The following is a 113,335-nucleotide window of genomic DNA, read 5'->3' on the forward strand; positions in this document are numbered from 1 at the left end:
AGCCGTCCGAAAAATCCCCGCTGACCGCTATCCGCATCGCGGCCCTGGCCGTTGAGGCCGGTATTCCAAAAGGCGTGTTCAACGTGCTGCCGGGCTACGGCCACACCGTGGGCAACGCGCTGGCGCTGCACATGGACGTCGACACCCTGGTGTTCACCGGTTCCACCAAAATCGCCAAGCAGCTGTTGATTCGCTCCGGCGAGTCCAACATGAAGCGCGTGTGGCTGGAAGCGGGCGGCAAGAGCCCGAACATCGTGTTCGCCGATGCTCCGGACCTGCAAGCGGCGGCCGAATCCGCCGCTGGCGCCATCGCCTTCAACCAGGGCGAAGTCTGCACCGCCGGTTCGCGTCTGCTGGTGGAGCGCTCCATCAAGGATAAATTTCTGCCGCTGGTGATCGAGGCCCTCAAAGGCTGGAAGCCAGGCAACCCGCTGGACCCGGCAACCAACGTCGGTGCGCTGGTGGACACCCAGCAGATGAATACCGTGCTGTCGTACATCGAAGCGGGTCACGCCGACGGCGCCAAGCTGGTTGCGGGCGGCAAGCGCACCCTGGAAGAAACCGGTGGCACTTACGTTGAGCCGACGATTTTCGACGGCGTGACCAACGCCATGAAGATTGCCCAGGAAGAAATCTTTGGCCCGGTTCTGTCGGTGATCACCTTCGACAGTGCCGAAGAAGCCATCGCCATCGCCAACGACACCCAATACGGCCTGGCCGCAGCGGTGTGGACGGCGGATATCTCCAAGGCGCACCTGACGGCCAAGGCCTTGCGCGCCGGTAGCGTGTGGGTCAACCAGTACGATGGCGGTGACATGACCGCGCCGTTTGGTGGCTTCAAGCAGTCCGGTAACGGTCGCGACAAGTCGCTGCACGCGTTCGACAAGTACACCGAACTGAAGGCGACCTGGATCAAGCTGTAACCCTGTAGGAAACACCGCAGGCCAAATGTGGGAGCTGGCTTTTGTGGGAGCTGGCTTGCCTGCGATAGCATCACCGAGGTGTGACTGACACACCAAGGTGCTTGCATCGCGGGCAAGCGACTCCCACCTAGGCTCGCTCCTACAGTTCGTTTGAAACCCTGAAAATTATCCACAGGAGCGTGGACATGCGTTGGGCGACTTATTTCGCCGTCCTGGCCTCGGTACTGAGTGTCGGCCTGGCCCTGGGCGTCAGCATGCCGCTGGTGTCCCTGCGCCTTGAAGGCTGGGGCTACGGCAGTTTCGCCATTGGGGTGATGGCGGCCATGCCGGCCTTCGGCGTACTGCTGGGCGCAAAGGTCTCCAGCCGCATGGCCTCATGGCTGGGCACCGCCAACCTGATGCGCCTGTGTCTGTGGGCCGGTGCAGTGTCCATCGGCTTGCTGGCAATCCTGCCCAGCTACCCGGTCTGGCTGGTCTTGCGGCTGATGATCGGGGTGATCCTGACCATCGTGTTTATCCTCGGTGAAAGCTGGATCAACCAATTAGTGGTGGAGCAATGGCGTGGCCGCCTGGTGGCGCTGTATGGCTGCAGTTATGCCTTGAGCCAGCTGTCGGGGCCGCTGCTGCTGGGTCTGATCGGCACCGACCATGATTACGGCTTCTGGGTGGGCGTAGGCCTGCTGATGGTCGCGCCATTGCTGTTGCTGGGGCGCTCCGGCGCGCCGACGGCTGAATCCTTCAGTGTCACCTTTGGCGACTTATGGCGTTTTTGCCTGAGCCTGCCGGCGATTGCCTGGGCGGTGGCTTTATTCGCGGCGTTCGAAGCGATGATTCTGACGCTGCTGCCGGTGTATTGCCTGCAACAGGGTTTCACGGCCGAGGTCGCCTTGGCCATGGTCAGCACGGTGGTGGTGGGCGATGCGCTGTTGCAATTGCCCATCGGCGCATTGGCTGACTACCTGCCGCGTCGCACGCTGTTCTTGAGCTGTGCGGTGCTGTTGCTGATCTCGAGCCTGGCGATTCCGCTGCTGATGCACACCCCGCTGATCTGGCCGGTGTGGGTGATCTTCGGCGCCAGTGCCGGTGGGTTGTTCACCTTGTCGCTAATCCTGATCGGCGAGCGTTACCGCGACGATGCGCTGGTGCGCGCGAATGCTCACGTGGCGCAGTTATGGGGCATCGGTTGCTTGATAGGGCCGTTGGTGGCCGGTGCGGGCAGCCAGTGGATCAGCGGGCACGCGTTGCCGTTGCTGATGGCGGCCGGCGCGTTGGGGCTGGTGGTGCTGCTGTTGCGCCAGGGGGCATTTGGCGTCGCACAGCCCGCCTGATTTGAAACGGGATCGAATGTGGGAGCGGGCTTGCTCGCGAATACGGTGTGTCAGTTAACGGCAATATTGACTGATCCACCGCATTCGCGAGCAAGCCCGCTCCCACACTGGATCTTCATTGTTCCTAAAGCATCCGCTCCAGACCGACTGAAGTGGCAAACCAGGCATTAAACCGGCGCCACCAATTGCCGGGTTCATCGGTCAGCGTATGCAGTTGGCCGTTATCCTCAGTGACCCATACCACTTGGCCATCCTGCAATTTCGCCTGGTAGCTCAGCGCCGGCGCCATACCTTGCAGCGCCAGGTTGCGCACGTGTTCGGCCAGCTCGGGGCTGTCCACCAGCACGCCGACTTCGGTGTTCCACAGCACTGAGCGCGGGTCAAAATTGAACGAGCCGATAAACGACTTTTCCCGATCAAAGATCATCGCCTTGCTGTGCAGGCTGGAGTCCGAGCCGTGCAGCGAGCCCCGGCGAAACAGATGCGGGCCGCTGCCTGCACTGGGGTCGCCGGGTTGGCGGCGCAGCTCGTAGAGTTTTACGCCGTGCTCCAGCAGTGCCTTGCGGTACGGCGCATAGCCGCCATGTACCGCCGGTACGTCGGTGGCTTCGAGCGAGTTGGTCAGCAAGCTCACAGACACTCCCGCGTCGGCTCGGCCGGTCAGGTACACGAGCCCAGGCTGGCCGGGGACGAAATACGCCGAAATCATGATCAGCTCATGGTTGACGCCTTCAAGCTCCGGCGCCAGTTGGGTGGTCAGCAGCAACTGCGGGTCCGGGTCGGCCTTGGCCAGCACCTTGATCGGCGCGTCCCACAACGCCTGGTTCCAGGCCCAGATCAACTCGCGGCGCCAGATGTCCATGCGTGGTTGGGTCTGGTAGGTGCGCAAGCGGTTGTACAGCGCATGGTTCTGTTGGCGGGACTCGGCGAGCGAATCTTGCAGGCGCACACGGGCGGCGGCCAGGTCACGTTTGGAGGGGCTGTTGGAGACGAAGTCATCAATCGGCTTGCTCAGTGCGCTGTTCCAGTACTGATCGAAGCTGTGCCCGAGTTGCTCGGCCACCGGGCCCACGCTGAGCATGTCGATATCGGTGAAATTCAAGTTGGGCTCGGCGTCGAAATACTCGTCGCCCAGGTTGCGGCCGCCGACGATGGCGACGCTGTTGTCCGCCAGCCACAACTTGTTGTGCATGCGCCGATGTTGCAGCGACAGGTTGAACAGGCGCCCCATGGCCCGCGTGACGCCGGTGCTGCGGCCCAGGTGCAGCGGGTTGAACAGGCGAATTTCGATCTGCGGGTGGGCGGCGAGGGTGGCGATGACCTGGTCGAGACCGTCGCTGGTGGTGTCATCCAGCAGGATGCGCACGCGCACGCCGCGGTCGGCGGCCTTGAGCAGTTCGTCCACAAGCATGCGCGTGCTGATGCCGTCGTGGACGATGTAGTACTGCAGGTCGAGGCTGCTCTGGGCGTTGCGGATCAGTTCGGCGCGAGCCATGAAGGCTTCGCTGCTGTTGGGCAGCAAACGAAAACCTGAGCGGCCTTGATGCGGCGCCGCCTGCGCCTGGATCGACCGGCCGAATGAGGATTGCGCGGCGGGCAGGGCGTCGCTGGGGATGCGCGGCGTGTCGACTGTTGCGCAGCCGCCCAGCGCCAGAGCGCCCAGCAGGAAAAACGGTAAAAGCCGTTGGATCATCAAGGGCGCTGCTTCCAGGTCAGGGCGATTGTGGGCATATGACGGCTAATTCCGGCGAAAGGTCAGTCTGGCGTCTCGGCGAGCATCTTGATCGCGGCGGCGCCGACTTTGCGTACTGCTTCTTCAATTTGCGGCGTCGGCTTGGCAGCGTAGTTCATGCGCAGGCAGTTGCGGTATTTGCCGGAGGCGGAAAAGATACTGCCTACCGCCACCTGTACGCCTTGTTCGACCAACACGCGGTTGAGCTTGAGCGTGTCGAAGCCTTCCGGCAGCTCCACCCACAGCATGAAGCTGCCTTGAGGCCGGCTGGCCCGTGTCCCGGCCGGGAAGTAGCGGCTGACCCAGTCGAGCATCAGGTCGCGATTGCGCTGGTATTGAGTGCGCATCCGCCGTAAATGCGGTTCGAAATGGCCATTTTTCAAGAACTCGGCAATCGCAATTTGTGGTTGGGTCGCGGTGGAACCGGTGCTGATGTATTTCATGTGCAGCACCCGCTCCAGGTAGCGCCCGGGCGCTACCCAGCCAATCCGTAAACCGGGTGCCAGGGTTTTCGAGAACGAGCTGCACAGCAGCACGCGGCCGTCTTCATCGAAGGATTTGATTGTGCGCGGGCGAGGGTAGCTGTAGGCCAATTCGCCATACACATCGTCTTCAATGATCGCTACGTCAAAGCGCTGGGCCAGGGTCAGCAACGCACGTTTGCGTGCCTCCGGCATGATGTAGCCCAACGGGTTGTTGCAGTTGGGCGTCAGCTGAATGACCTTGATCGGCCACTGTTCCAGCGCCAGCTCCAGCGCTTCAAGGCTGATGCCGGTGATCGGGTCCGTGGGGATTTCCAGGGCCTTCATGCCCAGGCCTTTAAGGGTCTGCATGGCGCCGTGAAAGCTTGGCGAGTCCACCGCGACGATATCGCCCGGTTCACAGATCGCGTGAATGCTGGCGGACAGCGCCTCATGGCAACCGGTGGTGATCACGATGTCTTCGGCCGTCAGCTGGCACCCGGAATCCAATGACAGGCGTGCAATTTGTTCGCGCAACTCCATACAGCCGAGGATGTTGTCGTAATACAGCCCCGGCAGATCCTGGCGGCGACTCACCCGTGCAAGGCTGCGCAGCAGGGGTTTCATGGTCGGTGACAATACATCCGGCATGCCACGGCCCATCTGTATGACGTCTTTGCGCGGCACCGCGCGAATCAGTTCCAGCACTTGGTCCCATTGCGAAATTTCCACCGGCCGCTGGGCCGGGCGGCCTACTTCGGGCAGCGCCGGCAGCTCGCGCCCAACCGGCACAAAGTAGCCGGATTTGGGCTTTGGCATTGCCAGGCCGTTGTCTTCCAGCAAGCGATAGGCTTGTTGCACGGTGCTCAGGCTAACCCCATGTTCAACGCTCAACGCGCGCACAGACGGCAAGCGATCGCCGGGACGATAGAAGCCCTGTTCGATGCGCGTGCCGAGCAATTCGGCGAGGTTGACGTAAAGGGTCATGGCGGTCGCTCCCGAGGACCAGTACAGATAGGCGGAAAATACAGGATTCAGGCGATCATGGGCAGTATCTGTATGGATTTAATAAAGATGCGTTGAATCTGTCATGGTTTTGCCGTTGCGCTCACGCTAGTCACTCATGGCAACAAGCAAATGAGGGGCAGCAAAATGAGCGGCATAAGCGATGTGCGTCTGATGTTACACAGTCAGGAATTGCAGGCAGGGCAAGAGCGCGCGACGGCGCCGCGGGATATCAGCCGCTGGCGTTTGTTCTGGCACCGCCGTCACACGCGCAAAGCCTTGCTGCACCTGACTCGCGAACAACTGCGCGACGTCGGGCTGAGCGTCGAACAAGCGCGCGAGGAAGGCCTGAAACCGTTCTGGCGCGACTGATCAGACCAGCTCTTTGAACCGGTGCCAGAGCATTCCCAATGCCAGTAGCGGCGAACGCAAATGTTTACCGCCGGGGAAGGTGATGTGCGGCACTTGGGCGAACAAATCGAAACGACCCTGCTGCTGGCCGCTGATGGCTTCGGCCAGCAGCTTGCCGGCCAGGTGCGTGGCATTGAGGCCGTGGCCGGCGTAGGCCTGGGCGTAATACACATTGGGTTGATCGGCCAGCCGGCCAATCTGTGGCAAGCGGTTGGCGCCGATGCCGATCATGCCGCCCCACTGGTAGTCGATCTTCACGTCGGCCAGTTGTGGGAACACCTTGAGCATTTTTGGGCGCATGTAGGCACCGATGTCCTGTGGATCCCGTCCGGAATAGTGACAGGCACCGCCGAACAACAGGCGGCGGTCGGCGGACAACCGGAAGTAATCCACCGTCACCCGTTGATCACACACGGCCATGTTCTGCGGCAGCAGGTGGGCGGCCTGGGCTTCGCTCAATGGTTCGGTGGCAATGATGTAGCTGCCGGCGGGCAGCACTTTGCCGCTCAGGTGTGGGTTGAGGCCATTGAGGTAGGCGTTGCACGCCAACACCAGGGTCTTGGCGCGCACATTGCCAAGGGCGGTGTGCACGTTGACTTCAGGGCCATAGTCGATGCGTGTTACTTCCGACTGCTCGAACAGCTTCACGCCCAGCTTCTGCGCGGCGGCGGCTTCGCCGAGGGCCAGATTCAGCGGGTGCAAATGGCCGGAGCCCATGTCGATCATGCCGCCCACGTAGCGGTCGGAACCGATCACGCTGCTCATCTGGTTGGCTTGCAGCAGGCGCACTTCATGGCGATAGCCGAGACTGCGCAGTTCTTCGGCATCTTCGGCCAGGTCGTGCAGGTGCTGAGGTTTGTTCGCCAGGTCGCAGTAACCCCAGGTCAGGTCGCAGGGGATTTGATAGCGCTCGACGCGCTCGCGCACGATCTCCACGGCTTCCAGGCCCATCAACTTCATCTGGCGCACACCGTCGGTGCCGATCACGTTGGCAAACTGGTCCAGGCCATGGCCGACGCCGCGAATCAGCTGGCCGCCGTTACGGCCACTGGCGCCCCAGCCCATCTTGCGCGCCTCCAGCAACACCACGCTGTAACCGCGCTCGGCCAGTTCCAGGGCGGTGTTGAGCCCGGAGTAACCGCCGCCAATCACGCACACATCGGCGCTGACCTCGCCCGTCAACGCCGGGTAATCGGGTTGTGGGACGCTGCTGGCGGCGTAGTAGGAAGCGGTGTGCCGGGCGCTGGCGGTCATGGGGAGCATCCCTGTTTGGAAAATTTGACGCAGGATACAGCGGTCGGACGAAGCTGTCTGCGCAGGGCGTTTTGCGTCAGAATCCACGCCTATTCGCCGTCCGGTATGTGTTCCGATGAGTTGCAACAGTCAGAAAATCAGCGCGCTGCGTAGGCAGATTCCTTCGTTCGAGTGTGTTCCGGGTTGCCACGATTGCTGTGGGCCGGTGACGACCTCGCCCGAGGAAATGTCGCGCCTGCCACGCAAGACCGCAGCCGAGCAGGACGCGGCCATGGACGAGTTGAACTGCGTGCACCTTGGGCCCAACGGCTGCACGGTGTACGACGAACGCCCGCTGATCTGCCGGTTGTTTGGTACCACCAAGACCTTGCCGTGCCCCAACGGGCGGCGGCCCGTGGAGCTGATTCATCCGCGGGTTGAGAAGCAGATCCACGAATACATGGCCAGCACCCGGCAAGTCTTGGTCTAGGGATGTACTCGGTCAAAAATGTGGGAGCTGGCTTGCCTGCGATAGCGGTGTATCAATCACACCGCTATCGCAGGCAAGCCAGCTCCCACCTTTGCGCACGTTGAATCAGTTAATCCGGAATCGGCAGGTTCAAGCTCTCCTTGACCTCTTCCATCACGATATAGCTCTTTGATTCGCGCACATGGGGCAGTTTGAGCAGGATATCGCCAAGCAATTTGCGGTACGAGGCCATCTCGGAAATGCGCGCTTTCACCAGGTAGTCGAAGTCACCCGACACCAAATGGCACTCCAGCACATGGGGCAGTTTGAGCACGGCGCGGCGGAATTCTTCAAAGGTGTCGCCGGACTTGTAATCGAGGCTGATCTCGACAAATACCAGCAAACTGCCCTTCAAATGCTGCGGATTGAGCCGCGCGTTGTAACCCATGATGATCCCTTCGCGTTCCAGGCGGCGTACGCGCTCGGTGCACGGCGTGGTCGAGAGCCCGACTTTTTCCCCCAGCTCCGTGAATGAAATGCGCCCGTCGGTTTGCAGGATGCGCAGGATATTGCGGTCGATCTTGTCCAGCTCCCGCTTGGTCTGGGTGTTGGTACGCATAGGGGATACGCCTCTGTGAAAAGGGTTTTTGCCGAGAATTGTCGCCAAATATAGGCATTTATATAGTGAAATGCACTGGCAGTTGCTTTTTATACTGCGCTCATCATTGCTCCAATAACACACGTCAGCGGCCAAGCCCGCGATGAGGATATAAAAATGCGCGTTCTGGTCTTGGGTAGCGGCGTCATTGGTGTGACCAGTGCGTACTATTTGGCGCGGGCCGGCTTTGAAGTCGTTGTGGTCGACCGTCAGCCAGCCGCTGCCATGGAAACCAGTTTCGCCAACGCCGGCCAGGTGTCGCCTGGTTACGCCTCGCCCTGGGCTGCGCCGGGCGTGCCGCTCAAGGCGATCAAGTGGCTGCTGCAGCGCCACGCGCCGCTGGCGATCAAGGCCACCGCCGATATCGATCAATACCTGTGGATGGCGCAGATGCTGCGCAATTGCACCCAAAGCCGTTACGCAGTGAACAAGGAGCGCATGGTCCGCCTGTCCGAGTACAGCCGCGACTGCCTCGACGAGCTGCGTGCTGAAACCGGCATTGCCTACGAGGGCCGCAGCCTCGGCACAACGCAATTGTTCCGCACCCAGGCCCAACTGGACGGCGCGGCCAAAGACATCGCCGTGCTCAAAGAGTCTGGCGTACCGTTCGAGCTGCTCGACCGCGCCGGTATCGCCCGCGTTGAGCCGGCCCTGGCCAGCGTCACGGATATTCTCGCTGGCGCGCTGCGCCTGCCGAACGACCAGACGGGCGACTGCCAGATGTTCACCACGCGCCTGGTCGACATGTGCAAGCAGCTGGGCGTTGAGTTCCGCTTCGAGCAGGACATCCAGCGCCTCGACTACGCAGGCGACCGCATCAATGGCGTGTGGATCGACGGCACGCTGGAAACCGCAGACCGTTATGTACTGGCCCTCGGCAGCTACTCGCCGAAACTGCTCAAGCCGCTGGGGATCAAGGCACCGGTGTACCCGCTCAAGGGTTACTCGCTGACCGTGCCGATCACCAACCCGGCGATGGCACCGACCTCGACCATTCTGGACGAGACCTACAAGGTCGCGATCACCCGTTTCGACAACCGCATCCGCGTTGGCGGCATGGCTGAAATCGCCGGTTTTGACCTGTCGCTGAACCCGCGCCGGCGTGAAACCCTGGAGATGATCGTCAACGACCTTTATCCTCAGGGCGGCGATTTGACCGAAGCCACATTCTGGACCGGCCTGCGCCCGACCACACCCGACGGCACGCCGATTGTCGGTGCCACGCCCTTCAAGAACCTGTTCCTCAATACCGGGCACGGCACACTTGGCTGGACCATGGCCTGTGGCTCTGGTCGTTTGCTGGCCGACCTGATGGCGAAGAAAACCCCGCAGATCAGCGCCGAAGGCCTCGATATTTCCCGTTACGGCAACCACCAGGAGTCCGCAAAACATGTCAATCCAGCGCCAGCTCACCAATGAGCGCATGAGCCAGATCGTTGTTCACAGCGGTACCGTGTATCTGGCAGGGCAAGTCGGCGACGACATGAGTGCCGGGATTGAACAGCAGACCCGTGAAACACTGGCCAATATCGAGCGTTTGCTGGACTTGGCCGGCACCGACAAATCCAAGCTGCTGTCGGTGACGATCTACTTGAAAGACATCGACGCCGATTTCGCCGGCATGAACGCGGTGTGGGACAAGTGGCTGCCTAAAGGCGTTGCCCCGGCCCGTGCCACGGTTGAAGCCAAGCTGTGCGAACCGGAAATCCTGGTAGAGCTGTCCGTCGTGGCCGCGCTGCCTTAACCAACGATCCCTCTCCCGGTGCCGGCGCTGTCTGTCGGTTCCGGTTTTTTCTTCACTCTGCCGCCTAGAAGCCTGCCGCCATGCGTCCTGCCCGTGCCCTGATCGACCTCCAAGCCCTGCGCCACAATTACCAACTGGCCCGTGAAGTCACGGGGGCCAAGGCCCTCGCCGTGGTCAAGGCCGATGCCTATGGCCACGGCGCCGTGCGCGTGGCCCAGGCGCTGGAAGCCGAAGCCGACGGGTTTGCCGTGGCGTGCATCGAGGAAGCGCTGGAGCTGCGTGCCGCGGGGGTTCGCGCGCCGGTGCTGTTGCTGGAAGGGTTCTTCGAAGCCGACGAGCTGCCGCTGATCATCGAGCATGATTTCTGGTGCGTGGTGCATTCGCTGTGGCAGTTGGACGCAATTGAGCAGGCCCGGTTGAGCAAGCCGCTGACCATCTGGCTCAAGTTGGATTCGGGCATGCATCGTGTCGGCCTGCATCCCAAGGATTACCACGAGGCTTACCAGCGCCTGCTGGCCAGCGGTAAAGTGGCGAAAATCGTATTGATGAGCCACTTCGCCCGTGCCGACGAGCTCGATTGTGTACGCAGCAATGAACAAGTGGCGGTGTTTGAAGCGGCGCGCCAAGGCTTGTCGGCCGAGGTGAGCCTGCGCAACTCGCCGTCAGTGATGGGCTGGCCGAACGTCTCCAGCGACTGGGTGCGCCCAGGCATCATGCTCTACGGCGCCACGCCGTTTGGTGAAGACCAGGCGATTGCCGCGCGCTTGCAGCCGGTGATGACGCTCGAATCCAAAGTCATCTGCGTGCGCGAACTGCCGGCCGGCGAGCCGGTGGGCTACGGCGCCAAGTTCATCACACCCAAACCGATGCGGATCGGCGTGGTCGCCATGGGCTATGCCGATGGTTATCCACGTCACGCGCCCACTGGCACACCGGTGTTGGTGGCGGGCCAGCGCAGCCAGTTGCTGGGCCGTGTATCCATGGACATGCTGTGTGTCGACCTCACCGACGTGCCGCAGGCCGGGCTCGGTTCCACCGTGGAGCTGTGGGGCAAAACTATTCTCGCCAGCGACGTTGCGACTGCTGCCGAGACCATTCCCTACCAGATCTTCTGCAACCTGCGCCGCGTGCCAAGGCTCTATTCCGGGGCTTGAACAAGGCCTACGAGTGGAGCTGACCAGGATTTAGGCCCAAGTGTTGTAAATACTGAACGCTGTCGCCATGATAACGCTCAATTACAACAACGCCTGAATCCTAGGAGGCTCCTGCATTGGACGTCGGCGAACGACTGCAATCCATCCGTAAACTGAAGGGTCTTTCCCAGCGCGAGCTCGCCAAGCGCGCGGGTGTCACCAACAGCACCATTTCGATGATCGAAAAAAACAGTGTCAGCCCCTCGATCAGCTCCTTGCGCAAGGTGCTGGGCGGCATCCCCATGTCGATGGTCGAGTTCTTTTCCGAGGAGATCCTCCAGGAAAAACCGACCCAGATCGTCTATAAAGCCAATGAGCTGATCGACATATCGGACGGCGCCGTCACCATGAAACTGGTTGGCCGCGCACACCCGAGCCGGGCGATCGCGTTTCTCAACGAAATTTACCCGCCGGGCGCCGACACCGGCGAAGAAATGCTCACCCACGAAGGCGAGGAAACCGGGATTCTGGTGGAAGGTCGCCTGGAGTTGGTGGTCGGTCTTGAAACTTTTGTGCTCGAAGCCGGCGATAGCTACTACTTTGAAAGCACCAAGCCCCATCGTTTTCGCAACCCGTTCGACGTGCCGGCGCGACTAATCAGCGCAGCCACACCCGCGAACTTTTGACACAAGAGGCGTGCTGCCAGCGTTGCAGACACTCCCGCAGCTGTATTCCGCACGGCCGAATCTCCCTTTAGTTAATAGGGTTGTTTCGGCCGGACGGGCTAACCGTTATACTTTCGCCGCCTGCGAAACCGTGGCCGCAGGCGTGAATAGCCACCATTGAGGGTGAACGCGTGAACCTAATTATGAAAATGCTGGCTGCACCAGCAACCGTACTGGCCCTATGGGCTGTCAGCGCTCAAGCTGCCACCAATGATGAAATTGCCAAGCGCCTGGAACCTGTCGGCCAAGTCTGTGTTCAGGGCCAGGAATGCAAAGGGATGGAAGTGGCGGTGGCAGCCGGTGGCGGCGGCGGTGCAAAAACGCCGGATGACGTGATCGCCAAGCACTGCAACGCCTGCCACGGCACCGGCCTGCTTGGCGCACCGAAAATCGGTGACACCGCTGCCTGGAAAGACCGCGCCGATCACCAGGGCGGCCTTGACGGCCTGCTCGCCAAGGCGATCACCGGCCTCAACGCCATGCCGCCTAAAGGCACTTGCGCCGATTGCTCGGACGACGAGCTTAAAGGCGCGATCGAGAAGATGTCGGGGCTTAAATAAACCGATCTTCGCCAAAAAGCCGCTGCCCAGCGGCTTTTTTGTGCCCGTGATTTAAGTTTGCAGGCTGTTCATTGCAGCAAAGACCCGGCAAGCTCGGTCCAACCCCTAATCATGGAATGTTCAGGAGGGTCGGATGGTGCAGTTGTGTTCAATCGAGCAAGCAGTTGACGACGTATTGGCGCGCTTGCCCGCGCATATCCACATGGGCATGCCCCTGGGCCTGGGCAAGCCCAACCTGTTCGTCAACGCGCTGTACCGGCGCATCGCCAAGTTGCCGGAGCGGGCGCTGACGATCTACACCGCGCTGGCCCTGGGTCGTCCGACCTTGGGCGACGGTTTGCAGAAGCGCTTTCTCGAGCCCTTCATCGAACGCGTATTTGGCGACTACCCCGAGCTGGATTTTCTCGCCGACCTGCACAAGGACAGCCTGCCCGCGAACATCCGCGTGCAGCAGTTCTTCATGCAGCCCGGCAGCCTGCTCCACAGCGCATCGGCGCAGCAGGATTACGTCAGCAGCAATTACAGTCACGCGGCGCGCGACATCAACGCCGCCGGCCTGAATCTGGTGGCGCAACTGGTGGCCAGCAGCACTGAGCATCCGGATCGCCTGAGCTTGAGCTGCAACCCCGACATCACACTCGACCTGCTGCCGATGATCGAGAAGCGCCGTGAGGATGGCGAAACCATCCTGATCGTTGGCCAAGTGCATTCCGATCTGCCCTACATGCCGGGCGATGCCGAACTGGGCATGGACGCGTTCGATTACCTGATCGACGAAAAGGACAGCACCACGCTGTTCTCCACACCCAATATGCCGGTGGGCTTGCAGGACCACTTTATCGGTGTGCATGCCAGCACGCTGGTGCGCGATGGCGGCACGTTGCAGATCGGTATCGGCTCCATGGGCGACGCGCTGACCGCCGCCTTGCTGGCGCGCCAGGCGGATAACGAGGCTTATCGACTGCTGCTCACCGACCTTGATGTGTATCAATGGGCGCCCCTGATCAGCCGCGAAGGCGGTGTGTCGCCCTTTGCCCGTGGCCTGTATGGCTGCAGCGAAATGTTCGTCAACGGCCTGCTGGTACTGGCCGACGCCGGCATTATCCGGCGCAAGGTTTACCCGGATGTGGCGACCCAGGCGCAAGCCAACGCCGGCACGCTGGACGACGCGGCGCAACCTGACGGCGTGTCGATCCATGGCGGTTTCTTTCTCGGGCCGCGCAGTTTTTACCAGCGCCTGCAGGAAATGACGCACGCCAAGCGCCTCGAATTCAACATGACGCGCATCAGCTACATCAACGAGCTGTATGGCCAGGAAGAGCTCAAGCGCCTGCAACGCCTGGACGCGCGGTTTATCAACAGCGCGATCATGGTGACCTTGCTCGGCGCAGGTGTGGCCGATCAGCTGGAAGATGGCCGCGTGCTCAGCGGCGTCGGCGGGCAGTACAACTTTGTTGCGCAAGGCCATGCATTGGAAGGCGCGCGTTCGATCCTGATCCTGCGCAGCTGGCGCGAGTCGGCCGGGGAGGTCAGTTCCAATATTGTCTGGGAGTACGGCCACTGCACCATTCCCCGACACCTGCGCGATATCGTCATCACCGAGTACGGGATTGCCGATTTGCGTGGGCAGACAGATGCCAAGGTGATCGAGGCGCTGCTGAATATCACCGACTCGCGCTTTCAGAACGACTTGATCGAACAGGCGCAAAAGGCCGGCAAATTACCCAAGGATTTCCAGCTGGACCCTCGCTTTGCCGACAATACGCCCGAGCGGCTCAAGGGTATTCAGGCGCGGCATCACCGGCTGTTTCCGGAGTATCCGCTGGGCACTGACTTCACGGATGAGGAGAAGGATCTGTTGCGCGCTTTGAACTGGCTCAAAAGCAAATTCAAGCTGACGGAGATTCTGGAGTTGGGCAAGGCGGCGCTGGATGCACCGGAGCCGGAGGCGTTTCCTGAGCATCTCAAACGGATGCGGCTGGATAAGCCGGACGGGCTGAAAGAAGATCTGTACCAGCGCCTGTTGCTCGCCGGCCTACAGGCCACCGCACACTAAAAACCACCACGAAACCAAATGTGGGAGGGGGCTTGCCCCCGATTGCCGTGTATCAGTCACCCAATGTGTTGGCTGACCCACTGCTATCGGGGGCAAGCCCCCTCCCACATTTTGATCTGTGTTCACTTGGGGTTTGCGGTGCTGCCCATTACTCGATGAACGTGACCACGCCACCGGCCAGCGACTTCACGCGCGCCAGCGACTCAACCCGATAACCCTGCGCATCCAGCTCGGCACGGCCACCCTGGAACGACTTCTCGATCACAATCCCCAAGCCCGCAACGGTCGCGCCGGCTTGCTTGATGATCGAGATCAGCGCCTGGGACGCCTTGCCGTTGGCCAGGAAGTCATCGATCACCAGCACGCGGTCGCTGCTGGTTAAGTGACGCGGGGAGATCGCCACGGTGCTTTCGACCTTCTTGGTGAAGGAATACACGGTCGCCGACAGCAGGTTTTCCGTCAGGGTCAGGGACTGCTGCTTGCGGGCGAAAATCACCGGCACGCCAAGGTTAAGGCCGGTCATGATCGCCGGCGCAATGCCCGAGGCTTCGATGGTGACGATCTTGGTGATGCCCGAGTCCTTGAAGCGCTCGGCGAATTCGTCGCCGATCAGTTTCATCAGCGCCGGGTCGATCTGGTGGTTCAGAAAGGCGTCGACCTTGAGTACCTGATCGGAAAGCACGATGCCTTCTTCGCGAATTTTCTTGTGCAGTGCTTCCACGGAAAGCTTCCTCTAATGGCGCGGTGTGCGCCGAAAGTAGATTAAAAAGTAGTCGATTCTAGCGCTTTAACATCGCGCGTATGTCCGCCAAGGCGGTATTGCCGCGAACGGCCTTCACCTCGGTCGGGGTGTCGTCATTGCCTTCCCAGGCCAGATCGTCCGGCGGTAGTTCGTCGAGGAACCGGCTGGGGGCACAGTCGATGATTTCGCCGTATTGCTTACGCTTGGCGGCGAAGGTGAAGGCCAACGTCTGACGCGCGCGGGTAATGCCCACGTAGGCCAGGCGCCGTTCTTCTTCGATAGTGTCGGCTTCGATGCTGGAACGGTGCGGGAGGATTTCCTCTTCCATGCCCATGATGAACACGTAGGGGAATTCCAGCCCCTTGGACGCATGCAAGGTCATCATCTGCACGCCTTCGGCGCCGTCTTCCTCTTCCTGCTGACGCTCTAGCATGTCGCGCAGCACCAGCTTGCCGATGGCGTCTTCGACGGTCATTTCGCCGTCTTCGTCTTTTTCCAGGGTGTTTTTCAGCGCTTCGATCAGGAACCAGACGTTGCCCATGCGGTAATCCGCGGCTTTGTCGCTGGAGCTGTTGGTGCGCAGCCAGTTTTCATAGTCGATGTCCATGACCATGCTGCGCAGGGCGCTGATCGGGTCTTCGCCGGCGCACTGCTCGCGCACCTTGTCCATGAAGCGCTTGAAGCGCGACAGTCGGTCGGTGAAGCGTGTGTCCAGGTGCTCGCCCAGGCCGATTTCGTCGGTGGCGGCGTACATCGAGATTTTGCGTTCAGTGGCGTAGTTGCCGAGCTTTTCCAACGTAGTCGAACCGATTTCCCGGCGTGGGACGTTGATCACGCGCAGGAAGGCGTTGTCGTCGTCCGGGTTCACGATCAGGCGGAAGTAAGCCATCAAGTCTTTTACTTCCTGGCGTCCGAAAAAGCTGTTGCCGCCCGACAGGCGATACGGCACCTGGTGGTGCTGCAATTTCAGTTCGATCAGCTTGGCCTGGTAGTTGCCGCGGTACAGGATCGCAAAGTCGCTGTAGGGCCGGTCGGTGCGCAAGTGCAGGCTGAGGATTTCCACGGCCACGCGCTCGGCTTCGGCGTCTTCATTGCGGCAGCGGATCACGCGGATTTCGTCGCCGTGGCCCATCTCGCTCCACAGTTGTTTTTCAAACTCGTGGGGGTTGTTGGAGATGAGCACGTTGGCGCAACGCAGGATGCGGCTGGTGGAGCGGTAGTTTTGCTCCAGCATCACCACTTTCAGGGACGGATAGTCGTCCTTGAGCAGCATCAGGTTTTCCGGGCGCGCACCGCGCCAGGCATAGATCGACTGGTCGTCGTCGCCCACCACGGTGAACTGGTTGCGCGTGCCGATCAGCATTTTCACCAGCAGGTATTGGCTGGCGTTGGTGTCCTGGTATTCGTCCACCAGCAGGTAGCGGACCTTGTTCTGCCATTTTTCGAGGATGTCGGCGTGTTCCTCGAACAGCTTTACCGGCAGCAGGATCAGGTCGTCGAAGTCCACCGCGTTGAACGCCTTGAGCGTGCGCTGGTAGTGGGTGTAGACGATGGCAGCGGTCTGTTCCTTGGGGTTGCGCGCGTTTTCCAGGGCCTGGGGCGGCAGGATCAGGTCGTTTTTCCAGGCGCCGATCATGTTCTTGATCTCATCCACGCCGTCGTCGCCTGCGTATTCCTTTTGCATGATGTCGGTCATCAGCGACTTCACATCGGTTTCGTCGAAGATCGAGAAACCGGGCTTGTAGCCCAGCTGCGCATGCTCCTTGCGGATGATGTTCAGGCCCAGGTTGTGGAAGGTACACACCGTGAGGCCACGGCCTTCGCCGCCCTTGAGCAGCGTGCCGACACGCTCTTTCATTTCGCGCGCCGCCTTGTTGGTAAAGGTCATGGCGACGATGTACTGGGCGCGGATGCCACAGTTCTGGATCAGGTGCGCGATCTTGCGGGTGATCACGCTGGTCTTGCCGGAGCCTGCGCCGGCGAGCACCAATAGAGGGCCGCCGACGTAGTTCACGGCTTCTTGCTGCCGGGGATTGAGTCGGGACATACAGAATTCAGGGAGTCGTTGTTCAAAAGGGCGGGCATTTTAACAGGCTCGCAGGATTCTGCTCTCACAGAACGACAGTGTGACGTACCACTCGATCTAAATTTGCCGGTTTTGATACTTTGCCGCAGGATGTGTGGGCCTTCTGTCCTGAAGATCGGGACGAATGCTTACAGTCAGCGTATTTGATAACCCTTATCATTGGTGATTATCAGGCCGCGCGTCATAATGCCCGCCGCCAACGAAATTTTGCAGAGTCTAGGGAGCTAGCTTGTCTACGCCTGTCGAACCCTTGCGTTTGCTGCTACTGGCCGATGAGCCAGCGTGGGCAGCGTTGTTGCGCGAGTGCCTGGCGCCGATGGGCGATGGGGCTGTGCTGATCAGTGCGCCCAACTGGGACTCGGTGAGTCGTCTGTTCGATGACGACCACTCGGCCGTGTTATTGACCACGCCCAGCCTGCAACCCTGCCCCGGCCGTTGCAACTTGCCGTGCATATTGTTGTTGGAGCAGGAACCTCTGGTTTCGCCGCTGGGTGTCAGCGATTGGTTGATCCGTGACGTATTGGATGCCGATACATTGCGCCGCTGCCTGCGCCATGTCCGCGAGCGCGGCGTGCTGGAGACCACCTTGCAGCGCCTGGCCGAACAGGACCCGCTCACCGGGATCGCCAATCGCCAGGGTTTCCAGACCCTGCTGGCGGCGCGTCTGGTTGAAAACGAAGGCCGCGGCCTGGCGCTCGGCCACCTTGACCTCGATAACTTTCGCCATGCCAACGACGCTTTAGGCCATCAGGCCGGTGACCGGTTGATCCTGCAAGTGGTCTCGCGCCTCAAGAGCCAGCTCGAAGCCGGGGACCAGTTGGCACGCCTGGGCAGCGATGAGTTCGCCCTGCTGATTGATACGCGCCGCGCGCCCCAGCGTGCCGAATGGATGGCCGAACGCATCACCGAAGCCATGGCCGAACCCTATTGGGTGGATGGCGAAAGCCTGTTGATCGGCTGCAGCCTGGGCGTGGCGCATGCCCGCGCGCGCGCTGGCGCCGACCCGCTGATGTGGCACGCGCACATCGCCATGCAGCAAGCCAAAAGTACGCAAGGCTGCACCTTTCATATCTTCAACGAACGCATCAACCGCAACGCGCGCAGCCTGGCCGACCTGGAAAGTGAACTGCGCCGCGCATTGCGCCGCGACGAGCTGGAACTGCACTACCAACCGCGCCTGGACCTGGACGACGGGCATATTGTCGGCCTGGAAGCCTTGGTGCGCTGGCGCCATGGCGAACGCGGCCTGTTGCCACCCAGCGAGTTCGTGCCGCTGGCCGAACAGAGCGGCCTGATTGTGCCGCTGGGCTACTGGGTGATCTCCCGCGCCCTGCGCGACATGCAAGACCTGCGCGAACGCGGCCTGCCGCCGTTGCACATGGCGGTCAACCTGTCGTTTCGCCAGTTCCAGGACAGCCAACTGCTCTCGACCCTCAGCCGGCTGATTGCCGAGCGCGGCGTGGAAGCACAGTGGCTGGAGTTCGAATTGACCGAAACCGCCGTCATGCGCCGCAGTGACTTGGTCAAACAGACCATGGACGCCCTCGGCCGCCTGGGCGTGCGGTTTTCCCTGGATGACTTCGGCACCGGATTCTCGTCGTTCGTGCACCTCAACAGCCTGCCGATTGCCTTGTTGAAGATCGACAAGAGCTTTGTCGGCGGCATGGAAGAGCGCGAAGAGAACCGCAAGCTGGTGCACGCCATGATCAACCTGGCGCACAACCTCAACCTGGAAGTGGTGGCTGAAGGTGTGGAAACGCCTGAGCAACTGGCGCTGTTGCGCTTGTTTGGCTGCGATCAGGCGCAGGGGTATTTGATCAGCAAGCCATTGCCGTTGCCGGAGTTGGTGGAGTATTTGACGTTCGGCAAAAGCCAGCAGGCGCTGCTGGGTTGAAGTGCGAACATAATCAACAATGTGGGAGCAGGCTTGTGTGGGAGCTGGCTTGCCTGCGATGCAGGCACCTCGGTGTGTCAGGCATAACCAGGTGAGGCCATCGCAGGCAAGCCAGCTCCCACATTGATCGAGTACATCCGTTAGTCAGGTTGCATGGCTTGAAATGCAGGATGAGCCTCCGGCTCCCGCCGAATCATCCTTTTCATCTTCGCCTCAAACGCCCAGGTCAAACTGACGGCCGCGCAGGCCAGGCCCAACGCCAAGCCCCACCACACACCGGTCGGCCCCCAGCCGAGGGTGAACGCCATCAACCACGCCGCCGGCGCGCCGATCAGCCAGTAGCAGCCCAAGCCCACCAGAAAGGTCGTCTTGGCGTCCTTCAACCCACGGATGCAGCCCATGGCGATGGTCTGCACACCGTCGAACAATTCGAACCAGGCCGCCACGGCCAGCAGGCTGACGGCCAGGACGATAACGTCATGGAAGGCCGGGTCGTTATGGTCGAGGAACAGCCCGATAAGCGCATCGGAAAACAGCCACAGCACTGCGGCAAATCCCAACATCACTGCCGCACCGAATCCGATGCCGACCCGCCCGGCCATGCGCGCTTGCAGCAACTGCCCGGCGCCGTAATGCTGGCCGATGCGCATGGTGATCGCGTACGACATACCCGCTGGCACCATGAATGCTACCGAGACGATTTGCAGGGCAATCTGATGCGCCGCCAGTTGCGTACTGCCCATGGTGCCCATGCATAGCGCCGCGAAGGCAAACAAGCCGACCTCCACCGCATAGGTGCCGCCAATCGGCAGGCCCAGGCGCCACAGCTCGCGCAGATACAGGGTGTTGAGGCGCAGCAGGCCTGAACTCAGCGGGTAGGCGGCGTAAGCCCGGTTGCTGCGGATGTACCACATCAGCGCCAAGGCCATGCTGTTGGCGACAATCGCGGTGACCAGGCCAATACCCATCAATCCCAGTTTCGGCAGACCGAACATGCCTTCTATCAAGGCGTGGTTGAGGAAGTAGTTGAGCACCGTGCCGCCCAGGCTGATCACCATCACTGGCGTGGCTTTGCCGATAGCGCTGGTAAAGCCGCGCAAGGCCATGAAGCTCAGGTAGCCGGGCAGGGCGAATGGCAGGATGGTCAGAAATTGCCCCGCCGCGTGCACGTTGGTTTCGGTCTGGCCAAACATCAGCAATACGGGCTTGAGGTTCCACAGCAGCAAGCCGGCCACCAGTGCCATCAGCCAGGCAAGCCACAGCCCGGCCTGGGTCAGGCGGGTGGCGCCTTCGATGTCGCCCGCGCCGTGGCGGATGGCCACAAGCGTGCCCACTGCAGCAATCACGCCGATGCAGAAAATCGCCACAAACGAATAGCTCGCCGCGCCCAGGCCGCCACCGGCCAGGGCTTCGGGGCTCAGGCGGGCCATCATCAGCGTGTCGGTCAGCACCATCAACATGTGCGCCAACTGTGAGGCAATCAACGGCCCCGACAGCCGCAGAATGGCCCAGAGTTCAGTACGCACCGGATGCTGCATGGTCATCACGCTCAAAAAGTCAGAGGGTTGGGGAGGGGTTGATTCTCGGCGCTCCCAACGCATTACACAAAAGGATAAAAGCGATCGTTCGCATGATTAAAACTCATGGTAGGGTTTGGGCTTGATCTGTCGGAGGTTTCCCTATGCCACGTCGTCTCCCTCCGTTGTACGCCTTGCGCGCATTTGAGGCCGCTTCACGGCACAACTCCTTTACCCGCGCGGCAGAGGAGCTGTCGATCACGCAAAGTGCCGTCAGCCGGCATATCCGCACACTCGAAGAGCATTTTGCCTGCCGCCTGTTCCAGCGCAGCGGCCGCAACCTGCAGCTCACCGAAGCGGCGCGCTTGCTGCTGCCCGGCGTGCGCGAGGGTTTCGCTGCGCTGGAGCGCGCCTGCCACACCCTGAATGCCGAGGACGACATCCTGCGCATGAAAGCGCCGTCGACCCTGACCATGCGCTGGTTGCTGGCGCGGCTCAGCCGCTTCCGGGCGTTGCAGCCGGGCAATGAGGTGCAACTGACCAGTGCGTGGATGAGCGTGGACGAAGTGGACTTCAACCAAGAGCCATTCGATTGCGCGGTATTGCTGAGCTACGGGCACTTTCCGGCGGACTGGGAGGCCAGTTACCTGTTCCCCGAACTGCTGATCCCCGTGGGCGCCCCCAACCTGCTGGCAGACGGGCCGTGGGACGTAACGCGCCTGGCGTGCGCTGAGCTGCTGCACCCCACGCCCGACCGCCGCGACTGGCGCAATTGGCTGCAGCGCATGGGGCTGGCATCTCAGGTCTCGCTCAAGGGCGGGCAGGTGTTCGACACGCTTGAGCTGGGCATGATTGCCGCAGCACGGGGTTACGGGGTGTCGATGGGCGATTTGCTGATGGTCGCCGAAGACGTGGCCCAGGGACGATTGAGCCTGCCGTGGCCGACCGCCGTGGCCAGTGGCGAAAATTACTACCTGGTGTGGCCGAAAACCCGCCCCGGTGGTGAGCGTTTAAGGCGCTTGGCGGAATTTCTCCAGGGTGAGGTCAAGGCCATGGAGTTGCCCCAGGTCGAGCGCCTCGACTGAAGCATTTGTGCAATCGTTTGCGCGATACCCCTGTGAATCGCTCAAGTATTCCTCGCGCCCGCCGAATAAGGTGTGTTGGAACAACCGTGCACCAACGTTTCCCACTCGATAATTTGCCGAGTAGCGCTATGAGATCAGGATGATCCTGGCCTCGGCCAGGAGCTGTCATGTCTCAACCTCGCGCTCGGATTGCCTCCCAGTTAGGCCTCGCATTAGCCGTGATACTGGCTGTCGTCATCAGCGGCAGTACGGTTTTCGCCCTGCGGTCGCTCGACTCCGCCAACCTCGACACCCGCGAGGAACACCTGGCCAGCGAAGCGCGTTTGCTCGCCGACCAACTCAATACCTTCCACAGCACCTTGCGCGAAAGTACCCAGCGTTTGAGCGGGCTGTTTGAAAAGCGCTTCGGCGCGGGGTTGAGTGTGCGCGGCGAGCAGCAGGTTGCAGTGGCGGGTGTACAAACCCCGAGCCTGTTCCTGGGCAACAACCTGTTGAACAACGATTTCGATGAGGTCGATGAATTCAAGGACACCTCCGGCGGCGTGGCCACCGTATTTGTGCGCAGCGGCGAAGACTTTGTCCGCATCAGCACGTCCCTGACCAAACAAGACGGCAGCCGCGCCATCGGTACGGCGCTGGACCACCAGCATCCGGCCTACCAACGCCTGCTTGCCGGGCAAAGTTACGTCGGCCGTGCCGTGCTGTTCGACCGCTCCTACATGACCCAATACACACCGGTGCGCGATGCCGGCGGCAAAGTGATTGCGGTGCTGTTTGTCGGTTTCGACTACACCGACGCCCAGAAAGCCCAGTTTGAAAACCTCAAGCGCTTCCGTATCGGCAAAACGGGTTCCCTTGCGCTGCTGGATGAACAGAAACACTGGCTGGTGCCACCGGCCGGCGTGCAGGCGCTGGACCAGGCGGTACCGGTGATGCTCGACCTGGCCAAAAAGCCGGGCGAGGGGCGCTTCTGGAGCGACAAAAACGAAGATTTCTACAGCGTCTCGGTGCCGTTTGAAGGCGGCCCATGGTCGGTGGTGGCGAGCATGCCGAAATCCGAAATTCGCGAGGTGACCTGGGCCGTTGGTATTCGCCTGGTGATTGGCAGCGTGTTGGCAATGTTGTTCGCGGTGGGCGCGGCGGTCTGGCTGTTGCGCAGCAAGTTGCAGCCCCTGAGTGACCTGGTGCGTCAAGCCGAAGCCCTCGGCGCGGGTGACTTGAATGTGCGCCTCAATGTGTCCAGTAATGACGAAATAGGCCAACTGGCACGCAGCTTCAACCAGATGGGTGAAGCCCTGTCGACCATGGTCTCGCATATCCGCAAGGCCGCCGAAGAGGTCAACAGCCGAGCCCAGGCCTTGTCCGGTTTGTCGGGTGGTGCCTATGAGGGCATGGAGCAGCAGTCCGGCGAAATCACCAGCATGGCCGGCGCGGTGGAAGAGTTCAGCGCCACCTCGCTGAACATCGCCGACAACATGGGCAACACCGAGCGGTTGGCCCAGGAAAACGCCCAGCAGACGCGCATCGGCCGTACCTCGATGCAAGAGGCGTCGTCGTCCCTGGAGCATATCGCCACCGCGCTGAACAGCACGGCCACGGTGGTCAATACCCTCGGCCAACGCTCCCAGGAAATCGGCGGAATTGTCGGCGTGATCACCTCGATCGCCGAACAGACCAACCTGTTGGCGCTCAACGCGGCCATCGAGGCCGCCCGCGCCGGTGAACAAGGCCGTGGTTTCGCTGTGGTTGCTGACGAGGTGCGCAACCTGGCCTCGCGCACCCGCCAGGCTACTGATGAAATCTCCGGGATGATCCACAGCATTCAGCAGGAAACCGGGAATGCCATCAGCACCATGGAACACGGCAATGCGTTGATGCAGGAAGGCCTGTCGCGCAACGCCGACGTGGCTTCGGCGCTGGCGCGTATCGACGAGCAAAGTCGCTCGGCCGGTCAGCAATTTGCGGCAATTACCACGGCAACCCAGGAACAGAGCAGCACCGCGACGTTGCTCAGCAGCAATTTGCAGAGCATTGCGCTGGCCAACAGCGAGCAGCGTGAAGTGGTGTCGAACCTGGCCGTTACCGCCAAAGAGCTGGAAACCCTGGCGGCTGGTTTGCGGCATGAGGTCGATCGGTTTCGTTGAGGCTTAGCGCTCGCCCGACGTTTTGCGCTGTGATTCGCCCCAACGCGCAGCCCGGCAGATCTTCGCCATGGCGATGGGGTATGCCGATGACTTGATGCTGAATCCTTCTACCGAGTCGGCAGAGGCGGCGCTGGATGAAGTGATGGAAGTGGCGAGGCTGTTGCTGGACTTTCCCGCATAGGCCGCCATTCCGCGCACTTCTGTGGCGAGCGGTCCAGTTTTGTGGCGAGCGGGCTTGCCCCGCGTTGGAGTGCGAAGCGCTCCCCGTGCGGCCGCCATGTTTCAACTGTTGGACCGCGTCGCCGGTTTTTAGGGCTGCTGCGCAGCCCAACGCGGGGCAAGCCCGCTCGCCACACCAAACCCGCTTGCCATGGATTTTGCGTTTTCAGGCTAGCTCACCGCCGCAGGCCGATATTGCAATGCCTCGGCCAAGTGATGCCGAGCGATATTCTCAACCCGCTCAAGGTCTGCCAGCGTGCGCGCCACCTTGAGCAAGCGATGTGCCGCGCGCAGCGACAGCGTCAGCCGCTCGCAGGCGCTTTCCAGCCAGCCTTCATCGGCTTTCGCCAATTGGCAGTGTTTGCGTAACCCTGGCAAATCCAGAAAGGCATTGGCGCAACCCTGGCGCTTGAGTTGGCGCTCGCGGGCGTCGGCCACCTGTGCCGAGGCCTTCGCCGTGTTATCGCCAGGCAGCTGGGTCGGGTTAAGTGCGGTGGTTTCCCGGGCGACGGTAAGGTGCAAGTCGATCCGGTCCAGCAGGGGGCCGGAAAGTTTGTTGCGATAGCGCTGAATCTGCTCCGGCGTACACCGACAGCGTCCACTGGGCTCGCCCATATACCCGCAAGGGCAGGGGTTCATGGCGGCCACCAGTTGAAAACGTGCCGGGAAACTCACTCGGTCGCGGGCACGGGAAATGACGATGTGTCCCGATTCAAGCGGTTCGCGCAGCACCTCCAGGACCTTGCGATCGAACTCTGGCATTTTGCTGTTTAGCGATTTTTCAGCAAATGTTGTCAGTGATAGAGGAACGCTTTTTCAGTGTTAGCAGGCGTGTGGAGCTAATAGCAGACACAACATTTTTAAATTTTCGAAGGACAAACCTCTGAAATTCCTGCGTCCATGCTCAGAAATCGAATTGAGCCACAAGTCATCTGGGCAAGCTATTGACCTACGAGCACCATGCTGAAAACCTCATCCCATGGATATAAATCCATGCCATCCCCCTAGGCTACCCCTTGCAACCGCTTACATTTCCCAGTGCTGATGCGGTCAAGACAGATGACCATCGGCATAAAGCGAGTAATGGAAATTTTGGAATGTGCATTTTTTGCACTTTACTAATCGTCCTCAGTTGTCCTGACTGTGAGAGAGTGAGCATCACACCGCGTCCTTTGCCATCCGTCGCTGTACAAAAGCCTAGCCCTTGCACCGCAGATTTCGCAGACACGTGTCGAGTGATGTTCTGCAAACGCGATCAACTGGCGCGCTTCAGGTTCACGGCTCGATACCATGACTCGTAATGTCCCAAATTTTTCCGTCACACTTAGCAGGAAAGTAGGTGCCTTTCCTTCGCGCCGATTAGCTTCAGCGAGAAGAAAGCAAAGAGTGCCGACAACGTCGAGCCATCCCTCACCACAATCAAACGTGAACATGCTGGTGTGCTGACCGTTAAACGCGTCAGGGTAGCGTTTCTGGAGATCCCCTATGAGGTCCACTTGCGTAGTCATATCGGTGTTCCATTAGCAGTTGTGAGATCTACGAAAACCGTGATTACAAATGGAGGTCACTATTTATGGCTTGTGATTTTCACACCATTTCGCTTCAGCACCTCTACCGTTTCATGAACGAAAGCGTTCATCTGGCTCATGTACTCTGGGTCAGGTTTGGGCCCAAGAAGCTCACGCTTTAGCGCCTTTCCTGTGAGCCTTACAGACTCAGTCTTCGTCCTTTCAGGACGCCTTTTTGCCAAACGGGCACTCCCTGCTGTAGGGCTAGGCATATAAAAGCTCGTGGTGTTCTGGTTTCTTGGATTGAGCTTGTAGTGAGCTTGGTAAAAATCGCTCAAGTAAGTCCAGCCAAGTGGTGTGAAGGATAAAATTCCGTAAATGCTTCCGCTTCTAGTGGTAACCCACAGACTGTCGCCAAGAGCATGGATTTGGACGATATCAGAGGTCTCAATTCGGTGGCCGTCAGCGAATTTCCCAGACGGCTCGGCATTCACATGGCTCCAGATTTCTCCCGCCAACATTAAAGGTGGTTCGACGTGAGCATTCGTGACAAAGCCCGTAAACGCCACGTCACTGGCGTCAGCTTTTAGCTTTAATATAGCTGCGTCGATTTTGTCATTCATGTCATTACACCCATCGAACGAGTTGTAAGCGAAGGCCTGTGTGTTCCGTAATGCCCAAATCTGGGCGCAAATAGAGAAAACCAAGCCAAAGTGATAAGGCAGCTAATCGTAAAGATATATCTTAACTTCGCCTATCGTTGATTCCAAAATACCCTACGCGCCTGTCCAATGCTAGCTTTGGTTCTAGGCAGCTATTGATGGATTTCAATGAGGCATTTGGCCGTGCTGTGCAGGCTTTACGCCTTAGCAGGGGGCTTACGCAAAAAGATTTTCTTGGTGTGCTATCGATTCAGTATTTATCAGACATTGAGAGAGGAAAACGCGCGCCGTCGATTGCTGTGTTGGCTCAGCTCTGTGAGCGACTTGAAGTGCATGAGGCTGTCCCGGTGATCTTGGCTAAGCATTTTATGCGTCCATCAGAGCCCTTGATTCAAACGCTGCGGGAAATTGAGAGACAGGTAGGTTTCGCAGGATTCATCGATCCTAGCGCAAAGTGAAAGCACCCATTGTGCTATGACACACATCGTTTTATGTCGCATGGCCTTCTTCGGCATGGCTGAATATTTCTAGCTCCACAGTCTATGTAGGCTGGACATGACGTCATCTCAAACTAGATAAGCGCCCTATCGTTTGCGATATGTGTAGTGACCTGAGCCTACCCAGATACCTCATTGGAAGTTCGAAAATAGGTACATCGAAATTCCAATCCAGTTGTCCAACACGGGTTCGGCAGACGCTTACTCTTCTTTGGCGTCGTTACTCACGGTTCTCGGTGTTCAAACGGTACTAGGGGCAAGATGGTTGACACCCGGTGAGACGAGGATGAAAGGCCCAGACTGGGTGGGCTTTGGAGGGAAGGCGCGTAGCTCTATGTCGGCATTGAATCTTGTTAAATATCCGACATTGCTCTGAGCAACGACAACTGTTCAAAAGCGGATTCGAAGCCTCCACCGTCGTGCTGAGCGACTGCATCCGCAAGCCGAGCCAGAAGCGACAAGTCGTGCTCGCTCACCGCTAGGTATTCAGGTAGCGCAATGTTAGCAGCCGTAGGCGAATTGATGCCCGATCCCTCTAATATCCTGTGAACCGCTACACGCGCTTGAGCCACAGTGAGATTGTTTTGGGATAAATCTGATGCAATCTGCCTGAGCGCTTCTGCACGTTGAGGGAATGTTGGCTTGGTCATCGTTCGCTATCCTTGCTAGTGGCTAATAATCATTCTTGAGCGGATTTATTCTTTCGGCTAGTGCTTGCGGGGCTTGGGAGGACGCAGCGATACAGCTGGTAGAACTGTCCACGTATTTTAGGTGGACAGCCCCATGGTCAGTGCCCAAACCAGTAACGGAATCAGGATGAAGTTGGCCGTTAGAAGAGCCGCCATGAAGCGCTTGTTCGAAAGTCCCTCACGTAGATCCAGAAACGGAATCTGAAGGAACATCGCGTACATCAGCACTGCGATGGCCGGTGTCAGCGGCTCATGCCCCATGAAGGTGACCGGCTTTACTAGTTCGCGCACATTACTGCCATGGCCGAGGCATTCTTCGGTGACGCAGAGAAAGCCGTGCTGTGGCTTTCCAAGACGAAAGATCGCTTCTCGGGTAAAAGCCCACTTTCGATGCCTACCACCACCGTCGGCACTCGCAAGATTGAAGAGATGCTTTGCCAGCTGGCTTAGGGGTTTGCTTTTGAAGGGCCACTCGCACTTGATCTCGCTGGTCGAAGCCCATTCAGAAGGGTTGCACTGGACTAAATGTACTGATTGATTTCACTGAAATGCACGGGCGGTTTCGGCTGATGCGTCGCATCCAGCGCAATGCGCCAATACCCGACGTCATGCCACGCATCTTGCTTGAATCCCACTTCTGGATAAGTACCGATGTGAGCGAAGCCCAGCGCTTCGTGCAACCCTATGCTGCCGTCGTTGGGCAGTGCGATCCCGGCGTAGGCTGCGTGAAAACCTTGCCTCTTCAGTGTCGGCAGCAATACTTCGTAAAGCGCCCTGCCAACACCACTACGGTGCGCTTCTGGCGATATATAAACGGTGACGTCGACCGACCAGCGATACGCCTCACGAGCACGATGCTGACTGGCGTATGCGTAGCCGATGACCTGGCCGTCTCGCTCGGCTACCAGATACGGATAAGTCGGCAAAGTCGATTCAATCCGCTTGGCCATCTCTTCGACTGAAGGCGGCTCAAGCTCGAACGAAATCGCAGTACTCTCAACCATCGGTGCATAGATTGCCTGGATGGCTTGCGCGTCCGAAACATGCGCAATCCTTACTGTAGCGTTGCTCATCCTCTATTCCCTTAGTGGCTCAAATCGACCTTTGATTGACGCGTTTCGAGAGTGCCTCGGCGCTTTCCTTACGCTCCGAGTAGCGATCTACCAGATACGTTTCCCGGCCCCGAACCATTAGCGTGAACTTCATTAGCTCCTCCATCACGTCCACCACGCGGTCGTAGTATGCAGATGGCTTCATACGGCCTGCGTCGTCGAACTCCAGGAAGGTCTTGGGTACTGATGACTGGTTTGGGATGGTGATCATCCGCATCCAGCGCCCGAGTATCCGCAGTTGGTTTACCGTGTTAAAGGACTGTGATCCACCGCAGACCTGCATGACGGCAAGCGTCTTGCCTTGGCTGGGCCGGACAGCGCCCATCGTGAGTGGAATCCAGTCGATTTGGGCTTTGAACACAGCAGACATCGCGCCGTGGCGCTCTGGCGAGCACCACACCTGTCCCTCCGACCATAGAACCAGATCCCTTAGCTCTTTGACCTTTGGATGGTCTTCCGGAGCGTCATCAGGGAGAGGCAGACCCGAGGGATCAAAGATCACGGCTTCGGCTCCGACTAGGGTCAGGATGCGTGCTGCCTCTTGGGTCAGTAGCCTGCTGAAAGAGCGCTCACGGGTTGAACCATACAACAACAAAATACGTGGCTTATGGGCCAGTTGATCGTGGCCCTGAAGCAGATTCATTGAGGGGATATCAACCAGTGACAGATCCAGATTTGGAAGATCCGGACTAATATCGGTGGTGAATTCGTCCATTACAGCTCACCTATTCGATCTAACTCGCGTTTTAGTTCCTGCGGTGAAAGCGCCGAATGATCCAGACTGAAGAATGCCTCGAAACGCTTTCTGATCTGGTCGACGGTCGCGCCAAATGCGGCCTGGATTTCGCTGTCTGTTCCTTCCACATCCGAAGGGTCGGCAAGACCCCAGTGGCTTTTGACAGCAGGTCCAAAATAGACCGGGCATGGTTCGCCCCCGGCCTTGTCACAGACGGTGATCACAACATCTGGTGGTGAATCCGAAAAGACCTCTGAGCCTTTGCTGTAAAGATCTGCGGTGTCGATACGCAGCGCTCGCAGCGTGCTGACGGCGCGTGGATTCAGTTGCCCGCTTGGGAAGCTGCCTGAACTTACGGCGGTAAAGCCGCTCGGCGCGAGATGGTTGAACAGCCCCTCCGAGAGAACGCTACGACAACTGTTGGCCGTGCACATAAATAGTACTTTCATGGCTTTCTCCTAAATGGGGATGCTCAGCCGCAACGCCAGTGCCGCCAGCGTTACCAGCAAGATCGGGAGGGTGAGGATGCTGCCGACTTTGAAGTAGTAGCCCCAGGTGATGCGGATATTTTTCTGTGCCAGAACATGCAGCCACAACAGTGTGGCCAAACTTCCGATAGGCGTGATCTTTGGGCCGAGATCGCAACCTATGACGTTGGCGTAGATCATGGCCTCATGTATCAGCCCCGAAGCGTCGCTACCCTGAATGGACAGAGCGCCGATAAGCACACTCGGCATGTTGTTCATGATCGAGGACAGCAGCGCCGCGGTGATACCCGTGCCCAAAGTAGCAGCCCACAGTCCATGTTCGGCAAACGTGTTCAGCAACCCGGAGAGAGAGTCAGTCAGCCCGGCATTGCGCAGGCCATAGACCACCAGATACATACCCAGCGAGAACAAGACGATTTGCCAGGGCGCGTGTTTTATGACCTTTCTCGTGGAGATTATGTGGCCGTTTCCGGCGATGACCAGGAGGATCACTGCACACGCAGCAGCAACGGCGCTGATGGGTATACCTAACGGCTCCAGTGCGAACAGACCAACTAGCAGCAGGCCAAGTACCCACCAGCCCGCAATGAAGGTCGCCCGATCACGAATCACCGACTCAGGCGCCTCAAGTTGATTCGCATCGTACTGGGCGGGAACGTCCTTGCGATAGAACATCCAGAGCATGAACAGCGTCGCAGCAACCGCCACCAGGTTCACTGGCCACATCACCGAGGCGTACTCACCGAAACCGACGCCGAAAAAGTCAGCCGAAACAATGTTGACCAAGTTGGACACCACCATGGGTAGACTAGCGGTATCGGCGATGAAGCCGGCTGCCATAACGAATGCCAGGGTCGATGCCGGACTAAAGCGCAGCGCCGTTAGCATCGCGATGACGATGGGGGTGAGTATCAATGCTGCACCATCGTTTGCGAACAGTGCCGAGACAGCTGCACCGAGCAGGATCATGAGTGCAAAAAGCCGTCCGCCTTTCCCACCACCCCAACGGGCCACATAAAGCGCTGCCCATTTGAAGAATCCCGCTTCATCAAGCAGCAAACTGATGATGATCACTGCAATGAAGGTCGCGGTAGCGTTCCAGACGATGTGCCATACAACCGGCACATCCCCCAGGCTCACCACGCCCGTCAACAATGCCAGAACGGCACCCGCTGCTGCGCTCCAGCCGACGCCTAAGCCCTTTGGTTGCCAGATAACGAGCACGAGCGTAACAACGAAAATCGACGCAGCGATGAGCATGGGTATGTTCCAGGTCAGGAGGTCAGCAGCAGGATGCTTGGCGCACGGGTCTGTCTTCCATGGAAGCCAGCCGTCCTTGATGGTCGTTAACCCAGGGCTGGTGCGCCTGCGTAGTGACGTTCAGAACATCAAGCGCCCACTGTTCAAGCTCCGGATGCAGCCGGTAGTAAACCCACTGCCCCTGCCTGCGATCCGCGAGTAACCCGCAGGCACGCAGCTGGGCCAAATGCCTCGAAACCTTCGACTGGTTATCGTCCAGTGCCCAGATCAACTCGCACACGCATAGCTCGCCCTCAGCCGAAAGCATGAGCATGATTCGAGCGCGGGTCTCATCTCCGAGGCATTTGAAGAATGTGTGTGGTGCGAGGCCCATTAGCAATCGCTCTGTATATGTGGATAACCGAATATGCAAATGTAAGCACATTCAGTTCGCTTGCACAAATGCTAGTGACGGAAATGTACGATCCGGGGATAAACGCTCACAGGTAGACCAAGGGACAACGACACGAAGGGGTTAGCATTCACCTCAGCACGAGAGCGGAGGTTGGATGTTCGAATGGATGCTCGCTGAACGCAATTTCTGGATTACTACGCTAAGCGTAGTGGCAGGATAACTGGTCAGGTCGAATGCAATTGAGTGGTCAGATCCTAGGGTAACTTCCACGATACAAGGAGTGCCGCATCAGCGCCATTTCAGCACCATTATTGCCCCCTTCGATCCGAGTCATCCCTATGCCCTGGTCCCGCAGGGACGGCCAGATGGCTTCCCCCGACGATTGCCGTAGTGCTGCCTCCGTAACGCAAAAACTTTGCGTAACACAACCTCTGTTACGCAAAATTTTCGCGTTACAAATAGCGTTGTGAAAGCTGTTTTACTGGCCAGGACTAATACGTAGACTCACTGACGCATGGTACTGGAGAGCGAGGAACCACCGTATCGGATTGGCAAGAAGTCGCTGAAAATCGTACCAGTATCGAGATTAGATTCAGCCTCAAGACTCCCTCCATTATGTGCAACGATTTCCGGGGCGATAATGAGCCCAACCTCTGGGCCGGATGAAGAGCCATTCTCTCCTGCCGCATAAGCCGAATGACGGTCTCCGGGTGTGAACAGAAACGGCATGGCACTAACGGGAATAGCCTCACCATCGTTCCTAACGGCGAAAGCTGCATTGTCTCCATTCCTACCCAACGTCACGTATATCGGGTGCTTTAAACTCCCGTGCCTGACCGCGTTTGCTAGGGTCGTGCACCCAGGCTGATGTCTAGCCATCGACATTCACAAAAGTGACGGATGCCCAAGGTGTCATCCACGAATTTCTACCGAGTGAATTCAGGTCAGCGAGAGGAATGCAGGGTGAGCGTGATACGTGGGAGCTAGCCTGCGTCGTATCAGGGCAGCGGAGAACCTCTGGAAGTGGTGCGTCAGCGGAGTTAGGGGCTGAATGACACGCAATCCCGCCTAGTGATTAAGCGACGTAAAAACACACCTGTGAATAAGCGCTGGCAAAACCTTAGTTGAATGCCCTCACGACTGTATGTTCATCTTATATCTAGAGAACGAGCATCGGGACTAAATGGTCGAGAAACAACCATATCCGTCTTCTCAATATCTGCCTGAATTTCAGAAGTTGCGAAAATAACCTGGTAATCAAATCTATAGGTCCCACACTCCTTAACGATTATCCTCTGCAAATTATGACTGCGATTTTGTTCCATGCCACCGTCATCAATGCCATCCAGCAATAAAAACCTAGGAACCCGCATGTATTCTAGCTCCATACTGGTTGATAGTAGTGCCAAGTGAAAAATATGCCGAAGGACGACCGTTGAGCTTTCTGAGAAATTCCTAGAGCCGTTCACATATACAGAATTCTCTTCGAAGTCGTACTTTATTACTTGAGCGTCAACAAACTCTGGCTGCAAAGGAAGATCTTCCTTCAACAGTCTGACCATATGTTTTTCGAGCACCTTGGCGACATCGACCTTTCGGGATTGTTGGCCAGCTTCTAGTGATTCAATAGTGCTTTCTAATTCGCGGAGTTCGTTAGCTAAATCATCACGTTGCTTTTGCAATTCTTTAATTACGGAAAAAAGCTTCTGCTTTTCATATGCTTGTTGGATCTCCTGATCTAGAACGCCTAAGCGCCGCCCAGTACTTTCCAAAATTGTTTCAATATCAGAAGACCAGTTTGTGGAAGCAGACTTATACTCCTTCTCTAGCTTTTTGACTTCCTGACTTGCTAGCGGTAAATCTTTATTAAGATTTAATACTTCCTCTTCTTTAAGTGCCAGCAACGTTTTAGACTCTTTGAGCTGTATGCTCAATTCGTTTCGCATTCGAAGCAGCTGACCGTCAGCTCCGCTTTCAACTGGCGATTTGCATAACTGACAAGAATGCTCTGCCGTATCATGTTTTAATTCGGATAGACACCCAGGACAAAACTGGAAGGACATGTTTCCGAGATAATCACGAGTTGCTTTTGACTCATCTAGGCTGTGAAGCCTGTAGGATAATTCATCTATAAAAAGCTTAGAGTCAGAGATATCCAAATTAATTGCAGCAATTGAATCTTTAAGCACCGATTCATACTTTTTGGCCGAACTCAGTCGACTTCTTAAGTTGTCAGATTTTTTGCTAGCTTCGTTAGACTCTTTGCGAGATAAAGTCCTATTTACCTTTAATTGGTCTATGTATTCAGTTAACTGAATTCGTTCCTGCTCCAACTCTGAAATAACATTGCGAGATGCCTCTATATCTGGTGTCTGACCAGATTGACCAAGTACTCTAAATATCCCTCTCAGCTCGGAAATTTTCTTGTCCAAGGCTTTATTAAGCTCTCTGACACGAAGCTGGGCAGTGTACAGCTGATCATCATACACTCCGGAAAGATAGCCGCCGATAGTTTCCCTAGTGAGTGCGCTATCGAAATTGTCCATCCGGAAAATTGGACTATGGACAGATGGCTGATCCGCATAAAGAACACGGAGTAGCTGGTGCATCGTTAAGTTTGCCGCGCCTTGCCCTTGAGCTTGCGGTAAATCCAAGGCACCAAAAATAGCTTGAGAGAAGCTTATTTTTTGCTCAGATCTTTTGAAAGGAAACCTATCCCACAAACTAGGGCCTGCGGTCAGAGCCCCCTCTATTCGTCCCCAGAATATAGACAGGGCGCGCTGAGGTTCTTGGCTAATTTCTCGCAACAATGTTGCGGGCTCGCCATTTAATTCTACTTCCACCATGACGTTTGAGCATTTTAACGCGTGAGGTTTCCAGCGAATATTTTCAGCGCCAAGCGAATAAGCGATCATATCCATTATGGTCGTTTTTCCCGAGGTATTGCGTCCTCGGATTACATTAACTCCCAAATGAAAAGTGCAGTCAAACGCTCGATGCCCGCCTTGCAGGACAACAAGTCGAGTTACTTTCAAAGTTGGCTTAAGGAGTGTCATATCTATACTCTAACAGCGCCGTCCGATGCTTCAAACCATCGAGTCCACGCAAAGGAAGTTGGGCGAGATCATTCGACAGGAAACTTAAGATTTCTTTCTGAGACTCTAAATAGCGAGAAAGATTTTCGCCTAGTCGCTCGGGAGGCGCAACGAACTGTAACCTCTTAACAACACCCTGCTCAAAAGAATTTAAATCGATCAGCCCTAACGCAGCAATATTTCTCAGAGCTGTCAACTGAATTTGACTCATGTCTCTGAAGGCAGCCTTCGGATTCAGCGGATCACGATAAGTATTAGATAAGCTCTTCGCCAGACGCCTACCGTGCGCGAATGTCGACGGGAGTCTGATATCATTGATTGCTGAAGGAAATGCTAGATAGAAATCTAATAGTCGAGCCTTGTCGACTTCAAGTTCCGGAACAAGTATCATTAATGCCATCATCCGAAACACGCAGTGATAAGCATCAAACGCCGGATGATAGATCAGCATTTTTATCCCACCTTATATGGCAATTCCCTGCCAAAAAGAAAAGCAAGCCAAGCAAATCTTTTACTGTAAACTCCATGAAATTTTCGCCCAGCATAGACTTAACCGCTTGCAATGCTCTACTAATACTAGAATCAATAGCTAATCGGTCGCCTCCGCCCTCGATAATCGGCGTGACAGTAAGCATATATATGGTATGCAGTTCATCAAGAAGAATAGTATATACACGCTGGGCGCTTTTTGACGACTGGTACTTCATAACCAGCTTATAAGCGCGCTCTTTCTCTCCCATTGCGAAATGCAACATATCCAGACGACCACTGTCACGTAGCTTTTCTTCAAGTCCACGGACATCGCCATCAGTAGGTATAGACATATAGTGCTGTAATTTATGGGAGAACGTATTACCTGACGATTCCCCAACCCCGTCGAGCTTAAGCTTGGCATATAGAATCGCCAGCTCCTGTATTGACTCGGGTGTTATTATATTAACGTCAGTATTGTAGATACTCCCCCCGGCGATATCTCGACCGGAAGTATTATTTGTCTGTTTTATAGACAAGAGCCAACTAAGCTCTGTTATTCTTGTTAACTATGTCACCGCCAGCCATGTCTCTTCCGGCTGTGTTGCCTTTTTGAGATGTGAACGTATTGCGTGATTTACGAGAAGTACGGCTGCTGATAACCACTTTTAGTGTCCAGCCAGCGCCTAAACCTGCGACAAACGTCAAAATGTGCGAGAGATATTCCATTACCAACCTACGTCAAATGAGATAGCCGATTGTCATATGCCCGGCGGGCTAGCGTCAGAGAGTAGCTGATGGCCAGCAGAGCGTCTACACCGCTACGATTCTATACGAGCTAGGCATAGCGCATCACTGCGCATTTAAGGTGCGACCGCTGTGAGCCAACCCTCTCTTAAGCCTCTCCCAAGCGGGCTAAAGGACGAGGTGAAGCAGCGCATAACTTGAGATATTGCCCATGGTCCGGCAAGCCGTGCTTTGAAGATCTGACATTCCAGCCTACTTCACCCAATCTCGACCAAATGTCCCCCGGCCAAATGCGTTCCCGACTGCGCAGTTGATGTCGGAAGACGTCACGATGGGCAATCCATCACTCTTATGTCGGGCCTGCGGCGGGATGGCATATGCTCGATGTCCGGTTTGGGTCGGTTGCCGCCCCTGGGCTCATTCCAAACAGCAGGGTCAAGGGAGAACACCGCTTAGCGAATTTTGGCCAGGTGCGGAGGAAAGTACCTCCACATGCACCTCGCCAGCAGGTTGACGGCACTGAGCCACTATCTCAGTATTCACAGTTATGTGGATAAAAAACTAGGAATGAATGAGAATGGCAAGAGGTCGTACCCCCCAAGAAAACGAGGTTCAAACGGCCATAGTTGCGTCTCTCCAAGTCTATTGCCACAGCGTTGGTATGCGCTGTGCGGCCTTGGAGTATTATCCAAACCAGCAAGGGGGCTCTCTTCGTAAGGTGTGTGCGGATTTCCTGGCTACCTTGGACGATTCGACGCTATTGCTGGCCGAGACGAAAGCACACGCGAATGGTGAACTGCTCTCATTCGACGACGCGCAACTTCTTGAGTATCTGGAATTTGAAAGTGTCGGGTTTCCAATTGCCTACGTTTATAACACCGTAGCCAAATTGCCCTATTATCAAAAGCCACAGCCGGAAAACTACCCGGCGCTGACACTTCAGGCTGTGAATCGCTCGGTGCCGTCTTTGCTTCCACATAGGTATCCAGACTATCCAAAACACACAACACTTTTGGACTGGTTGAATAGCATTCCCGCTGGCGGAAACCAAACATCACGATTTGCGCGCATTTTCGCTGCAATTCGTGCCGAGGCACTGCTGAGCAATGGATTGATGATGTTGATCTACGGCACCTCTGGATTGAAGATTTTCGACGAGCCAAATCCCAAGAAGCTAAATTTGCTACTCCGTTCCCTAGGGCGAGGCGTTTACAGCAGCTACTTGAACCATGCTCAGCAAAGACGCCTTGCGTATTTTCTTCAGGAGGAAGCGTTAGCTTTCAATAGCTGGTTCCAACCTGTGGATCCAAATGATCCACAGACATACCCCATGCTACCTGGTCCTGATGATTCGGTTCCTCCCGATCAAAACATCGACCCAGATGATGAGGATGATCGCCCCAAATCGAGGGGCTCATATCCTAGAAACTAGATTTGCCTCTGCTTTCGTAAGGCTCAAAATGCTGGGAGCAGAGCAGAGCAGAGCAGAGCAGAGCAGAGCAGAGCAGAGCAGAGCAGAGCAGAGCAGAGCAGAGCAGAGCAGGCGTGGCCGTTCGTGACCGGCCGCTATCGGCCGATTCTGTTGAAAAAGTCGGCCATAGTTTTCGCAGCGGAAAGCATGCGTCTGTGATTGAAATCGCCGCTTTCGGCTGAGGTTAGCGGACTCAGATTTCCTGTAGCAGCGCGCTGGAAAGGGGCTTTCACCGGTCAATCTTTTAGCCATTTCAAAAAACTGACTTTTTCAACACAATCGACCAAGAGCAGCCATCCATTTCTAAGAGATTGGTGGTTACTGCCAGCAGAGAGCAGGTGTGCTCGCAGAAGTTTTGCCCTTGGTGTGCCACTTGTTGTGAAGGCTCCTCAGCCACCTCCTAATCAGCCGAGCAGTCACTATCGACTTTTTTTCGTGCCGGTGCGAAAGTAGCGCAATGACCTGAAGGAGTACAGGAAGATGCCGTTAGTCACGCGCAAGGTATTTATAGATACGGAATTCTTTGTCAAAGCAAACCTTGATTTCAACTCCAGTACAATAAAGTCTTTTGAGGAATTGTGCAGCGATAATCAACTGAACCACATCACTACCACAATCGTAGTTAATGAAGTGCGACGAAAGATTGTTGATCACATCAAAGACGCACTCAAAGGCATTAAGAATTTCCGAAGAAAAGCCGCAGTCCTTAAAGAGTATGATGACGAAAGTATAAAAAGACTTTTTACGGAAATCAATGAAGGCGATCTAGAGGCAAAAGCGCTAAAAGCATTTGAGGATTTTATTGAAGCTTCGAATGCCACTGTCGTTGACATGAGTCGCGTAGATGGAAATGAGATTATTGACATGTTCTTTAATCACGTCAGTCCATTTAGCACTCAAAAGCCTAACGAATTTCGTGATGCGTTCTCTCTCCTTGCTATACGCTCTGCTTTGGAAGGGCAGGAAAAGGTCTACGTTGTTTCGGCGGACCCTGACCACAAAGCATTTTGCGAGGCTAATGAGAAGTTCGTCAACATTGAAACTCTTAGCGGATTACTAGACATATATAATAAACACAACGACGATAGATCTCAGTTCGTTGAGCAGTTTTTGAACCTCAAGAAACAAGAAATCATAGAGCAAATAAAGTCTCAGCTAGAAGACGCCGAAAGCTATAACTCATCTACGTGGGAAGACGCTGAAGTAGATACTTTCGAAGTGGCTGAAATTGAAGATTTTGAACCTCAAATAGTTCATTTGGATGATGAAAGCTGCAAGGTCGTATTCGACTTAACTGTGAAGTTCCTAGTAAATGTCAGCGGCCCAGACACTGCGAATGGTCATTACGATAAGGAGGATGGCATTCTCTACACGTTTGATTCTGTTGAGCGGCAAGAGGAAGAAGAAAAAGAATTTTCTATAGAATTAGATTTGTCTTTTGAAGCCGATGAAGGCGAATTCATTAATGATGAATTTGTTTTGCATGTAAAAGGCTTGGGTGGGGGCATCGAATTTGGTGTTGAAGAGTATCCGTGGGAAGACCCTAGGATGTGATTTGAACAAATTGGCGAACCATGCGGAGTCCCCTGATACCGTGGCTGGGCCTTCCAACTTGACTGTGAGCAGTCGTTGCTCGGACGGTATCAGTCCGATGGGTAATCGATCGCTGACCCATTTCGTAGACAGCGCCGAACGTCCGCTCTTGATCAAAAGCGGACTTAGTGCAGTGTCCGCTATTAGCCGACTTTTGCGGGTCGGTGACAGGCAGAACCCGACCAGGAGCAGTCATTTTACTTTAAGCTGCTAACGCTCGAAAGCTGCCGATCCCAACCGACAGATAACGGTCAGATACCGGCAGCAAGGAGCCTCTAACGGTCACGAGCGCAGGTCAGCCCTTAGCCGTCGAATTCAAAAAATTTCTTGAAGGGTGTATGGCATGGATTACGTAAAAACCTTGAAGAAATTATACAAAGCTCCTGACTTGAGCGCTTCGATGATCATTGATACGTTCCAGCGCCGCAATGGTATCTCAGTTGCTGTCGAAAAAGTTAATGTAGGAAAACCAGGGTTTAAGATAATCAGCGATATAGGGGTTTTTCTTTTACTTGAGCGGCCTATTGATTACTACAATAGCAAATGGGGGAGGGTCACAAACATTCAATCCCTCATGCTTGATTATGGAATTCCTGTTCCGCTGTATTTGGGACAAGGAGAAATGACAGAAGGCTTCCACAAATCCTCAGCCTCGAAAGATCCAGCTGCCGGTGTAGAAAAATGGCTTTATGAAATATTTGAAATTGATTTGGTGTCTGCGTACTTCTTGAATTATTTTTCCAGAAGCGAAGCGCTCAAAGACTACCGACTAATTATATTTGAGGCAATTGAGTCCTTCTATATGGGGCTAGACCATGCAGCAATAATGTCCCTTATTCCAGTTTTTGAAGGCGGATTACGTAATCTACAAAATAAAATGCTGGATGAAAATAAAGGTAATGTGACGGGTGCTATCTTTGAAAAAAGGCTAAGAGAAATTTTAAAAAACTGGGGAAATCGCCGTGTTATAGATTATGACTGGCATCCTGGAATGCACGGTATCGACAGTATTGAAGTAGATTTCTACACACATATATGCCCACAATCTGATGTCATAAATTGCTTTAGGTTATTTTTTAAAAATGTTCTCTACAAACCTTCTGAGCCACACGACGAAGGCTTCAATAGGCACATAATAGTTCACATGCTTGGGAATAATTTTGGTCGCGCCACAAACTTTTACAGAATCTTCCTAGCACTAACTCACATCACATTCATTGAGAGCCTGACCAATCAAAACGTTCCATTTTTTTGGCCAGGCTACGACGATGAATCCAGACGGCTGGGCCAATACCTTAAAGAAATCTCGACTATTATGGATGGCCGTCGTAACTTAATAACAAGCTTTGGAGTGCCAGGATACTGCTAGATCAGCGGCCCTGTTAGATTGAACGAACATCCTTGAGTTACGAATAAGCGATGGGTAATGCGTCGTCTGCAACAATGGCCTTTTAACTGTCCATTACCACTGGCCGCTTTTGGCCGATTTCTGCTGGTCGCAGTCGGCAGTTATGCACCACTCTCAGCGAGAGAGGCTACTACACATGCAGGTCAGATCCGATGCAAATAGGAGGGCAAACCTAATGCATTGTCTGGGCAAGTGCAATTCAAACGTGTGGTGAGTAGCTACGCAACCAGGTTGTCAAGTGGAATGCAATTTCGCATCCGATGTGTATGGCCATCCCTGCAAGCGCAGCTCCGGCAGAAACTACGAATAGTCCTACCCTGGGCATAGTCTCCGATCTTGCGTCAGCGAAACGTGGCAGTTTTGTCAGCGATGCCTTTGCGAGCCTAGGAATTGGATAAAGCAAAAAGATCTTCTCGAACGCTCAAGAATTAGCACCTCCATGCCGTTGACTATCTTTGAGTGACTATTTTTTGTCACACAATTATTGAGAGGATTGGTGCTTTATGCAAAAACTGTACAAAATCTTGGCTGCTATGCTGCGTGTTCCATCCGCCGCAGCACATCTGATTCAGAACGTGTGGAAAGACAGCCCGCTTGTGAGTTCAACTGTAAAAACCGCTCTGATAATTTTCAGTATCCTAATCGCAATTTTTTCTGCGGTCCTTTGGCATCTTTCGGCATCTATGCAAGAGGAGTTGACTATGGCAGCTGGCTACGATCCGAAGCAATTTGCCGCAATCACTACCGCAGCAGCAATGCTGAATACAAAAGCTGCCCTCCTGGGAGCGGTGGCAGCTATCTTGAATGGCGTTTATTTCTGGTTGAGCACCATCAGTAGCGCGGATACTAGCTCCGACGAATAACCGCTCAATCGCGTTGTCTTAGCATCTCCATCGTAATGCCATCAGAGCGATGGAGATGTAGAAAAAGAGTTTATTTAGTCATTTTGGGAAAGCATTTCGCCAATTCTTGATTGGATATCGTGGGGTTCGATCCCACTTTCAACTTCTAATTTCAACAGTTCCAACGCCCTTTTTATAGCTTCTAGATCAAGAGTCTCCCTGATCTTTTTGTTCACACGTTCTACGTCAAAGTACTCATCAAAAGCTAGATCGATGTAGTGGTCGAGACTTTTAACATGTTTCTGGCCCGTAAATTCCAATATTTTTCTTTTGTAGTACTCGACATTAAGAATTCTAGACCTGAAGTCCTCTTTATCAAGAACTTCTTGGCTGGTAATAAATGATACGAAGAGCTTTGTGATAAAGCGATGACGAAACATATGTGGGTGCGCTCGGCCAGGAATACCTGCCGCGATCCGGAGCGCCCTGACTTCTTGTGTCAGAGTGTTTGGTTTTAATTGTTGGCCTGAACGGTGGTTAATTAGAACATATCCATGGTCTTTTATTTTTCCACATGTGTTATGGACCACGATAGAACGATTGCTATTTATGTATTCGGCAATGAATAAAAGATCCACGCGAGTTACTGGAATCAGACGTGCAGATTTTTTGTTCCCACCTTGCTTGATCGACTCCATTAACAAGAACGGTTCATCCATTTCCAGAGCTGCTAGGACTGAGCGTACCGTCAGAGCGCATACTTCACTCCGCCGCCCCCCTGTTATCTCTAGGAGAAGTAGCATCACATATCTACGTTTTTTTATATGAGAGTTCGGAGAAATTCGACTTACCACACCTTTAAGACGTTTGATGTCTGCGGTGGAAATGGCATTGCGCTTCTTTGGGCCGCTGGGTTCCGGGAATGAATTATGGTGCCAGTAATGATGTATTGAGGTCGATACAGTTCCATAACTGCTGGTTGATTGGCTGACTTTTATTTCGCGCTTTTCTGCTTTAATTCTTTCATTAGGACCAACGCCACTTGATCCATCGTATAGCACACCTACAAATGAAAGAAATTCTAACGTCCGCCTGCCAATAGCAATTATGGTGTCTTCATTTCTCTTGGGCACAGTTTTATCATTCAACATTTTCTCTGCGCGTAGCGAACGAATAAACGAAGTAAAACGATTATCCGTAAGCTTGTGAAGCTCTATACCATTTAGATATACATAGCGAATGATATGCCCTAATTGGTTTGCATATGTTGTTAGAGTGCCGCCATCAGTTAGCCGAGAGTAACCACCATGAAATAGTTTTAGCATATATAGGTTAGCTGGCATATTCCAACTTCCATCGGGCCAAAACATTTTGGGAATGTTTTCAGCATCGACAAAAACCAAGCTTCCCTTATTTGCGGTCGCAAAGGGAAGTCTAAAAGTTTCCTCAGTAAGGGAATATAGCTTACCCATATTTATCACCTATTTTGAGAATAAGATAGCATTTGAAGAATCTCTAAACGCTCAGATTTGAACGTCTCTGTATGTTCTGGATGATTTACGAGGCGCACGTATTTTCCACATAGATTCAGACTCAATTGCAACGCATGAGTCAATACCAAAAGGTTGCCCTCGACGAGCTGCCTTTCTGATTCTAGCTGCTCGATCTGATTGAGAAGTCCAATTTTGTTCCGTCTATCCTTGCGGCCAATGGGAACAGAAACTTCTTTCAAATGACGGAGAGCTTGTATCCTCAACTTATCAAGTTTGTTGAATCCTTCGTCGAAACACTCTGCCGAAGCAGATTTTAAAGCATTCAGGGATATAGGCTGCATGTCTTGTGACGGCCATGTCATAGCAGCCATTGCGCCTTGTGATTTAAGGAGTTTTATTAAGAGTATACATTCATGATGCGAAGGCTGAGTAACTAAGATCCACTGAAGAAATGAAGACAGTTGCATCGATTTTTTTCGTGCTTTTGTTTCACTAGACATACAGTACCTCAAACTTGAACTTAACTGGTTCTCCGTTGCGCCCTTCAAAGAAGTCAGGCTCAATAGTAACCTTGCAGGTGTTGATTAGGTGCGCGAGATAGGATTCAAATTCCTCCCGATCTAAGACGCTAAATGATGCTGTTCCAAAATGGTCAACTATAGCCTTCTCAAGATCAGAAAATGTCTTATTTCCACGACTTAAAAACTCCGCTGTAAATTCAGCCTTAATGGTGGTTAAAACCGCACCTGGTACATGCTCAGTTATATAACGATACACATGAGCTTTGTCTGTATGTGCTAGGAACCATCTTAAGACGTCAAGGTCACCGAACGCAGACCAATAAAAAGCTTGTGCGAACAAACGGCGAAGCTGGTGCTGGCGAAGATTGTATTTTTGGTGTGTTTTTTCGCAATATATCTGGAAGTAATCGCATGCAATGTTAAAAACTTTATTGTAGCTTGAATGATTTACTGATCCCAGGGACGCTTCACGATGAGATGGGATAGCAAAAATTCCATGACGAGCTTCATCATTTTGATAAATTCTTTCGTGGAACTCAGATATTAGGTTGCTGATACCGATACAAAGACCTGGAATAGGACGCTCCGTGTATTCTCTAGCATCACCAAGGCCTGATTTTCCTACATAAAACCCAAACGTTTGGGTGTCCGAGCTAACTTCGCTTGGGGTACATTTCATAAGCTCCTCTTGGCGTCGGGCTGAAAGAGCGCCAAAAATAATCTGAGCTGATCCGAAAAAGATTTGCAAATAGTCGTGCAGCCCCAGGCGGCCAAAGTCCTCAGACTGTGTATCCTGCTTTATCGTTTTTGACCAAGTAGTACAGCCCAGAGAAATTAATGTTGCTGGTAGCAAGTGTTTCACACCATTTTTTTTAACATAACTTGTTAAGCTTAAGTTTTCAATGCGCGCTTCCTGATAGACATTCGTGCACGCCAGTAGCAAATCACTTCCATAACTCAAAATGTATTCAACAGATTTTCGGAATGCCTTAAGTCCTACATGAACAGGTATTGACCTGTAGATATCAGGTTCCGGAAGGTTAAAAAACTTTGCAGAGAATCCTTTCAAGCATTCAAATGTCGAAGGATCTGGTGCCTGAAAGTTTAGTTTTTCAAGATGAGTCAGCGACTCCAAGCAGGAAGTATGCAACGAGTAGATTTGTTTTATTGTCTTTTCGTGCTTACTCCGCACTGGCGCTATTTTCATCTGTGACTCACAGTTGTTGCCTAAGTCGCTACTGAAGCAAAACTTTTCAGGGACGATGTATTTCCGCTTACCAAGCAAAGTATTAGAGTAAATATTTCGTACCACATGTTTGTATACCTTTGCAGGGTCGCGGATGGCCGTTTTAAAGCTTTGCCCTGACTGTTTGAGAATCAAGGCCTTTGCAGCCTCACACTGGGCATCGGTTAGCGCTGTGTCATCGCCCGCCAAGGAAAATTGCTTGTTTTGTAATAGTTCGTGCTTAATGTATTGCTCTAGCTTATTTGGCCAGTCGTAAAAACGGCTGGTCGTATCGCGATTTTCTGTTATTTGAATCAATAGCGTCCTGATTATTTGCTCATTAATAGTGCTAAGGCCATATTGTCTTATCCTAGGAGCGTATTTGCTGATCAGCAGAAAATCCGTAATCGCTAAAACGATTCGGATTCTTTTTAGTTTTTGCGCTTTAGTCGCTCCGCCGAGTTTAATGTGGCCGGAAGCTTGGATCGCTATCCAACCTTTGATCTGGTTTCTAAGTAGAGAATTCTTCCTGTCGCTTAGCTTAGAGTTGTCGTCCAAAATAATTTCAAAGTTAACAGGCTCACATAAGCCTTCTATTTCCCAAGTCTTTGCATCATATTTTGATTTTAATAGATCGAAGCCTCCAAGTAGAGACTCTTCAACTTGGGGTTTCAAAAAACCTAATTCGACCGGAAGATAATGTATAGTCATTGTACCGACTCACGATTTGCATGTGAGTTCTTCACCGCTTTGAGCATCTCTTGGAAATCAGGCCGTGTGCATTCATCAGATTCGATATAACTTAATAGCTTGCTAGAAACTTTCGACCAGTAAATCTCTTTTGCATTCGTCAAGATGGTGTCCGATTTTTCTTCAAGTTTTATCATTTCTCTCAACACGGTCTCATCAATGCAAAAAACAACTTCTTTCTTTTGAGATGTAGTGTCTTGCATTGGTGCTTCGACAGGCTGCTTCTTGATTTTAAGTGCGTGGTTATTGAGAAAAATGTGTATTTCTTCAACTGAGTCGAAGTCGGTTGCAGCCAACGCATAAGGGCTGTCGCTCATTGCTTCCAGGATGAACCCTTGGTGGAAAATTCTTATCCATCTATTACTGAAGAAATCTAGTAATGGTTTGGGAATGTATCTTTTGAGAAGAACGTAGTCAAAGCGGGTGTGGCCTAGCGCCTTACTAGCGGCCACCAAGCTTTCTGTCTCGATGTATTTTGCAACACCACCTAAGGCTCTAACTGCCGTTAGTGTACAGTGCCGGCTTAATGTCTCAGCTGCTTCAGGCACTGCCCCTAAATTGATCAACTCTTTGGAGAATTCACTTCTGAAAGTTTTTGCAATTGTTAAAGTGTGTAGTTTTTTAGGGAAGCCAAATCCTTTGCCCGTGCTAATAAACAGTCTGCGCCAATTTGGATCTCCAATGTTTCTTAAGTACTGGCGAGCAGGTTCGGTTATCGCTATCAATGTCTGAACGAAGCTGTAAGTCTCGTCTGTTAACAAGATTTTTTGCTCTGCTAGCTCTGAACCTTTTCGGTACTTGTTGCTTACTAAATAATGGCCTGCATCTGTTTCAATAATCCCGCAGACTATCCCATGCTTATCATACAGGTTGCAGCTGTAAAGGAATTCGGGGGTAATGTCGCTATGGTGAGCTACTAAAGCGTAAGCGAAGGGCACCACGGTACTCGTCGTTGGTAAAGCTAGCGCTCGGGCGACGTCCGGTAATGGTGCACCGTACAAGAAGCGTAATCTACAGTCATTACCAGTCTTAAATCCAATTTTCTCGTAGATTGAATAGCATTTTGTTAAGAATACCGCGTTATCAATACCTGCTGTTAGATGGAGTTGATCAGCATGTAGTACGTTGAGTTCTGCAAAACGTTTTTTTACACATTCAATCTTAGAGCTGGCCCATCTCTTCACGAGATCTAAGTCGTGTTGAACCCGCCCAAAAATTATCTCCATCGCCTCGCCGTCCGTGACACTTAGAGGAATTGGGAATGTCAGCTTTATATTTTCCGGATGGCCGTCTTTGCCCTGCCGTTGGTTGGGTGTGTGCGATCCCCTGAATGTAGGTGTGCCGTCGGGCATGCCACCAGTAGGGCGGGCAATAAGATTAGACTGTACCAATCTTTCGCTAAACGGAACGATTGAATACAACCATCCATTACTAATACTAAGTAATTTAGCTCCTTGTCCATTGGCATATCGACTTGTAAAGTAGTAGCTACGAAACTCCGTCCAAAATTCTTTAGATTTTTTTGCGTCTTTCAAACCTTTGGCATCAAATTTATGAACATTATTAGCCATAAAATCTATCAGCTCTTTAATTCCATCTATTCGTACTGACCGGATATTTTGAAGTGCCGCTGCGTAGGTTTGGTAAAAAGCTGCGCTGAACTCATATCCATAGCTTTTGTAAAGGCCGCGTAGTGGAACGTATCGCCCTTCTCCATTTAGGTTATACGCCTTCCATCCGGACCAATACCATAAAGCCTTGGCATCTAAATCCAAGCTTTCAAACTCTTGAATGGCTTTGATTTTATTTTTGCATGAGAGCTTATCGTCTCGATGATTCCCGAATGTTGGCTGCGGATTGGGCGAGGTGATTAGCAAGAAGATGTATCGCCATATCCTGCTGTATCGAGAACGACGGGATGAATCATAACGAACAAATTTTTCTGACCAAAGAGCACCTTGAAATTGTCGGCTCAGACTTAATAGTTTAAATGGTTTAAGATTTTGCGAATCAAGTTTATTGTTAGTTATATGAAGGAAGCATTCAAATAACTTTAACGTTCTCTGCGTCTCGGCATAAATGATGTCGTTACCAAACCCTTCGACTTTTCTGAGGACAGTCTCTACGATTGAAAGTGGAATATTCTCAAAAGGAAATTCTTGGTAGCAATCAATTCGCTGTATAAGGGCAGGCATATACGTTTCGCTGTCTTAGATGCAGCAGAGGCTATCCATAGAAAGCTTTTTTTTCAACCCCCTTGTGAATATTAAAATACCATTGACCCATATATATATAAGCTAAAATATATACGGCTATTAAGTTTTGTAAGTATGATTTTGTGACTATATTCTTGTTCCTGTATTTTGTTTGGTTTTAGTGTTGTAGCTGTCATTAGCTTCTCGGTTTTGTAATGACATTTTTCATAACTGTTTTCTTTTTGTCATCACTTATATTGCCCAAACTGACAACTATGGATTTTGATAATTTTTCAGCTTACTCCACCGGATAGCCTCTAAACTCAAGGGCTACGATGAATGACAACAAATGCAAAAAAGCGAAACGACTCACTCATCCAGAAACAACACGCCATGGTGGGCGAGGGTGATTTCCCCCGGTTGCGGTTTTGATCCGCCGCCCACCAGCGCCGGCCCCGAGGCTGAGTGGTGTGGCTGACGGAACGGGCGGTGCGGCCAATGGCTCAGTGGTGCGAGGCTGACCACTGACTGGATCGCCGCCACTTCCAGCGCTTCCTGCTCGCTCAGCGGCGGCAGCAACCCCGGCAGCCGGCTGGCCAGCAAAGTCTTGCCGGTGCCGGGCGGCCCGCTGAACAGCAGGTTATGCGCGCCCGCCGCAGCGATCAGCAGCGCGCGCTTGGCCGCCAGTTGCCCTTGTACTTCGCTCAGGTCTGGATAGGGCTTGTTCAGGTACTGCAAGCCGTCAGACTTGTAGGGCTCGATCGGCACCTGCCCATTCAGGTGCGCCACCACCTGCAGCAAGTGATCCACCGCAATCACCTTCAACCCGGAGGCCAGGCACGCCTCCTCGGCATTCGCCCGCGGCACTATCACGGTGCGCCCGGCCTTGCGGGCTGCCAGCGCTGCCGGCAACACGCCTTTCACTGCGCGTACTTCGCCGGACAATGCCAATTCGCCCAGGCATTCCACGTCATCGAGCATCAACGCCGGCACCTGCACACTGGCCGCCAGGATGCCCAAGGCAATCGCCAAATCAAAACGCCCGCCGTCCTTGGGCAGGTCGGCGGGCGCGAGGTTGAGGGTGATGCGCCGGGCTGGGTATTGCAGCGCGCAATTGAGGATGGCGCTGCGCACGCGGTCCTTGCTTTCCTTGACGGCGGTTTCCGGCAGGCCCACCAGTGTCAGGGACGGCAGACCATTGGCCATGTGCACTTCAACCGTGACGGCAGGGGCTTCGACGCCGATCTGGGCGCGGCTGTGGACGATGGCGAGGGACATGCTCGTTCCTTGAAAGAGAGGCCGCTTCCTGCGGGTTTTTCAAGGGTAGACGAGGTAGGGAATAGCGAGGCGGGGGAGGTTTTACAGAACGTATCCGGAGAGCGAGGCAGAGCATGTGGGAGCTGGCTTGCCTGCGATGGCATCGACTCGGTGTAACTGATACACCGAGGCGCCCGCATCGCAGGCAAGCCAGCTCCCTCACTGAGCGTGTTTATTCAGCAGCAGGTGGCGTCAGCCGTGCTTCCAGCTCAGCGACTTTGGCTTCCAAACTCTCCAGCCGTGCACGCGTGCGGGCCAGCACCACCATTTGGCTATCAAACTCTTCCCGGCTCACCAGGTCGAGTTTGCTGAAGCCGCTTTGCAGCAGCGCCTTGAACTGGCTTTCGATTTCGTTGCGAGGCAGCGGGGTATCGCCGCTGAACAGGCGAGAGGCGTGGCCGCTCAGGGCGTCGAGGAGATCTTTGGGCGCGAGCATGGGAAACATTCCGGAAAAACTGTTGGCGGGCAGTGTATCACGCAGCGTCTATAGTCTTTTTCACCGCCTGGAGCGCACGCTTTTCGCGCAGCGCTCCGGGCGGCCGCGCACTGTTTTTGTGCGCATTGGCGTCGCCAAAACGCCCTGCAGGTGCGCATAAGTGGGCAAAGGACTGATTTCAGTGATTTTTACGGAGCTGGCAAGGTTTCTGCTTAGACGATCATGACCCATGCACTGATGCAGTCGCTGTGACGAATGCAGTGCGCCGACGGATCAGGGGTACAGGTTTCGTCACCAGTGGTTCGCTGGCGTCGCAACGGTAAATGCCGAGGCGACGACGCGTTACAAAGCCAGGCACTGCGCTTAGACTTGAGACGGGTTTGTTTTCCTGGGGCAAGTCCACCAATTCGGGAGAGAGTTTTCATGAAGCTAGTCACTGCCATCATCAAGCCGTTCAAGTTGGACGATGTACGCGAGTCGCTGTCCGAGATCGGCGTGCAGGGCATTACCGTTACTGAGGTCAAAGGTTTCGGTCGGCAGAAGGGTCACACCGAGCTGTATCGCGGCGCGGAATACGTGGTCGATTTTCTGCCAAAGGTGAAGATTGATGTCGCCATTGACGACAAGGATCTTGACCGGGTTATCGAGGCGATAACCAAGGCCGCCAACACCGGCAAAATCGGTGACGGCAAGATCTTCGTGGTCAATCTGGAACAGGCTATTCGCATCCGTACCGGCGAAACCGATACCGACGCAATCTAAGCCGCCAAACCCCAACGCCCCAGGAGAAAACAATATGACTCTGCGTAAATTCGCAGGGCTAGGAGCCCTGTTGTCCCTCGTAATGCCGGCCCTGGCCATGGCGGCGGACCCAGTACCTGCTCCAGTCCTCAATTCCGGCGACACCGCGTGGATGCTCACGTCCACCGCGCTGGTACTGTTCATGACCATTCCAGGCCTCGCGCTGTTCTACGGCGGCATGGTTCGCTCCAAAAACATTCTTTCCGTGATGATGCAGTGCTTCGCCATCACCGGTCTGATCACCATTTTGTGGTTCGTTTACGGCTACAGCATGGCGTTCGACACTACCGGTATGGAAGCAGGCGTCGTCAACCTCAACTCGTTCGTGGGCGGCCTGTCCAAACTGTTCCTGTCGGGTGTCACCCCGGCGAGCATCACCGGCCCTGCGGCGCTGTTCCCTGAGGCGGTGTTCGTCACTTTCCAGATGACGTTCGCCATCATTACGCCTGCGCTGATCGTCGGTGCCTTCGCCGAGCGTATGAAGTTCTCCGCGATGCTGATCTTCATGGGCGTCTGGTTCACCCTGGTCTACGCACCGATTGCGCACATGGTGTGGGGCGGTCCGGGTTCGTTGCTGGGCGATTGGGGCGTGCTGGACTTCGCCGGCGGCACTGTGGTGCACATCAACGCCGGTGTGGCTGGCCTGGTGGCGTGCCTGGTACTCGGCAAGCGTAAAGGCTTCCCAACCACGCCGATGGCGCCTCACAACCTGGGTTACACCCTGGTCGGTGCTGCCATGCTGTGGGTCGGTTGGTTTGGCTTCAACGCCGGTTCTGCGGCTGCGGCCAACGGCACTGCCGGTATGGCGATGCTGGTCACTCAGATTGCGACCGCTGCTGCCGCGCTGGGCTGGATGTTTGCCGAGTGGGTCACCCACGGTAAGCCAAGCGCACTGGGCATCGCCTCGGGCGTCGTTGCCGGCCTGGTTGCAATCACCCCGGCTGCGGGCACCGTGGGCCCAATGGGCGCCCTGGTGATCGGTCTGGCGGCGGGCGTAGTGTGCTTCTTCTGCGCCACTACCCTGAAACGTAAACTCGGCTACGACGACTCCCTGGACGCCTTCGGCGTGCACGGTATCGGCGGTATCCTCGGCGCGATCCTGACCGGCGTGTTCGCGGCGCCTTCTCTGGGCGGCTTCAACGCGGCGACCACTGACATCGCAGCGCAAGTCTGGATCCAGTGCAAAGGCGTCGGCTTCACCGTGATCTACACGGCTATCGTGACCTTCATCATCCTCAAGGTGCTGGACATGGTCATGGGCCTGCGGGTTACCGACGAAGAAGAGGCCGTGGGCCTCGACCTGGCACAACACAACGAGCGCGGCTACAACTTGTAAGTACGCGAAAAAAAAGATGCCCGGCTTGCCGGGCATTTTTTTGTCTGGGGTTTGTCTGTGGCTAAAGGTGTACGGGTTTATGCCGACTTTGTGATGGGATCCACACGGCACTTTTAAGGGTGTGAATCTCTTACAGGCATGTAGGTGTATTCGGTACTTTGTTTTTTTCCAGAGCGCGCTAGAATGCGCGCCGATGGGCGGAGAACTGTATGTGGCAACAGACCCTGATAACCCTGCGGGCCAAGCCCCGGGGCTTTCACTTGGTGACGGATGAGTTGCTCGCCGGCCTGCCTGAATTGAAGGCGTGCCGTGTGGGCCTGTTGCATTTGTGGTTGCAGCACACCTCGGCTTCGTTGACGGTCAACGAAAATGCCGACCCGGCGGTTCGCCGTGACTTCGAGCGTTTTTTCAACTCGCTGGTGCCGCAAGGGCGTGCAGGGTTCGAACACAACGACGAAGGTCCGGATGATCTGCCGGCGCACTTCAAGGCCAGTCTCCTGGGCTGCCAGCTGAGTTTGCCGGTCAAGGCCGGCCGCTTGGCGATGGGGACCTGGCAAGGTGTTTATCTGGGCGAGCACCGTGATCATGGCGGTGCTCGTAAAGTCCTCGCCACCTTGCACGGTGATGGGGCATAAGCCACTGGTAATCCGGTGGATGTTGATTTTTTTCCGGCGACCTCGACAGAGGGTGAAGCTGGGCTATAACTAATCTGCTTTTCGCAAGTCATGAGGTAGAACATGAGCGACGATGATCTGGAAAACGACGAACTCGAAGTCGGTGACGACGACGAGGCCGAAGAAGGTCTTGAGGCGGCAGCTGAGGACGTTGCTGACGACGACGGTGGTGATGATGCACCTGTCCCGGCAGCCAAAGGCAAAGCCAAGGCCGCTGTTTCGGTAGATGAACTGCCAAGCGTTGAAGCCAAGAACAAAGAGCGCGATGCGCTGGCCCGTGCGATGGAAGAATTCCTCGCCAAAGGCGGCAAAGTGCAGGAAGTCGAGGCCAACGTGGTAGCAGATCCACCGAAGAAGCCGGATAACAAGTACGGTAGCCGTCCTATCTGAGGTCAGCCGCTCGCTTGCATGAAAAAGCCCGCCGTCGCTGCGGGCTTTTTCATGGATGTAATAAATCCTACGGGTCACCACCCATCAAATGTGGGAGCGGGCGTGTTCGCGAAGTGCTCTGGCAGTTGCTGATGGGCTGACTGATACACCGCATTCGCAAGCAAGCCGGCTCCCACATTTGATTTTTAGTGTTGCCGCGATAGCGTTACTGCCAACTGCGAAGCAACGGCGGCAGCTCGTTCAAGCTACGAATTTCCGCATCCGGGCGCTTATCCGCTTCCCATGCCTTGCCTGTCGGGTTGAACCACACTGCCCGCAGCCCGGCCTGCTGCGCCCCGGCGATGTCATCGCCGGGGTGATCGCCAATATGCACGGCCTGACTGGCGTCCACGCCGGCGCGTTGCAGCGCTTCCTGAAACAGTCGCGCATCCGGCTTGGCGATGCCGATATCTTCGGCGCGCAGCGCAAAGTGGAAATAGTCTGCCAGGCCCACGCGCTGCACGTCGGCGTTGCCGTTGGTGATCACGCCCAGGAGGAAATGCTGGCGCAATGCTTGAAGCATCGGCTCGGCCTCAGGAAAAGGCGTGAGCTGGTGCCGGGCGTGAATGAACGCCTCATAGCACACGTCTGCCATTTGCGTGGCCTCGGGCTGTGGATAACCCGCCTCTTCAAACGCGTGCATCAGCACGCGGTGGCGCAGGAGGCTGATGCGGTACTTGAGCTCGGGATGGCGCTCCAGCACCTGCTGGCGAAGGCTGGCGAAATGCTCAAGAGGCAAATCGCCGACCTTGGAGGCATGGGTCGCCAGCCATTCGCGCATCGACGCTTCGGCGCCGATGATGACGGGTACGTTGTCCCAGAGTGTGTCGTCCAGGTCGAAGGTGATCAGCTTGATACTCATGAGTCGCCGCCCTTGATGCGTTTGGCCCGTGGATGGGCGCTGTCGTACACCGTCGCCAGGTGCTGGAAGTCGAGGTGGGTGTAGATCTGCGTGGTCTTGATGTCGGCGTGGCCGAGCAGCTCCTGCACCGCGCGCAGGTCCTGGGACGATTCCAGCAGATGGCTGGCAAAGGAATGTCGCAGCATGTGCGGGTGCAGGTTCTGCCCCAACTCGCGCTCGCCGGCGAGCTTGACCCGCACCTGGATCGCCCGTGGACCGAGGCGTCGGCCTTGCTGGCTGACAAACACCGCGTCGTCCGTGGGGTTGGTCAACAGACGCAGCGGCAACCACAGCTGCAAGGCTTCCCGAGCCTTGCGGCCGACCGGCAGCACACGGGTCTTGCTGCCTTTGCCGAGCACTTGCACCAGGCCGTCCGCCAGGTCCAGTTGATCGAGGTTCAGGCCGGTCAATTCTGACAAGCGCAGGCCCGAGGAATAGAACAGCTCGAGGATGGCCTGGTCGCGGTGGGCGAGGAAGTCGTCTTCGACGGCACCGTCGAGCAGTTGCAGGGCGCGATCGGTATCGAGGGTTTTGGGCAGGCGCCGTTCGCCCTTGGGCGGGGCCAGGCCGTTGGCTGGGTCGTGATCGCACAGGCCTTCACGGTTGAGGTAGTGATACAGGCCGCGCACCGCCGAAAGCAATCGCGACAGGCTGCGTGAAGACTGGCCTTGCTGGTGCAGTCGCGCGATGAGGCTGCGCAGGCTCTGGATATCCAGGGCTTTCCAGCTGGCGATCTGTTGTTTTTCGCAGTACGCCAGGACCTTGTTCAAGTCCCGCCGATAAGCTTCCAGCGTATGGGGCGACACCTGGCGCTCGTTGCGCAGGTGAGCGCAATAAGCGTCCAGTTGCCGTTCCATGGCTAGCGCACCGCGCGCAGGGCGGTGGTGAAGCGCGGCAGTACCCGGCCGAGCACTTCAGCGATGTAGGTCAAAAACAGCGTGCCTACAGAGCTTTTGTAGTGCTGCGGGTCACGGCTGGCAATCGCCAGTACGCCGTGCAGGCCTTGATGGCTGAGGGCGACTACGGCGGTGGAGCCGATCTGCTTGCGCTGCTCGGCGCCAAACAGGAAATCCAGCTCATGCTCACGCAAGGTGCCGCTGATGGTCTTGCCTTCAGAGAGCAAGCCGCCAATCGCGGTTTGCGCTTCGCCACCGCTGACCCAGCGACCCACCGGCATCGGGTTGTCGCTGAACAGGATCAGGCTCACAAACGGCACCTGGAAGTCCTGGCGCAGGCTGTCTTCCACGGCAATCACCGTTTCTTCCAGGCTGGTGGCGTCCATCAGGGTAAGAATCAGGCGACGGGTCTTGTCGAAAAGGCGGTCGTTGTCGCGGGCCACGTCCATCAACTGCGAGAGCCGATGACGCATTTCGATATTGCGCTCGCGCAGGATCTTCATCTGCCGCTCTACCAGCGACACGGTATCGCCGCGCTGGTGGGGAATGCGCAGGGCCGGCAACAGCTCTTCGTGTTCGACGAAGAAGTCCGGATTAGCCTCAAGGTACGCCGCGACAGCAGCGGCCTCCAGACTTTCGCTCGGGGATGCTTGGGCGGGTACTTGAGGCTTGTCGGTCATTAGCTTTGCTCACTCATAGGCGGACCTGTCCTTCGTATACGCGCGAGGCCGGCCCGGTCATCATCACCGGGTGGCCAGGGCCTGCCCATTCGATGGACAAGCGTCCGCCGGGCAGGTCGATCAACAGTGGCGAATCCATCCACCCCTGGCTGATCGCGGCCACGGCCGCAGCGCAAGCGCCGGTGCCGCAGGCCTGGGTTTCGCCGGCGCCGCGTTCCCATACACGCAATTGTGCGCGGGAACGGTCGATCACCTGCAGGAAGCCCACATTGACCCGTGCCGGAAAGCGAGGGTGATGTTCGATTTTCGGCCCCAATTCATGCACCGGGGCGTTATTGATGTCGTTGACCCGCAGCACGGCGTGCGGGTTGCCCATCGACACTGCGGCGATATCCACGTGCTTGCCATCAACGTCCAGCGCATAACTGGTCGCTTGCTCGGTGGCCTGAAACGGAATATCCGCCGGCACCAGACGTGGCTCGCCCATGTTGACGCTGATCTGGCCGTCGCTGCGAATATCCAGCTCGATCACGCCGCTTTTAGTCTCGACGCGAATCTGGCGCTTGGCGGTCAAGCGCTTGTCCAGCACAAAACGCGCAAAGCAACGCGCACCGTTGCCGCACTGTTCCACTTCGGAACCGTCGGAGTTGAAGATCCGGTAACGGAAATCCACTTCCGGGTTGCTCGGCGCCTCGACGATCAGCAATTGATCAAAGCCAATGCCGGTGTGACGGTCGCCCCATTGTTTAGCGTGCTTGGGCAGGATGTGCGCGTGCTGGCTGACCAGGTCGAGGACCATGAAATCGTTACCCAGCCCGTGCATCTTGGTAAAACGCAGCAGCATGGCTTACTCCGGCAGCAGGCTTTCGCCAGCATACAACTCGGCTACCGTCTCGCGGCGACGCACTTCAAACGCTTGATCACCGTCCACCAGCACCTCGGCGGCACGGCCGCGCGTGTTGTAGTTGGAACTCATGACAAACCCATAGGCACCGGCCGAATGCACGGCCAGCAGGTCGCCTTCTTCCAGGGCCAGCTGACGCTCCTTGGCCAGGAAGTCACCGGTCTCGCAGATCGGGCCGACGATGTCGTAATTACGGCCTTCGCCAGCACGTGGCTTGACGGCTGTCACATCCATCCAGGCCTGGTACAGCGCCGGGCGGATCAGGTCGTTCATTGCCGCGTCGACGATGGCGAAGTCCTTGTACTCGGTGTGCTTGAGGTACTCGACCTGGGTCAGCAACACGCTCGCGTTGGCGACGATGTAGCGGCCCGGCTCGAACATCAGGGTCAGGCCACGGCCTTCAGTGCGCTCGCGCACGGCCTGAATGTAGTCGGCGATCTGCGGCGGTTCTTCATCGCGATAACGCACACCCACGCCACCACCCAGATCGATGTGTTGCAGGTAGATGCCGCACTCGCCCAGGCGATCGGTCAACGCCAGCAGGCGGTCGAGCGCATCCAGGAACGGTGGCAGGCTGGTCAGTTGCGAGCCGATATGGCAGTCGACACCCAGCACTTCCAGGTTCGGCAACTGCGCGGCGCGGATGTACACGTCCTCGGCGTCAGCAATGGCGATGCCGAACTTGTTCTCTTTGAGACCGGTGGAAATGTAGGGGTGAGTGCCGGCGTCGACGTCCGGGTTGACACGCAGCGAGATCGGCGCACGAACGCCCATCTCGGCGGCGACGACTTGCAGGCGCTCCAGCTCGTCGGTGGACTCGACGTTAAAGCAATGCACGCCGACTTCCAGAGCGCGGCGCATGTCTTCGCGGCTCTTGCCGACGCCGGAGAAGACGATTTTGTCAGCCTTGCCGCCGGCTGCCAGCACACGCTCCAGCTCGCCACGGGAGACGATGTCGAAACCGGCGCCCAGGCGCGCCAGGACATTGAGTACACCCAGGTTGGAGTTGGCCTTGACCGCGTAGCACACCAAGTGTGGAACGCCGTTCAGTGGGTCGGTAAACGAACGGTATTGGGCTTCGATGTGCGCACGCGAGTACACATAGGTCGGGGTGCCAAAGCGCTCGGCAATCGCGGACAACGCCACGCCTTCCGCGAACAGCTCGCCGTCCCGGTAGTTAAAAGCGTCCATGGGTTTCCCTTATTGATAGGTGTCGTGCTTATGCGCTTTTGACGGCTTTTGTGACGACTGCGCCTGGTCATTCGGGTCTTTGCTGTCATCGGGCAGGTAGAGCGGGCCTTTTTGACCACAGGCACTGACGAGGCAAGCGACCGCGACGAGCGCAGCAAGGGAAGAGATCAGGCGCTTCATGGCGAAATCCTTGAATATGCATTAATTGCGCCCGAGTATACCGACCACCCGCCAGCTTGCCTATGCGCCGAAATACCCGTCCGGCGGGGGTTTGCCGACTTGGGCGCGAAGCAGGCTACGCTGGCCGGGGATATTTCATACCTCCATCGTTAATGAACTCGGTATCCTTTGCAATCAGCGGGGCTCGCCCGTATCGTGCGGCGCTTGAGCAAAACCAGACACTTTTGAGGTTGCCACAATGAGTTTGACCGAAGCCCGTTTTCACGACCTGGTGGATGCGACCCAGCAGGCGCTGGAAGATATTTTCGACGACAGCGGCCTGGACGTGGACCTGGAAAACTCAGCCGGCGTGCTGACCGTCAAGTTTGAAAACGGCACCCAACTGATCTTTAGCCGTCAGGAGCCGTTGCGTCAGCTGTGGCTGGCGGCCCGCACCGGTGGTTTTCACTTCGATTACGACGAAGAAGAAAACCGTTGGGCGCACGACACCACCGAGGAGCTGCTGAGCGAAATGCTTGCGCGCCTCACGAAGGAACAGTCCGGCGCTGACCTGGACTTCGACGAGATCTGATGGTGACCCAGCCTGCACCCGTACGCCCGCCCAAGCCGCTGTTCAGCAATGTCAGCCCGGCGGTGCCGTCACCTTGTATCAGTTTGTGTCGCCTGGACGAGCAGAAAGTCTGCCTCGGGTGCTTCCGCCATGTGGAAGACATTCGTGAATGGCGCTCCGCCGACGATAACCGGCGCCGGGTGATCTGCGCAGAGGCCGAGCAACGCAGGGAGCGTGCCTGAGGTCGTCTTGTTTATTTGTGTCGCTGTGGTAGTGTCCGGGTACACCTCAACTCATCGAGGTCCGTGAGAACCCCGCCTTTTTCTGGCGGGGTTTTGCTTTTTTGTGCAGAAAAAAGGAGTCTGCCTGAATCATGACCGCACCTTCCATCATACTTACCCGTCTCGACGTGCAGCGTCTTGAGCAATTGATCGACCGTGTAGGCGAGGACTCGCCGGGCGTCGAAGCCCTGCAACACGAACTCGACCGCGCCGAAGAAGTGGTTGGCCACGAGGAAGTGCCTGCAAGTGTCGTGACGATGAACTCCAGCGTGCATTGCCGTGAGCAAGGCAGCGGCAAGGACTATCACCTGACCCTGGTTTACCCCAAGGATGCCAACGCAGACGAGGGCAAGATCTCGATCCTCGCGCCGGTAGGCAGTGCGTTACTCGGCCTGAAAGTGGGCCAGCATATCGACTGGCCGGCACCCGGCGGCAAAACCCTCAAGCTTGAACTGCTCAGCGTTGAAGGCCAGCCTAAAGACGGCGGCGCGTTCTCTCTGTAACAAGAGCCGCTTTAAACCTGCTTCAGTGCATTGTTGAGCGACAGCTCCAGCTCGGCTTTGTAACGCAGGTACAGGTTGCTCGGGCTTTGCACATCACCGAGCAGGCCGGACAGGTCCAGGTCGGTGATGTAGCAGCGGTAACGTTCGGTTTCTCGACGTTGCCCGACGATTTCCTGGGCGACCACGGCAAACAGCTGGTCGCCAAACTCCAGTTCGCAAAACTCCCGCTGGTTGCAGTACAGGGTGATGCCCACTTGGCCGGGCGCCGCCTTGCCGATAATCGCCTGCACGTCATAAAACGGCTTATTGGCCGGGTTCTGCGGCGCGGGGCGCGGCTCGATGCCGCGTGCGCGATTGCTGCCTGATGGCAACAGTTGGTAATACAAGATTTGCACTTCGCCCAACGGCTGCTGCGTATCCAGCGGCGCCAGCGCTTCGCGGCGATAGATGATCGATTGCAGAAAACGCTGCAACGGCGCCAACAGGCTCTGCTCATCATGAAACGGCAGGCGTTGCTGCCAGAGCGCGTTGAACTCATCCAGCACATACAACTCGGCAAAACCTTCATTGACCCGGTAGAACACCTGCACGCAATCGGCCAAGCCCATCGGCAGCAGCAGCGCCAGGTCGTGGTCTTCCAGGGCCATGGCGTCCAGGTGCAGTGGGCTGTAGCTGGCCAGTTCTTCGCTGAGGTAGGCAATCAGCGCGTCCTGGGTCGGCAGTGACACATGGGTGGCCTGACCCGGCATCAGTTCCATCACGTGGTAGTGCTGCTGCACCTGCAACAGGTAGCGGTGATTGGACTGGCTAAGCAGCAGATTTTGCGCGGTGTCGAAAATTTCTTCTACACGCTGGGCAATGAACTGCGCACGATTGTGACAGAAGCAGCGCACTCGCAGGCGTGGCAAGTGGTCCGACGGCAGTTGATTGAGGTAGTCACGCAGGCAGTCGAGCAGTGCGTGGGGGCCGTCGTAGCGGCTGACCATGACCTCGTTCCAGCTATTGAGCGTGACCTGATCCAGAGTCAGCACCAGGTTGTCGCGCACGCCGGCATAGCTCAGGGAGTCGGTGCGTTCGGTGGTCATCAGGATGTTCAAGTCGCGATGATGTTTGAGCGGGTCGACACCAACGTTGATCAGCAACAGCACTTCTTCCGGCACCGCCGAGCGCAACAGGCGATCCTCATCGACGCTGGCCAGGGGCAGGGCGATGGTTTGTTGCAGGCTGCCCAGCAGGTTGAACAGCTCGAATTCGGTCATGTCACTGACGCCCGGGTGCAGTGCCAGGCGGGTGCTGCTGTCGATCACGCCGTTGCGATGGCACCAGGTGAGCATTTCCAAGAGGTCGCGGCTGCGCTTGATCGGCGCGAAGTGCTCCCATTCCAGCGCCGTAAGGTTGCCGTTGTACAGGCCCCAGTGATACTGGCCCTGTTCCTTGCGATTGGGGGACTGCACCAGCGTGAGCGTGTCTTCGGCCAAGTCGGGCGCGATGCCGGGGTTGATGAACTCAACCTTGCCGGCCTTGCGTTCGAACGCTGCATAGAGGCGCCGGCCCAGCACGTTCAGATCGCGCTTGTTGATCAGGCTGGCGGTTTGCTCGGTACGGGCGAACTGCGTGAGGAAGCGGTAGCTGTAATTCAGTTCGTTGACCAGTGCGCGGCGCTCGGAGGCGACCTGGCGCACTTTCCACTGGCTGCGGCTGTCCAGCAGAGCCAGTTGGCGTTGGTCCCAGCCCCATTCATTGGCCAGGCGCTCCAGCAGACGGCGTTGCCAGCCGGTGCTGCGTTGGCCGACGCTGAGCTTGCGATTGACCTTCAGGTACAGCGCGCGCCGCACCAGTTCGAGGCGCTCCGGCTCATTGCGCGCCTTGAGGTATTCCTCGATGCGGCGATAAACCACGATGTACGGGTCCAACTCGTCCAGATCCATCTGATTGGCGAATACGGCGCGCTTGAAGCGCAGGCTCAGGCAGTACACGTTCGGGTGCTCGCTGGCATAAACCTCGGTCAGCAGCAGCTTGAGCACCGATTTGTAGGGCGACTCGATGCCCTTGAACAACTGCCACAGCCCGGCGCCGATGAATTCGCCCGGAGGGATGTGGGCCAGGTGCCCAAGGTCCAGGGTCTCGTCGGCGCGGATAAATCGTTTGGAAATCAGCGTATGGGTGAACTCGGCGTAGCGGCGTTCCTCGTACACCGGCACCAGCCACCAGATCGGCGTGCGCCCGGCCAGCCAGATGGCGGTGCGGTAGAACTCGTCCAGCAGCAGGTAATGCTGGGTGGTGCCGCAGTCGTCGGAGCTCAGTTGCGTGTCGCGTTCACCCAGTACAAAGCGCGTCGGTTCGATCAGAAAAAAATGCGCCTCGGCACCCATGGTCAGGGCCCAGGCTTCCAGCAACTGGCACTTTTTGCGCAGCTCGGCCAGTTCGGTTTCGCCAAGTTCGGGCGAGTGGCAGACCCACACGTCCATATCGCTTTGGTCCGCTTGAGCCAGGGTGCCAAGGCTGCCCATCAAGTACAGGCCAAGGATAGGTCGTGGCGGATTGCCATGGCGTGGCTTGTAGGAGAACGAACGGGTCAGGCGCTGAGCTTCAGTGAGGGCCTGGGCGTCCGGTTCGAAATTGGACAGCCCGGCCGGCGTGCTGCCCGAGACATAACCTGGCAGCAGGGGGTGGTTGACGTGGAAAAACAGCGGCAACAGCGTCAACACGCTTTGCTGGCGCGGAGTCAGACCTTCGACGGCCCGAGCCATGCGCCCTTCATTGAGGGCCATGAAGCGCGCGCGCAATTGGGCCAGCACCTTGCGGTCGATGCCTTCGTCCAGGTCGGGGCGGATTTCATGGGTGCGGGTCATGTCGAACTCGTTGGCTCGCAGGGCCCGACGTGGGCGGCCGTCTAGGAGTTTACAGACACAAGCGTAGGAGGTTTAGAGGGAAATGGTTTCTGGCGTCAGAATTTTGTGCCATCCACAGCAATGCCCTCGGAATCCGCAGAAAGCGGACTCCATGGGCGGTATCAGGGATCAGGCAGCTTCTTTGGTGGTAGCAGTCGTCAGAATGGTCAGCAGGGTTTGGGCCTGCTCTGCAGCGTCCCGGCCAAGGCTGGTCAGGTAGCCCCCGTCTGGCTGGTCGATAAGGCCTTTTGCATGGAGGCGCTTGGCCGCGGCGATGGCAGTGGGAGCGGCGGTCTGGTGGACTTTCAGACCTTCCTTGGTGCTGTCCAAGGGGAAGAGTACAAGGATTTCCAGTTCGGCAACCAACTCAGGGGTATACGACATAAGGACTCCAGACTTTCTAAAATTTATTAGAGGCTAGCAGGGCATAAGGTGAACGCACTTTGCCAGGCTGTCCAGTGAGAAAGTCGTGGGTCTTGATATGGCGCAGGTTTGTGGCGAGGAAGCAGGCTTCCCGGCCACGAAAGTGCTCGATTCAGTCGTTTTCCGGGGGTAATTCCGGCAGTGCGCGCAGCGCGGTTTCATACCATTGGGTATCGAAGGCGCGGTCTTCTTCAAGCATCTTGTCGATTTCCACAGCCAGCACGTGGGCCATGAGATTCAGAATGTCTTCGCGCTCGTAACCCACCAGGGTCAGCTTGTTGAAGGTGGCTTTGGCGGCAGGCGGGTTGTCGCTTTCGATCTGGTTTTCGATGGCCTGGGTCAGCGTGCTTTCGGTGAATTCTTCTTCGTCGTTGTCGATATCGGTCGGCTCGCTCATGGCGGGGCTCCTCAAGGAAAGGGCGCCAGTCTACCCCCATTCAGGCAGGTGATGCTGCTGGTCAGGTCGGGCCGCACGCTCTATAACTTCCGCAGCCAACCCCACACCCGGCCTGGAGGCATTCGCGATGCTCAAGCTTTACGGATTTTCGGTCAGCAACTACTACAACATGGTCAAACTGGCGCTGCTGGAGAAAGGCCTGCCGTTTGAAGAAGTGCCATTTTATGCAGGCCAGACGCCTGAAGCGCTTGCAGTAAGCCCGCGAGGCAAAGTGCCGGTGCTGGGCGTCAAACAAGGCTTTATCAACGAAACCAGCGTGATTCTGGAGTACATCGAACACACTCAGGAAGGCCCTTCGTTGCTGCCGGCCGAGCCTTTTCAGCGGGCTCAGGTGCTGGCGCTGTGCAGGGAAATCGAGCTGTACATCGAGTTGCCCGCCCGCGCGTGTTTCGCCGAGGCGTTTTTCGGTATGCCGGTGCCGGAGGCGATCAAGGAAAAATCCAGGGCTGAGTTGCTGTTGGGGATCAGTTCTTTAGGCCGACACGGCAAGTTTGCGCCGTACGTGGCGGGGGAGAGCTTCACGCTGGCCGATCTGTATTTCATGTACAGCGTGAACCTGGCCTGTGCCGTGGGCGAGAAGCTGTTTGGCCTGGATCTGCTGGCTGAGTTGCCGAAGGCGAAAGCGCTGCTGGAGCGACTGCACGCGATGCCCAACGCGCAGAAAGTGGCGGCGGACAGGGAGGCGGCGATGCCGGCGTTTATGGCGATGATTGCGGCCAAGAAGTAATCAGCCGTGCACAAATCAAATGTGGGAGCGGGCTTGCTCGCGAAAGCGGTGTATCAGTCAATACATATAGCGACTGGTCTACCGTATTCGCGAGCAAGCCCGCTCCCACATTTTTGACCGCGCGGGTCTGAAGCTTTTTAGCGGCTGGCGAGCAGTGCCTGGCCACGCACGACCGCAGCCTTGACCTGCGCCGGCGCAGTGCCGCCCACATGGTTACGCGCATTCACCGAGCCTTCCAGGGTCAGCACGGCAAACACGTCCTGCTCGATCTGGTCGCTGAATTGGCGCAGCTCTTCCAGGCTCATTTCCGCCAGGTCCTTGCCGGTGTCTACGCCGTACTTAACGGCGTGGCCGACGATTTCGTGGCAGTCGCGAAATGGCAGGCCACGGCGCACCAGGTAGTCCGCCAGGTCGGTTGCCGTGGAGAACCCGCGCAAGGCCGCTTCACGCATAATCGCGTGCTTGGGCTTGATCGCCGGGATCATGTCGGCAAATGCACGCAGCGAATCGCGCAGGGTGTCGGCGGCGTCGAACAGCGGCTCTTTGTCTTCCTGGTTGTCCTTGTTGTAGGCCAATGGCTGGCCCTTCATCAAGGTCAGCAAGCCCATCAGCGCGCCGAATACACGGCCGCTTTTGCCACGCACCAGTTCGGGCACGTCGGGGTTTTTCTTTTGCGGCATGATCGAGCTGCCGGTGCAGAAGCGGTCCGGCAGGTCGATGAACTGGAATTGCGCACTGGTCCACAGCACCAGTTCTTCGGAGAAGCGCGACAAGTGCATCATCGCGATGCTGGCGGCAGCGCAGAATTCGATGGCGAAGTCACGGTCCGACACGCCGTCCAGGGAGTTGCCGCCAACCGCGTCAAAACCCAGCAGTTGTGCGGTGTATTCGCGGTCGATCGGGTAGGTAGTGCCGGCCAGTGCGGCGCTGCCCAACGGCATGCGGTTGGCGCGCTTGCGGCAATCCACCAGGCGCTCGTAGTCGCGGCTGAGCATCTCGAACCAGGCCAGCAAGTGGTGGCCGAAGGTCACCGGTTGCGCAGTTTGCAGGTGGGTGAAGCCGGGCATGATGGTGCCGGACTCACGCTCGGCCTGCTCCAGCAAACCTTTTTGCAGGCGGGTGATTTCGCCCAGGATCAGGTCGATTTCGTCACGCAGCCACAGGCGGATATCGGTAGCCACCTGGTCGTTACGGCTGCGACCGGTGTGCAGTTTCTTGCCGGTCACACCGATGCGATCGGTGAGGCGGGCTTCGATGTTCATGTGCACGTCTTCCAGGTCGACGCGCCAGTCGAACGTGCCGGCCTCGATTTCACCGCGAATGGTGGTCAGGCCATCGATGATGCTGTCGCGCTCGGCGTCGGTCAGTACGCCGACCTTGGCCAGCATCGTGGCGTGGGCGATCGAGCCCATGATGTCGTGGCGGTACAGGCGCTGGTCGAAAGTGACGGAGGCGGTGAAGCGCGCGACGAAGGCGTCGACGGGTTCACTGAAGCGGCCGCCCCAGGACTGGTTGGTCTTGTCGGTGCTCATGGATTCGCTCGTGATCTGCTTAAAAGAGGCGTGGAGGTGTGCCGCCGATAATAACAGGGTTGCACTTGGAGGCGGTGCTGCGGGTGGTCGGCATTTTTATTTGTGCCAAGGATGGCTAAGTGCCTTGCCGCCGGACGCTTCCGGGAAGAGACTGGAGCGGGCCCTAATTGAAACGATATTTGACGATTGAGCAATATCGTCTCAGCGAGCGTCTACAGTTGCACTGATAGAGCGTGAATGCACCAAAGTCGGGTGATGCGGTCATAGCCCAGACTATCCATTAAAAAAGGGGGGTATTCGGATTGTGTATCAGCAAACCCTACGACGATGCCCGAAGGCAGCAGGTCTTGGGCGCAATTGAACAGGTCCGGGTAAATATGGGTGCCGCTGCCGGGGCACTTTTTGCCGCTCGCGCTAGTCTTAGCGTGGATCGCTGTGACGCAAGTCACCGCACCTGTCTACGCTATCCTTGTGCGAGACTCACGCAGGAATCCAGCGCAATATGAATGTCCTGATCGTTGATGACGAACCCCAAGCCCGCGAGCGACTGAGCCGTTTGGTCAGTGAACTCGAGGGTTATACAGTCCTTGAACCGAGCGCCACCAACGGCGAAGAGGCGTTGACGCTGATCGACAGCCTCAAACCGGATGTGGTGTTGCTCGATATTCGCCTGCCAGGCCTTGATGGCTTGCAAGTGGCCGCCCGCCTGAGCGAGCGAGAATCGCCGCCTGCCGTGGTGTTGTGTGCAGCTCACGAAGAGTTTTCTGCGCAGACCCTGGAAGACAGCGGTGTCAGCTTTCTTGCCAAACCGGTGAGTGCTGAGGCGCTGCTCAAAGCCTTGAAAAAGGCCGAGCGTCCCAACCGCGTCCAGCTCGCCGCTTTGACCCAGCCAGCCGCTCAGAGTGGTAATGGGCCACGCAGCCATATCAGCGCGCGGACCCGTAAAGGTATTGAGCTGATTCCGCTGAACCAGGTGGTCTACTTTATCGCCGACCACAAGTACGTGACCTTGCGTCACGAGACGGGTGAAGTGTTGCTCGATGAGCCGCTCAAGGCCCTTGAGGACGAATTCGGCGACCGCTTTGTGCGCATCCACCGCAATGCGCTGGTGGCCCGCGAGCGAATAGAACGCTTGCAGCGCACGCCTCTGGGGCACTTTCAGTTGTTCCTCAAAGGGCTTAACGGCGATGCCTTGATCGTCAGCCGACGCCATGTCGCCGGTGTGCGCAAGATGATGCAGCAGCTTTAGCCAGGGGCTTTGGCGAGGTCTGCATTCTGTATCCCGGTGCGACGCGGCCAGGGAGGCCCCGCACTTGCTGATTCAAATCAAAGCGTGTTTGCCTGAGCTGTTATTATCTGCCGTATCTATTCAGTACGGATTGATCCATGTCCTCTCGCGAAATCCGCATCGCCACCCGTAAAAGTGCCCTGGCCTTGTGGCAGGCCGAATACGTCAAAGCACGCCTTGAGCAAGCCCATCCGGGGTTGAAAGTGTCTCTGGTGCCCATGGTCAGTCGCGGCGACAAGCTGCTCGACTCGCCATTGTCGAAGATTGGCGGCAAGGGCTTGTTCGTCAAGGAACTGGAAACTGCACTGCTGGAAAACGAAGCCGACATCGCCGTGCATTCGATGAAAGACGTGCCGATGGACTTCCCCGAAGGTCTTGGCCTGTATTGCATCTGCGAGCGCGAAGACCCGCGTGACGCGTTTGTATCCAATACTTATGCGTCGCTGGATGAGCTGCCCTTGGGCAGTGTCGTCGGCACCTCAAGCCTGCGTCGCCAGGCGCAGTTGCTGACTCGCCGGCCGGACCTGCAAATCCGGTTTCTGCGCGGCAACGTCAACACCCGTCTGGCCAAGTTGGATGCGGGCGAATATGACGCGATTATTCTCGCGGCGGCTGGCCTGATTCGCCTGGGTTTCGAAGACCGCATCACCTCGGCCATCAGCGTAGAAGACAGCTTGCCCGCGGGCGGACAAGGCGCTGTGGGGATCGAATGCCGCACCGCTGACAGTGAAATTCACGCCCTGCTCAAACCCCTTGATCATCAAGACACCGAAGTGCGTGTCACGGCCGAGCGCGCGCTGAACAAACGCCTCAACGGTGGCTGCCAGGTGCCGATCGCCTGTTACGCCGTGCTCGAGGGTGAAAACCTGTGGCTGCGTGGCTTGGTTGGCGACCCCGCAGGCGGCACGCTGCTCACCGCCGAGGTTCGCGGGCCACAGCGTGATGCTACCGCGCTGGGAATCCAGGTGGCAGAAGAGCTGCTGGAAAAAGGCGCCGGTGTGATTCTGCAAAAAATCTATGGCGAGGCTGGCCCGCAGTGACCGACTGGCGTCTGTTGCTGACGCGGCCTGCCGAGGAAACCACGGCCCTGGCCGCGACGTTGTCCGAGGCCGGTATTTTCAGCAGCAGCCTGCCATTGTTGGCGATCCAGGCCTTGCCGGTGACGGCTGAGCAACAAGCGGTCTTTTGTGATCTGGGCCGTTATAGCGCGGTCATCGTGGTCAGCAAGCCTGCCGCGCGCCTGGCCTTGCAACAGCTGGATCGGCGTTGGCCGCAGTTGCCCTGGTTCAGCGTCGGCGCGGCCACCGCACAAATACTGGCCGATCACGACCTCACTGTTCATTATCCGCAAACCGGCGACGACAGCGAGGCCTTGCTTGCGCTGCCCGCCTTGCGCGAGGCTATCGCACGCCCCGATGCCCGGGTATTGATCCTGCGTGGCGAAGGCGGGCGAGAGCTGCTGGCTGAGCGTTTACGCGAGCAAGGTGCTAGTGTCGATTATCTGGAGTTGTATCGTCGCACCCTTCCGGCTTACGACACCGGGGAGCTGATGCAACGCATCCAGTTGGAACGCTTGAACGGCGTGGTGGTCAGCAGTGGGCAGGGTTTTTTGCACCTGCAAGCGTTGGCTGGCCTCGATTGGCCGCAGGTGGCGCGGCTGCCATTGTTCGTGCCCAGCCCCCGCGTCTATGAAATGGCGCGGGCCGCTGGCGCAGAAAAAGTTGTGGATTGTCGCGGTGCGAGTGCCGCGGCTTTGTTAGTGGCGTTGCGCAGCGTTGCCTTGTGAGGCAAGCCGCGCCCACTCTCTGATACGCAAAGGACGGATACGTGAGCGAAACAGCCTTGCCTAAAGATGAAACCCAGCCCGCACTTGATGCGCCGGCTGAGTCACCGGTCGCCGCGCCACGCCGTGGCAATGGCCTGGCAATCGTAGCCTTGTTGCTCGGCGCCGCAGGTGTTGCCGCTGGCGGATGGGGCATTTGGCAGGTCCGCGCCCTGCAAGCCGGCAGTCAACAGCAGTCGAGCCAGGTGCAGGCACTCGACGAGCAATCCCAGTCTCTCAAGCAGAGCCAGCAACAGCTGACTACCCGGCTGGCGCAATTGCCCGGTGCAGATGAGCTGGAAGAACGCCGCCGTCTGGTAACCCAGTTGCAGGGCGATCAGCAGCGCTTGAGCCAGCGCCTGGAAACCGTGCTGGGTGCCAGTCGCCAGGACTGGCGTCTGGCCGAAGCCGAGCATTTGATCCGTCTGGCCAGCTTGCGTTTGTCTGCCCTGCAGGACATCAACAGCGCTCAGTCTCTGGTCCAGGGGGCTGACGAAATTCTGCGTGAGCAAAGCGATCCGGGTTCCTACGCCGCACGCGAGCAACTGGCCAAGAGCCTTGCCGCGTTGCGCAGTACCGAGCAGCCGGACCGCACCGGGCTTTACCTGCAACTCGCCGCGCTGCGCGATCAGGTTGTACAGCTGGCGGCTATTGCCCCGGAATACCAGCTTAGCGAGCCGGCCTCTCAAGGTCGCCCGACCAGCGATACGCAAGGTCGCCTGAGCCAATGGTGGGAGGAGATTTCCCGCTACTTCCGCATCGATTTCAACCCGGACGACAACATTCGACCGTTGCTTGCCGGTCAGGGCCTGAATCAGGTACGCCTGGCGCTGAGCCTGGCCCTTGAGCAGGCGCAATGGGCTGCGCTCAATGGTGAAACGGCGGTGTACAGCCGTTCCCTGGGCGAGGCGCGCAGCGTGCTGCAAGACAACTTCAACCAGGACAACCCGCAGAGCAAAGCGATGCTCGCGCGTATCGCCGAGCTTGAGCCCAAGGCCGTTTCCGTGGCCACGCCTGACCTGGCGGCCAGCCTGGCCGCGGTGCAGGCCTACCTCGAACGTCGTCATCTGTCTGCCGATGAAGCCAAGGCGTCGGCGGGCACGCCGGCGACCCAGGAGTAGAGCCGATGAAGCGTTTCTATGTGATCCTGGTCCTGGCAATTGCAATCGCCCTGGCGCTGGGCGTGGGCATTTCCAAGCACACCGGCTACGTGCTGATTACCTATCCCCATCTGCTGCATTACGAGTCGAGCCTGTGGGCGACGCTGGTGGCCGTGTTTGCCGTCGGCCTGGCGATCTATCTGATCCGTGTGTTGCTGAGCCTGCTCAGCACCTCCGGTGGCGTGGTCAACCCATGGTCGCGACGTAACCGCAGTCGCCGGGTACAAATTGCGATCGAGCAGGGCCAGATGGACCTCGCTGAAGGCCGCTGGGCCAGTGCCGAACGCCACCTGCACCGCGCCGCCGAAGCGGAGCGCCAGCCATTGTTGTACTACCTTGGCGCGGCACGTGCGGCCAATGAGCAGGGCCGTTATGAAGAGTCCGACGGTTTGCTGGAGCGCGCTCTGGAGCGCCAGCCTCAGGCTGAGCTGGCGGTTGCCTTGAGCCATGCGCAATTGCAGATGGACCGTGGCGATACAGAAGGCGCACTGGTGACCTTGCAGGCGATGCACGAGCGTCATCCGCACAACCCGCAGGTGTTGCGCCAGTTGCAGCGTCTGCATCAGCAGCGGGGCGATTGGTCTTCAGTGATTCGCTTGTTGCCGGAGCTGCGAAAAGACAAAGTCCTTCCCGCCAGCGAGCTGGCCGAGCTGGAGCGTCGCGCCTGGGGTGAAAACCTCGGGCTGGCGGCCCAGCGTGAAGAGCAGGGCGAAGCAGGCTTGCAGTCTCTTGATCGGGCGTGGGAGCAACTCACTTCCGCCCAGCGCCAGGAGCCACAGCTGGTTCTGGCTTACGCCGAGCAACTGCGCCGGCTGGGTGCCGACGCCAAGGCTGAGGAGGTGCTGCGCAGCGCCATCAAACGCGGCTATGACAGCCACTTGATCCGGCTTTATGGTTTGTTGCGAGGCGCTGATTCGGCCCGACAATTGAAGTTTGCCGAAGGCTGGCTCAAGGACCACCCGGGTGATGCCAGCTTGTTGCTGACCCTGGGCCGCCTGTGCCTGCAAAACAGTTTATGGGGCAAGGCGCGCGATTACCTTGAAAGCAGCCTGCAGGTGCAACGCAACCCTGAGGCCTGCGCTGAGCTGGCACGGCTGTTGGCCCAATTGGGTGACACCGAGCGCAGCAACCAGCTGTTCCAGGAGGGGCTGGGGCTGCTTGACAGTCGCTTGCTGGCCTCGCCGTTGCCCATGCCCGCGCGCGTCTGAAGTAGGAAAGAGGGCGAAGGTTGGCTCGGATGTTTCTGAGAGCCAACCTTCGTTAGCCTGTAAATACTGGGTCTAAAGCGCTACGTAGTAAATTCCTACTGATAGCTGCTTAAAGTCATCCAGGGTCTGACGAGATATCCCTATGCTCTCGCGGAATTGCCTGCTCTAACGAGTATTGAAAGGGGTCAGGCCTTTCCTCTACCGTGACGGCCTATCTCTTGCGGTACGGATAACAATGTCTTTGGCCCCTTCACGCTCCTTGTTTTTCCTGGCGTTCATGGCTGGTGTGCTGACGTTGGGCGCGTCGTTTTATCTCGAGTACGGCGCGCTGCTACGCCCGTGTTTCCTTTGCCAGCTGCAACGTATCTTTCTGGCAGCCTTCACGCTGATCAATCTGGTCGCGGCGATTCATAATCCAAAGCGCTCTGCGGTTTACCTCTACGGGTTTGCCAGCATGGGCTGCGCATTGCTCGGCGCTATCACTGCCGTACGCCAGGTGCTGCTACAAAATGCCGCACCGGAGCAGACCACCGATTGCTGGCCAAGCCTGCACTACATGATTGAAAACCTGTCGCTGTGGCAAGCACTGCAATTGACCGTCAAAGGCACTGTCGATTGCGTTGAGATCAACTGGACACTGTTCGACCTCAGCGTTCCCGAATGGAGCTTGCTGTTCTTTTTGGCCATGCTGATGCTGGGCATCCTGCAGTTTTCACGGTCGTTGTTAAGTCGCAGATGGGGCGTCGCAAGGCCTTGAAAGTGTGTCGCGGGTCGTAGGACGGGATTAAACACTTGTATGAACTTTCTCTCCTGCGTACCTTGAAGCCATAGTCATGCGGGCATAATCTGGCCCGCACGCATTATCGAAACCGTTTGCCAAATGCGGCCTTGTCCGGCTGCTGCTTTTATCCTTGAGTGTTGCGCGGGCACAGGCGGCAGCGCCCCCTATAGGGAAGAGAGATCATCATGCTGGAAAGTTGTCAGAATGCTCAGGAACGCTGGGGTGGGGTGCACAAGCTGATCGACAGCTGGTTGAAGGCACGTCACGAACTGGTTCGGGCCTTTGATGCTCTCGGCGCCAAGCCCGAAGCATTGGGTGAGAATCGCGAGCCGCTGCAAGACTTTTGCGCTGTGTTGGTGGACTACGTGTCTGCTGGACATTTCGGCGTCTACGAACAACTGACCAAAGAGGCGGAAGCCTTTGATGATCAGCGTGGTCTGGACTTGGCCGAGACCATCTACCCGCGCATCGATGTCATTACGGAAAAACTGCTGGTGTTCACTGAATTGTGCGATGCCGGCAAATGCGTTGCCGAAAAATTCAAAGAGCTTGGCGGGCTATTGCACGAACGTTTCGAGCTGGAAGATTGCCTGATCGAAGTGTTGCACAACGCTCACAAAGAAGAGGCCGCTACCCAGGCCTGAGCCTTGGCGGCGAGACAAAAAACGGTGCGCATGGCGCACCGTTTTTTATTGGGTCAGTGGCGAGTACCGAGCAATTCGATCTCGAACACCAGCGGCGTATAAGCGGGGATCAACTCGCCAGCACCGTCGGCGCCATAGGCTTGGGCGGATGGGATCACCAGACGCCATTTCGCGCCGACCGGCATCTGTTGCAGCGCGCTGCTCCAACCGCTGATCACACTGTCCAGGCGAAACCATTGCGGTTGTGTGCTCTGATCGAAGACAGTCCCATCGGGCAACTGCCCTACGTATTTCACTTGCACCTCATCACTGGCCAACGGCTTGCTGCCGGTGCCAGGTGTCAGCTCCGTGAGCAGGATGCCATTCGATAACTCACGCACGCCGGCTGCTGCTTTTTCCTTGGATAAAAATTGCTGTTCGGCAGCGAGTGCTTTTTCACTTTGCGGCGCCTCAGCCTCGGCCGCGCTCTGTGCTTCGTGCTCGGCGAGGATCTGCTCGATACGTGCATTGTCCAGCGCCAGTGGTTTGCCCTGATAGGCTTGTTTAAGGCCATCGATCAACGCCTGAATCTGCAGGTCGGGCACTTCCTGGCGCAGTCGTTCGCCGAGGCTGGCGCCCAGGCTGTAAGCAAGGTCGTGCGGGTCTTGGGCAGTAGTTTTTGACGGCGATTGTTCTGCCGCATGGGTCATGGAAACCACCAAGCCAAGCAATAAAAAAAGGTAACGCGACATGGTTATTCTCCCGCCGAAAGTGCGACGGATTATGCCAGTGTGAGTGCGCAAAAAGTGCCGTGGTTTTTCGTTATATCGATAAGAATTTTCCTACGGTGCAACGCAAGGCAAACGATACTGTCAACATGCCCTAGCGGCGGTAAGAGCAGAGGGCTAGTATGAGCCGCACCCACGTCAGCCAGGAGGTAAACCATGTCGGCCAAACAGAAGCCTGTAAATACCCCGTTGCATTTACTCCAACAACTTTCGGGCAGCTTGCTCGAACATCTGGAAAGCGCGTGTTCCCAAGCCTTGGCTGATGCAGAAAAACTGCTCGCCAAATTGGAAAAACAACGCGGTAAAGCGCAAGAAAAGCTGCACAAATCCCGTACCAAACTGCAAGACGCCGCCACTGCCGGCAAGGCCAAGGCACAAGCCAAAGCCAAAGACGCCGTTAAGGAACTTGAGGATCTGCTGGACGCCCTCAAGGATCGCCAAGCTGAAACCCGCACCTACATTTCCCAACTCAAACGCGATGCTCAGGAAAGCCTGAAACTGGCCCAGGGCGTTGGTCGTGTGAAAGAAGCCGTGGCTAAAGCACTGGGCGCTCGCACGCCAGCAAAAGCCGTTGCGTCGAAGGCTTCGACTAAGACAGCGTCCAAATCCGCTGCTGCCAAGCCAGCTGCCAAAACTGCTGCTGCAAAACCAGCTGCCAAGCCAGCCGCTAAAACTGCTGCTGCAAAACCAGCCGCCAAGCCAGCCGCTAAAACTGCTGCTGCAAAACCAGCCGCCAAGCCAGCCGCTAAAACCGCTGCTGCAAAACCAGCCGCCAAGCCAGCCGCTAAAACTGCTGCTGCAAAACCAGCCGCCAAGCCAGCCGCTAAAACTGCTGCTGCAAAACCGGCCGCCAAGCCAGCCGCTAAAACTGCTGCTGCAAAACCGGCCGCCAAGCCAGCCGCTAAAACTGCTGCTGCAAAACCAGCCGCCAAGCCAGCCGCTAAAACTGCTGCTGCAAAACCAGCCGCCAAGCCAGCCGCTAAAACTGCTGCTGCAAAACCAGCCGCCAAGCCAGCCGCTAAAACTGCTGCTGCAAAACCAGCTGCCAAGCCAGCCGCTAAAACGGCTGCTGCAAAACCAGCCGCCAAGCCTGCCGCTAAGACTGCTGCTGCAAAACCAGCCGTCAAGCCAGCCGCTAAACCCGCTGCTGCAAAACCGGCGGCCAAGCCAGCTGCCAAACCGGCTGCTGCAAAACCAGCTGCAAAGCCAGCCGCCAAGCCTGCACCGGCCAAGCCAGCAACCCCGGCAGCTCCGGCTGCAACCCCGGCAGCGTCCACCGCTCCAACTGCGCCGGCCAGCAGCACGCCTGCACCGGCAGCGCCAAGCACCACCCCAACCAGCGCTTCCTAAGTGCTGGTGGCCTCGACGCGCAGCGACTGCAGCGCGTCGTGGTCAAGGTTGGCGGCTCCGGTCGCCAAGCCTTCAAGCCATCTCGATTGACCCCCTTTCTCGCCAGTCGGCCATGTTTGCGCCAGCACTTGCAGGCGCGTCAGCAACTGCCGTTCAGCTTCCAGCTCCAGGGCCTTGACCCGTTCGCGTAGCGCCGCCAATTGCGCATCCTGCTGCGCCATGGCTCGCCACTGCACGCGTACCTGTCGCAAGGGTTCGACCACGTCTTGCTGCCACGGCTGCGCAATCTGGCGCAACGCCTGCATGCGTTCGGCGGTCGGTGCAACACCGCGCTGCTCCAGCCAGGCGCCGCAGAGCAACAGGCACACATCCGCGCCTTGTGCCTGCAAGCGCAAGCAAGCAGCTTCAATGCCCGGGTGGGCATACGTCGAGAGGGCAAAGCTCCACAGGTCAGCGCACATATTCACACCCAAGCCAGCGGCCAACGAAGCTGGTAGACTCCGCCGCCATTATGATCCGACTTCAAAGCCTAACATTACAGCGTGGCCCGCAACGTCTTCTTGAAGACGCCGAGCTGACCCTGCACGCCGGTCACAAAGCCGGCCTGATCGGTGCCAACGGCGCCGGCAAATCCACGTTGTTCGCCCTGTTGCTCGGTGAGCTGACCCCGGATTCCGGGAACTGCCTGCTGCCGGCCGACTGGCGCATCGCCCATATGCGTCAGGAGATCGACACCCTGGACCGCATCGCGATCGACTACGTGCTCGATGGCGACCTGCGCCTGCGCCAGGTGCAACACGACCTGGCCGAGGCCGAGAAAGCCCAGGACGGCGCCGCCCAGGCCCGCCTGCACTCGGAACTCGACAGTGCCGATGGCTACACGGCCGACGCTCGCGCCCGCAAGATGCTGGCCGGCCTGGGTTTTACCAATGAACAGATGGACCGCCCGGTCGCCGACTTCTCCGGCGGCTGGCGCATGCGCCTGAACCTGGCCCAGGCGCTGATGTGCCCGTCCGACCTGCTGCTGCTCGACGAACCGACCAACCACTTGGACCTCGATGCGATCCTGTGGCTGGAGGATTTCCTCAAGAGCTACCCGGGCACCTTGCTGCTGATTTCCCACGACCGGGATTTCCTCGACGCCGTGGTCGACAATATCGCCCACGTCGAACAGAAGAAAATCACGCTCTACCGTGGCGGCTACACCGCATTCGAGCGCGCCCGCGCCGAACGCCTGGCTCAGCAGCAGCAAGCCTTCGAGAAGCAGCAAGCGCAACGTGCGCACATGGAAAGCTACATCGCCCGGTTCAAGGCCCAGGCCACCAAGGCCCGTCAGGCCCAGAGCCGGATCAAGGCGTTGGAGCGCATGGAAGAGCTGTCGGCGGCCCACGTCGATTCGCCGTTCGATTTCGTGTTCCGTGAGTCGGTGAAGATCTCCAGCCCATTGTTGGACCTCTCGGATGCACGCCTGGGTTATGGCGACAAAACCATTCTGGAGAAGGTCAAGCTGCAGCTCACGCCGGGCGCGCGTATCGGTTTGCTCGGTCCCAACGGCGCAGGCAAGTCGACGCTGATCAAGAACCTGTCGGGTGAACTGCAACCCCTGGCCGGCCGCCTGACGCGTGGCGAGAACCTGGTGGTGGGCTACTTCGCTCAGCATCAGCTGGACTCCCTCGATTCCAAAGCCAGCCCGTTGTTGCACCTGCAGCGCCTGGCGCCGACCGAACGTGAGCAAACCTTGCGTGATTTTCTGGGTGGCTTCGACTTCCGTGGCGCACGCATCGATGAGCCGGTGTTGAATTTCTCCGGCGGCGAAAAAGCCCGCCTGGCCTTGGCCCTGATCGCCTGGGACCGGCCAAACCTGCTGCTGCTCGACGAACCGACCAACCACCTGGACCTGGAAATGCGCCTGGCGCTGACCATGGCCCTGCAGGAATTCAGTGGTGCGGTACTGGTGGTGTCTCACGATCGCCACTTGCTCAAGAGCACCACCGATAACTTCCTGCTGGTGGCTGACGGCAAAGTCGAAGAGTTCGACGGCGACCTGGACGACTACGCGCGTTGGCTGACGGACTACCGTCTGCGCAACGCGCCGGCCAGCACCACGCCGGTCAACCCGGACAAGACCGACAAGAAGGCCCAGCGCCAGGCCGCCGCCGCCCTGCGTCAGCAGCTGGCGCCGCACAAGCGCGAAGCCGACAAGCTGGAAGCCGAGCTGGGCAAGGTGCACGAGCGCCTGGCCAAGATCGAAACCAGCCTGGGCGACAGCGCCGTGTACGAGGCGGCGCGCAAGGACGAGTTGCGCGACTTGTTGGCCGAACAAGCCAAACTCAAGGTGCGTGAAGGCCAGTTGGAGGAAACCTGGATGGAAGCCCTCGAACTGCTGGAAACCCTGCAAGCGGAGCTGGAGGCGCTGTCCTGATGGAAGCGCTGCAATTGCCATTGCCGACGCAGTGGGTCGAACCGGTCTGGATCGGTGTGCAAATCCTGCTGATCCTGCTGGCGGGTTATCTCGCCCAGCGTTTCGTCGCCAAGGGTTTGAATCGTCTGGGGGAGCGTTACCCGTTCCCGCCACAACTGCTGATGCCCCTGCGTGGCGGCCTGCGCTGGCTGATCATGGGCAGCGCGTTGATCTTCGTGCTGGGCCGTCTCGGCGTGTCAGCCACGGTGCTGTGGACGGCGCTGTCGGGGTTTGTCGCGGTGGCCGCCGTGGCGTTTTTCGCCATGTGGTCGGTGCTGTCCAACCTGCTGTGCGCGATCTTGATTTTCACCGTCGGGCCGTTCCGTCTGGGTGACATTGTCGAGTTGGTGGATACCGTCGACAAACCGGGCGTCAAAGGCCGGGTCGTGGCGATCAACCTGCTCTACACCACGCTGATCGAAGTGCAGGACGCCGGCACCGACAGTGCGATGGTGCAAGTGCCTAACAGCTTGTTCTTCCAGCGCTCGGTGCGGCGTTGGCCAGGCACCCATGTGTTCCCTGGCGACCGCTAGTATTTACATCCTGTAAAAATATCTAGCCAGCCTTTGCTCGGCGGAGTTAGTTTTAGGCTCAATCGCTAACTCTCCCTCTGAGGTGTGTAATGGCACTCGACACATGGCTGGCCTTTTTTGTGGCCAGCTGGATTATTTCCCTGTCCCCCGGCGCTGGCGCCATCGCGTCGATGTCCAGCGGCCTGCAATACGGTTTCCTGCGCGGCTATTGGAATGCCATTGGCCTGCAACTGGGCCTGGCGATGCAGATTGCCGTGGTCGCGGGCGGCCTGGGCGCCATTCTGGCGGCGTCCTCGAACGCGTTTTATGCGATCAAATGGTTTGGCGTGGCGTACCTGGTGTACCTCGCGGTCAAGCAATGGCGCGCGCTGCCCATGGACATGAGCGAAGATTCGGCCATACGCCCGATCGGCAAGCCGCTGGCGATGATGTTCCGTGGCTTCCTGGTCAATGCCAGCAACCCCAAGGCCCTGGTGTTCATGCTGGCGGTGCTGCCGCAGTTTGTGAACCCGCAGGCGCCACTGCTGATCCAGTACCTGATCCTGGGCGCGACCATGATCAGCGTCGATATGATCGTGATGGCGGGCTATACGGGGCTGGCGTCGAAGGTCTTGCGCCTGCTGCGCACGCCTAGACAGCAAAAACGCATGAACCGCACCTTTGCCGGGTTGTTTGTGGGGGCTGCGGGTTTCCTGGCCAGCTTGCATCGCGCAACGACCTGAGGCTGACAAAACCGGCTAAAAATGTGGGAGCTGGCTTGCCTGCGATAGCATCACCAAGGTGTAACTGATACACCGCGGTGCCTGCATCGCTGGCAAGCCAGCTCCCACATTTGTTTTGTGTTGCGTGTGCAATCGCAGCTTCAGCGCAGAATCTTCGGCGCTTCATCCCTGGGCAGGTTGTTGCGCAGCGCAGGCTTGCCGGGGTCTTGATACCCGCCGCCCAGTTGCTCTGCCAGTTGCCTGGCCACATCCTCACCCAAGGCTTTCGACACGTCCCTTACCACCCGCGGCCGGTTCAGGCTCACGCGCACATCACGGCTGTTCACCAGCTTGGTGTCCTGGCCTTCGCCCATCGCGGTAAACGCCGAGGTGATCTCGAAGGTGCGCGTGTTGATCAGGCTGAAATCCGCCACCAGCGTCAGGCCCAGCACGGCCGAGTAGCTGTTGGTGTGGTCCAGGGCGTTGATGTCCTGGGTGAAGTCGATGTCTGACAGGGTGCCGAACAGCACGTAGTCGGCGCCCTTGAAGTTGCCGGCCTTGATGCGCTTGATCACGTCATACACATCGCCCTTGGCGTCGGCGGTGTAAGGCGTGCCCTGTACCAGTTGGAACTGGTGCGACTTGAGAATCTCGCCCTTGATATCTCCGCTGAATTTACGCAGCTCGGCCTGTTCGATGTAGCTGGTGCGGCTCTCATACTCGCTGTAGCTCGACGCACCGCTGGCCTGATAGGCGCTGGCCTGGAAATTGTTGCTGGCCGAGACCGCGTGGATGTACTCCTCGACGCGCGCCTCGTAGGCAAGGTCAGTCACCGCGATCTTCGGGGCGGCCGAGGCGCCAAAGGCGCACAGCAGGCCGATCATGCCGATCCATGCACGCATTGCTCAGCGCTCCGTGGTTTTGCGGATTTCTTTCTCGTCCATCCATTCGGCCAGGCCGCTCTCGACGTCGATCAGCTGCAGGCTGAATTTGTAGAAGACGTCTTTGTAGTCCGAGCTGCGCTTGACGATGGAGCTGATGGAGCCTTCCAGGCGGTACTTGGCGGCGACCATATTGCCGGTCTTGCTGACGGTGGCTTTTTTGTACAGGCCGCTCTGGTTTTGCAGCTTGAGCTGGTCAACCTGGCTTTGCATATCGGTGTTGTCGCTGGCGAAGCGCGCAGTGCCGGTCTTCATCAGCTGGGTCTTGATCGACGTGGTGATCTCACGGGTGTCGATGTACTCGCTGGTCTTGTTCTTCACGTCATACACCTGCACGACCGGGCGGCCCTGCAAGATGCCAGACTGGGCCAGGGAGCGGGTCATGCTTTCGGCGATCATCTGCAGGTCGGTCGAGCCGAACTCGTTGGTGACCAATTCCACGGCCTTAGAGTCGCCGTAGCTGATGTTCTTGCCGCCAAGGACCGGCGAGGTGTTGGAGCAACCGCTGGCCAGCAGGGCAACCACGGCGAGAATCGAGACGCGTGCAAACATGGGGAAATCTCTCTGAAAACTGATAGGTGAAGGCTTCAAGGCGTTTTCACTTCAAGACGAAAGTCTGCCGCCTGAGGCAGGTTGGCGATGGCCGGCAAGAACGTGGCCTGGTTGGCGTACAGGTTCAGCACTTTCCAGGTGTCTTCATCGCCCACCGGGAAACCGTCGGCGCCCAGCCAGGCAAAGCGGTAATACATCATCTGGTTGCTGCTGGTGATGTTGCTCAGCTGCACCTTGGCCGTGAGAAAGCCATTTTCACGGGCCACACGAATGGCACCGACGGCGATGCCTTTGAACGTGCCCATCACCACGATTTTGCTGGCGGCGCTGCCAGGCTCCGGCGGCGGCGGGGTGGCGCAGCCGGCGAGCAGGACCAGCGCCAGGGCGCCGAGAATGAAATGACGCATAGCGTGCTCCTTAAGGTTGTTTGAGGGCGATGGCCTGGTTGGCAGCACTCGGCACCACGTGGGCCGCGAGGCCACCGGCGAATACCTGGTTGCCGACCACGCGCAGGGTGATCACCTGATAGCGCTGGTCGGCCTTGACCGTCACCAGCGTGCCGCCCAGGGCGTTGGGCAGGCTGACCTGGTGGTCGCCGTGCTTGAGGCGCAGTCGCGTCACTTGGGTCAGGTCCGGCAGCGTGCGCCAGGTGCGCGTGTCGGCGCCTTCGGTCACGGCCGAGGCGATGCCCAGCACCAGGCCCGCCATGGGGTTGGTCTTGTTCAGGTTGTTCTGCGCCACGCCACGGCTGACCGCACGCACGGTGGTGCGCAGAATGATCCCCGGCATGTCGTCACGCAGCGCGCGGCGCGACATGGCCGTGGTGCTGTTGAGTGCGGTGAGGTTCTGTTGCTTGCCGTCCACGCCGATCTGGGCAAAGGTCGCGGTGGAGTTGTCGGCCTTGATCACCGGGAACGACAGCGGGGTGATCACCAGGTTGCCATTGATCGGGATCGGCAATGGCAGGCGGATCGAATCACGCGCCGGTGCCAGGCCGCTCTGGACCACGATCAGCACGTCGGTCTCATCGGCGCCGACCTTGGACTTGTCCAGCTCAAGCAACGCCTGCTCCAGCAGCGGCGTGTTGGGGCGCAGTTCGGCGGCCTTGCGGTAGCCGGGCGCAGCCAGGTCTTTTTCGCCTAGGGCTTCGTAGACAAAGCCTGCCAGGTAATGGCTGAACGCACTCTGGTAGCTGTTTTTCAGGCCGACCACTTCCGGCGCGTCCAGTGCTTCCACCGGGTAGCCGCGCAAGTCTTTGATCTGAGTGGTGACGCCTTGGCGCTCGGCTTCGTTTTCGCGCTTGAGGTATTCCTTGTCGCGCAGGTCGGCGATCACCGCTTCGCGTTCGTGGGTCTTCTTGATCTCGGTGCGGGCACCGTCGAAGTCGTTCACGGCCAGCAGGTTCAAGGCCATCTGGGTGGTGAGCATGACTTTTTCGTAGTCATAACCTTCGTAGCGACGCACTTTGTCGTTGACCAGGAAACTGCCGAACTGGGCGAGGTACTTTTCGCTGTCGAATTTGACTGACTCTTCCCACTTGTAGACTTGCAGGTCGGCGCTGCGCCAGGCGGTCTGGCTGCCGGTGAGGTCGCCCTTGGCGCGCAACAGCTCGCCCTTTTCGAAGAAATAGAGCAGGTCTTTGTCGTCGCCGGTATTGTTTTTTTCCAGCAGGGTCAGGGCACCGTCGACATTGCCGGTGGCCAACTGTTGGTTGGTGGCTTGCAGCTCAGTGTCGTAGCTGCGAAACATCGAACAACCGGACAGCAAGGTCACCGCCGCGAGTGCGAGCGGGGTTAGGGCGCGAAATGCCATACAAACTTCTTCCCTGAAAATAATCAGCCGATGTGCCTATTCCTCATAAAAACGAGGAATTAAATTCCCTTTCGCAATAACAGGGCGCGGCATTATAGGCGCCATTACTGGCAAAACAATGGCTTTTTGCTCCGTTTTTTGTGCGATTGCCATCATGTCGACGGCGATATTTCCATCGCCTTATCACTGACGTCTTGAGTCAAACCCCTTAACGTTAAACAATGTGTTACTTCGCATTTCCCTTTGAGATTCATTCATGACTGCCCTTTACCGTTTTCTCGCCTGGCTCCTGCTGCCGGCGCTGATGTCGTGCAGCTTTAATCTGTTGGCGGCAACTGCCGAGGGCGCGCCTCAAGCCTTGCATCTGCTCGATTACATCGGTGCCGACTACCCGCCAGCGGTGGACGCGGGCAAGGTCGTGGATGAATCCGAATACCGCGAGCAGGTGGAGTTTCTTGGGGTATTGCAGGGCCTGGTAGCGGATTTACCCGAGAAGCCCGAACGCGCCGATTTGATAAAGGGCGTCAATGAATTGCTGGCGGCGGTGACCGCGCGTGAAGAGGGCGCGACCGTCGCCCACCAGGCCCGTCAATTAGGTGCCAAGTTGGCAGTGGCGTACGAAGTCAGCCAGGCTCCGGCGATCACCCCAGACCCCACGCGTGGCGCACCGCTCTATGCCCAGCACTGCTCGGTATGCCACGGCACTGCGGGCGCCGGTGATGGCCCGGCCAGCACGGGCATGACGCCGCCGCCCGCAAACCTGCGTGACGCCGCGCGCCTGGACCGCCTGAGCCTTTACGCGATCTACAACACACTCGGCCTGGGCGTCGAGGGCACTGACATGCCGTCTTTCGCTGACCAACTGGATGACCGTCAACGCTGGGACCTGGCGACCTACATCGCCGGTTTCACCGCTGACCCGACTGCGGCAAACAGCGAACAACCCTTCAACCTTGCCGACCTGGCCCGCCAGACCCCCAATGAAGTGCTCGCCGCAAATGGCCCGGCGGCCGCCGCGACGTTCCGCGCCCAACGTGCGCAGCCACCGCAGGTCAAGCGTGGCCCGGCGCAGTTGCTCGATTACACCGCGACCACGCTGGACAAGAGCCTCGCCGCGTTCCGCAACGGTGATCACGAACAGGCCTACGACTTGTCGGTAGCCGCCTACCTGGAAGGGTTTGAGCTGGTGGAAAGCTCGCTGGACAACGTCGACGCCAACGTGCGCAAGGACACCGAGAAAGCCCTGATGGCCTACCGGCAGTCATTGCAGGACGGCCTGCCGATCGAGCAGGTGCAGCAGCGTCTGGACGTGGCCAAGGGCAAACTCACTGAATCTGTCGGCTTGCTGGGCAGCGATGGCTTGAGCTGGTCGTTGAGTTACATCTCCGGCCTCCTGATTCTGTTGCGTGAAGGTCTGGAAGCGATCCTGGTGCTGGCGGCGATTCTGGCTTTCCTGCGTAACACCGGCCAGCAATCGGCGGTGCGCAGCGTCAACGTCGGTTGGGGCCTGGCGCTGTTGGCCGGCCTGGCGACGTGGGCATTGGCGGCGTATGTGATTGACGTCAGCGGCGCCCAGCGTGAATTGCTTGAAGGCTGCACGGCACTGTTTGCCAGTGTGATGGTGCTGTGGCTCGGCGTGTGGATGCACGACCGACGCCACGCGGCGGCCTGGCAGGATTACATCAAGAGCAGCCTGGTGGGCGGCGGCGGGCGCTTCGGCTTTGCCATGCTGGCGTTCTTCTCGGTGTACCGCGAGCTGTTCGAAGTGATCCTGTTTTACGAAACCCTGTGGCTGCAAGCCGGCCCCGCCGGGCACAACGCGGTGCTGGCCGGTGGCGCCACGGCGCTGGTGCTGCTGGTGGGCCTGGCGTGGGTGATCCTGCGCGGCTCGGCGAAGCTGCCCTTGGCGTTGTTCTTCGGCATCAACGCGGCGCTGCTGTGCGCGCTGTCGGTAGTGTTCGCCGGGCATGGCGTGAAGGCCTTGCAGGAAGCCGGCATCTTCGGCACACGGCCGGTGGCGTTCTTTGACTTCGACTGGCTGGGCATCCACGCCGACGCGTATTCGTTGAGTGCGCAGGCCGTGGCGATCCTGGCGATTGTGGTGCTGTACGGCCGCAGCCGCCTGGCAGAAAAACGCCGCGTGGCAGCCTGACCATGCGCGTGTGGATCGATGCAGATGCTTGCCCACGGGCGGCCAAGGACCAGGTGGTGAAATTCGCCCTCAAGCGCCAGTTCGAGGTGGTACTGGTGGCGGGGCAAAGCCAGATCAAACCGAGCTTTGCTTGTGTGAAGTTGATCGTGGTGCCCAGCGGCCCGGATGCGGCGGATGACTACCTGGTGGAGCACGCCGTGCCCGGTGAGCTGGTGATTTGCAGCGATGTGCCCTTGGCCGACCGGCTGGTGAAGAAGGGCGTCACGGCCCTTGACCCTCGCGGCAAGGAATTCAGCCCGGCCAACATGAGCGAACGGCTGGCGGTGCGTAACCTTTTCACGGATCTGCGCGAGCAGGGCCAGATGGGCGGAGGCCCGCCGCCCCATGGGGAAAAGGATAAGCAGGCGTTTGCCAATGCGTTGGACAGGATATTGACCAAGTTGATGCGCGAGGCCTGACGTTGGCGAGCAGTGTTCTTGTGGCGAGCGGGCTTGCCCCGCGTTGGGGGGCGAAGCCGCCCCAAAACTTCACGCCGCAGATTAACTGACTGACCGCGTTGTCTGGATTGGGGCTGCTGCGCAGCCCAACGCGGGGCAAGCCCGCTCGCCACAACAAGCCCGCTCGCCACGAAGAGCCTGCCTGCCACAACGGTGGGCTAACCACCCTTAAGTGTTCGGGACGCGCTCAATCATTTTCGTGGGTCAATTCCAGCACCCGATCCACGAGTTTGTTGATACCTGAGGCCACCTCACTGATGTTCTTGCCAAGCATGTAGGCCGGGGTGCTCACCAGTTTGCGCGGGGTGTCCTCGACGATGTCTTCCACTGTGCAGTCGCGGTGGGTGGCGCCCATCTTGTCGAGGGCAGCGGCGGTGTCGGCGTCGTTGCCGATGGTGCACGTCACGCCTGGGCCGTAGATTTTCGCGGCCAGTGCCGGCGAAATGCAGATCAGCCCCACCGGCTTGCTCGCTTCGGCGAAGGCTTCCGCCAGCGCCAGCACCTGCGGGTTGACGCTGCAACCCGCACCTTCCACGGCAAAGTTCGACAGGTTCTTCGCCGCGCCAAACCCGCCGGGCACGATCAGCGCATCGAAGTCTTCGGCGCGGGCCTCACGGATATCTTTCACGTCACCCCGAGCAATCCGCGCCGACTCCACCAGCACGTTACGCGACTCGGGCATCTCTTCGCCGGTGAGGTGGTTGATCACGTGATGTTGCGCAATATCCGGCGCAAAACATTGGACCTGGGCGCCTCGCTGGTCCAGGCGCAGCAAGGTGATCACGCTTTCGTGGATCTCTGCGCCGTCGTACACGCCACAGCCGGAAAGGATCACTGCAATCTTTTTGCTCATGAGTATTTCTCCCTATTTCATGGCGTTAAATGTCTACTAATTTGTCATCTGTTGCCAATGGGATCTCGCGCCGCTACACCTAATCTTGATCTAACAAAAACAGACCGGACTAGCCCATGGACTTCGTGCCTTACGCGGTACCGTTTTTCATTGCCTTGATCGTGGTTGAACTGCTGGCCGACCGTTGGCGCGGCGCGCGCAACTATCGGGTGGCCGACGCCATCAACAGCCTCAGCACGGGTGTGCTGTCCACTACCACGGGCTTGCTGACCAAGGGGGTCGGGCTGCTGACTTACGCCTTCGCCCTCAAGCACCTGGCCTTGATCGAACTCTCGGCCCAGAATGTGTGGACCTGGGTGTTCGCCTTTGTGTTCTATGACTTCTGCTACTACTGGCTGCATCGCTGCGGCCATGAGCGCAACATCCTGTGGGCCGCGCACTCGGTGCATCACCAGAGTGAGGACTACAACCTCACCACCGCCTTGCGCCAGACCAGCACCGGCTTCTTGCTGAGCTGGATTTTCTACCTGCCCCTGGCCGTGGTGGGCGTGCCGCTGGTGGTGTTTATCAGCGTGGCCTCGCTCAATCTGCTGTATCAATTCTGGGTGCACACCCGCCACGTGCCCAAGCTTGGCTGGTTCGAATGGTTCTTCGTCACACCGTCCAATCATCGGGCTCACCATGCACAGAACGCTCTTTACATGGATCGCAACTATGGCGGCGTATTCATTATTTGGGACCGGCTGTTCGGCAGCTTCCAGGAAGAAGACGACAACGAACCGGTGATCTTTGGCGTGACCACGCCCTTGGCCAGTTGGAACCCGCTGTGGGCCAACCTGCAGTTTTATGCACAGTTGTGGAGTGATGCGCGGCGTACCGAGCGCTGGTGGGACAAGCTGCGCATCTGGTTCATGCGCACCGGCTGGCGCCCGGCGGACGTGAAGGCCAAGTACCCGCTGACCAAGCCCGACTTGAGCCAGTTCCGCAAATTTGAAGTGCCGCTGGACGCACGCCAGCAGGTCTACGTTGCCCTGCAATTTGCGGCGTATGTGGGGTTTGGCAGCTATCTGATGAATGCAGGCGAAGGGCTGCCCACGGCGGCGTTGATCCTGGGCTGGAGCGCAATGGCGTTAGGGTTGTTCACGCTGGGCGTGGCGTTGGAGAATCGCCCCTGGGCCCTGAAGGCTGAGCTGGTGCGCCTGGGGCTGAATGTACCGTTGGTATGGCTGGCGCCGCTGGTCGGGCTATGGCCGGCCAGCAATTTGGGCTGGCTGGGCCTGGTGAGTTACAGCTTGCTCAGCGTGATCGGTCTCTACTGCTGCAGAGACCGGCTTACTCGATTGGCGTCTTAGGCGCGTCGACCTTGGCGGGCTCTGCGAGTTGCTCTGCGGCCAGCCGGGCCTTGGCATCTTCGCAGGCCTGGCGGGCAATGCGCGCGTTCTTGAAGCGGCGACGCAGCCACAGGCCCAAGCCCAGCAACAGCAGTGCGCCCAACACCCACAGCTCATATTTCTTGATGCTGCCGAGCATGCCTTCCAGCACCGCGCCAAAATGATAAGCCGCAGCGCCCAGCGCCGCCGCCCACACCGCAGCGCCAATGCCGTTGAGCAGCAAGTAGCGCAAAGGCGGGTAACCGGACAAGCCAATCGCCACCGGCATCACGGTGCGCAGCCCGTAGACGAACCGAAAGCTCAACACCCAGATATCCGGATGCTTGCGGATGTGTTCCAGCGCTTTGTCGCCCATCAATTGCCAGCGCGGCTTGCGCGCCAACAGTTTGCGGCCATGCTTGCGCCCCAGGAAGTACCACAGCTGGTCACCGGCATAGCTGCCAAAGAAGGCAACGACCACCACCAGGTTGATATCCATGTATCCACGGAACGCCAGGAAGCCTGCGAGAACCAGAATGGTTTCGCCTTCGAAGAACGTGCCCAGGAAGAGCGCAAAGTAGCCGAAGTCATGCAGAAATTGTTGAAGCATGGTCTGGGGTGCTGGCGAAATGAACGCGCAGCCTACGCCTTCGTGGACATTCATGAAAGTATCGAGATGTGTCACGAAGTGAACAATTCCTACATATGCGACGAATGCGACTGCAGGTCGCATCGATAAGCACAACTGTCATTCCTTCGTCATAATGGCCGCTTATAACTGCAACGCTCGCCCGTAAACACGGGCTCAGGAGTCTGTCGTGAGCTTTACCCCTGCCAATCGCCTGTTCCCTGCTACCCGCCTGCGCCGCAATCGCCGTGATGATTTTTCTCGCCGTTTGGTGCGTGAAAACGTGCTGACGACGAACGATCTGATCTTGCCGGTGTTTGTGCTGGACGGTGAAAACCGTCGGGAAGCAGTGGCATCGATGCCGGGTGTGGAGCGCTTGACCATTGATCAGCTGCTGATCGAAGCGGCGAACTGGGTGGAACTCGGGATTCCGGCGCTGGCGCTGTTTCCAGTGACGCCCTCTGAACTCAAGACGCTTGACGCTAGCGAAGCCTGGAACCCGCAAGGCATTGCCCAGCGTGCTACCCGCGCGCTGCGCGAGCGTTTCCCGGAGCTGGGTGTGATCACCGACGTGGCGCTGGACCCGTTCACCACCCACGGCCAGGATGGCATTCTTGACGAAGACGGCTATGTTCAAAACGACATTACCGTCGATGCGCTGGTCAAACAGGCGCTGTCCCACGCAGCCGCTGGCGCCCAGGTCGTCGCGCCGTCGGACATGATGGACGGTCGCATCCAGGCGATTCGCGAAGCCCTGGAACTGGCCGGCCACGTCAATGTGCGGATCATGGCCTACTCGGCCAAGTACGCCAGCGCCTATTACGGGCCTTTCCGCGATGCGGTGGGCTCGGCACTGAACCTGGGCAAGGCCAACAAGGCCTCGTACCAGATGGACCCGGCCAACAGCCAGGAAGCCCTGCACGAAGTGGCGGCGGATCTGGCTGAAGGCGCCGACATGGTGATGGTCAAGCCAGGGATGCCGTACCTGGACATCCTTTATCGGGTCAAAGAGGAATTCAAGGTGCCCACCTTTGTCTATCAGGTCAGCGGTGAATACGCGATGCACATGGCCGCGATCCAGAATGGTTGGTTGAGTGAAGCGGTGATCCTCGAATCCCTGACTGCCTTTAAACGTGCCGGCGCTGATGGCATTCTGACCTACTTCGCCGCCCGCGCCGCCCAATTGCTTAGAGAGCAACAATAGCCCTCACAGGAACACTCAATGAATACCGAAGGACTCTCAGAAGTTGCCGTAAAAGACGCTCACCCGGTGGTGGAACAAGTCACCGAAACCCCGCCGGAGCTGGAGCCTGCACCGCCTGCCGTGGTGGCCGAAGCGCCCGCGCCGGCCCCGGTGGTCGCGGTCACCAACCTGGATGACAGCAGCCTGTACATCCACCGCGAGCTGTCACAACTGCAATTCAACATCCGCGTGCTCGAGCAGGCGCTGGATGAGTCCTACCCGCTGCTGGAGCGGCTGAAATTCCTGCTGATTTTCTCCAGCAACCTGGACGAGTTCTTCGAGATCCGCGTCGCCGGCCTCAAGAAACAAATCACCTTCGCCCGCGAACAAGCCGGTGCCGACGGCCTGCAGCCGCACCAGGCCCTGGCGCGCATCAGCGAGCTGGTGCACGGCCATGTCGACCGCCAATACGCGATCCTCAACGACATCCTGCTGCCGGAGCTGGAAAAACATCAGGTCCGCTTCATCCGTCGCCGGCACTGGACCACCAAGATCAAGACCTGGGTGCGCCGTTACTTCCGTGACGAGATTTCACCGATCATCACCCCGATTGGTCTGGACCCGACGCACCCGTTCCCGCTGCTGGTGAACAAGAGCCTGAACTTCATCGTCGAACTGGAAGGCATCGACGCCTTCGGCCGCGATTCAGGCCTGGCGATCATCCCGGCGCCGCGTCTGTTGCCACGAATCATCAAGGTACCGGAAGAGGTGGGGGGCGCTGGCGACAACTATGTATTCCTGTCGTCGATGATCCACGCGCACGCCGATGACCTGTTCCAGGGCATGAAGGTAAAGGGCTGCTATCAGTTCCGCCTGACCCGTAACGCCGACCTGGCGCTGGATTCCGAAGACGTCGAAGACTTGGCCCGCGCCCTGCGCGGTGAGCTGTTCTCGCGCCGCTACGGCGACGCGGTGCGCCTGGAAGTGGCCGACACTTGCCCTAAACACCTGTCGGACTACCTGCTCAAGCAGTTCAACCTGGCTGAGTCCGAGTTGTACCAGGTCAATGGCCCGGTGAACCTGACGCGCCTGTTCAGCATCACCGGCCTGGACAGCCACCCGGAGCTGCAATACACGCCGTTCACTCCGCAGATCCCGAAACTGCTGCAAAACAGCGAGAACATCTTCAGCGTGGTGAGCAAGCAGGACATTCTGCTGCTGCACCCGTTCGAGTCCTTCACCCCGGTGGTCGACCTGTTGCGCCAGGCCGCCAAGGACCCGCATGTTCTGGCTGTGCGCCAGACGCTGTACCGCTCCGGCGCCAACTCGGAAATCGTCGACGCACTGGTAGACGCCGCGCGAAACGGCAAGGAAGTCACCGCGGTGATCGAGTTGCGTGCGCGCTTCGACGAAGAGTCCAACCTGCAACTGGCCAGCCGCCTGCAAGCGGCCGGTGCGGTGGTGATCTACGGCGTGGTCGGTTTCAAGACCCACGCCAAGATGATGCTGATCCTGCGCCGCGAAGCCGGCGAGATCGTGCGTTACGCGCACTTGGGCACTGGCAACTACCACGCCGGCAACGCCAAGCTCTACACCGACTACAGCCTGCTGACCTCCGACGACGCCTTGTGTGAAGACGTCGGCAAGTTGTTCAGCCAGCTGATCGGCATGGGCAAGACCTTGCGCATGAAGAAGCTGCTGCACGCGCCGTTCACGCTCAAAAAGGGCATGCTCGACATGATTGCCCGCGAGACCCAGTTCGCCCTCGACGGCAAACCGGCGCACATCATCGCCAAGTTCAACTCGCTGACCGATCCGAAGATCATCCGCGCGCTGTACAAGGCCAGCCAGTCCGGTGTGCGCATCGACTTGGTGGTGCGTGGCATGTGCTGCCTGCGTCCGGGCATCGCCGGGGTCTCGCATAACATCCACGTGCGATCGATCATCGGCCGCTTCCTGGAGCACACGCGGGTGTTCTACTTCCTCAACGGCGGCGAAGAGCAGATGTTCCTCTCCAGTGCCGACTGGATGGAGCGCAACCTCGATAAGCGTGTAGAGACCTGCTTCCCGGTGGAAGGCAAGAAGCTGATCATGCGCGTCAAGAAAGAGCTGGAAAGCTACCTCACTGACAACACGCACAGTTGGAGCCTGCAGTCGGACGGCCGCTACGTGCGCAACACGCCGACCGGCAACCAGAACCCGCGCAGTGCGCAGGCGACGTTGCTGGAGAAGCTGGGTAGCCCGATTCTTGCGGTGAACTAAAGCCAACGCGCTCTGAACATGTGGGAGGGGGCTTGCCCCCGATGAAGGAGTGTCAGTCAACAGATTCATTGACTGGTCCACCGCCATCGGGGGCAAGCCCCCTCCCACATGTGTTTTTGCAGTGTTCTTTAGATCGGCTCAGCGCAGGTTCAGGCTGAACCCCACCCGCGTCAGCCATTCCGCTTCCTGGGCGAAGTCCGCCTGGGTCAGCTGGTTTTCATCCAGCCAGCCTTTGGGGAACACCACGTCCAGGCTGTCGCCGTGGGCGCGCAGGGTTACCTGGGGCATTTCCTGGGTGCCGCGGATGTGGTGGAACAGGATCGCAAAGCGCAGCAGCACGCACAGGCGAATCAGCTTGCTGCCTTCGCTGCCGAAGTCGGCAAACTTGTCCTTGGGAATGTTGCGGCGATGGCCGCGCACCAGCAGGGCGAGCATCTGTTGGTCTTCGCGGGAGAAACCGGCGAGGTCCGAGTGCTCGATCAGGTAGGCGCCATGCTTGTGGTAATGGTAGTGGGCGATGTCCAGGCCCACTTCGTGCACCTTGGCAGCCCAGCCGAGCAGCTCGCGCCACACGCCGTCTGCCAGGTCCCAGTCTTCGGCCACCTGGTCGAAGGCATGCAGGGCCTTGCGCTCCACGCGCGCGGCTTGTTCGAGGTCGACGTGATAACGCTCCATCAACGAGCTGAGGGTGCGTTCACGCACGTCTTCATGGTGATGGCGGCCCAGCAGGTCGTAGAGCACGCCTTCGCGCAGGGCGCCGTCGCAGTGGTCCATGCGTTGCAGTTCGAGGGCGTCGAAAATCGCCTCGAGAATCGCCAGGCCGGCCGGGAAGATGGTGCGCCGATCAGGCTTGATGCCGTCGAAGTCGATTTTCTCTGCGTCGCCCAGCTTGAACAGCTTGCGCTTGAGCCAGGCCAGGCCTTCGGCGTTGACCTCACCGGTGCCATGGCCGCCGGCTTTGAGGGCCAGGCCGATGGCGCGGATGGTGCCGGATGAGCCGATGGCTTCATCCCAGGTCAAGCGATGCAGGGCGTGTTCGATGCTCATGATTTCCAGGCGCGCCGCGGTGTAGGCCTGGGCATAGCGCGCCGGGGTGATCTTGCCGTCCTTGAAATAACGCTGGGTATAACTGACGCAACCCATCTGCAGGCTTTCGCGCAGCAGCGGTTCGAAACGCTGGCCGATGATGAATTCGGTGCTGCCGCCGCCGATGTCCGCTACCAGGCGTTTGCCGGGGGTGTCGGCCAGGGTGTGAGAGACGCCGAGGTAGATCAGGCGCGCTTCTTCGCGGCCGGAAATGACTTCTACCGGGTGCCCGAGGATGGCTTCGGCGCGGCGGATGAATTCGCCGCGGTTGCGGGCTTCACGCAAGGCGTTGGTGCCAACGATGCGCACAGCGCCCAAGGGCATGCCGTTGATCAGTTGGGCAAAGCGCTTGAGGCAATCGAGCCCGCGCTGCATGGATTCTTCATTGAGCTGGCGCTCGTCGTCGATCCCGGCAGCCAGTTGCACTTTTTCGCCGAGCCGCTCGAGGATGCGGATTTCGCCGTTCTGGGCCTTGGCCACGACCATGTGAAAGCTGTTGGAGCCCAGGTCGATAGCGGCGATCAAGGACAGATTCTTGGCTTGGGATTGCGGCATGGTTTGGGGGTCTCGGTCGATAACCTGACCATCGTGCCACGATCGAACGCTGGCGCCAACGCGTTGTGCTTCAGTAATTTGCCTGATGCTGTCTGTGGGGAATTCATGTGGGAAATGTAGGCCGGTTTTGTAAGCATGCGACGAATAAGTCAGTCGATGATGTAGGCATTTTGGCTTTTGTAGTGTTCAAGGCGGATTCTGATTTTGCCTACAATGGTTGAGTCGCTGTTCTCTTAGTTTGTTTTGTTATGGACTACCTTGTTATTAACTGAGAGCCACTGTTTATTTTCATCACTCCGACAATAACTGATGTGTTGTCCGATTTTTTAATGAGGTGCCAAAGCGACAGACTGTCACTCGGCAATGTTGCCTGGGTGTTATTTATTTATCGTTATGTATGTCCGGGAAGATAAGTGGTTGGGCGATGGATTCGCCAGAACGCGAATAAACAGCGCCTGTTAACTTCGTAGTGACAGGACAAAAATGAAAACAATTGTTGGTTTGACTCTCGGTATCGCCTGCCTGGCTGCAACCCTGACCGCTCAGGCGACCACCAGCGCCCAGCTGGTCGTCAGGGGCACGATTACACCCGCCGCCTGTAACCTCAGCCTGGCCGGCAGCAGCATCATTGATTACGGCACGATTCGTTCCGGCGAATTATCCCAGACCGCGTTCAACACGCGCGAAGAGAAGACCACTTCCCTGGTGGTCAATTGCGGCACAACGCCGGCGAGGTTCGGTCTCTCCTTCACCGACCTGCAGGCGGGCAGCAAAGTGCCAGGTGTCCTGGGCCCAGGCTTTACCGAGGCGCAGAATTTTGGTCTGGGTTCCGTAGGCGCTCGGCGAACCGGTGGCTATTCGGTCACGCTCAGGGATCTGCGTTCTGCCGGTGTGGCGCTGTATCCCATCCTGCGTAATGGCGCCGGCGTTTGGTTGAGCAGCGATGGCAAAGTTGCTCAATCGCCTGCTCAGTATTCATGGCGCAATAGCACTACCTTTACGCCGGCCTCTATTAACCAGTTGACCGGCACGCTTGCGGTGAAGGCGGTCATCAACCGGGCGCAGGATCTGGACTTGAGTCGCGATGTCTCCCTTGATGGGCGCGCCACACTGGTATTGAGTTACATCTAAACAGCGCAAAACAGCCAATCAAGAAACTGACACTTTCTGGTTGGCTGTTTTTTTGTGGGCGTTTAACTGCCCATTGTCAACTTTGTCGGTTGTGGGGGACGTCGAGTGCGTGGGTTTTCAATCATAAGTTTTATAGTGTTTTGGAGTGCAAGTGCCTGTGGTGTTTTTACCGGTGTTGCACAGGCGGACGGCATGCTGCCGGAAACAACAGTGGTGGTGCTTTATGAGGAAGAGGGCGAAGCCACAATAAACATCAAGAACACCGATGCAGGGCCGGCGTTGCTTCATTCGGTGGTGGAGAACGTGCCCGAGGACCAGCAGCTGCTGTTGATCGTCACCCCGCCCATCACGCGAGTGGAAGCGGGCGACACGCAGCTGGTGCGTTTTATCAGCACTCAGAGTGAGCCGCTCAAGACCCAGCGCCTCAAGCGCGTGTCGTTCGAGGGCATCCCCCAGGCGCGCACGGCGGGCGGTGCGACCATCGGTATCACCCTTCGGCAGAATTTGCCGCTGATCCTGCACCCCAAAGGTTTGCCTCGGCACTCAACACCCTGGGAGCTGCTGAAGTGGCGGCGGACCGGGCAGGGCCTCACGGTCCATAACGACAGTGCCTATGTGGTGCGCCTGGCGCCGGAGGTGCGGCTGCTTCCACAAGGCGCCCCGGCCACGTTGCCGCGCGCCTACCTTTTGCCCGGTGAAGCACTGACCGCACAGGTTGATGGCCCACTGGACGGTATGGCCGAGGTCGAGATCCAGCCCGCCACGGTCTATGGGTTTTCGGTAGAAAACTACCGCGCCCCGATCCATACCGATGAGGGTTGATCGGCCGATGATTAACCCTTCGAGTCACCGCATTGCGGCATTTTTCGGGCCTGGCAGGCCCACGTTGATCATGGGGTTTGCAGCCCTTTGGAGCTTGCCCGGCGTTGTTTCTGCGCTGGAGCTGGGAGAGGGCTTTGACCTTGCGGCACTGACAACCCACGGTATTGACCCCAAGGTCTCCGACTACTTTCGCAGTGCAGCGCGCTTTCGTGAAGGTGTCCATGTGGTGGGCCTGCGGGTCAATGGAAACCCGCTTGGGCTGGTGGATGCACGTTTCGATCACGAGGGGCGATTGTGTTTTACGCCTGGGCTGCTGGAAAAAGCCGGGCTGGTAAAGCCGCGCGAAATCCTCCACGAAGGCGCTACACCGGACGCGACCTGTCATGACTTTCTCGCTGCGTTCCCAACCACAATGCTGAGGCTGCGTCCCGGTACCGAGGAAGTGACGCTGGTTGTGCCGACCCAGTCATTGCGTGCGCCGCAGTGGGAGGCCGGGCCCTTTTCCACGGGCGGCGCAGCAGCGCTGTTCAACTATGACGTGCTGGGTTTTGACAGTCATTCGCGCAGTGGGCCCAGCCGGTTCATCTCGGCCTACACCGAGGCAGGCTTCAACCTTGAGGATTGGGTGGTTCGCAGTCGCCAGTTCTATGTGTCCGACAACGGCAAGACCCGTACCGAACACCTTTACGCTTTTGCCCAGCGGGATGTTGCTGCGTTGCAGTCGACTTTCCAGGTCGGCCAGATCTCCAGCCATAACCCGTTGTTTGGCGGGGTCCAGTTATCCGGGCTGCAGTTTTACCCCGATGGCCAATCACGTGCCGCTGCGGGCGGCAACAATGCGGTGGTCGAAGGCCTCGCCCAGAGCCAGTCGCGGGTTGAAGTGCGCCAGTCCGGCGCGTTGATCCACAGCACGTTGGTGCCCGAAGGCCCGTTCAGGCTTGCGGGGTTGCCTTTGCTCAATGCCACCAGTGACCTGGACGTCAGCGTGATCGATGTGCGCGGAGTCAGGCGCAGCTTCGTGGTGCCGGCGGCTTCATTCGCCGGGGCTGGCCCGGCGGCGCCTGGTTATTATTTTTCGGTTGGCAAGCTGCGCAAAAACACCCTCGAAGAGGGGCCGTCACCGCGGGTCGCCATGGCCAGCGGCACATGGGGGCTGGGGCGCGATTCGTCGGCGGGCTTAGGCGTGTTGAGCGCCGATGACTATGGGTCGGCGGGCGGCACCCTGAGCAGCGTGTTCATGCAGCGGGTTTCCGTGGGGGCACGTCACAACCTGTCGCGAGACAGCAAAAACGCAGTGTCCGGGTCGCGCAGCAGCGTCTCCGTGAGCAGCCCGGTGCTGGCCAATGTTGACGTCAACCTCAGTGCGACCACCCAGACCCAGGGTTATCGTGAGGTCACTGAAGCCGGCCGCGTCTCCCGGCCCGACGAATTGGGTTCGCGCTTCAAGAACCAGTACACGGCAGGCATGAGCTGGGCCGATCCCACGCTGGGTGTGTTCTCGCTGGGCTATACCCGCAGCGCTCAATTTGACGGGCGAACGAGCGAGCATGTGTTCACCTCGTGGAACAAGTCATTCAGCCGCGCCGATGTCGCGTTGATTGCCGATTCGCAAGTGGGCGGCACTCGGTCTGATCGTGACGTCACGGGTGCTGGCAACCGGCGCGAACGGGCGCTGGACAATGACCTGTCCGTGCGGTTGCAGGTCAGCGTGCCATTGGGTGGGGACCGTCGTGTGCACAGTTACACCAGTCGTCGCGGTGATCAGTTCACCGCCGGCACATCGCTCAGCGAACGGGTCAACGAGTATGTGAATTACGAAGTGGGCGTCGAGCGCGACCTCAAGGCCCGGCAGGCATCGGTGCGCGGGCAGGTGGACCTGCTGCCCCGTTATACCCGGGTCGGCCTGGGTGTCAGCCGCGACCCGCAGGGCAGCAGTTACACCGGGCAGTTGCAAGGCGGCGTGGTGGCTCACGCAGGCGGGCTGACCTTTTCGCCTTACCCCGTGCAGGACACCTTCGGCATCGTCTCTGTCGGGGATATCGGCGCGGCAAAAGTCGAGACCCCCCAAGGCCCAGTGTGGACCGATTTCAGCGGGCAAGCCGTGATCGCAGGCCTAACGGCCTACACCAACAGCCGGGTTGAGGTGCGGACCCCGTCCTTGCCCAGGCGCGTCGACCTGAAAAACGGCACGCAGGTGCTCACGGCGGGCCGTGGATCCTTCAATGCCGTGGATTTCGATGTGGTGAAAGTGCGCCGTATTTTGCTCACTGCAAAGGATCAGCAGGGCCGGCCATTGCCCCAGGGTGCCTCGGTGTTTGGCAGGGGCGATCGCTTCCTGACCAGCGTGGTGGGCGAGGGCATGGTGTTCCTCAATGACGTCAATGAGGCGCAAAGCCTGCGTGTTTCATTGCCGGACGCTTCCACCTGCCTGCTACGCATTGACCTCAAGAGCCAACCCGACAATGACAAGTTCTATGAAACCACCTCGGCGGTGTGCCATGGCCGTTAAGCTTAAAAGCGTGCCCTTGGTCATGCTCTGCGCACTCCTCGCGACGGCTGATGCCCGGTCTGAAAATTGCCGGTTATCGGTGAGCCAGCCTCGTATAGACTACGGCGTTATTCGCAGGGAGGCGCTCGTTGAAAGCCCTTCCGTGGCGCTCGGCACTCGCTCGCTGAGTGTGAATGTACTGTGTGCTGAGCCCGCGGCAATCGCATTGCGTTTTATCGGCGTGGCTGCCGATGGCGAGGGCTTTCGTTTTGGGCGCCAGGGGCGTTTGCGCCTGAACCTCAAACACGCCCGTTTAGATGGGCAGGCCGTCGGCTGGGCGCTCGCGCACTCACCCGGCGAGACCGTCAGCGGGCACCTGTTGCCCGGCCAAACGTTGATAGCGCGAGTGGCCGGGGGGCCGAGGGCAGGACGTCAATTCACGGCCCAGGTCGATATCGACACCGACCTGGCTGCCGACGCCTTCCAGGTGCGTAGCGAAACACACCTTGAGGCGCAGGGCAGTTTCGAACTGGTCAGCTCGGCTGTTCCACCGAGCCAATGAAGTTGGCGAATTCCGGCGTTTTGGGGTTGGCGAACAATGTCTTGGGGTCGCCCACCTCATGCACTTTGCCTTGGTGCATGAACACCAGTTTGTCGCCGACTTCCCGGGCGAAGCGCATTTCGTGGGTCACCATGATCAGGGTCATGCCGTCGTTGGCCAGTTGACGCACCACGCTGAGCACTTCATTGACCAGTTCAGGGTCCAGGGCCGAGGTGATTTCGTCGCACAGCAGCACCTTGGGTGACATGGCCAGTGCGCGCGCAATGGCGACGCGTTGCTGCTGGCCACCGGACAGGCGATCCGGAAAGGCGTCGAACTTTTCCCCCAGCCCGACGCGCTCCAGCATCTGCCTGGCGAGCTGTGCGGCTTTGGCCTTGGGCACTTTTTGCACCACTTGCGGCGCGAGCATGACGTTTTCGCCCACGGTCAGGTGCGGGAACAGGTTGAACTGCTGGAACACCATGCCGACTTTCTGCCGCAGGCTGCGCAGGTCGGCGCGCGCGGCATCGAGGTACTCGCCATCGACTTCGATCACACCGTCGTTGATCGATTCCAGGCCATTGAGGGTACGCAGCAAGGTGGACTTGCCCGAGCCGCTGCGGCCGATGATCGCCACCACCTGGCCTTCTTCGACTGTCAGGTCGATGCCCTTGAGTACGTGGTGATCGCCGTAATACTTATGCAGGGCGGAAATTCTAAGCAGAGGCATGCAGTCTCCTTTCCAGGTAGCGGGCACTGAGGGACAAGGGGTAGCAGAGCAGGAAGTAACCGAGGGCCACCAGGCCGTAGACCATGAAGGGTTCGAAGGTAGCGTTGGCGAGCATGCCGCCGGTCTTGGTCAGTTCGGTAAAGCCAATGATCGAGGTCACGGCGGTGCCTTTGACCACCTGCACCGAGAAACCCACGGTGGGTGCCACGGCAATCCGCAACGCTTGGGGCAGGATCACGTAGCGCAGTTGTTCAAGCGGGTTGAGTGCCAGGCTGGCCGACGCTTCCCATTGCCCGTGGGCGATGGACTCGACGCAGCCGCGCCAGATCTCGGCCAGGTAGGCGCTGGTAAACAGGGTCAGGGCAATGGCCGCCGCCAGCCAGGGCGAAATATCCACGCCCAACAGGGCGATGCCGAAAAACACCAGGAACAGCTGCATCAACAGCGGCGTGCCCTGGAACAGTTCGATATAGGTGCGCGCAATATTGCGCGCGAAGGCTTTGCGGCTGATGCGCATGGTCATCACCAGCAGACCGATCAGGCCGCCGCCGACAAACGCCACCAGCGACAGCAACAGGGTCCATTGCAGGCCGGTTGCCAGGTTGCGCACGATGTCCCAGAACGAAAAATCACTCATCGGCTGTTCCTCATCACAAACCGCCGGCCGATCCAGTTGAGCAACTGGCGAATCATCAACGCCATGCACAGGTACACCAGCGTGGTCAGCGCGTAGGTTTCAAAGGCGCGGAAGTTGCGCGACTGAATAAAGTTGGCGGCAAAGCTCAGCTCTTCGGTGGCGATCTGCGAACACACGGCCGAGCCGAGCATCACGATGATGATCTGGCTGCTCAGGGCCGGCCACACCTTGCCCAGCGCCGGCAGCAGCACCACGTGGCGGAACGCCTCGAAACGCGTCATTGCCAGTGCGGCAGCGGCTTCCAGCTGGCCGCGAGGGATGGCCTGGATGCCGGCGCGGATGATCTCGGTGGAGTAGGCCCCCAGGTTGATCACCATCGCCAGCACGGCGGCTTGCCATTCGGTGATTTTCAGCCCCAGCGAGGGCAGGCCGAAGAAGATGAAGAACAACTGCACCAGAAACGGCGTGTTGCGGATCAACTCGACATACACACCGAAGAACCACGCAAACGGCTGGATCTTCCAGGCCCGCACCACGGCGCCGACGGTGCCCAGGGCCACCCCGAGGATCGCGCCGATGGCCGTCAGCTCAAGCGTGAACAGCGCGCCGCGCAACAGCAGGTCGGTGTTGGCGAGCACAGGCATAAAGTCAAATTGATACGCCATGAATCAGCTCCGTCGCTTCAAAGGTCGGCGGGCAGCGGCTCTTTAAGCCACTGCATCGCATTTTTCTCCAGGCTGCCGTCGGCTTTGGCCGCTACCAGGATCTGGTTGACCTTCTCCAGCAGCGCCGGCTCGTTTTTGTTCACGCCCACGTAGACCGGCGAGTCCTTGAGTTTCACTTTCAGCGCCGGCACGCGTTTCGGGTTGCGCTCGCTGATTGCCACCATCACCACGTTGCCACTGGCGATCAGGTCGACCTGGCCGGCCAGGTAGGCGGCGATGGTCGAGTTGTTGTCTTCGAAGCGCTTGATCGTGGCTTCCTTGGGCGCAACGGCGGTCAACTCGATGTCTTCGATGGCGCCGCGGGTCACGCTGATGGTCTTGCCCTTGAGGTCGTCGGTGGTGCTGATCGGCGCGTCAGGCGGACCAAACACCGCCAGGTAGAAAGGGGCATAGGCCTTGGAGAAATCGATGACTTTTTCCCGCTCGGCGTTCTTGCCCAGGCTGGAAATCACCAGGTCGACCTTGCCGGTGGTGAGGAAAGGAATGCGGTTGGTGCTGTTGACCGGCGTCAGCTCCAGTTTGACCTTGAGCTGGTCAGCCAGCAGCTTGGCGGTGTCGATGTCCAGGCCGCGGGGCTTCATGTCGGGGCCGACCGAGCCGAACGGCGGGAAGTCTTGAGGCACGGCGACCTTGAGGGTGCCACGGGCGACGATGTCGTCCAGACCATTGGCCTGGGCGGGTGCCTGGCTCAGCATCAGGCTGGCAAACAGGGCAGTGAGCAGGGCGCTGTAGCGCTTGGTCATGGCAACTCTCCGAAAAGGGCGAAGGGATTTTCTGATTTTGCTCAGTGCACAGCCCATGCCATCACCGCTGGTATCGCCTGCAGGGCCGGGATTTATTGAGGTGCGGTGGTCTTACTGGTCTGAACAGTGCTTGCGCTTTTCGCACCTTTTTCGAGCGCCGGTAAAAGCCCGCGAGCCCCTTTGGGGCGTGGCTTGCCGCCGGCTGCGAATAGCTTTACAACTAGCCGCTCAGTTGTCTGGAACTATGAGTCTTTTATGAATTCCATCGCCCAAGCCGTACCGGAAGCGGCCCTGCAGGCCATCCGCAAACTGATCAAGGAGCAGGGCTTTGCAGCGGGCGATGCGTTGCCCTCACAGCGCGACCTGGCGGTGCAGTTGGGCGTGAGTCGGGCATCGCTGCGCGAGGCGTTGTCGTCATTGAGTGCCCTGGGCGTGGTCAGCGTGCAGCCGGGCAAGGGTGTGTTTGTGCAAGAGGTGCAGGAGGCGCCGGGTTTTGCCTGGCCTTTCGCCGCCCAGGCCACTCCGCTGGATATCTTCCAGCTGCGCTATGCGCTGGAGGGTTTTGCCGCCGGGCTGGCGGCCGTAACATTGAGCCTCGATGAGTTGGACAGCCTGGAAGACAATGTCGAGGCGATGCGCAAGGTGCTCAAGGCCGGCGATTTTGAAGCCGCTGCCCGGCTCGACTTCGAATTTCACCAGCGGATTCTGCTGGCCAGTGGTAACCAGGCGATGGTGAGCATTCTGAGTGCCAGCGCCGAGGTGTTTCTGGAGAGTCAGAAACTACCGTTCATCCGGCCGGAACGGGCCATGGAAACCTGGCAGGAGCACCGCAAGATACTGCGTGCACTGGCTCGGCGCGCCAGTGCGCAAGCACAGAAAACCATGCAGGAACACGTACGCAATGCGGCATTGCGCACTGGCATTGCCTTCGTGACTCCCGTGACACCGTAAGTTGAGCTATACCCAAACTCATGCGTGACCATAGCAAGAGTCAATCAGAGGCGGCTTCCTGAACGGGGGAAGGGCGGCTATGATGGGCCACGTTTTTTTTGCTTACAATCCGGAGACATCCATGAGCAACGATCTTATCAAGCACGTCACCGACGCGAACTTTGAGGAACAAGTACTCAAGGCTCAAGGCCCGGTCCTGGTTGACTACTGGGCTGAATGGTGCGGCCCTTGCAAAATGATCGCCCCTGTTCTGGACGACATTGCAACCACCTACGACGGCAAGCTGACCATCGCCAAGCTGAACATCGACGATAACCAGGAGACTCCGGCCAAGCACGGCGTGCGTGGTATCCCGACCCTGATGCTGTTCAAGAACGGCAACGTCGAAGCCACTAAAGTAGGCGCGCTGTCCAAGTCCCAGCTGCAAGCTTTCCTCGACGCGAACATTTAATCGTCGTCAAAAAAGCCCCGCAAATTGCGGGGCTTTTTCGTGAAACAGGGCTAGACGCTCCGAAATTCAGGTGGTACATTCGGCCCCGCACTGGTTTCTCCACTGCCCCCTGCAAGCCGTCGCCGACGCATTCCTTTTCGATTAGTACGCGATCCTGTCGCCTTCTCTGCGGCGCGGCCTCATTAAGCCAAAAGCTTAATTTCCCCCCTCCATAAATGATTACGTCATTCCTATATGAATCTGACTGAACTCAAGCAAAAGCCGATTACCGACCTGCTCCAATTGGCCGAAGAAATGGGCATAGAAAATATGGCCCGTTCGCGCAAGCAGGACGTGATTTTCTCCCTGCTCAAAAAGCACGCGAAAAGCGGCGAGGAAATCTCCGGTGATGGCGTGCTGGAGATTCTCCAGGACGGCTTCGGCTTCCTCCGCTCTGCAGACGCTTCCTATCTTGCCGGCCCAGACGACATCTATGTCTCGCCGAGCCAGATCCGTCGCTTCAACTTGCGCACCGGTGACACCATCGTTGGCAAGATCCGCCCTCCTAAGGAAGGCGAGCGTTATTTCGCCCTGCTCAAGGTCGACACGATCAACTTCGACCGTCCCGAGAACGCGAAAAACAAGATTCTCTTCGAGAACCTGACCCCGCTGTTCCCGACTGTGCGCATGAAGATGGAAGCCGGTAACGGTTCCACCGAAGACTTGACCGGTCGTGTCATCGACCTGTGCGCCCCGATCGGTAAAGGCCAGCGCGGTCTGATCGTCGCACCGCCGAAAGCCGGTAAGACCATCATGCTGCAGAACATTGCAGCGAACATCGCTCGTAACAACCCGGAAGTTCACCTGATCGTATTGCTGATCGATGAGCGTCCGGAAGAAGTAACCGAAATGCAGCGCACCGTGCGCGGCGAAGTGGTTGCCTCCACGTTCGATGAGCCGCCAACCCGCCACGTGCAGGTTGCCGAAATGGTGATCGAGAAGGCCAAGCGCCTGGTTGAACACAAGAAAGACGTGGTGATCCTGCTCGACTCCATCACCCGTCTGGCCCGTGCCTACAACACCGTGATCCCAAGCTCCGGCAAGGTCCTCACCGGTGGTGTCGATGCCCACGCCCTGGAGAAACCAAAGCGTTTCTTCGGTGCTGCGCGGAACATCGAAGAAGGCGGCTCGCTGACCATTATCGCCACCGCGCTGGTTGAAACCGGCTCGAAAATGGACGAAGTGATCTACGAAGAGTTCAAGGGTACCGGCAACATGGAACTGCCTCTTGACCGTCGTATCGCTGAGAAGCGTGTGTTCCCTGCGATCAACATCAACCGCTCCGGCACCCGCCGCGAAGAGTTGCTGACCGCCGACGACGAACTGCAGCGCATGTGGATCCTGCGCAAGCTGCTGCACCCGATGGACGAAGTAGCCGCCATCGAGTTCCTGATCGACAAGCTGAAAACCACCAAGACCAACGACGAGTTCTTCCTGTCGATGAAGCGTAAGTAACACGACGCTCCAGGTCTGAAAAAATGGCGCCCTTCGGGGCGCCATTTTTTTTGTGTCGAGAAAGGGAGCTTTGCAGGACAATAGTGTCAGTTAAGAAACAAATAGACTGAGTGCGGCTACGCTCATCTCCATTCGAATCAGGCTGACCTACGATTTATGACCGCTCTTGCTTACCGAAGGGACGTTGACGGCCTGCGTGCCATCGCTGTCCTGGCTGTTGTGCTGTTCCATTTTGGAGTTCCAGGCGTCACTGGCGGCTTTGTAGGCGTTGACGTGTTCTTTGTGATTTCAGGGTTCCTGATCACTTCGATCATCTGGCGCGAGCGTGAGGCCGGGCGTTTCAGTTTTCTCGATTTCTGGGCTCGCCGGGCCCGGCGCATCCTGCCGGCACTGGTCGTCATGATGTTCGTGTCATTGGTGGTTGGCTGGTTTTTGATGGCGCCCAAGGACTATTCAGAGCTGGGACGCTCGATTCACAACCAAGTGATCTTCATCTCCAACCTCTTCTTTATGCGTCAGGACGGCTACTTCGATACAGCCTCCGATATGAAGCCGATGCTGCACACGTGGTCGCTTTCGGTTGAAGAGCAGTTCTACATCGGTTTCCCACTCTTGCTGGCGCTGCTGTCGAGCAGGCTCAAGCAATGGCGTGGTGCCTTGTTTGTGCTGATGCTCGCGTCATTTGCTGCCAGCGTATGGGCGGTGTCCCGAGAGCCGGACAAGGCCTTTTTCCTGTTACCAATGCGGGCCTGGGAGTTGCTGGCGGGCTCCATGTTGGCCGTTATGCCGGCGCGGGCGCAGCGCGCAAGCCCGATGCTGGCGCAGACCGTCAGCTTGATCGGCCTGGGAATGATTCTGGTGGCGGTATTGGGCTATGACGCCAGCACCGCCTTTCCAGGGGTTGCAGCGCTGTTGCCGGTAGTGGGTGTGGTAGGGCTTATTTGGGCCAACGGCCAGCACGCCACACTGGTAGGCCGGTTGTTGGGCAGCCGTGTGCTGGTAGGCGTGGGGCTGATTTCCTATTCCTGGTACCTGTGGCACTGGCCGGTGCTGGTGTTTGGCAAGTACGCCAGTATTTTCGGCCTGGCGCCTGTGGAGATTGCGGGGCTGTTTTTCCTGAGCCTGTTGCTGGGCTATGGGTCCTGGCGATTCGTTGAGGGGCCCTTTCGCGAGCGGCGTCTGTTGGCGGGCAATCGGGCAATCCTGGCCGCGGGCGTCATGGCGCTCGTCAGCCTCGGCCTGATCGGCAAGAGCCTGGTGTGGTCGGATGGTTTTGCGTGGCGGCTGCCGCCTCAGGCGCTGCAATTTGCCCAGGCGTACACCTGGAGTCCCACGCTTATGAACTGCTTGTCGGACGACAAGAAAAACAAGCACCGTGAGTTGTGCCATTTCGGTCCGCAGGCGGCCACGGTCAAGGCGCTGGTCTGGGGCGACAGCCATGCCTCGGCGTTGATTCCGGCGTTGAGCGATGCTTCAAAACAGTACGACTTCAGCATCACCCAGGCGGGCTACGCCGGTTGCCTGCCGTTCTACCGGAAAGAAAACACCCCAGGGTGCGGGGCGTTCAACGAGCGCGTTACGCAGTTGCTCAAGCGCGAGCCCTTCAGTGATGTGGTGCTGGTGGCGCGCTGGAGTCTCTACGTGTATGGACAGCGCTCCGGTGATACCGGTGCGTCGATCCATGACCCGGCGACCGGGAAATATGACCGCGCCGTGGCTGAGCAGCTATTCAGCGAAGGTTTGAATACCTTGGTGCAGCAATTACGCGCCGGTGGTCATCGGGTATGGCTGGTCAAGGAAGTGCCGCTGCAGGAATTCAATGTGCCGTACCGGCTTAGCCGTTTGGCCATGTTGGGGCGCCCGACCGACCGCGAAGGCTTGCCCCTGGCCGAACACCAGCAGCGTCAAACCTTTATCAGCAGTGTCTTTGAGCAGATCGCAGCGGCCGATTCGGGTGTTCAACTCCTGGACCCGGCGCCGAAGCTGTGCGACACCAACGGGTGGTGTCGCGTCGAACTCGGCGGCCAGTCTCTGTATACCGATGACAACCACCTCTCGAGCGTGGGCACGCGGTATGTAGAAGGGTTCCTGGAGCCGTTCTTCCGCACCCTGCGCCAGGCCTCGGTGCGAACAGATGTAAGCCGCAATGATGTGCAATAAGCTGCCAGCGCTCGTAAGAGCAGGTAGGATGTACGCCTATTTTACGGGTGGCATGGTTAATGAAATTCAAGGATCTTCGGGATTTCGTGCAGCAGCTTGAGCAGCGCGGAGAGTTGAAACGTATCCAGATGCCGATTTCCCCGGTGCTGGAAATGACTGAGATTTGCGACCGTACCCTGCGTAACAAGGGCCCGGCGCTGCTGTTCGAAAACCCGACCGGCTTTGATATCCCGGTGCTCGGCAACCTGTTCGGCACGCCCGACCGTGTTGCCTTTGGCATGGGCGCCGAGTCGGTCAGCGAGCTGCGCGAGATCGGCAAGCTGCTGGCCTTCCTCAAGGAGCCCGAGCCACCCAAGGGCCTCAAGGATGCCTGGTCGAAGCTGCCGATCTTCCGCAAGATCATCGCCATGGCGCCCAAGGTGGTCAAAGACGCCGTGTGCCAGGAAGTGGTCATCGAAGGCGATGACGTCGACCTCGGCATGCTGCCCGTGCAGACCTGCTGGCCCGGCGACGTCGGCCCGCTGATCACCTGGGGCCTGACCGTCACCAAAGGCCCGAACAAAGACCGCCAGAACCTCGGCATCTACCGTCAGCAAGTGATCGGCCGCAACAAGGTGATCATGCGCTGGCTGAGCCACCGTGGCGGCGCACTGGACTTTCGTGAGTGGTGCGAAAAACACCCCGGCAAGCCGTTCCCGGTTTCCGTGGCCCTGGGCGCTGACCCGGCGACCATTCTCGGCGCCGTCACGCCGGTGCCCGACAGCCTGTCCGAATACGCGTTCGCCGGCCTGCTGCGCGGTAATCGTACCGAACTGGTGAAGTGCCGCGGCAACGACCTGCAAGTGCCGGCCACCGCCGAAATCATCCTTGAAGGCGTGATTCATCCAGGCGAAATGGCCGATGAAGGCCCTTACGGCGACCATACCGGCTACTACAACGAAGTCGACAGCTTCCCAGTGTTCACCGTCGAGCGCATCACCCACCGCATCAAACCGATCTACCACAGCACCTATACCGGCCGTCCGCCGGATGAGCCGGCCATTCTGGGCGTGGCGCTCAACGAAGTGTTTGTGCCGATCCTGCAGAAGCAATTCCCGGAAATCACCGACTTCTACCTGCCGCCGGAGGGCTGCTCGTACCGCATGGCCATCGTGACGATGAAGAAGTCGTACCCGGGCCACGCAAAGCGAGTAATGCTCGGCGTGTGGTCGTTTTTGCGACAGTTCATGTACACCAAGTTCGTTATTGTCACCGACGACGACATCAATGCGCGGGACTGGAACGACGTGATCTGGGCCATCACCACGCGCATGGACCCCAAGCGCGACACGGTGATGATCGACAACACGCCGATCGACTACCTCGACTTCGCATCACCAGTATCAGGCCTGGGCTCGAAAATGGGCCTGGATGCCACCCACAAATGGCCGGGTGAAACGACGCGCGAATGGGGCCGGGTAATTGTCAAGGATGACGCCGTGACTGCGCGTGTCGATGCAATCTGGAAAGAATTGGGAATAGATTGATGCGTGTAACCCTGCAACCTTCCGGCGCTGTACTGGAACTGGTCCCTGGCGAGCGGATCCTCGAAGGTGCACGCCGCCTGGGCTACGAGTGCCCGCAGGCCTGTCGCAATGGCGTGTGCCATGTGTGCGCGGCGCTGCTGGTAGAAGGGCGGGTGCAGCAAGCCGGCGAGGTGCGCGACCATGGTGAGTTCTACACTTGCATCGCCGAGCCGCTGGAAGATTGCGTTGTGTTGTGGGATGGCGTGCTGGCGCCGGGAGAGTTGCCGTTGCGCAAGTTGTCGTGCCAATTGAGTGAGTGTGTGGAAGTCGGTGGCGATGTATGGCGCGTGCGCCTGCGAGCTCCGGCCGGCAAGCCGGTGCGTTACCACGCCGGGCAATACCTGATGATCGAGCGGGAGAATGGCGAGAAATCGGCGTTTTCTTTGGCCTCGGCGCCCCACGCCGGGCGTGAGCTGGAATTGCATGTGCTGGCCCGTGAGGACAGCGCGCGTAACCTGCTCGAACAGTTGCAGCGTAATCAGATGGCTCGCATCGAATTGCCGTTTGGCGACACTCACCTGGCTGAACTGCCGGACGGGCCGCTGGTACTGATCGCCGCCGGCACCGGCATGGCGCAGATGCACAGCCTGATCGAGCATTGCCGCGCCTCTGGCTTCAAGCACCCGGTACACCTGTACTGGGGCGTGCGCCGCCCGGAAGACTTCTACGAAATCGAGCATTGGGACCAGTGGCTGAAACTGCCCAACCTGTTCCTGCACAAAGTGGTCAGCGACCTCTGTGGCTGGGAAGGCCGTTGCGGGCTCCTGCATGAAGCGGTGTGTGAAGACATCAGCGACCTTAAGGCCGTGCATGTCTACGCCAGTGGCTCGCCGGCGATGATCTACGGCACGCTGGATGCGCTGGTTGAAGCGGGTATGGATGCGCACCAGATGCGCGCCGATGTGTTCGCCTACGCACCGCGCCCTTAAAAGCGCAGGCCGGTGGTGACCATCGCGGCATTAAGGCCCAGTAACACCAGCTCTGCTGCTACCGGCCCATAGTGGGCCCCCACGGACGGGATGATCACCGGCGCAACGCCGAAACGGTTCAACGGGATCTTGTCGCGGTACTCGCCGCGATAGCCCTGCAATAACCCGCCCGTGAGTTTCACATACACCGGATAGTCGGCCATGTCATAGCGCTTGCCTGCATAGGCGTAGTAAGAGCGTTGGCTGAACGAATTGCGAAATGTCGCCGCGCCATACACAAAACCTGACGCTTCATTGCGCTCCAGGCCGATCAGGTCCTGGTTGTTGTTGTGCTTTGGGTCGGGCGCGAAATGCCGGGTGTAGACGCTGGTCTGCGCGTACCAGAACCCCTTGTTGTCATCAGCCGGCGGTACTTCGGCCGCCAGTGCGGTGGTGGCCTGGGCCAGGAACAACAGGCTGGGCAATCGAAACTTCTTCATGGGTGCGACCTCGATAGGCGGTTGGACGGCTAAGTGGGTCGTGCTGTGCGCTATTTTGAGGGTTTGGCGCGTTGTCAGGCTGAACCGCGGCTGAAATTACCGGGATTGCCGGCCCCAATCCTGATGAACAGGTGCGGCGCTTATGCTTTTGCTTATGCTTTAAAGGTATTTAATTTGTTACATAGATATCATTAAGCTATATCTCAACGGACTACCGACTATCTGCCAATAACCAATAACTGACCGCCACCGCCCGCCAGCCGGATCGATCGTAGGAACTCAGAGCATTGACGTTCTGAAGTTTGATTCTGAGGGGAGCGGTATGGGGAGCTACAAGAAGCACGCGTTGTACACGGCAATTTTGTCGGCCAATTTGCTGACTGCTGTGGGATTCAATCCCGTCATGGCCGCGCAGACAGCGGCCACCGATGCACCAAAACTCGACACCGTCATCGTCACCGGCACTCGCGCCCAAGAGCGCACGGCCAGTGCTTCGCTGTCGCCCATTGATGTGATTTCCGGCGATACCCTGCGCAGCACCGGCTCCGATGAGCTGGGCGCAGTGTTAGCGCGCCTGATTCCGTCGATCAACTTCCCGCGTCCGAGCCTGGTGGACGGCGCCGAACTGGTGCGCCCTGCGCAACTGCGCGGGCTGTCGCCGGATCAGGTGCTGGTGCTGGTCAATGGCAAACGCCGCCACACCAGCGCCTTCGTCAACCTTGGCGGGGCGGTGGGGCGTGGCTCGGCCCCGGCGGATTTGAATGCGATACCGTTGTCGGCAGTCGACCACATCGAAGTGCTGCGTGACGGCGCGTCAGCGCGTTATGGCTCTGACGCGATCGCCGGCGTGATCAACGTGATCCTCAAGCACGACGACCACGGCGGTTCGATCTCGACCAAGTTCGGCGAGTACAAAAAGGGTGATGGCATCCAGCGCAATGTCAGCGGCAATACCGGGTTTGCCTTGGGCGACAACGGCTTTATCAATGTATCGGGCGAAGGTGCCGACAACGATTACACCAACCGCGCCGGCGACGACTTGCGCCCTGGCAGCATCGGTTCCACCACGTATGGCCAGCGTGTGTTCCGTCAGGGCGAACCGGCCACCAATGAAGGCAAATTCCAGTTCAACTCGGAATATTCCTTCAACGATGCAGCCCAGTTCTACACCTTCGGCGGCTATAGCAAGCGTCGCGGCGAGACGGCGGCGTTCTACCGGGCAAGCAATGCGTCCAATAACATCCCGGCGCTGAACCCTAATGGTTATCTGCCGTTGATCAAAGGCAACCTGGAAGACACCTCATTGGTCGTCGGCCTGCGCGGCTTGCTGGCTTACGACTGGCATTACGACCTGTCGGCCAACTACGGCAAGAACCAGTACGCGCTGAGCACCGAAACCATCAACACCTCACTGGGCCTGGCCACGCCGCGCAAGTTCGATAACGGCACCCTGAGCAATGACCAGAAGCAAGTCAGCCTGGACCTGTCGCGCGAATTCGACGTGGGCTTTCTGCCGTACCCGGTGTCGGCGGCGTTTGGCGGCGAGTACCTGCGCCAGGGCTATGAAATCGAAGCCGGAGAGCCCGCGTCCTACTACCAGAGCGGCAGCTCGGGCCTGGGTGGTTTCCGTGATGCCGACGCCGGCAGCAGCGCGCGGCATAGCTGGGCCCAGTATCTGGACCTGGAAACCAACTTCACTGAAAAACTCAGCGCCTCGGCCGCCGTGCGTCATGAGGACTACAGCGACTTTGGTTCCAACGTCAGCGGTTCGCTGTCGGCCCGTTATGATTTCACCCCGCAAGTGGCCTTGCGTGGCAGCGTCTCGAACGGTTTTCGCGCGCCTTCCCTGGCCCAGCAGAACTTTGCCTACACCTCGTCCCAGTTGATCGGTAACACCATTCAGGAAGCCGGCACGTTCCCGGCCAACAGCCAGGTGGCCCGCCTGCTCGGCGCTGAAGACCTGAAAGCCGAGAAGTCGCGCAACTACAGCCTTGGCCTGGTGCTGGAACCTGCCGATGACTTGACCGTGACGCTCGACGTGTACCGGATCGACATCCGCGATCGCATCAGCCTGTCCTCCAACCTCAATCTCAACCCGGCCACCATCGCCTACCTGCAAGCCAATGGGGTTGGCAATATCAACTACACCAGCGCCCGTTACTTCACCAATGCCACTGACACCAGCACCGACGGCGTCGATCTGGTGGCCAACTATCGCTACCAGTTCGATAACGGCATCCGCTGGAACAGCACCGTGGGCTACAACTACAACCACACCAAAGTGACCGACGTGAAGCCTAACCCGGCGATTCTGGACAGCCTGGGCGCCAACCTGGTGCGGGTGGACCGTCGTGAGCGCATCGGTTTGCTCGGCGACACCACGCCTGAGCACAAACTGAGCCTGGGTAACGATTTCACCTATGGCCATTGGGCCCTGCACAGCAACCTGGTTCGCTACGGTGAATTCACCAGTTATCAGGCGGACAAGGTCAACGACCAGACCTTCAAGGCTGCCTGGGTGTTGGACCTGTCGGCGGACTACAAGCTCAAGAACTGGACCTTCACCCTGGGCGGCGACAACGTCACCGATAAATACCCGGAAAAGGTCAACGCTTACGCCAGCAGTGGCGGCAACCTCGCCTATAGCACTTTTTCGCCGTACGGTTACAGCGGCGCGTTTTATTACGGTAAAGTTGCTTACAACTGGTAACAGCTTATTTGAGTGATAAAGGAGACCTAAGCGATCCGCCATGACCGTTATTGAAACCGATCTTTTGCAATTGGCTTACCCTCCGCGGCTCGATCTGGGGCCGCAACTGACTCACGAGCAATTAATGAGTTCGATGCAGGCCACCATGGCCAAGCACAAGGGTGGGCCGGTCTGGCTGTTCGCTTATGGTTCGCTGATCTGGCGTCCCGAATGCTCGTCGACCCAGCGCATGCGCGCGCGGGTTCACGGCTATCACCGGGGCTTGTACCTGTGGTCGCACGAGCATCGGGGTACGCCGGAGTTGCCAGGGTTGGTGTTCGGTCTGGATCGCGGCGGCTCATGCAGCGGGTTTGCCTACCGCTTGCCGGAGGATCAGCTGGAGGCCTCGCTTTACGCCTTGTGGCAACGCGAGATGCCTTACCCTTCGTACCGGCCGCACTGGCTCAGCTGCCGTCTGGAAGATGGCAGTCAGGTACAAGCGTTGGGGTTTGTGTTGGAGCGGCATTTGCCCAGCTATGCCGGCAACTTGCCCGATATCGTGCTCAATCACGTGCTGCAAAGCGCTTGCGGGCGTTACGGCACCACGCGCGATTATGTCGAGCAGACCGTTAACGCCCTGCGTAGCCACGCCATGCCAGATAAAAATCTGGAGGCGCGGCTCAAGCGTTGTGCAAAGGATTGCTCAGGCGATTAACGCGCTGCGCTGACGCTGTTGGTGTGCCACAGCGTTGGGATCAGGAATGCAATCGCCAACAGGCACGCGCCCACCAGCAACACAAAACCACCGTCCCAGCCGAAATGGTCCACGGTGTAGCCCATGGCCGCACTCGCTGCCACTGAACCGCCCAGGTAACCAAACAAGCCCGTGAAACCCGCAGCGGTGCCCGCGGCTTTTTTCGGCGCCAGTTCCAGCGCCTGCAGGCCGATCAGCATCACCGGGCCGTAAATCAGGAAGCCGATGGAGAACAGCGCGATCATGTCGATCATCGGGTTGCCTGGCGGGTTGAGCCAGTAAACCAGGGTCGCCACGGTGACCAACGCCATGAACACGATGCCGGTCAGGCCGCGGTTGCCACGGAAGATCTTGTCCGACATCCAGCCGCACAGCAGCGTGCCCGGAATACCCGCCCACTCATAGAAGAAGTACGCCCACGAGGTTTTATCCACGTCGAAGTGCTTGGCTTCCTTGAGGTACGTCGGCGCCCAGTCCAGTACGCCGTAGCGCAGCAGGTAGACGAAGACGTTGGCGAAGGCGATGTACCACAGCATTTTGTTGCGCAGCACGTACTTGACGAAGATTTCCTTGGCGCTGAATTCGTCTTCGTGGCTGGCGTCGTAGCCTTCCGGGTAGTCGTTCTTGTATTCCTCGATTGGCGGCAGGCCGACCGATTGCGGGGTGTCACGCATGGTGATGAAGGCAAACGCCGCCACCAGCAACGCCACGGTCGCCGGCACATAGAACGCCGCGTGCCAGTCGTTGAACCAGGCCATGCCCAGCAGGAACAGCGGGCCGATCAGGCCACCGCCGACGTTGTGCGCCACGTTCCAGACCGACACCACGCCGCCGCGTTCTTTCTGCGACCACCAGTGCACCATGGTGCGTCCGCTCGGCGGCCAGCCCATGCCCTGGGCCCAGCCGTTGATGAACAGCAAAATGAACATCATGGTCACGCTGGACGTTGCCCAAGGCGCGAAACCGAAAATGAACATCACCCCGGCCGATATCAGCAGGCCGAAGGGCAGGAAATAGCGCGGGTTGGAGCGGTCGGACACCAGGCCCATGAGGAACTTGGACAAGCCGTAGGCAATCGCAATCGCCGACATCGCCAGGCCCAGCTCACCACGGGTGTAACCCTCGTCGATCAGGTACGGCATGGCCAGCGAGAAGTTTTTGCGCAGCAGGTAGTAACCGGCGTAACCAAAGAAAATACCGGCGAAGATCTGCCAGCGCAGCCGTCGGTAGGTACTGTCTATTTTTTCTTCAGGCAGAGGCGCCTGGTGTGCGGCAGGACGAAAGAAAGCAAACATTCAAGAGCTCCAAATTTCTTGTTTTGACTGCGGATGCGAATGTTACAGTTTCGTTACCGAAAATAGCATCGCCTCTTATCCGCAAACACAGGAAATTGGAGTGATTGCATGTTCTCTTATGAACATGTCGCTAATAGACAAGCGTGGGTCGTGATTGCGTTCTTCAGAACGATGGGAATCCAAATGTGGGAGCGGGCAAGCCCGCTCCCACATTGACCGTGTTTCAGATCAGTCAGCGGGTCTGGACGACGACCTTGCCCACCGCTTTGCGCTGTCCCAGATCATTGATCGCCTGGGCAGCCTGCTCCAGCGGATACACCTGCGACACCAGCGGCTTCAACTTGCCCTCGGCATACCAGGTGAACAACTGCTGGAAATTCGCCGCATTGTCCTGCGGCTGGCGCTGGGCAAACGAACCCCAGAACACCCCGACCACCGACGCACCCTTGAGCAGCGCCAGGTTCACCGGCAGCTCGGGAATACGCCCGCTGGCAAAGCCCACCACCAACAGGCGGCCGTTCCAGGCGATGCCACGAACGGCCTGGTCAAACAGGTCGCCGCCCACCGGGTCGTAGATCACATCGACACCGTTGCCGTCGGTCAGGCGCTTGATCTCATCCTTGAGGCTGGCTTCGCTGTAATTGATCAACTCGTCTGCACCGGCCGCCTTGGCCACGGCGAGTTTGTCGGCGCTGCTGGCGGCGGCGATCACGCGGGCACCCATGGCCTTGCCGATTTCCACGGCGGCCAGGCCCACGCCGCCAGAGGCGCCGAGCACCAACAGGGTTTCGCCGGGCTGCAGATTGGCCCGTTGTTTCAAGGCATGCATCGACGTGCCGTAGGTCATGCTGAATGCGGCGGCGACGTTGAAATCCATGCTCGGCGGGATCGGCAGCACGTTGTAGCCGGGGACCGCGACCTGCTCGGCAAAGCTGCCCCAGCCGGTCAGCGCCATGACCCGGTCGCCGACTTTCAAATGGCTGACCTTCTCGCCCACTTCACTGATCACGCCCGCCGCTTCGCCACCCGGCGAGAACGGGAAGGGCGGTTTGAACTGGTATTTGCCCTCGATGATCAAGGTGTCCGGGAAATTCACCCCGGCCGCGTGCACGTCCAGCAGGATTTCGTTCTTCTTGATCGCCGGGCTTGCGATCTCTTCCAGCACCAGGGTTTCGGCGGGGCCGAAGGCTTTGCACAGCACAGCTTTCATCGGACTATTCCTTTTGGCGTCATGGCCGATAAGTGTAGGAGGGTACGCCCGTGGGTCAACGAGCATGCCCAGGCCTGATAAGTCGCCATAAGCTTGTGCTCAGCCTTGCTAGCGTTATGCTACCCGGCAACCGAATTTGAGGAATGAACTGTGAAAGCGTGGATCCTGTTGATGCTTGCCCTGACCTTGCCGATGGCAGCCCAGGCCGAAGAAGCGAAAGAAGGCGAGGCACCGAAGGTCAGCTATATCAGCCTGACGCCGCCGTTCGTGGGCAACTATGGCCTGGACGGCTCCGCAAAACTCAAGGTGTTCAAGGCCGACATTGCCTTGCGCGTGACCGGGCCTGAAGCCGCTGCTGCGGTCAAGGCCAACGATGCGTTGATCCGTAACCAGTTGGTGGCGTTGTTTACTCAGCAGACCAACGAGGCCATGAGCACCGTTGAGGGCAAGGAAAAGCTGCGCCAGGAAGCCCTCAAGCAAACCCAGCAAGTGATGAACGACGAGACCGGCAAGCCGATGGTGGAAGACCTGTTGTTCAACAACT

Annotated in this window: 103 protein-coding genes and 5 pseudogenes (2 of these 108 running past the window's edge); 57 read left to right on the forward strand and 51 right to left on the reverse strand. The window is 58.0% G+C overall.

Translation table 11 applies throughout. The annotated features are described in order from the left end of the window. Both L8K08_RS20140 and L8K08_RS20145 read left to right on the forward strand, forming a co-directional pair. Positions 1-923: the 3' portion of an aldehyde dehydrogenase gene (locus L8K08_RS20140; protein ID WP_145158132.1), read on the forward strand. The gene continues 571 nt to the left of window position 1, outside the view; only the last 923 of its 1,494 coding nucleotides appear in the window; the start codon falls outside the window, past its left edge; the stop codon is at positions 921-923. Between the two features lie 185 nt (positions 924-1,108). Next, on the forward strand, positions 1,109-2,251 hold the full coding sequence (locus tag L8K08_RS20145; RefSeq protein ID WP_145158129.1) for an MFS transporter: 1,143 nt from the start codon (positions 1,109-1,111) through the stop codon (positions 2,249-2,251). Positions 2,252-2,375: 124 nt separating this feature from the next. On the opposite strand, the gene L8K08_RS20150 is transcribed toward L8K08_RS20145, so the two are convergent. Together L8K08_RS20150 and L8K08_RS20155 are read right to left on the reverse strand one after the other, a co-directional pair. Further along, positions 2,376-3,944 carry a phospholipase D family protein gene (locus L8K08_RS20150; RefSeq protein ID WP_242199579.1) on the reverse strand — a complete coding sequence of 523 codons (1,569 nt, stop codon included), beginning with the start codon at positions 3,942-3,944 and terminating at the stop codon, positions 2,376-2,378. 62 nt (positions 3,945-4,006) lie between these two features. Continuing rightward, positions 4,007-5,431, reverse strand: a complete 1,425-nt coding sequence (locus L8K08_RS20155) for a PLP-dependent aminotransferase family protein (RefSeq protein ID WP_242199581.1) — start codon at positions 5,429-5,431, stop codon at positions 4,007-4,009. Between the two features lie 165 nt (positions 5,432-5,596). Here L8K08_RS20155 and L8K08_RS20160 point away from each other — a divergent pair, with 165 nt between their 5' ends. Then, positions 5,597-5,821 (forward strand): DUF1127 domain-containing protein, encoded by a 225-nt coding sequence (locus L8K08_RS20160; protein ID WP_242199583.1) that lies wholly within the window; start codon positions 5,597-5,599, stop codon positions 5,819-5,821. On the opposite strand, the gene L8K08_RS20165 is transcribed toward L8K08_RS20160, so the two are convergent. Further along, positions 5,822-7,114 carry an FAD-binding oxidoreductase gene (locus tag L8K08_RS20165; RefSeq protein WP_242199586.1) on the reverse strand — a complete coding sequence of 431 codons (1,293 nt, stop codon included), beginning with the start codon at positions 7,112-7,114 and terminating at the stop codon, positions 5,822-5,824. A gap of 115 nt (positions 7,115-7,229) precedes the next feature. On the opposite strand from L8K08_RS20165, the gene L8K08_RS20170 reads away from it, so the two are divergent. Next, positions 7,230-7,583: a YkgJ family cysteine cluster protein gene (locus L8K08_RS20170; RefSeq protein WP_016975913.1), complete on the forward strand. Its 354-nt coding sequence runs from the start codon at positions 7,230-7,232 to the stop codon at positions 7,581-7,583. A 109-nt stretch (positions 7,584-7,692) separates the two neighbouring features. Here the strand turns inward: L8K08_RS20170 and L8K08_RS20175 are convergent, their stop codons facing one another. Then, positions 7,693-8,181 carry an Lrp/AsnC ligand binding domain-containing protein gene (locus L8K08_RS20175; protein WP_003176896.1) on the reverse strand — a complete coding sequence of 163 codons (489 nt, stop codon included), beginning with the start codon at positions 8,179-8,181 and terminating at the stop codon, positions 7,693-7,695. Between the two features lie 156 nt (positions 8,182-8,337). Between L8K08_RS20175 and dadA the strand changes: the two genes are divergently transcribed. The 6 genes from dadA (at position 8,338) to L8K08_RS20205 (ending at position 14,438) form a co-directional block, all read left to right on the forward strand. Then, positions 8,338-9,639: a D-amino acid dehydrogenase gene (gene dadA / locus L8K08_RS20180; protein ID WP_242199588.1), complete on the forward strand. Its 1,302-nt coding sequence runs from the start codon at positions 8,338-8,340 to the stop codon at positions 9,637-9,639. Further along, the gene (locus tag L8K08_RS20185) at positions 9,611-9,964 is read left to right on the forward strand and encodes a RidA family protein (protein ID WP_145158111.1); all 354 of its coding nucleotides are present in this window, start codon (positions 9,611-9,613) and stop codon (positions 9,962-9,964) included. Before dadA ends, L8K08_RS20185 begins: the two co-directional genes overlap by 29 nt. An 80-nt stretch (positions 9,965-10,044) precedes the next feature. Then, positions 10,045-11,118: an alanine racemase gene (gene alr / locus L8K08_RS20190; protein WP_242199590.1), complete on the forward strand. Its 1,074-nt coding sequence runs from the start codon at positions 10,045-10,047 to the stop codon at positions 11,116-11,118. 116 nt (positions 11,119-11,234) lie between these two features. Further along, positions 11,235-11,783 (forward strand): cupin domain-containing protein, encoded by a 549-nt coding sequence (locus L8K08_RS20195; RefSeq protein ID WP_017135864.1) that lies wholly within the window; start codon positions 11,235-11,237, stop codon positions 11,781-11,783. A gap of 182 nt (positions 11,784-11,965) precedes the next feature. Continuing rightward, positions 11,966-12,382 carry a c-type cytochrome gene (locus L8K08_RS20200; RefSeq protein ID WP_065931891.1) on the forward strand — a complete coding sequence of 139 codons (417 nt, stop codon included), beginning with the start codon at positions 11,966-11,968 and terminating at the stop codon, positions 12,380-12,382. A 133-nt stretch (positions 12,383-12,515) separates the two neighbouring features. After that, positions 12,516-14,438, forward strand: a complete 1,923-nt coding sequence (locus L8K08_RS20205) for an acetyl-CoA hydrolase/transferase C-terminal domain-containing protein (RefSeq protein WP_242199592.1) — start codon at positions 12,516-12,518, stop codon at positions 14,436-14,438. A gap of 148 nt (positions 14,439-14,586) precedes the next feature. Here the strand turns inward: L8K08_RS20205 and L8K08_RS20210 are convergent, their stop codons facing one another. Beyond that, positions 14,587-15,159 (reverse strand): xanthine phosphoribosyltransferase, encoded by a 573-nt coding sequence (locus L8K08_RS20210; RefSeq protein WP_094948722.1) that lies wholly within the window; start codon positions 15,157-15,159, stop codon positions 14,587-14,589. Between the two features lie 58 nt (positions 15,160-15,217). Then, positions 15,218-17,227, reverse strand: coding sequence for a DNA helicase Rep (gene rep / locus L8K08_RS20215; RefSeq protein WP_242199593.1), 2,010 nt, complete (start codon positions 17,225-17,227; stop codon positions 15,218-15,220). 268 nt (positions 17,228-17,495) lie between these two features. Between rep and L8K08_RS20220 the strand changes: the two genes are divergently transcribed. Then, positions 17,496-19,160, forward strand: a complete 1,665-nt coding sequence (locus L8K08_RS20220; RefSeq protein ID WP_145158102.1) for a bifunctional diguanylate cyclase/phosphodiesterase — start codon at positions 17,496-17,498, stop codon at positions 19,158-19,160. Positions 19,161-19,300: 140 nt separating this feature from the next. Here L8K08_RS20220 and L8K08_RS20225 read toward each other — a convergent pair whose 3' ends face one another. After that, positions 19,301-20,704 (reverse strand): NorM family multidrug efflux MATE transporter, encoded by a 1,404-nt coding sequence (locus L8K08_RS20225; RefSeq protein ID WP_242199595.1) that lies wholly within the window; start codon positions 20,702-20,704, stop codon positions 19,301-19,303. A 137-nt stretch (positions 20,705-20,841) separates the two neighbouring features. Between L8K08_RS20225 and L8K08_RS20230 the strand changes: the two genes are divergently transcribed. The 3 genes and pseudogenes from L8K08_RS20230 to L8K08_RS20240 form a co-directional block, all read left to right on the forward strand. After that, complete coding sequence (locus L8K08_RS20230) at positions 20,842-21,762, forward strand: LysR substrate-binding domain-containing protein (RefSeq protein WP_124418743.1); 921 nt, start codon at positions 20,842-20,844, stop codon at positions 21,760-21,762. 167 nt (positions 21,763-21,929) lie between these two features. Then, positions 21,930-23,906: a methyl-accepting chemotaxis protein gene (locus L8K08_RS20235; protein WP_242199596.1), complete on the forward strand. Its 1,977-nt coding sequence runs from the start codon at positions 21,930-21,932 to the stop codon at positions 23,904-23,906. A gap of 19 nt (positions 23,907-23,925) precedes the next feature. After that, positions 23,926-24,087 (forward strand): annotated as a pseudogene (locus L8K08_RS20240) (TetR/AcrR family transcriptional regulator); the annotation flags it as partial. A 209-nt stretch (positions 24,088-24,296) separates the two neighbouring features. Here the strand turns inward: L8K08_RS20240 and L8K08_RS20245 are convergent. Both L8K08_RS20245 and L8K08_RS20250 read right to left on the reverse strand, forming a co-directional pair. Further along, positions 24,297-24,890 (reverse strand): annotated as a pseudogene (locus L8K08_RS20245) (ATP-binding protein); the annotation flags it as partial. An 802-nt stretch (positions 24,891-25,692) separates the two neighbouring features. After that, positions 25,693-26,256: a hypothetical protein gene (locus L8K08_RS20250; protein ID WP_242199597.1), complete on the reverse strand. Its 564-nt coding sequence runs from the start codon at positions 26,254-26,256 to the stop codon at positions 25,693-25,695. A gap of 197 nt (positions 26,257-26,453) precedes the next feature. Here L8K08_RS20250 and L8K08_RS20255 point away from each other — a divergent pair, with 197 nt between their 5' ends. Beyond that, the gene (locus L8K08_RS20255; RefSeq protein ID WP_053007376.1) at positions 26,454-26,753 is read left to right on the forward strand and encodes a helix-turn-helix transcriptional regulator; all 300 of its coding nucleotides are present in this window, start codon (positions 26,454-26,456) and stop codon (positions 26,751-26,753) included. Positions 26,754-27,145: 392 nt separating this feature from the next. Here L8K08_RS20255 and L8K08_RS20260 read toward each other — a convergent pair whose 3' ends face one another. Together L8K08_RS20260 and L8K08_RS20265 are read right to left on the reverse strand one after the other, a co-directional pair. Then, the gene (locus L8K08_RS20260) at positions 27,146-27,442 is read right to left on the reverse strand and encodes a hypothetical protein (protein WP_242199598.1); all 297 of its coding nucleotides are present in this window, start codon (positions 27,440-27,442) and stop codon (positions 27,146-27,148) included. A gap of 126 nt (positions 27,443-27,568) precedes the next feature. Then, positions 27,569-27,727: pseudogene (locus L8K08_RS20265) on the reverse strand (arsenic resistance protein); the annotation flags it as partial. A gap of 15 nt (positions 27,728-27,742) precedes the next feature. Here L8K08_RS20265 and L8K08_RS20270 point away from each other — a divergent pair. After that, positions 27,743-27,931 (forward strand): annotated as a pseudogene (locus L8K08_RS20270) (MbcA/ParS/Xre antitoxin family protein); the annotation flags it as partial. Between the two features lie 71 nt (positions 27,932-28,002). Here the strand turns inward: L8K08_RS20270 and L8K08_RS20275 are convergent. The 8 genes from L8K08_RS20275 to L8K08_RS20310 form a co-directional block, all read right to left on the reverse strand. Next, positions 28,003-28,554 carry an arsinothricin resistance N-acetyltransferase ArsN1 family B gene (locus L8K08_RS20275; RefSeq protein WP_242199599.1) on the reverse strand — a complete coding sequence of 184 codons (552 nt, stop codon included), beginning with the start codon at positions 28,552-28,554 and terminating at the stop codon, positions 28,003-28,005. 19 nt (positions 28,555-28,573) lie between these two features. Further along, positions 28,574-29,287: an arsenical resistance protein ArsH gene (gene arsH, locus L8K08_RS20280; RefSeq protein WP_236513752.1), complete on the reverse strand. Its 714-nt coding sequence runs from the start codon at positions 29,285-29,287 to the stop codon at positions 28,574-28,576. Between the two features lie 20 nt (positions 29,288-29,307). Further along, on the reverse strand, positions 29,308-29,778 hold the full coding sequence (locus L8K08_RS20285) for an arsenate reductase ArsC (RefSeq protein WP_242199600.1): 471 nt from the start codon (positions 29,776-29,778) through the stop codon (positions 29,308-29,310). A 9-nt stretch (positions 29,779-29,787) separates the two neighbouring features. Beyond that, complete coding sequence (locus L8K08_RS20290; RefSeq protein ID WP_236513744.1) at positions 29,788-31,077, reverse strand: arsenic transporter; 1,290 nt, start codon at positions 31,075-31,077, stop codon at positions 29,788-29,790. Between the two features lie 22 nt (positions 31,078-31,099). Then, positions 31,100-31,450, reverse strand: a complete 351-nt coding sequence (locus L8K08_RS20295; RefSeq protein WP_236513743.1) for a metalloregulator ArsR/SmtB family transcription factor — start codon at positions 31,448-31,450, stop codon at positions 31,100-31,102. Positions 31,451-32,619: 1,169 nt separating this feature from the next. Further along, a complete protein-coding gene (locus L8K08_RS20300; RefSeq protein ID WP_242199602.1) occupies positions 32,620-34,392 on the reverse strand; it encodes an AAA family ATPase in 1,773 nt (590 codons plus the stop codon). Between the two features lie 121 nt (positions 34,393-34,513). Beyond that, a complete protein-coding gene (locus L8K08_RS20305) occupies positions 34,514-35,017 on the reverse strand; it encodes an ABC-three component system middle component 5 (RefSeq protein WP_242199604.1) in 504 nt (167 codons plus the stop codon). Then, positions 34,992-35,576 (reverse strand): ABC-three component system protein, encoded by a 585-nt coding sequence (locus L8K08_RS20310; RefSeq protein ID WP_233271458.1) that lies wholly within the window; start codon positions 35,574-35,576, stop codon positions 34,992-34,994. Before L8K08_RS20310 ends, L8K08_RS20305 begins: the two co-directional genes overlap by 26 nt. A gap of 785 nt (positions 35,577-36,361) precedes the next feature. On the opposite strand from L8K08_RS20310, the gene L8K08_RS20315 reads away from it, so the two are divergent. The 4 genes from L8K08_RS20315 to L8K08_RS20330 all read left to right on the forward strand — a co-directional run bounded on the left by L8K08_RS20315 (position 36,362) and on the right by L8K08_RS20330 (position 41,119). After that, positions 36,362-37,216, forward strand: coding sequence for a hypothetical protein (locus L8K08_RS20315; protein WP_242199607.1), 855 nt, complete (start codon positions 36,362-36,364; stop codon positions 37,214-37,216). A gap of 519 nt (positions 37,217-37,735) precedes the next feature. Next, positions 37,736-38,809 (forward strand): PIN domain-containing protein, encoded by a 1,074-nt coding sequence (locus tag L8K08_RS20320; protein ID WP_236513740.1) that lies wholly within the window; start codon positions 37,736-37,738, stop codon positions 38,807-38,809. A 382-nt stretch (positions 38,810-39,191) separates the two neighbouring features. Then, the gene (locus L8K08_RS20325; protein WP_242199610.1) at positions 39,192-40,217 is read left to right on the forward strand and encodes a hypothetical protein; all 1,026 of its coding nucleotides are present in this window, start codon (positions 39,192-39,194) and stop codon (positions 40,215-40,217) included. A gap of 542 nt (positions 40,218-40,759) precedes the next feature. Next, positions 40,760-41,119: a hypothetical protein gene (locus L8K08_RS20330; RefSeq protein ID WP_236513738.1), complete on the forward strand. Its 360-nt coding sequence runs from the start codon at positions 40,760-40,762 to the stop codon at positions 41,117-41,119. A gap of 74 nt (positions 41,120-41,193) precedes the next feature. On the opposite strand, the gene L8K08_RS20335 is transcribed toward L8K08_RS20330, so the two are convergent. From L8K08_RS20335 to L8K08_RS20360, 6 genes and pseudogenes are all read right to left on the reverse strand, one after another. Beyond that, positions 41,194-42,570 carry a site-specific integrase gene (locus tag L8K08_RS20335; protein ID WP_242199612.1) on the reverse strand — a complete coding sequence of 459 codons (1,377 nt, stop codon included), beginning with the start codon at positions 42,568-42,570 and terminating at the stop codon, positions 41,194-41,196. A 5-nt stretch (positions 42,571-42,575) separates the two neighbouring features. Continuing rightward, complete coding sequence (locus L8K08_RS20340; protein WP_242199614.1) at positions 42,576-43,091, reverse strand: hypothetical protein; 516 nt, start codon at positions 43,089-43,091, stop codon at positions 42,576-42,578. Next, positions 43,084-45,048 (reverse strand): hypothetical protein, encoded by a 1,965-nt coding sequence (locus L8K08_RS20345; RefSeq protein WP_242199617.1) that lies wholly within the window; start codon positions 45,046-45,048, stop codon positions 43,084-43,086. Before L8K08_RS20345 ends, L8K08_RS20340 begins: the two co-directional genes overlap by 8 nt. Then, positions 45,045-47,282, reverse strand: a complete 2,238-nt coding sequence (locus L8K08_RS20350) for a hypothetical protein (RefSeq protein WP_242199620.1) — start codon at positions 47,280-47,282, stop codon at positions 45,045-45,047. Before L8K08_RS20350 ends, L8K08_RS20345 begins: the two co-directional genes overlap by 4 nt. Positions 47,283-47,654: 372 nt before the next feature. Continuing rightward, positions 47,655-48,560 (reverse strand): annotated as a pseudogene (locus tag L8K08_RS20355) (YifB family Mg chelatase-like AAA ATPase); the annotation flags it as partial. Positions 48,561-48,771: 211 nt separating this feature from the next. Next, entirely contained in the window at positions 48,772-49,035 is a 264-nt protein-coding gene (locus L8K08_RS20360) for an accessory factor UbiK family protein (RefSeq protein ID WP_145158091.1), read from the reverse strand. Positions 49,036-49,458: 423 nt separating this feature from the next. Here L8K08_RS20360 and glnK point away from each other — a divergent pair, with 423 nt between their 5' ends. From glnK to sutA, 4 genes are all read left to right on the forward strand, one after another. After that, the gene (gene glnK, locus L8K08_RS20365) at positions 49,459-49,797 is read left to right on the forward strand and encodes a P-II family nitrogen regulator (RefSeq protein ID WP_002555808.1); all 339 of its coding nucleotides are present in this window, start codon (positions 49,459-49,461) and stop codon (positions 49,795-49,797) included. 34 nt (positions 49,798-49,831) lie between these two features. After that, positions 49,832-51,172, forward strand: a complete 1,341-nt coding sequence (locus L8K08_RS20370) for an ammonium transporter (protein WP_145158088.1) — start codon at positions 49,832-49,834, stop codon at positions 51,170-51,172. Between the two features lie 209 nt (positions 51,173-51,381). Further along, on the forward strand, positions 51,382-51,807 hold the full coding sequence (locus tag L8K08_RS20375) for a secondary thiamine-phosphate synthase enzyme YjbQ (RefSeq protein ID WP_071485166.1): 426 nt from the start codon (positions 51,382-51,384) through the stop codon (positions 51,805-51,807). Positions 51,808-51,909: 102 nt separating this feature from the next. Beyond that, positions 51,910-52,236 carry a transcriptional regulator SutA gene (gene sutA / locus L8K08_RS20380; protein WP_106575834.1) on the forward strand — a complete coding sequence of 109 codons (327 nt, stop codon included), beginning with the start codon at positions 51,910-51,912 and terminating at the stop codon, positions 52,234-52,236. 205 nt (positions 52,237-52,441) lie between these two features. On the opposite strand, the gene L8K08_RS20385 is transcribed toward sutA, so the two are convergent. The 6 genes from L8K08_RS20385 to L8K08_RS20410 are packed head-to-tail and all read right to left on the reverse strand — an operon-like array spanning position 52,442 to position 57,027. Beyond that, positions 52,442-53,137, reverse strand: a complete 696-nt coding sequence (locus tag L8K08_RS20385; RefSeq protein ID WP_242199622.1) for an HAD family hydrolase — start codon at positions 53,135-53,137, stop codon at positions 52,442-52,444. Next, positions 53,134-54,033, reverse strand: a complete 900-nt coding sequence (gene xerC, locus L8K08_RS20390; RefSeq protein WP_242199625.1) for a tyrosine recombinase XerC — start codon at positions 54,031-54,033, stop codon at positions 53,134-53,136. The genes L8K08_RS20385 and xerC overlap by 4 nt, the downstream gene beginning before the upstream one ends. Positions 54,034-54,035: 2 nt before the next feature. Then, positions 54,036-54,752, reverse strand: a complete 717-nt coding sequence (locus L8K08_RS20395) for a DUF484 family protein (RefSeq protein WP_242199630.1) — start codon at positions 54,750-54,752, stop codon at positions 54,036-54,038. A 13-nt stretch (positions 54,753-54,765) separates the two neighbouring features. Continuing rightward, positions 54,766-55,596 carry a diaminopimelate epimerase gene (dapF, locus tag L8K08_RS20400; protein ID WP_242199631.1) on the reverse strand — a complete coding sequence of 277 codons (831 nt, stop codon included), beginning with the start codon at positions 55,594-55,596 and terminating at the stop codon, positions 54,766-54,768. 3 nt (positions 55,597-55,599) lie between these two features. After that, entirely contained in the window at positions 55,600-56,847 is a 1,248-nt protein-coding gene (gene lysA, locus L8K08_RS20405) for a diaminopimelate decarboxylase (RefSeq protein ID WP_242199633.1), read from the reverse strand. A gap of 9 nt (positions 56,848-56,856) precedes the next feature. Continuing rightward, a complete protein-coding gene (locus tag L8K08_RS20410; RefSeq protein WP_106575828.1) occupies positions 56,857-57,027 on the reverse strand; it encodes a lipoprotein in 171 nt (56 codons plus the stop codon). Positions 57,028-57,265: 238 nt separating this feature from the next. Between L8K08_RS20410 and cyaY the strand changes: the two genes are divergently transcribed. The 3 genes from cyaY (at position 57,266) to rnk (ending at position 58,361) form a co-directional block, all read left to right on the forward strand. Further along, positions 57,266-57,598, forward strand: a complete 333-nt coding sequence (gene cyaY / locus L8K08_RS20415; protein WP_094948747.1) for an iron donor protein CyaY — start codon at positions 57,266-57,268, stop codon at positions 57,596-57,598. 2 nt (positions 57,599-57,600) lie between these two features. Beyond that, positions 57,601-57,819: a DUF1289 domain-containing protein gene (locus L8K08_RS20420; RefSeq protein WP_106575827.1), complete on the forward strand. Its 219-nt coding sequence runs from the start codon at positions 57,601-57,603 to the stop codon at positions 57,817-57,819. Between the two features lie 131 nt (positions 57,820-57,950). Further along, the gene (rnk, locus tag L8K08_RS20425) at positions 57,951-58,361 is read left to right on the forward strand and encodes a nucleoside diphosphate kinase regulator (protein WP_145158073.1); all 411 of its coding nucleotides are present in this window, start codon (positions 57,951-57,953) and stop codon (positions 58,359-58,361) included. Positions 58,362-58,372: 11 nt separating this feature from the next. Here the strand turns inward: rnk and L8K08_RS20430 are convergent, their stop codons facing one another. From L8K08_RS20430 to L8K08_RS20440, 3 genes are all read right to left on the reverse strand, one after another. Next, positions 58,373-61,213, reverse strand: coding sequence for a class I adenylate cyclase (locus tag L8K08_RS20430; protein WP_242199636.1), 2,841 nt, complete (start codon positions 61,211-61,213; stop codon positions 58,373-58,375). Between the two features lie 168 nt (positions 61,214-61,381). After that, positions 61,382-61,636 carry a TIGR02647 family protein gene (locus L8K08_RS20435; protein WP_010207442.1) on the reverse strand — a complete coding sequence of 85 codons (255 nt, stop codon included), beginning with the start codon at positions 61,634-61,636 and terminating at the stop codon, positions 61,382-61,384. 151 nt (positions 61,637-61,787) lie between these two features. Then, positions 61,788-62,072 carry a hypothetical protein gene (locus L8K08_RS20440; protein WP_106575823.1) on the reverse strand — a complete coding sequence of 95 codons (285 nt, stop codon included), beginning with the start codon at positions 62,070-62,072 and terminating at the stop codon, positions 61,788-61,790. A gap of 127 nt (positions 62,073-62,199) precedes the next feature. Between L8K08_RS20440 and L8K08_RS20445 the strand changes: the two genes are divergently transcribed. Then, a complete protein-coding gene (locus L8K08_RS20445) occupies positions 62,200-62,859 on the forward strand; it encodes a glutathione S-transferase (protein ID WP_145158067.1) in 660 nt (219 codons plus the stop codon). A gap of 137 nt (positions 62,860-62,996) precedes the next feature. On the opposite strand, the gene argH is transcribed toward L8K08_RS20445, so the two are convergent. Further along, positions 62,997-64,391 carry an argininosuccinate lyase gene (gene argH / locus L8K08_RS20450; protein WP_145158064.1) on the reverse strand — a complete coding sequence of 465 codons (1,395 nt, stop codon included), beginning with the start codon at positions 64,389-64,391 and terminating at the stop codon, positions 62,997-62,999. 502 nt (positions 64,392-64,893) lie between these two features. On the opposite strand from argH, the gene L8K08_RS20455 reads away from it, so the two are divergent. The 7 genes from L8K08_RS20455 to rsd all read left to right on the forward strand — a co-directional run bounded on the left by L8K08_RS20455 (position 64,894) and on the right by rsd (position 71,294). Continuing rightward, positions 64,894-65,640, forward strand: coding sequence for a LytTR family DNA-binding domain-containing protein (locus L8K08_RS20455; RefSeq protein ID WP_145158061.1), 747 nt, complete (start codon positions 64,894-64,896; stop codon positions 65,638-65,640). A gap of 137 nt (positions 65,641-65,777) precedes the next feature. Beyond that, positions 65,778-66,719 (forward strand): hydroxymethylbilane synthase, encoded by a 942-nt coding sequence (hemC, locus tag L8K08_RS20460; protein ID WP_119737271.1) that lies wholly within the window; start codon positions 65,778-65,780, stop codon positions 66,717-66,719. After that, the gene (locus L8K08_RS20465) at positions 66,716-67,465 is read left to right on the forward strand and encodes a uroporphyrinogen-III synthase (protein WP_242199639.1); all 750 of its coding nucleotides are present in this window, start codon (positions 66,716-66,718) and stop codon (positions 67,463-67,465) included. Before hemC ends, L8K08_RS20465 begins: the two co-directional genes overlap by 4 nt. 41 nt (positions 67,466-67,506) lie before the next feature. After that, complete coding sequence (locus L8K08_RS20470) at positions 67,507-68,622, forward strand: uroporphyrinogen-III C-methyltransferase (RefSeq protein ID WP_145158053.1); 1,116 nt, start codon at positions 67,507-67,509, stop codon at positions 68,620-68,622. A gap of 5 nt (positions 68,623-68,627) precedes the next feature. After that, positions 68,628-69,869, forward strand: a complete 1,242-nt coding sequence (locus tag L8K08_RS20475) for a heme biosynthesis protein HemY (protein WP_242199641.1) — start codon at positions 68,628-68,630, stop codon at positions 69,867-69,869. A gap of 235 nt (positions 69,870-70,104) precedes the next feature. Beyond that, positions 70,105-70,626, forward strand: coding sequence for a disulfide bond formation protein B (locus tag L8K08_RS20480; RefSeq protein WP_242199642.1), 522 nt, complete (start codon positions 70,105-70,107; stop codon positions 70,624-70,626). Between the two features lie 209 nt (positions 70,627-70,835). Continuing rightward, the gene (gene rsd / locus L8K08_RS20485) at positions 70,836-71,294 is read left to right on the forward strand and encodes a sigma D regulator (protein ID WP_106575814.1); all 459 of its coding nucleotides are present in this window, start codon (positions 70,836-70,838) and stop codon (positions 71,292-71,294) included. A gap of 53 nt (positions 71,295-71,347) precedes the next feature. On the opposite strand, the gene L8K08_RS20490 is transcribed toward rsd, so the two are convergent. Beyond that, positions 71,348-72,025 (reverse strand): FKBP-type peptidyl-prolyl cis-trans isomerase, encoded by a 678-nt coding sequence (locus L8K08_RS20490; protein WP_242199644.1) that lies wholly within the window; start codon positions 72,023-72,025, stop codon positions 71,348-71,350. Positions 72,026-72,217: 192 nt separating this feature from the next. Between L8K08_RS20490 and L8K08_RS20495 the strand changes: the two genes are divergently transcribed. Further along, positions 72,218-73,411 carry an AlgP family protein gene (locus L8K08_RS20495; protein WP_242199646.1) on the forward strand — a complete coding sequence of 398 codons (1,194 nt, stop codon included), beginning with the start codon at positions 72,218-72,220 and terminating at the stop codon, positions 73,409-73,411. Here the strand turns inward: L8K08_RS20495 and L8K08_RS20500 are convergent. Continuing rightward, the gene (locus L8K08_RS20500) at positions 73,408-73,872 is read right to left on the reverse strand and encodes a TIGR02444 family protein (protein ID WP_242199647.1); all 465 of its coding nucleotides are present in this window, start codon (positions 73,870-73,872) and stop codon (positions 73,408-73,410) included. The genes L8K08_RS20495 and L8K08_RS20500 overlap by 4 nt on opposite strands. A 50-nt stretch (positions 73,873-73,922) precedes the next feature. On the opposite strand from L8K08_RS20500, the gene L8K08_RS20505 reads away from it, so the two are divergent. From L8K08_RS20505 to L8K08_RS20515, 3 genes are all read left to right on the forward strand, one after another. Next, positions 73,923-75,833, forward strand: coding sequence for an ATP-binding cassette domain-containing protein (locus L8K08_RS20505; protein WP_242199648.1), 1,911 nt, complete (start codon positions 73,923-73,925; stop codon positions 75,831-75,833). After that, positions 75,833-76,405, forward strand: a complete 573-nt coding sequence (locus L8K08_RS20510) for a mechanosensitive ion channel family protein (RefSeq protein ID WP_145158036.1) — start codon at positions 75,833-75,835, stop codon at positions 76,403-76,405. The genes L8K08_RS20505 and L8K08_RS20510 overlap by 1 nt, the downstream gene beginning before the upstream one ends. Positions 76,406-76,494: 89 nt before the next feature. Beyond that, positions 76,495-77,127: a LysE family transporter gene (locus tag L8K08_RS20515; protein WP_242199649.1), complete on the forward strand. Its 633-nt coding sequence runs from the start codon at positions 76,495-76,497 to the stop codon at positions 77,125-77,127. Between the two features lie 140 nt (positions 77,128-77,267). Here L8K08_RS20515 and L8K08_RS20520 read toward each other — a convergent pair whose 3' ends face one another. Genes L8K08_RS20520 through L8K08_RS20535 form a run of 4 tightly spaced genes read right to left on the reverse strand, consistent with a single transcriptional unit; the run spans position 77,268 to position 80,411 of the window. Further along, positions 77,268-78,008 (reverse strand): penicillin-binding protein activator LpoB, encoded by a 741-nt coding sequence (locus tag L8K08_RS20520; RefSeq protein ID WP_145158030.1) that lies wholly within the window; start codon positions 78,006-78,008, stop codon positions 77,268-77,270. Positions 78,009-78,011: 3 nt separating this feature from the next. Continuing rightward, a complete protein-coding gene (lpoB, locus tag L8K08_RS20525; protein ID WP_106575805.1) occupies positions 78,012-78,599 on the reverse strand; it encodes a penicillin-binding protein activator LpoB in 588 nt (195 codons plus the stop codon). Positions 78,600-78,634: 35 nt separating this feature from the next. Continuing rightward, positions 78,635-79,006, reverse strand: a complete 372-nt coding sequence (locus L8K08_RS20530) for a YcfL family protein (RefSeq protein ID WP_242199650.1) — start codon at positions 79,004-79,006, stop codon at positions 78,635-78,637. A gap of 10 nt (positions 79,007-79,016) precedes the next feature. Next, positions 79,017-80,411 carry a hypothetical protein gene (locus L8K08_RS20535; RefSeq protein WP_242199652.1) on the reverse strand — a complete coding sequence of 465 codons (1,395 nt, stop codon included), beginning with the start codon at positions 80,409-80,411 and terminating at the stop codon, positions 79,017-79,019. Positions 80,412-80,667: 256 nt separating this feature from the next. Between L8K08_RS20535 and L8K08_RS20540 the strand changes: the two genes are divergently transcribed. Both L8K08_RS20540 and L8K08_RS20545 read left to right on the forward strand, forming a co-directional pair. Further along, positions 80,668-82,563: an FTR1 family protein gene (locus L8K08_RS20540; RefSeq protein WP_242199654.1), complete on the forward strand. Its 1,896-nt coding sequence runs from the start codon at positions 80,668-80,670 to the stop codon at positions 82,561-82,563. 2 nt (positions 82,564-82,565) lie between these two features. Beyond that, positions 82,566-83,021, forward strand: a complete 456-nt coding sequence (locus tag L8K08_RS20545; protein ID WP_101273534.1) for a YaiI/YqxD family protein — start codon at positions 82,566-82,568, stop codon at positions 83,019-83,021. A gap of 226 nt (positions 83,022-83,247) precedes the next feature. On the opposite strand, the gene elbB is transcribed toward L8K08_RS20545, so the two are convergent. Beyond that, positions 83,248-83,913 (reverse strand): isoprenoid biosynthesis glyoxalase ElbB, encoded by a 666-nt coding sequence (gene elbB, locus L8K08_RS20550; RefSeq protein ID WP_145158018.1) that lies wholly within the window; start codon positions 83,911-83,913, stop codon positions 83,248-83,250. Between the two features lie 116 nt (positions 83,914-84,029). Between elbB and L8K08_RS20555 the strand changes: the two genes are divergently transcribed. Next, on the forward strand, positions 84,030-85,265 hold the full coding sequence (locus tag L8K08_RS20555; protein ID WP_242199657.1) for a sterol desaturase family protein: 1,236 nt from the start codon (positions 84,030-84,032) through the stop codon (positions 85,263-85,265). Here L8K08_RS20555 and L8K08_RS20560 read toward each other — a convergent pair. Next, positions 85,246-85,893: a DedA family protein gene (locus L8K08_RS20560; RefSeq protein ID WP_106576073.1), complete on the reverse strand. Its 648-nt coding sequence runs from the start codon at positions 85,891-85,893 to the stop codon at positions 85,246-85,248. The two genes, L8K08_RS20555 and L8K08_RS20560, sit on opposite strands and share 20 nt — an antisense overlap. Before the next feature lie 208 nt (positions 85,894-86,101). On the opposite strand from L8K08_RS20560, the gene hemB reads away from it, so the two are divergent. After that, positions 86,102-87,115: a porphobilinogen synthase gene (gene hemB, locus L8K08_RS20565; RefSeq protein ID WP_242199659.1), complete on the forward strand. Its 1,014-nt coding sequence runs from the start codon at positions 86,102-86,104 to the stop codon at positions 87,113-87,115. A gap of 18 nt (positions 87,116-87,133) precedes the next feature. Next, positions 87,134-89,356: a polyphosphate kinase 1 gene (ppk1, locus tag L8K08_RS20570; RefSeq protein WP_106575798.1), complete on the forward strand. Its 2,223-nt coding sequence runs from the start codon at positions 87,134-87,136 to the stop codon at positions 89,354-89,356. A gap of 138 nt (positions 89,357-89,494) precedes the next feature. Here the strand turns inward: ppk1 and ppx are convergent, their stop codons facing one another. Beyond that, positions 89,495-90,997, reverse strand: coding sequence for an exopolyphosphatase (gene ppx / locus L8K08_RS20575; protein ID WP_106576072.1), 1,503 nt, complete (start codon positions 90,995-90,997; stop codon positions 89,495-89,497). A 483-nt stretch (positions 90,998-91,480) separates the two neighbouring features. Here ppx and L8K08_RS20580 point away from each other — a divergent pair, with 483 nt between their 5' ends. From L8K08_RS20580 to L8K08_RS20595, 4 genes are all read left to right on the forward strand, one after another. Continuing rightward, the gene (locus tag L8K08_RS20580; protein WP_242199660.1) at positions 91,481-92,128 is read left to right on the forward strand and encodes a DUF1120 domain-containing protein; all 648 of its coding nucleotides are present in this window, start codon (positions 91,481-91,483) and stop codon (positions 92,126-92,128) included. Between the two features lie 135 nt (positions 92,129-92,263). Continuing rightward, entirely contained in the window at positions 92,264-92,950 is a 687-nt protein-coding gene (locus tag L8K08_RS20585) for a fimbria/pilus chaperone family protein (RefSeq protein ID WP_347341012.1), read from the forward strand. Between the two features lie 70 nt (positions 92,951-93,020). After that, the gene (locus L8K08_RS20590; protein WP_242199661.1) at positions 93,021-95,459 is read left to right on the forward strand and encodes a fimbria/pilus outer membrane usher protein; all 2,439 of its coding nucleotides are present in this window, start codon (positions 93,021-93,023) and stop codon (positions 95,457-95,459) included. Continuing rightward, positions 95,449-96,000, forward strand: a complete 552-nt coding sequence (locus L8K08_RS20595; protein ID WP_242199662.1) for a hypothetical protein — start codon at positions 95,449-95,451, stop codon at positions 95,998-96,000. The genes L8K08_RS20590 and L8K08_RS20595 overlap by 11 nt, the downstream gene beginning before the upstream one ends. Here the strand turns inward: L8K08_RS20595 and L8K08_RS20600 are convergent. From L8K08_RS20600 to L8K08_RS20615, 4 genes are read right to left on the reverse strand one after another with little or no spacing between them, the layout of a single operon-like run. Beyond that, positions 95,972-96,709, reverse strand: a complete 738-nt coding sequence (locus tag L8K08_RS20600; RefSeq protein ID WP_242199663.1) for an amino acid ABC transporter ATP-binding protein — start codon at positions 96,707-96,709, stop codon at positions 95,972-95,974. The genes L8K08_RS20595 and L8K08_RS20600 overlap by 29 nt on opposite strands. Then, complete coding sequence (locus L8K08_RS20605; RefSeq protein WP_242199664.1) at positions 96,696-97,346, reverse strand: amino acid ABC transporter permease; 651 nt, start codon at positions 97,344-97,346, stop codon at positions 96,696-96,698. The genes L8K08_RS20600 and L8K08_RS20605 overlap by 14 nt, the downstream gene beginning before the upstream one ends. Beyond that, a complete protein-coding gene (locus L8K08_RS20610) occupies positions 97,343-98,011 on the reverse strand; it encodes an amino acid ABC transporter permease (RefSeq protein ID WP_064454658.1) in 669 nt (222 codons plus the stop codon). Before L8K08_RS20610 ends, L8K08_RS20605 begins: the two co-directional genes overlap by 4 nt. Positions 98,012-98,028: 17 nt before the next feature. Then, entirely contained in the window at positions 98,029-98,814 is a 786-nt protein-coding gene (locus tag L8K08_RS20615) for a transporter substrate-binding domain-containing protein (protein WP_106575791.1), read from the reverse strand. A 255-nt stretch (positions 98,815-99,069) separates the two neighbouring features. On the opposite strand from L8K08_RS20615, the gene L8K08_RS20620 reads away from it, so the two are divergent. The 6 genes from L8K08_RS20620 to L8K08_RS20645 all read left to right on the forward strand — a co-directional run bounded on the left by L8K08_RS20620 (position 99,070) and on the right by L8K08_RS20645 (position 106,364). Next, positions 99,070-99,765, forward strand: coding sequence for a FadR/GntR family transcriptional regulator (locus L8K08_RS20620; protein WP_242199665.1), 696 nt, complete (start codon positions 99,070-99,072; stop codon positions 99,763-99,765). A 121-nt stretch (positions 99,766-99,886) separates the two neighbouring features. Continuing rightward, positions 99,887-100,216: a thioredoxin TrxA gene (gene trxA, locus L8K08_RS20625; protein WP_106575789.1), complete on the forward strand. Its 330-nt coding sequence runs from the start codon at positions 99,887-99,889 to the stop codon at positions 100,214-100,216. A 234-nt stretch (positions 100,217-100,450) separates the two neighbouring features. Further along, entirely contained in the window at positions 100,451-101,710 is a 1,260-nt protein-coding gene (gene rho, locus L8K08_RS20630) for a transcription termination factor Rho (protein WP_003176825.1), read from the forward strand. 156 nt (positions 101,711-101,866) lie between these two features. Then, on the forward strand, positions 101,867-103,870 hold the full coding sequence (locus L8K08_RS20635; protein WP_242199666.1) for an acyltransferase family protein: 2,004 nt from the start codon (positions 101,867-101,869) through the stop codon (positions 103,868-103,870). Between the two features lie 59 nt (positions 103,871-103,929). After that, the gene (gene ubiD / locus L8K08_RS20640; RefSeq protein WP_145157988.1) at positions 103,930-105,396 is read left to right on the forward strand and encodes a 4-hydroxy-3-polyprenylbenzoate decarboxylase; all 1,467 of its coding nucleotides are present in this window, start codon (positions 103,930-103,932) and stop codon (positions 105,394-105,396) included. Further along, entirely contained in the window at positions 105,396-106,364 is a 969-nt protein-coding gene (locus tag L8K08_RS20645) for a CDP-6-deoxy-delta-3,4-glucoseen reductase (protein ID WP_106575786.1), read from the forward strand. Before ubiD ends, L8K08_RS20645 begins: the two co-directional genes overlap by 1 nt. Here L8K08_RS20645 and L8K08_RS20650 read toward each other — a convergent pair. After that, positions 106,361-106,843 carry a sn-glycerol-3-phosphate transporter gene (locus L8K08_RS20650; RefSeq protein ID WP_242199668.1) on the reverse strand — a complete coding sequence of 161 codons (483 nt, stop codon included), beginning with the start codon at positions 106,841-106,843 and terminating at the stop codon, positions 106,361-106,363. The genes L8K08_RS20645 and L8K08_RS20650 overlap by 4 nt on opposite strands. A gap of 322 nt (positions 106,844-107,165) precedes the next feature. On the opposite strand from L8K08_RS20650, the gene L8K08_RS20655 reads away from it, so the two are divergent. Both L8K08_RS20655 and L8K08_RS20660 read left to right on the forward strand, forming a co-directional pair. Beyond that, on the forward strand, positions 107,166-109,553 hold the full coding sequence (locus L8K08_RS20655) for a TonB-dependent receptor (protein WP_242199672.1): 2,388 nt from the start codon (positions 107,166-107,168) through the stop codon (positions 109,551-109,553). Positions 109,554-109,593: 40 nt separating this feature from the next. Beyond that, the gene (locus tag L8K08_RS20660) at positions 109,594-110,247 is read left to right on the forward strand and encodes a gamma-glutamylcyclotransferase (protein WP_145157976.1); all 654 of its coding nucleotides are present in this window, start codon (positions 109,594-109,596) and stop codon (positions 110,245-110,247) included. Here L8K08_RS20660 and glpT read toward each other — a convergent pair. Both glpT and L8K08_RS20670 read right to left on the reverse strand, forming a co-directional pair. Next, a complete protein-coding gene (gene glpT / locus L8K08_RS20665; RefSeq protein ID WP_145157973.1) occupies positions 110,244-111,581 on the reverse strand; it encodes a glycerol-3-phosphate transporter in 1,338 nt (445 codons plus the stop codon). The genes L8K08_RS20660 and glpT overlap by 4 nt on opposite strands. A gap of 232 nt (positions 111,582-111,813) precedes the next feature. Continuing rightward, on the reverse strand, positions 111,814-112,791 hold the full coding sequence (locus tag L8K08_RS20670) for an NADPH:quinone oxidoreductase family protein (RefSeq protein WP_242199674.1): 978 nt from the start codon (positions 112,789-112,791) through the stop codon (positions 111,814-111,816). A gap of 150 nt (positions 112,792-112,941) precedes the next feature. On the opposite strand from L8K08_RS20670, the gene L8K08_RS20675 reads away from it, so the two are divergent. After that, positions 112,942-113,335, forward strand: partial view of a flagellar basal body-associated protein FliL gene (locus L8K08_RS20675; protein WP_159960837.1) — the 5' portion only. 14 nt of this gene lie beyond the right edge of the window; the window shows 394 of its 408 coding nt (coding positions 1-394); it begins with the start codon at positions 112,942-112,944; its stop codon lies beyond the right edge, outside the window.

Source organism: Pseudomonas sp. TREG-RG-20F-10-E-6-01 (genome assembly GCF_022662455.1).
Taxonomy (GTDB): Bacteria; Pseudomonadota; Gammaproteobacteria; order Pseudomonadales; family Pseudomonadaceae; genus Aquipseudomonas.

Bases quoted from the DNA above. Each gene is read 5' to 3' on its own strand.
- L8K08_RS20605 (WP_242199664.1), bottom strand. From the start codon at position 97,346: ATGAGTGATTTTTCGTTCTGGGACATCGTGCGCAACCTGGCAACCGGC.
- argH (WP_145158064.1), bottom strand. From the start codon at position 64,391: ATGAGCACCGACAAGACCAACCAGTCCTGGGGCGGCCGCTTCAGTGAA.
- L8K08_RS20435 (WP_010207442.1), bottom strand. From the start codon at position 61,636: ATGTCGTATACCCCTGAGTTGGTTGCCGAACTGGAAATCCTTGTACTC.
- L8K08_RS20430 (WP_242199636.1), bottom strand. From the start codon at position 61,213: ATGACCCGCACCCATGAAATCCGCCCCGACCTGGACGAAGGCATCGAC.
- lysA (WP_242199633.1), bottom strand. From the start codon at position 56,847: ATGGACGCTTTTAACTACCGGGACGGCGAGCTGTTCGCGGAAGGCGTG.
- L8K08_RS20290 (WP_236513744.1), bottom strand. From the start codon at position 31,077: ATGCTCATCGCTGCGTCGATTTTCGTTGTTACGCTCGTGCTCGTTATC.
- glnK (WP_002555808.1), top strand. From the start codon at position 49,459: ATGAAGCTAGTCACTGCCATCATCAAGCCGTTCAAGTTGGACGATGTA.
- alr (WP_242199590.1), top strand. From the start codon at position 10,045: ATGCGTCCTGCCCGTGCCCTGATCGACCTCCAAGCCCTGCGCCACAAT.
- L8K08_RS20480 (WP_242199642.1), top strand. From the start codon at position 70,105: ATGTCTTTGGCCCCTTCACGCTCCTTGTTTTTCCTGGCGTTCATGGCT.
- L8K08_RS20590 (WP_242199661.1), top strand. From the start codon at position 93,021: ATGGGGTTTGCAGCCCTTTGGAGCTTGCCCGGCGTTGTTTCTGCGCTG.
- L8K08_RS20545 (WP_101273534.1), top strand. From the start codon at position 82,566: ATGCGCGTGTGGATCGATGCAGATGCTTGCCCACGGGCGGCCAAGGAC.
- trxA (WP_106575789.1), top strand. From the start codon at position 99,887: ATGAGCAACGATCTTATCAAGCACGTCACCGACGCGAACTTTGAGGAA.
- cyaY (WP_094948747.1), top strand. From the start codon at position 57,266: ATGAGTTTGACCGAAGCCCGTTTTCACGACCTGGTGGATGCGACCCAG.
- L8K08_RS20505 (WP_242199648.1), top strand. From the start codon at position 73,923: ATGATCCGACTTCAAAGCCTAACATTACAGCGTGGCCCGCAACGTCTT.
- L8K08_RS20320 (WP_236513740.1), top strand. From the start codon at position 37,736: ATGCCGTTAGTCACGCGCAAGGTATTTATAGATACGGAATTCTTTGTC.
- L8K08_RS20660 (WP_145157976.1), top strand. From the start codon at position 109,594: ATGACCGTTATTGAAACCGATCTTTTGCAATTGGCTTACCCTCCGCGG.
- L8K08_RS20255 (WP_053007376.1), top strand. From the start codon at position 26,454: ATGGATTTCAATGAGGCATTTGGCCGTGCTGTGCAGGCTTTACGCCTT.
- L8K08_RS20540 (WP_242199654.1), top strand. From the start codon at position 80,668: ATGACTGCCCTTTACCGTTTTCTCGCCTGGCTCCTGCTGCCGGCGCTG.
- L8K08_RS20650 (WP_242199668.1), bottom strand. From the start codon at position 106,843: ATGAAGAAGTTTCGATTGCCCAGCCTGTTGTTCCTGGCCCAGGCCACC.
- lpoB (WP_106575805.1), bottom strand. From the start codon at position 78,599: ATGTTTGCACGCGTCTCGATTCTCGCCGTGGTTGCCCTGCTGGCCAGC.
- L8K08_RS20350 (WP_242199620.1), bottom strand. From the start codon at position 47,282: ATGCCTGCCCTTATACAGCGAATTGATTGCTACCAAGAATTTCCTTTT.
- L8K08_RS20205 (WP_242199592.1), top strand. From the start codon at position 12,516: ATGGTGCAGTTGTGTTCAATCGAGCAAGCAGTTGACGACGTATTGGCG.
- L8K08_RS20225 (WP_242199595.1), bottom strand. From the start codon at position 20,704: ATGACCATGCAGCATCCGGTGCGTACTGAACTCTGGGCCATTCTGCGG.
- L8K08_RS20520 (WP_145158030.1), bottom strand. From the start codon at position 78,008: ATGCGTGCATGGATCGGCATGATCGGCCTGCTGTGCGCCTTTGGCGCC.
- L8K08_RS20330 (WP_236513738.1), top strand. From the start codon at position 40,760: ATGCAAAAACTGTACAAAATCTTGGCTGCTATGCTGCGTGTTCCATCC.
- ppk1 (WP_106575798.1), top strand. From the start codon at position 87,134: ATGAATACCGAAGGACTCTCAGAAGTTGCCGTAAAAGACGCTCACCCG.
- rho (WP_003176825.1), top strand. From the start codon at position 100,451: ATGAATCTGACTGAACTCAAGCAAAAGCCGATTACCGACCTGCTCCAA.
- L8K08_RS20615 (WP_106575791.1), bottom strand. From the start codon at position 98,814: ATGACCAAGCGCTACAGCGCCCTGCTCACTGCCCTGTTTGCCAGCCTG.
- L8K08_RS20635 (WP_242199666.1), top strand. From the start codon at position 101,867: ATGACCGCTCTTGCTTACCGAAGGGACGTTGACGGCCTGCGTGCCATC.
- L8K08_RS20385 (WP_242199622.1), bottom strand. From the start codon at position 53,137: ATGAGTATCAAGCTGATCACCTTCGACCTGGACGACACACTCTGGGAC.
- L8K08_RS20315 (WP_242199607.1), top strand. From the start codon at position 36,362: ATGGCAAGAGGTCGTACCCCCCAAGAAAACGAGGTTCAAACGGCCATA.
- L8K08_RS20495 (WP_242199646.1), top strand. From the start codon at position 72,218: ATGTCGGCCAAACAGAAGCCTGTAAATACCCCGTTGCATTTACTCCAA.
- L8K08_RS20305 (WP_242199604.1), bottom strand. From the start codon at position 35,017: ATGCTGATCTATCATCCGGCGTTTGATGCTTATCACTGCGTGTTTCGG.
- elbB (WP_145158018.1), bottom strand. From the start codon at position 83,913: ATGAGCAAAAAGATTGCAGTGATCCTTTCCGGCTGTGGCGTGTACGAC.
- L8K08_RS20275 (WP_242199599.1), bottom strand. From the start codon at position 28,554: ATGAGCAACGCTACAGTAAGGATTGCGCATGTTTCGGACGCGCAAGCC.
- L8K08_RS20360 (WP_145158091.1), bottom strand. From the start codon at position 49,035: ATGCTCGCGCCCAAAGATCTCCTCGACGCCCTGAGCGGCCACGCCTCT.
- L8K08_RS20530 (WP_242199650.1), bottom strand. From the start codon at position 79,006: ATGCGTCATTTCATTCTCGGCGCCCTGGCGCTGGTCCTGCTCGCCGGC.
- L8K08_RS20555 (WP_242199657.1), top strand. From the start codon at position 84,030: ATGGACTTCGTGCCTTACGCGGTACCGTTTTTCATTGCCTTGATCGTG.
- xerC (WP_242199625.1), bottom strand. From the start codon at position 54,033: ATGGAACGGCAACTGGACGCTTATTGCGCTCACCTGCGCAACGAGCGC.
- L8K08_RS20510 (WP_145158036.1), top strand. From the start codon at position 75,833: ATGGAAGCGCTGCAATTGCCATTGCCGACGCAGTGGGTCGAACCGGTC.
- L8K08_RS20620 (WP_242199665.1), top strand. From the start codon at position 99,070: ATGAATTCCATCGCCCAAGCCGTACCGGAAGCGGCCCTGCAGGCCATC.
- L8K08_RS20295 (WP_236513743.1), bottom strand. From the start codon at position 31,450: ATGGGCCTCGCACCACACACATTCTTCAAATGCCTCGGAGATGAGACC.
- L8K08_RS20410 (WP_106575828.1), bottom strand. From the start codon at position 57,027: ATGAAGCGCCTGATCTCTTCCCTTGCTGCGCTCGTCGCGGTCGCTTGC.
- L8K08_RS20335 (WP_242199612.1), bottom strand. From the start codon at position 42,570: ATGGGTAAGCTATATTCCCTTACTGAGGAAACTTTTAGACTTCCCTTT.
- L8K08_RS20150 (WP_242199579.1), bottom strand. From the start codon at position 3,944: ATGATCCAACGGCTTTTACCGTTTTTCCTGCTGGGCGCTCTGGCGCTG.
- L8K08_RS20490 (WP_242199644.1), bottom strand. From the start codon at position 72,025: ATGTCGCGTTACCTTTTTTTATTGCTTGGCTTGGTGGTTTCCATGACC.
- L8K08_RS20670 (WP_242199674.1), bottom strand. From the start codon at position 112,791: ATGAAAGCTGTGCTGTGCAAAGCCTTCGGCCCCGCCGAAACCCTGGTG.
- L8K08_RS20595 (WP_242199662.1), top strand. From the start codon at position 95,449: ATGGCCGTTAAGCTTAAAAGCGTGCCCTTGGTCATGCTCTGCGCACTC.
- L8K08_RS20325 (WP_242199610.1), top strand. From the start codon at position 39,192: ATGGATTACGTAAAAACCTTGAAGAAATTATACAAAGCTCCTGACTTG.
- L8K08_RS20580 (WP_242199660.1), top strand. From the start codon at position 91,481: ATGAAAACAATTGTTGGTTTGACTCTCGGTATCGCCTGCCTGGCTGCA.
- glpT (WP_145157973.1), bottom strand. From the start codon at position 111,581: ATGTTTGCTTTCTTTCGTCCTGCCGCACACCAGGCGCCTCTGCCTGAA.
- L8K08_RS20370 (WP_145158088.1), top strand. From the start codon at position 49,832: ATGACTCTGCGTAAATTCGCAGGGCTAGGAGCCCTGTTGTCCCTCGTA.
- L8K08_RS20445 (WP_145158067.1), top strand. From the start codon at position 62,200: ATGCTCAAGCTTTACGGATTTTCGGTCAGCAACTACTACAACATGGTC.
- hemC (WP_119737271.1), top strand. From the start codon at position 65,778: ATGTCCTCTCGCGAAATCCGCATCGCCACCCGTAAAAGTGCCCTGGCC.
- L8K08_RS20340 (WP_242199614.1), bottom strand. From the start codon at position 43,091: ATGTCTAGTGAAACAAAAGCACGAAAAAAATCGATGCAACTGTCTTCA.
- L8K08_RS20375 (WP_071485166.1), top strand. From the start codon at position 51,382: ATGTGGCAACAGACCCTGATAACCCTGCGGGCCAAGCCCCGGGGCTTT.
- L8K08_RS20475 (WP_242199641.1), top strand. From the start codon at position 68,628: ATGAAGCGTTTCTATGTGATCCTGGTCCTGGCAATTGCAATCGCCCTG.
- L8K08_RS20300 (WP_242199602.1), bottom strand. From the start codon at position 34,392: ATGGATATGATCGCTTATTCGCTTGGCGCTGAAAATATTCGCTGGAAA.
- L8K08_RS20175 (WP_003176896.1), bottom strand. From the start codon at position 8,181: ATGCGTACCAACACCCAGACCAAGCGGGAGCTGGACAAGATCGACCGC.
- dadA (WP_242199588.1), top strand. From the start codon at position 8,338: ATGCGCGTTCTGGTCTTGGGTAGCGGCGTCATTGGTGTGACCAGTGCG.
- ppx (WP_106576072.1), bottom strand. From the start codon at position 90,997: ATGCCGCAATCCCAAGCCAAGAATCTGTCCTTGATCGCCGCTATCGAC.
- L8K08_RS20170 (WP_016975913.1), top strand. From the start codon at position 7,230: ATGAGTTGCAACAGTCAGAAAATCAGCGCGCTGCGTAGGCAGATTCCT.
- rnk (WP_145158073.1), top strand. From the start codon at position 57,951: ATGACCGCACCTTCCATCATACTTACCCGTCTCGACGTGCAGCGTCTT.
- L8K08_RS20535 (WP_242199652.1), bottom strand. From the start codon at position 80,411: ATGGCATTTCGCGCCCTAACCCCGCTCGCACTCGCGGCGGTGACCTTG.
- L8K08_RS20655 (WP_242199672.1), top strand. From the start codon at position 107,166: ATGGGGAGCTACAAGAAGCACGCGTTGTACACGGCAATTTTGTCGGCC.
- L8K08_RS20145 (WP_145158129.1), top strand. From the start codon at position 1,109: ATGCGTTGGGCGACTTATTTCGCCGTCCTGGCCTCGGTACTGAGTGTC.
- L8K08_RS20230 (WP_124418743.1), top strand. From the start codon at position 20,842: ATGCCACGTCGTCTCCCTCCGTTGTACGCCTTGCGCGCATTTGAGGCC.
- L8K08_RS20610 (WP_064454658.1), bottom strand. From the start codon at position 98,011: ATGGCGTATCAATTTGACTTTATGCCTGTGCTCGCCAACACCGACCTG.
- L8K08_RS20250 (WP_242199597.1), bottom strand. From the start codon at position 26,256: ATGAATGACAAAATCGACGCAGCTATATTAAAGCTAAAAGCTGACGCC.
- rep (WP_242199593.1), bottom strand. From the start codon at position 17,227: ATGTCCCGACTCAATCCCCGGCAGCAAGAAGCCGTGAACTACGTCGGC.
- L8K08_RS20455 (WP_145158061.1), top strand. From the start codon at position 64,894: ATGAATGTCCTGATCGTTGATGACGAACCCCAAGCCCGCGAGCGACTG.
- ubiD (WP_145157988.1), top strand. From the start codon at position 103,930: ATGAAATTCAAGGATCTTCGGGATTTCGTGCAGCAGCTTGAGCAGCGC.
- L8K08_RS20440 (WP_106575823.1), bottom strand. From the start codon at position 62,072: ATGAGCGAGCCGACCGATATCGACAACGACGAAGAAGAATTCACCGAA.
- sutA (WP_106575834.1), top strand. From the start codon at position 51,910: ATGAGCGACGATGATCTGGAAAACGACGAACTCGAAGTCGGTGACGAC.
- L8K08_RS20395 (WP_242199630.1), bottom strand. From the start codon at position 54,752: ATGACCGACAAGCCTCAAGTACCCGCCCAAGCATCCCCGAGCGAAAGT.
- L8K08_RS20155 (WP_242199581.1), bottom strand. From the start codon at position 5,431: ATGACCCTTTACGTCAACCTCGCCGAATTGCTCGGCACGCGCATCGAA.
- L8K08_RS20600 (WP_242199663.1), bottom strand. From the start codon at position 96,709: ATGCCTCTGCTTAGAATTTCCGCCCTGCATAAGTATTACGGCGATCAC.
- L8K08_RS20515 (WP_242199649.1), top strand. From the start codon at position 76,495: ATGGCACTCGACACATGGCTGGCCTTTTTTGTGGCCAGCTGGATTATT.
- L8K08_RS20165 (WP_242199586.1), bottom strand. From the start codon at position 7,114: ATGACCGCCAGCGCCCGGCACACCGCTTCCTACTACGCCGCCAGCAGC.
- L8K08_RS20500 (WP_242199647.1), bottom strand. From the start codon at position 73,872: ATGTGCGCTGACCTGTGGAGCTTTGCCCTCTCGACGTATGCCCACCCG.
- rsd (WP_106575814.1), top strand. From the start codon at position 70,836: ATGCTGGAAAGTTGTCAGAATGCTCAGGAACGCTGGGGTGGGGTGCAC.
- L8K08_RS20645 (WP_106575786.1), top strand. From the start codon at position 105,396: ATGCGTGTAACCCTGCAACCTTCCGGCGCTGTACTGGAACTGGTCCCT.
- L8K08_RS20160 (WP_242199583.1), top strand. From the start codon at position 5,597: ATGAGCGGCATAAGCGATGTGCGTCTGATGTTACACAGTCAGGAATTG.
- L8K08_RS20560 (WP_106576073.1), bottom strand. From the start codon at position 85,893: ATGCTTCAACAATTTCTGCATGACTTCGGCTACTTTGCGCTCTTCCTG.
- L8K08_RS20260 (WP_242199598.1), bottom strand. From the start codon at position 27,442: ATGACCAAGCCAACATTCCCTCAACGTGCAGAAGCGCTCAGGCAGATT.
- L8K08_RS20185 (WP_145158111.1), top strand. From the start codon at position 9,611: ATGTCAATCCAGCGCCAGCTCACCAATGAGCGCATGAGCCAGATCGTT.
- dapF (WP_242199631.1), bottom strand. From the start codon at position 55,596: ATGCTGCTGCGTTTTACCAAGATGCACGGGCTGGGTAACGATTTCATG.
- L8K08_RS20235 (WP_242199596.1), top strand. From the start codon at position 21,930: ATGTCTCAACCTCGCGCTCGGATTGCCTCCCAGTTAGGCCTCGCATTA.
- L8K08_RS20285 (WP_242199600.1), bottom strand. From the start codon at position 29,778: ATGAAAGTACTATTTATGTGCACGGCCAACAGTTGTCGTAGCGTTCTC.
- L8K08_RS20200 (WP_065931891.1), top strand. From the start codon at position 11,966: ATGAAAATGCTGGCTGCACCAGCAACCGTACTGGCCCTATGGGCTGTC.
- L8K08_RS20345 (WP_242199617.1), bottom strand. From the start codon at position 45,048: ATGACTATACATTATCTTCCGGTCGAATTAGGTTTTTTGAAACCCCAA.